The organism is Curtobacterium caseinilyticum (assembly GCF_030363035.1).
In the GTDB taxonomy this organism is placed as follows: domain Bacteria; phylum Actinomycetota; class Actinomycetes; order Actinomycetales; family Microbacteriaceae; genus Curtobacterium; species Curtobacterium caseinilyticum.
The window spans coordinates 56,358-171,700 of record NZ_JAUCMN010000008.1; the positions used below are offsets into that span (position 1 = coordinate 56,358).

Below are 115,343 nucleotides of genomic sequence, written 5' to 3' on the forward strand. Positions count from 1 at the left end.
CGGTGGTGTCGCCGAAGGTGCAGACCATCGCGATGCCGGCGCCCTTGTCCTGCTGCGCGAGGTGGTGTGCGAGCACCGGGACCTCGACGTCGAACAGGGGGGAGCGGACCGTCTTCCCGAACAGGTCCTGGAAGCGCTCGTCGTCCGGGTGCGCGACGAGGGCGACGCACGCGGGGAGCAGCTCGGGGCGGGTGGTCTGGATGACGACGTCCTCGCCGCCGTCGGTGCGGTGGAACGCCAGGCCGTGGTACGCGCCGGGCATCTCCTTGTCCTCGAGCTCGGCCTGCGCCACGGCGGTGCGGAACGTGACGTCCCAGAGCGTCGGGGCATCGGCCTGGTAGGCCTCGCCGCGGGCGAGGTTGCGGAGGAAGGCACGCTGCGCGCTGGCGCGCGAGGTGTCGTCGATGGTCCGGTACGACTGCGTCCAGTCCACCGACAGGCCCAGCGTGCGGAAGAGGTGCTCGAACTGCTGCTCGTCCTGCACGGTGAGGCGCTCGCACAGCTCGATGAAGTTGCGGCGGGAGACCGGCAGCTGGTCGGCGGCCTTGGCGGACCTGCCGTCGCCGCCCTCGAACGGCGGCACGAACGCCGGGTCGTAGGGGAGCTGCGGGTCGCAGCGGACGCCGTAGTAGTTCTGCACGCGACGTTCGGTCGGCAGACCGTTGTCGTCCCAGCCCATCGGGTAGAAGACGTGCTTGCCGCGCATGCGCTCGTACCGGGCCTTGAGGTCGGTGTGCGTGTACGAGAACACGTGGCCGATGTGCAGCGAGCCGGACGCGGTCGGCGGCGGGGTGTCGATCGAGTACACCGCGTCCTTCGTCGCGCTGTCGCGGTCGAACCGGTAGGTGCCGTCCTGCTCCCAGACCGGGCCCCAGACGTCCTCGAGCCCATCGACGGTGGGCTTCTCGGGCATGGGCTTCGACATGGCGGGGCCTTTCGATCGATGTGTGCGGCACCGAGTCCGTGGTGAGGTGCCTGAGTGTCGCGGGTACGGTCCGCGTTGGTCTCATCGTAGCGGCCCCCCGCGTGGGAGCGCTCCATCTGGTAGGCTGTCGGAGTTTGTCCGGCGAGCGCGGTGTTCGCGAGGACTGCACAGTCGCTCTCCGCCGGATGCCCGAAGGCAAGACACAGCACTACCGGAGGAACGAACGTGGCACCGAACGAAGCACACCAGCACGGCGATCGGCCGTTGCGTACGAAGGGTGCCGCGAAGCGCGCCCGCCGCAAGCTGACCGAGGACGACGTCACCGTCGTCGAGGAGTCGCTGCTCAAGCGCGCCGTCGCCGCGGCCGCGCTCGGGAACGCGATGGAGTGGTTCGACTTCGGCATCTTCGCGTACCTGACGGTCACGATCTCGAAGGTCTTCCTGCCCGAGGGCGACCCGACGTCGAACCTCGTCGCGACCTTCGGCTTCTTCGCGGCGGCGTTCATCGTGCGGCCGATCGGTGGGGCCGTCTTCGGTCCGATCGGCGACAAGATCGGCCGCCAGAAGGTCCTCGCGCTGACGATGATCCTGATGGCCGCGGGCACGCTCATGATCGGCCTGATCCCGTCGTACGCGACGATCGGCTTCTGGGCGCCCGTGCTGCTCCTGGTGGCCCGCTTCGTGCAGGGCTTCTCCACCGGTGGTGAGTACGGCGGAGCCGCGACCTTCATCGCCGAGTACTCGCCGGACAAGCGCCGCGGCTTCATGGGCTCGTGGCTCGAGTTCGGCACCCTCGCCGGGTACGTGCTCGGCGCCTCGATCGTCACGGTCCTGCAGTACGCGATGCCGGAGGACGCCCTGCTCAGCTGGGGCTGGCGGATCCCGTTCATCGTCGCCGGCCCGCTCGGGCTCATCGGTCTGTACCTCCGGCTCAAGCTCGAGGAGACCCCGGCCTTCCAGAAGCAGCAGGAGCAGGCAGCCGAGCGCGAGTCGCAGAAGACGCCGTTCCTCAAGCTGTTCGCCGAGAACTGGCGCTCGCTCATCGTCTGCATCGGCCTGGTCCTCGTGTTCAACGTGACCGACTACATGCTCCTGTCGTACATGCCGACCTACCTCGAGACGAACCTCGGCCAGAACGCCACGTTCGGTCTGATCCTCATCGTCATCGTGATGATCCTGATGATGGTCGTGATCACGTTCGGCGGCCGGCTGTCCGACCGCTTCGGACGTCGTCCGGTCCTCGCCGCGGGCTGCATCGGCTTCATCGTGCTGTCGTGGCCGGCCCTCAAGCTCGTGCAGACCGGCACCGGCATCGGGGTGTTCGTCGGCCTGCTCCTGCTGGGGCTCGTGCTCGTCACGTTCACCTCGACCATGCCCTCGACCCTGCCCGCGCTGTTCCCGACGATCATCCGCTACGGCGCGCTCGCGATCGCGTTCAACGTCTCCGTCTCGCTCTTCGGCGGCACGACGCCCCTCGCCACGCAGGCGCTCATCGCCGGCGCGAAGGACGCCGGTCTGTCCTGGGCCGAGGACATCCCGGCCTTCTACCTCATGCTCGCGGCCGTGATCGGTCTCGTCGCGGTGTACTTCACCAAGGAGACGGCGGCGACGCCCCTGATGGGCTCCGGTCCGACGGTCGCGCACGAGGACGAGGTCGCCGACGTCATCAAGGACTACAACGACCCGACCTCGGAGCTCGCGCAGTCCGACTGGGCGAAGGACTTCTCGACGAGCGAGATCCCGGTCATCTCGGGCGACAGCCCGAAGCCGGGTGCCGACAAGGAGCCCGCGGGCTCCTAGCCACTGCGGGCGACCGGGAGGCACGGCGCACGTCCGTCACGGACGCGCACCGTGCCTCCCGTCGCACCGGTGCCGTACGCCGACGCCCGGCTGCCCCGCGCCGGCGCGCCGGCGCGCCGTGCGAGACTCGGCCCCGCGGACACGTTCGCGGCCTCCGCGCCGCGGAACTGTCCGCCTGGCCGAGACTCGCCGGCGCCCGAGCGCGGCGCCGCGCTCAGGTGCCGCGGGCGAGGCGGGCGGCGGCGTCGATCAGGCGTGCGGTCGCGGGGTGCTCCGGCGCGCCGAGCACCCGGTCTGCCGGGCCCCGCTCGACGATGCGCCCCCGGTCGACGACGAGCAGGTCGTCGGCCATCCGTCGGACGGCCCGCAGGTCGTGCGACACGAACACCATCGCCACGCCGGTCTCGTCGCGCAACCGCTCGAGCAGCGTGAGCACGGCGTCCTGCACCGTGGCGTCGAGCGCGGTCACGGGTTCGTCGAGCACGACCACCTCGGGCGAGGACGCGAGCGCCCGCGCGATCGCGAGCCGCTGCCGCTGCCCGCCGGACAGCGTGCGCGGGGACCGGGGTCGCAGCGCTGGATCGAGGCCGACCTGCCGGAGCGCCGCGTCGACCTGTTCCGCCAGGTCACCTCGCGCCCGTCGCTCCCGGCCGTCGGTCAGGGCGTCGGCGAGCACCCGCTCGACCGTCCACCGATCGTCGAACGTCGCGCCGGGGTCCTGCACGACGGCGGCCACCCGGTGCCGTCGGCTCCGCCGGTCCCGCTCGGGCAGCGGCACCCACGGCGCACCGTCGAGCGTGACGGTCCCGGTGTCGGGGACCTCGAGCCCGAGCAGCATCCGGGCGACCGTGGTCTTGCCGGAGCCCGAGGCACCGATCACCCCGGTGACCCGGCCCGCGCGCACGGCGACGGAGACGTCCTCGACCGCGGGCATCCCGTCGAAGGAGCGGGACAGCCCGACCCCGTCGAGGATCGCCGCGCCGCCGGCGCCGCCGGCGCCGCCGGCGCCGCTGCCGGCGCCACCGTCGGGGTCGCCGTCGGAACCGCGGTCGGCGATGCCGCCGTCCGGGACAGCGGAGGAACGAGCGGGGTACGCACGGCGCTCCGCCCCGGACCGCGCCGCGCGCACCAGGGCCTGCGTCGCGGGGTGCACGGGCGCGTCGAGCACCGAGCGGACCGGGCCGTCCTCGACCACGGTGCCCCCGTCGACCACGACCACCCGGTCGGCCCACCCGGCGACGAGCCCGAGGTCGTGCGTGATCACGAGCAGCCCGGCACCCCGCTCCTGCGCCGCGCGCAGCTGCTCCATCACCGTCACCGCGACGGCCGCGTCGAGTGCCGTCGTCGGTTCGTCCGCCACGACGAGGGCGGGGGAGGCGATGGTCGCCGCAGCGATGAGGGCGCGCTGCCGCATCCCGCCCGACAGCGTTCCAGCGAGCCGACCGTCGGTCGCCATCGCCGGATCGAGGCCGACCGCGTGCAGCGCGTCGCGCACGGCGTCGACCCGCTCGGCCGCACGCAGGTCGGTGTGCAGTCGCAGGGCGTCGGCGACCTCGCGGCCGACCGGGCGGAGCGGGTCGAGCGCACCGAGCGCCTCCTGGCCCACGTACCCGACCGTCGCCCCGCGCAGGCGCCGCCACCGCCGCTCGGACAGGCCGCGGACGTCGTCGCCGGCCACGGTCAGTCCGTCGGCGTCGACCGTCACGCCCGGGGCCGACAGCCCGAGGACCGCACGCGCCGTGACGCTCTTGCCCGACCCGGAGGCCCCGACCAGCGCGACGCACTCGCCCGGATCGACGCTGAACGACACGTCGTGGACGAGCGCGGTGTCGCCGACGCGGACGCTCAGCCCGCGGACGTCGAGGACGCTCACCGGGCCGCCCCCGTCCGGCGCAGCGCACGGCCCAGCACCGTGACGGCCGTCGCCAGGACGACGATGGCCAGCCCCGGGAACGTGCTCATCCACGGTGCCGTGAGCAGGTAGGTCCGCCCGTCGGCGAGCATCGCGCCCCACTCGGGCGCGGGTGGCGGCGTCCCGACGCCGAGGTAGCTCAGCGCCGAGGCCCAGACGACCGCCTGCCCGACCCCGAGCGTGGCGACGGCGACGACCGGCCAGAGCGCCGCGGGCAGCACGTGCCGGAACAGGATCCGCCCGGAGGAGCGGCCCTGCAGGACGGCCGTCTCGACGACCTGCGACGACCGAGCGGTCCGCACGAGCCCGCGGACGATCCGCGCGTACCCGGGTGCCGTCGCGAAGCCGACCGCCAGGGTCGCGGGCACCGGCCCCGGTCCGGTCACCGCGATGACGACGAGCGCGACGAGCAGGAGCGGCAGCGCGAAGGCCACCTCGGTGACCCGACCGACCACGGCGTCGACGACCCGGCCCCCGAGCCCGGCCAGCGTGCCGAGCACGACGCCGGTGAGTCCGCCCACCAGGGTCGCGACGATCCCGACGACGAGCGACGCCCGCGTGCCCGCGACGACCCGCGCCAGGACGTCACGTCCCGACTCGTCGGTGCCGAAGGGGTGTGCGGGACCCGGTGCGGTCAGCGCGTCCGACGGGTGCACTGCGAGGGGGTCCCCGCCCCCGAGCAGCGACGGCCAGACGGCCGCCACCACCGCCAGCACGACGGCCGCGGCGGCGACCGTACCGGCCGGTCCGAGCGTCCCCCCACGAGACCGCTCGGGCCGCCCGGCCGTCGGGCGCGTACCGGACTGGAGGCCCGGGTCGACGATGCCGCTCACCGTGCGCCCGCCCCGTGGCGCGTCCCACCACGTGCCCGGTTCCGCGCGCGGGTGCCGCTCCGCGACCCGCGCGGGTCGACCACCCGCTCGACCAGGTCCGCGACCGCGAGCACGACGACGTACGCGGCTGCGGACACCAGTGCGATCCCGGCGACGAGCGGCATGTCCCGCTGGGTCACCGCGGTCACGAGGGCACGGCCGATGCCCGGCAGCGCGAACACCGACTCGACGACGACGGCGCCGGACACCAGCGACCCGAACGCCCACGCGGACAGGGCGATCCCGGGGAGCGCGGCGTGCCGGAGCAGGTGCCGTCCGAACAGTCCCGCGCGGGACTCCCCGCGACCGCGTGCGGCGAGGGCGAACGCCGACCGCTGGGCGTCGACCACGCCGTCGCGGACCGTCTCCGCCAGGTACCCGGCGACCGGCACGGCGACCGTCAGCACGGGCAGGACCCACCCCCGCAGGCTGCCGTCGGACACCGCGGGCACCCAGCCGAGGGCGCTCGCGAACACGACGATGAGCACGCTGCCGAGCCAGAAGTGCGGGACGACGCTCGCCGTGACGGTGATCGCCCCCGTCAGCGCGGCCGCGATCCGCCCCCGCTGCGTGGACCACCACGCGGCGCCGATCGCCAGGACCCAGGCGACGACGAGTCCGGCGACCGCGAGCGTCAGCGTCACCGGCAGCTGCTGGGCGAGGAGCGTCGAGACCGGGGTGCGGAAGGCGTACGAGTCGCCGAGGTGCCCGGTCGCCAGCCGTCCGAGGAACACCGCGTACTGCACGAGCACCGGACGGTCGAGGCCGTACTCGCGACGGACGGCGTCGACCGCCTCGGCGGACGCCTGCGACCCGGGCCCGCCGAGGATCGCGAGCGCCGGGTCACCGGGGATCAACCGGATCGCGACGAAGACGAGCGTGGCGACGGCCCAGAGCACGCCGACACCGCCGGCCAGTCTGCCCAGACCCCACCGGACCCACGCCGACCACCCGGCGGACCGGTGCTCGCGTGTCGGACGCAGGGGGTGCCTCCCGGCCGGTGTGACCGTCAGCGCGCGATCCACGCGGTGCCGAACCACGGCGTCGAGACCGACGTGGTCTGGATGTCGTGCACGGCGGATCGGTACAGGAAGTGGTTCTGCTGGTCGTAGAGGGGCAGGACGGTGCCGCTCGCCAGGATCCGCTGCTGCGCCTGGCGGTACAGGTCGGCACGGTCGTCGCCGTCGGCGGTCCGAGCGGCGCGCTGGAGCAGGTCGTCGACCGTCGGGTCGTCGAGCTGGGCGAGGTTGGCGAAGTAGCCGGACGGCGCCGGCTCGATGCTCGCGCTGTCGTAGAGGATGCGCAGGACGTCCGGCCCGACCTTCGTGTACGGGGCGCTGACGACGTCGTACTCGTTCGCGGCCAGGGCGGCGTACCAGCTCGACAGGTCGAGTTCCTCGAGCCGGACGTCGAAGCCGACGGCCTTCTCGGATGCCTGGACCTGCTGGAACAGGCTGCGCTCGGCGGGCACCGACTGGTTGGTCGACACCGGGAACGTCACCGTGAGCCGCTTGCCGTCCTTCTCGCGCACGCCGTCGCTGCCGACCTTCCAACCGGCCTCGTCGAGCAGGCGCTCCGCCGTGCTGGGCGAGTACTCGAACAGTGCCGGGTCGGAGTACGCGGCGGGCTCGACGCTGGACAGCACCGAGGACGAGCGCTTCGCCGTGCCGAGGAACAGGCTCTTCAGCCCGGGGTCGATCTCGGCGCCGGCGATGAAGGCCTTGCGGACCGACTCATCGCGGAACACCCCGTGGCCGGAGTTCAGCTCGAGGCGGTTCGAGGCTCCCGGTCGTGGTGCGTCGAGGTCGCGGATCGCGCCCTTCGTCGACGCCGACTCGAGCTGGTCCGGCTGGGCGTTGTCGATCACGTCGACCTGGCCGGACCGCAGGGCGGCGTAGCGCGAGGTCGAGTCGGGCAGGAAGCGCCAGGTGATGCCGTCGAGGCGCGGCTTCGTGGACCCGGACAGCGGCGTGTACGACGCGTTCCTCGCCAGCGTGACGCGGTCGCCGTGCTGCCACCCCGTGACGGTGAAGGGACCCGTGCCGACCGGGGACTCGCAGTTGGTCGCCTGTGCGCGCTGCAGTGCCTTCGGGGACTCCATGCCGACCCACGGCTGCGAGAACGACTCGAGCAGTGCGCTGTCGGGACGGCTCAGCGCCAGCGTGACGGTGTGGTCGTCGGTGGCGGTGGCCTTCGCGATCGACTGCAGTGCCAGGTACCCGGTGCTCGAGGCGGTCGCCGGGTCCTGCACGTGCTCGATGTTCGCCACGACGGCGGCGGCGTCGAACGGGGTGCCGTCGGAGAACGTCACGTCCTTCCGCAGGTCGAACGTCAGGGTCTTCCCGTCGTCGCTCGTCGTCCACGAGGTCGCGAGGGCGGGGGTCGGCTTCCGGTCACGGTCGAGACCGGTCAGCATCTCGATGTACTGGGTCGACAGCAGGGCCTGCGGGTAGTTGCCGCCCACGTGCGGGTCGAGGCACGTCGGTTCGGCGTCACCCGAGGCGTACGTGAGCGTGCCCCCGGCGACCGGGGTGCTGTCGGAGGTGGCCGTACCGCCGCCCGTGCAGGCGGTCAGGCCCAGCAGGACCGCGGTGGCGCTCGCGGCCGCGACGAGGGTGCGGCGAGCGCGCGTGGGTGATTTCTGTACTCGGTCCAAGATCATGGCTGGTCGAGTCTAGCGTTTTACTGTGCGCATGGACGAGACGATGCGCCGCGGTGGCCGCCCCCGACGCTCGAGCGCCGAGGTCCTGGCCGACGCAGCCGCCGAGCTGTTCCTCGAGCAGGGCTACGGCCGGACCACGGTCGACCACATCGCCGCACGCGCCGGGGTGAGCCGTGCGACCTTCTTCAACTACTTCGGCGCGAAGGCCGACGTGCTGTGGCTCGAGCTCGACGCCGCCGTGGCCGACATCCCGGCGTTCCTCGCGGCGTCGACGGAGCAGAGTCCGGTGCGCGCGGTGGAGGAGGCACTCGTCGCGGCCGCCCGCGCGCACGACCCGGAGCGCGTGCCGTGGGCGATCGCGCAGGCCGAGGTCATGGACATCGGCACGGAGCTCGTGGCGAGCGTGGCGGCGCGGGTGATGGCGCAGCACGGGGCGGTGTCGGCGTTCGTCGGCTCGCGCACGGGGGAGCGGCCGACGGCGCTGTGGCCCCAGACGGTGTCCGGGGCGCTGCTCGGGGCGGCGGCGGCGGCGTTCGGCGTCTGGGTCGCGGACGGTGTCGGTCGACGTCCGCTCGTCGAGTACGTCGGCGCCGCGCTCACCCCGGTGGCCGCGGGGCTCGACGCGCGCTGAGCCCCGCGCGCTGACGCCCGGCGCGCAGCACCCCGCAAGACGCAACGTCGGCGACAGCTCGCAGCGGTACAGCGCTGCGAGCTGTCGCCGAGGTTGCGTTCCGCGCGCCGCCGCCGCCGCAGCTACTCCGCCCGGAGCGTCCCCGCGCCGCCGGCAGCGACGTCCTCGACGGTGCCGTCGCGGACGATCGCCGGCACCGCACCGTCACCCCGTGCCGCGAGCGACGCGTCGCCGGGGATGCTCAGGGTGAGCACCGCTTCCTCGATGTACCGGCTCTCCTCGAGCGACGCCTCGACCCGGCGGAGCCGCACCGCGACGTGGTCCTCCTCCTCGTTGCCGGTCAGGTCGACGGCGGCCACGAGGAACACCCGCGACGGCCCGACGAACTCGAGGTGCAGGTAGGTCACCCGCTCGACCTCGTCACGGCGGAGCAGCTCCGTGAGCACGGCGTCCTCGAGCTCGGGCGAGGTCGCCTCGCCGACGAGGAACCGGCGGTTCCGCTCGATGAGGACGACCGCGACGACGCCGAGCAGCAGGCCGACCGCGATGGACCCGATCGCGTCGAACACCGCGAGGCCGGTGACCTGGTGCAGGAAGACGCCGAGGAAGGCGATGACGAGACCGACCAGCGCGGCGGCGTCCTCGGCGAACACCGCCCGGAGCGTCGGGTTCGAGGACTGCAGCACGTGGCGGAGGACCGGGACGCGGCGCTTCGTCGCGGCGCCGTGGGCCTGGCGGTAGGCCTGCAGGAAGCTCGTGCCCTCGAGCAGGAACGCGATCCCGAGCACGACGTAGTTGAGGACGACGTCCTCGGCGGGACCGGTCTCGCCGAGTTCGGTGATGCCGTGCCAGATCGACACCACTGCGCCGGCGGTGAAGAGCCCGAACGCGGCGAACATCGACCAGATGTACGTCTCGCGGCCGTACCCGAGTGGGTGCTTCCGGTCCCGCTTCTTCGCACCTCGCCGCTCGGCCACGAGCAGGAACACCTCGTTGCCGGTGTCGGCCCACGAGTGCGCGGCCTCCGCGGTCATCGACGCGGAGCCGGTGAGCATCGACGCCACGGTCTTGGCGACGGCGACGAGCAGGTTGGCGGCGAACGCGATGACGACGGTGAGCAGGGACTCCGGACGGTCCTGCTTGTCGGACGAGGGCATCGCTCCAGCATGCTCCGTCTCTTGTAGACTCGTCCCATCAGGCGTCGACCCGGCCATCACCGGTGAGCCTCCGGAAGAACGCGGCAGCACCACCGCCGTCAGTAGAGCCGGGCGGACCGGACCGCACCCTCTCCGGCGAACGAGCGGTCGGACGCAGCGCGAGCAGCGTCCGGCAAGCGAGGTGGTACCGCGGAGCACGCTCCGTCCTCGTGGAGACGAACCCCGACCACAGGAGCCATGCGGTGCGTTACCCCTTGAACTCGAACGCCGACGGCGTCACTCCCTCGCCGAGCTTCCCCGCCGTCGAGCAGGGCATCCTCGCCTTCTGGAAGGGCGACGACACCTTCCAGGCGTCGATCGACCAGCGCGAGGGCTGCACCGAGTGGACGTTCTACGACGGCCCGCCCTTCGCGAACGGCCTGCCGCACTACGGTCACCTGCTGACCGGCTACGCGAAGGACGTGTTCCCGCGCTACCAGACCATGCGCGGCAAGCAGGTGCACCGCCGCTTCGGCTGGGACACCCACGGCCTGCCCGCCGAGCTCGAGGCGATGCGCCAGCTCGGCATCACGGAGAAGCACGAGATCGACGACATGGGCGTCGACGTCTTCAACGCGGCGGCGAAGAAGAGCGTGCTGCAGTACACCGACGAGTGGCAGGCGTACGTCACCCGCCAGGCGCGCTGGGTCGACTTCGAGGACGACTACAAGACCCTCGACGTCACCTACATGGAGAGCGTCCTGTGGGCGTGGAAGCAGCTCTGGGACAAGGGTCTGGCGTACGAGGGCTTCCGGGTCCTGCCGTACTGCTGGAACGACCAGACGCCCCTGTCGAACCACGAGCTCCGCATGGACGACGACGTCTACAAGACGCGCCAGGACCAGTCGGTCACCGTGTCGTTCCCGCTGCAGGGTGCCCGCGCCGCCGAGCTCGACCTGACCGGGGTCCGCGCCCTCGCCTGGACGACGACCCCGTGGACCCTGCCGACGAACGCGGCGCTCGCGGTCGGTCCGGAGATCGCGTACGCGGTCGTGCCGGCCGGGCCGGGAGGCGCGGCTGACGGTGGCGACGCCGGTGCGGCCCGGTACCTCCTGGCTTCGGACACCGTGGCGGCCCACGCGAAGGACCTCGGCTACGAGTCGGCCGACGAGGCGCTCGCCGCCGTGCTCCGCACGGTCGCCGGCGCCGAGCTCGACGGCGTCGAGTACGAGCGACTGTTCGACTTCCTGGCGGAGCAGGAGGGCTACGAGAACGCGTGGCGGGTGCTCGTCGCGGAGTACGTCGAGACGGGCGAGGGCACCGGCATCGTGCACCAGGCCCCGGCGTACGGTGCCGACGACCAGGAGGTCTGCGCTGCCGCGGGCATCCCGGTCGTGCTGTCCCTCGACGAGGGCGGGCTCTTCACCGCGCAGTTCGGCGACGTCGCCGGCATGCTCTGGTCGGACGCGAACAAGCCGCTGACCAAGGCCGTGCGTGAGATGGGCCGACTGCTCCGCCAGGCGTCGTACGAGCACAGCTACCCGCACTGCTGGCGCTGCCGCAAGCCGCTCATCTACAAGGCGGTCTCGTCGTGGTTCGTCCGCGTCACCGAGTTCCGCGACCGCATGGGCGAGCTCAACCAGGACATCAACTGGGTGCCGGACAACGTCAAGGACGGGCAGTTCGGCAAGTGGGTCGGCAACGCGATCGACTGGTCGGTCTCGCGCAACCGGTACTTCGGCACGCCGATCCCGGTGTGGGTGTCGGACGACCCGGCGTACCCGCGCCAGGACGTCTACGGCTCGCTCGAGGAGCTCGAGCGCGACTTCGGCCGCCTGCCGACGAACGCCGACGGCGAGGTCGACCTGCACCGCCCGTTCATCGACGAGCTGACCCGCCCGAACCCGGACGACCCGACCGGGCAGTCGACCATGCGCCGCATCTCGGACGTGTTCGACGTCTGGTTCGACTCGGGCTCGATGCCGTACGCGCAGGTGCACTACCCGTTCGAGAACCGCGAGTGGTTCGAGGAGCACAGCCCCGCGGACTTCATCGTCGAGTACATCGGGCAGACCCGCGGCTGGTTCTACGTCATGCACGCGCTGTCCACCGCGCTGTTCGACCGTCCGGCGTTCCGGAACGTCATCAGCCACGGCATCGTGCTCGGCTCGGACGGCCAGAAGATGTCGAAGAGCCTGCGGAACTACCCGGACGTCTCCGAGGTGTTCGACCGCGACGGTGCCGATGCGATGCGCTGGTTCCTCATGTCGTCGTCGGTCATCCGCGGCGGCAACCTCGTCGTCACCGAGGAGGGCATCCGCCAGAGCGTCCGCGAGTTCCTGCTGCCGCTGTGGTCGACCTACTACTTCTTCACCCTCTACGCCAACGCGTCGGGGGAGCGCGGCTACCAGGCCTCCCGCAGCACGGCGAGCACCGACGTGCTCGACCGGTACCTGCTCGCGAAGACCCGGGTGCTCGTCGAGGACGTCACGACGCACCTCGACGCGCTCGACACCCCGCTCGCCGCCCAGGCCGTCCGCGACTTCGCCGACGTGCTGACGAACTGGTACGTCCGTCGGTCGCGCGACAAGTTCTGGCTCGGTGCGGAGTCCTCGCCCGAGGCGCAGGCGGCGTTCGACACGCTGAACACCGTGCTCGAGACGCTCACCCGCGTCGCCGCCCCGCTCGCGCCGCTCGTCACCGAGGAGGTCTGGAAGGGCCTGACCGGTGGGCGCAGCGTGCACCTGGAGGACTTCCCGGAGCCTGACGAGTTCCCGGCCGACGACGCGCTCGTCGCCGCGATGGACCGCGTGCGCGACGTCGCGTCGAAGGGGCTCGCTCTGCGCAAGGCGACCGGCCGCCGCGTCCGGCTGCCCCTCGCGACGCTGACGCTCGTGGTGCCGGACCCGACGGCGATCGAGCCCTTCGCGGACATCCTCCGCGACGAGCTCAACGTCAAGCGCGTCGTGCTCGAGCAGCAGGAGGAGTCCTCGCTCGGCCGCTACGGCATCGAACGCAAGCTGACCGTGAACGCCCGCGCCGCCGGTCCCCGCATCGGCAAGCAGGTGCAGCAGGTGATCCCGGCCGCCAAGCGAGGCGACTGGGTCGCGACCGAGTCCGGCGTCACCGTCGGCGGCGTCGACCTCGTCGAGGGCGAGTACACGCTCGACCTCACGGTCGCGGACGACTCCGTCGCGGTGGCGTTCCTCGACGGCGGCGGCTTCGCGGTGCTCGACACCGTGACCACCCCCGAGCTCGAGGCCGAGGGGCTGGCGCGCGACGTCGTCCGTGCCGTGCAGCAGGCCCGCCGCGACGCCGACCTCGACGTCAGCGACCGCATCACCCTGACCCTGCGGGTGAGCGACGACGCGGCCGAGGCGATCCGCGCCCACGAGCAGCTCATCGCGGGGGAGACCCTCGCGACGAGCACCGACCTCACGACGACGACGTTCGCGGAGGGCGAGGGCACCGACGTCGGCAACGGTGCGAAGGTGTCCGTGGAGGTGGCACGCGCATGAGCGACAGCAACCAGTACGACGACCACGACGACCACGACGGCCACGACGACCACGACGGCCACGGCGCCCTCGACGACCTCGACGGGATCCGCATCCCGGTCGGCCCCTCGGGCGACCAGACTCCGGCCGAGGACCTGCCCTACGGCGGGGACGACGACGAGGTGCGGCGCGTCGAGGCCGCGCTGTACGCCCGCATCGGCGAACAGGCCCCCGAGCGCCGGCTGACCGCCACACGTCGCGCGGTCGAACTCCTCGGCGACCCGCACCTGGCGTACCCGGTCATCCACGTCACCGGCACGAACGGCAAGACGTCGACCGCGCGGATGACCGAGAGCATCGTCCGCGCCCACGGGCTGCGCACGGGCCTGATGACGAGCCCGCACCTCGTGTCGATCCGGGAGCGCATCGTCATCGACGGCGAGCCGATCGCCGCGGATCGCTTCGTCGAGAACTGGGACGACATCACCCCGATCCTCGAGATGACCGACGCCGAGCTGACCGCCAAGGGCGAGCAGCCGCTGACCTTCTTCGAGGCGCTGACGGTCCTCGCCCTGGCGTGCTTCGCTGAGGCACCGGTCGACGTCGCCGTGATCGAGGTCGGCATGGGCGGCGAGTGGGACTCGACGAACGTCGTGCAGAGCCAGGTGCAGGTGATCACCCCGGTCGCGATCGACCACGCCAAGCAGCTCGGGTCGACGGTCGCCGAGATCGCCCGGACGAAGTCGGGGATCATCAAGCCGTCGTCGTCCGTCGTGTCGAGCGCGCAGACGCCCGAGGCGCTCGCCGAACTGCAGCGCGCAGCCGAGCTGACCGAGTCGACACTCGCGGTCGAGGGCGACGGGTTCTCCGTCGTGTCGGACACCCCGGCGGTCGGCGGGCAGCTCGTCACCGTGCAGGGCATCGCCGGGCGCTACGACGACCTGTTCGTCCCGCTCTTCGGCCAGCACCAGGCGCACAACGCCGCCGTGGCGATCGCCGCGGTCGAGTCGTTCCTCGGGCGCGGGTCGCAGGCCCTCGACGAGGACGTGCTGTCCGAGGGCCTCGCGAACGCGACCAGCCCCGGACGCCTGCAGCCGATCGCTCAGGAACCGACCGTCGTGGTCGACGCGGCGCACAACCCGCACGGAGCACGTGCCCTGGCCGAGGCGCTGCCGGTGGCCTTCCCGTCCGAGCACGTCGTCGGCGTCGTCGGCATCCTCGGCGACAAGGATGCCCGCGGCTTCGTCCGCGCACTCAAGGACACCGTGCAGACCTTCGTCGTCACGCAGCCGCCCGGCGACCGCGCCCTGGACGCCGACGCGTTCGCCCGCATCGTCGTGGCCGAGGTCGGCGAGGACCACGTGGTCGTCGAGCCGTCCCTCGAGCAGGCCCTGCAGGAAGCGCGAGACCTGGCGGACGAGGCGGACGCCGAGGACGCCCTCGTGCTCGTCGCCGGCTCCATCGTGATGGTGGGGAAGGTCATGGACCTGGTGCACGCGGAAGGCGGGGCGAAGTGACGGACGCACCACGGGCCTCCCGGCCGGGGCGTCAGCCGCGCACGCGGAAGCCGCGCCCGCAGCGCGGTGCCCGCGAGAGCCTGCTGTCGATCACCCTCGGACTCGAGGCGGTGATGTTCTTCTTCCCGATGCTCGTCGTCTACGGCAAGGGCACGCTGCCGCCCCTCGCGGCCTTCGGCGGCGGCATCCTGGCGATCATCGTCCTCGCAGCTGCCTCACGCCTGACGGGCGGGCACGCCGGTGTATGGTTCGGGTGGCTGCTGCAGGCGGCCATCCTCGCCACCGGCTTCATCGAGCCGTTCATGTTCGCGGTCGGCGCGGTGTTCCTGGCGCTGTGGGTGTTCTGCTTCGTCAAGGGCGGTCAGCTCGACCGGCAGAACGCCGCGTTCCGGGCCGCGCAGGCCGAGGACTGACCACCACCGAACCACAGGAGAACTGCGTGTCCGATCTCGAAGAGACCCTCGTCCTCGTCAAGCCCGACGGCGTCGCCCGCCAGCTCACCGGAGAGGTCCTCCGCCGGATCGAGGCCAAGGGCTACGAGATCGTCGACCTGAAGATGGTGACCGCCTCGCGCGAGCTCCTGGACTCCCACTACGAGGAGCACCAGGGCAAGCCCTTCTTCGAGCCGCTCGTCGAGTTCATGCAGTCCGGTCCGGTCGTCGCCGTGCGCGTCGCGGGCAACGGCGTCATCGCGGGCTTCCGCTCGCTCGCCGGCACCACCGACCCGACCTCGGCCGCGCCGGGCACCATCCGTGGTGACCTCGGTCGTGACTGGGGCCTGAAGGTGCAGCAGAACCTCGTGCACGGCTCGGACTCCCCGGAGTCGGCCGCCCGCGAGCTCGCGCTCTGGTTCGCCTGATCGACGGAAGCGGAGCACCGACGCGATGACGAACAACGACCGACCCACCAAGAACGAGCGTCGCCAGCACGCCCGTGAGGTCGCCCGCCAGCGGGCCGACGCCGAGAAGCGTCGCAAGCGCCGCAACAAGTGGTTCCTCCAGGGCGGCATCGGCCTGGGCATCGTGGCCGTCGCGGCGATCATCGCGATCGTCGCGGTGAACGTGAACAACGGTGGGGGGACGACCTCGGCTGCCGGCCCGAAGAACATGGTCACCGGCGGCATCCAGTTCACCGGCGGCGACGGCAAGATCGCGCCCGTCACGACCAGTGGGGTCTCCGCGGACGGCACGCCCTCCCCGGTCGCGACCGCCGACAGTGACGGCAAGGTCAAGGTCGTCGAGTACGTCGACTGGGCCTGCCCGGTGTGCAAGCAGTTCGAGGGCGCCTACGCCGACCAGATCACGGACTTCGTGAAGAACGGTCAGGCGACGCTCGAGATCCACCCGGTGTCGATCCTCGACCGCAGCTACCTCGGCTCGCGCTACGCGAGCCGCGCCGCGAACGCCGCGATGTGCGTGGCGAACTACGCGCCGGACAAGTTCCTCGACGTGCAGACCCAGTTCTTCGAGAAGCAGCCGGAAGAGGGCACGAAGGGCCTGACCAACGCCGAGATCGCCGACCTGGTGAAGGCCGGCGGTGCGACGGGCTCCGACGTCTCCGAGTGCCTGTCGAACGAGACGTACAAGGGCTGGGTGACGAAGATCACGAACCAGGTCACGAACGACCCCGCCGTCGCCGGCCCGCAGGGCTTCGGCACGCCGACCATCCTGGTGAACGGGCAGCGCGTGGGCACGCTCACCGACGTGGTGCCGACCATCCAGGCCGCGATCGAGTAGCGGCACGAACTGCGCGAGGCCCCGCGCTCCCGATCCGGGAGCGCGGGGCCTCGTCGTACCCGGGGCGCGCGGGGGTGGCACGCGTGCCAGGTCGATCCGGGCGTGCTGTGTGGATCCGGGTGTACCTGGCGCATCGGTTGCACCGGGTACGCCCGTTCCCGCCTTGCATCGCGTGTGTCATGGGAAGGATCGGGTGCGCACGGGTCCCGCTGGGGTGGAGCGGAACACCTGTCCGGTCCGGGCGTCCCTGGTCGAATCGGGCTCCCTGGTCGAACAGGGACCCCAGGGACGCCCGGGAACACCAGCCATCCAGGGTGTCCTGGGAAGGATCGGTTCACGGGGTCAGCCGGCTCGGCGGATGCAGTGCCGAGTGCCGGGGGCAGAGCACTCGTGAGCACGGGAGGACCCGAGCGCAGCGCGAGTGCGGAGCACGCGCGGCCGGAACGCTGGCCGAGCGGGCAGGACACGCCGTCGGCGAGCCGGGCGAGGGCACTTCCCGTCGCCGGAGATCGCCGAGCGTGACCGATCTGGCCCGCCCGGCGGACACCGGCGCACGAACCGAGGCTCGACGAGCCGTCAGCGCATCGGCGTCAGAAGGGGAGCGTCGTGAGCACCCGGGGGAAGACGATCAGGATGCAGACCACGACCACGGCGTAGTTCGCCAGCACGAACGCCCACGAGTACGGCAGCAGCGTGCGCCCGACCCGCTGGACCCCGGCGCCGAACCGACCCTGCGCGGCGTTCCAGATCGTGAAGATCCAGAACATCGGGATCGTCACCGACCACACGAGCAGGCACCACGGGCACAGGTACCCGATGACCCAGACGGTCTGCGTGAACAGCCACGTGACGAACACCCACGCCAGGAACACGCCCGCGTTGAACAGGACCCAGAACCACCGGTGGCCGTTCCGCATCCCGGCGAGCAGCATCACGCCGACGGCGATCGGAGCGACGAAGCCCATCACGCCGAGGAGCGGGTTCGGGAACCCGAAGAGTGACCCCTGCCAGCTCGTCATCACCTGCGAGCAGTTCACGAAGGGGCTGACGTCGCAGCTCAGCGCCTTCGTCGGGTTCTCGTACTTCGCGAACTCGTCGATCACGAGGTTGAACGCGGCGAAGAGGCCCACCGCACCGGTCACGATCAGGAAGACCGCCATGGCCACGGGCCGGCGGTACGTGGTTGCGCTCGTGCTCACGGCGTCATCATCGCATGCCCGTTCCGGCACTTCCCTGGCACCTCGTGCGACAATGACAGGAGTCGCACGGCCGATCCGTGCGACGAGAGAGCTTCCCGGGCGCAGCCCGGGCGATCAGGTGCGGTGAGAGCGCGCCGTGACCGGGACTCGCGTCACCTGGGACGTCGAGCCGGTCGGGCCGGGTGCCCGACACGGAGCGGCACGGACCACAACGCCACGAGGACGCGGACCGGTCACAAGACAACGAACGCGGGGGCGTGGACGCCACCCGTGACAACCACAGAATTCCCGCCGTCCGTCAGGGCGCGAGTGGGGCCGAGGAGTGCACCAGATCCATGGTGGAGCAGAACACCGACAACCCGAACAACGAAGAAGTCGCACCGAAGCGCCGGGGCCGCCTGTTCGGCAGCCGCCGCGCTCGGTCCACCGGCCAGGAGGCCCGTGGTGACGTCGACGAGACGACCCAGGACGTCGAGACGGTCGCCCTGACCGACGACGCCCCGTCGGACGAGCAGGTCGGGGTCGACGAGGTGGCCGCGGCCGACGAGTCGATCGCCCCGACCTCGCCGGACGCCGTGCCGGCGTCGGCCGAGGTCCCGGTGCCCGTCGAGGTCGAGCAGGTCGCATCGTCGACCGCCGAGCCGCAGGACGTCTCGACCGTGACCGGCAGCCAGCCGGTGGTCGGGTCGAGCGCTGCCGGATCGACCGCGGACGTCGTCACCGCCGCCGCGACGCACGCGACCACGACGGAGCCGGCCACGGCTGCTGCCGTCCCTGCTGCCGGGTCGACGCCCGCGACGGAGGCGACCCCCGCCTCCCGTCCCGAGCCCGAGTCGGCGCCGGATGCCGGGGAGACCACCGCACCCGAGGCGTTCGTGCCGAAGGCGACGAGCACCCTGTCCCTGATCTTCCACGCGCCGGTGCTGCCGGCGCTGCCGGACCGACCCTTCCGTGCCGAGCGTGACGACGAGCCCGACGACGAGGACGACGACGAGCAGGGCCACGGCCGTCGTCGCTCGCGCCGTCGGGGGAGCAGCGCCGACCGCCAGGAGCGCGGCGTCCGCGAGCCCCGCGACCACCAGGAGCCGCGCCGCCGTGAGCGCGAGCGTGAGCGTGAGCCCGAGCTCATCACCGAGCCGCAGCGCATCAAGGGCTCGACGCGCCTCGAGGCGAAGAAGCAGCGTCGACGTGACGGCCGTGACGCCGGTCGGCGTCGCACGGTGATCACCGAGGACGAGTTCCTCGCTCGCCGCGAGAGCGTCGACCGCCAGATGATCGTCCGGTCGAGCTCCTCGAAGATCGAGATCGGCGTGCTCGAGGACAACGTCCTCGCGGAGCACTACGTCACCAAGTCGCACAACGTCTCGCTGATCGGCAACGTGTACCTCGGCAAGGTGCAGAACGTGCTGCCCTCGATGGAGGCGGCGTTCGTCGACATCGGCCGCGGTCGCAACGCCGTGCTGTACGCGGGCGAGGTGGACTGGAACTCGGTCGACACCGGCAACCACGGCCGCCGCATCGAGGCAGCCCTCAAGCCGGGCGACAAGGTCCTCGTCCAGGTCACGAAGGACCCGGTCGGCCACAAGGGCGCCCGCCTGACCTCGCAGGTCTCCCTGCCGGGCCGCTACCTGGTCTACGTACCGAACGGCTCGATGAACGGCATCTCGCGCAAGCTGCCCGACACCGAGCGTGCGCGCCTGAAGAAGATCCTCAAGGAGGTCCTGCCGGAGCACGCGGGCGTCATCGTGCGCACCGCTGCCGAGGGCGCGACCGAGGAGCAGCTCACCCGCGACGTGCAGCGGCTGACCAGCCAGTGGGACGCGATCCAGAAGAAGGTCGCGAACGGCCAGGCCCCGGTCATGCTGCACTCGGAGCCGGACCTGCTCGTCAAGATCGTGCGGGACGTCTTCAACGAGGACTTCACGAAGCTGATCATCGACGGCGACGCCGCCCGCGGGGTCATCGAGGACTACCTCGACGCCGTGGCGCCCGACCTCAAGGACCGCGTCGAGGTCTACGACGGCCCGGACTCGTTCGAGGAGTACCGGCTCAACGAGCAGATCGAGAAGGCCCTCGACCGCAAGGTGTGGCTGCCCTCCGGTGGCTCGCTCGTGATCGACCGCACCGAGGCCATGACGGTCGTCGACGTCAACACGGGGAAGTTCGTCGGTTCCGGCGGCAACCTCGAGGAGACCGTCACGAAGAACAACCTCGAGGCCGCCGAGGAGATCGTCCGCCAGCTCCGTCTGCGCGACATCGGCGGCATCATCGTCATCGACTTCATCGACATGGTGCTCGAGTCGAACCGTGACCTCGTGCTCCGTCGACTCGTCGAGTGCCTGAGCCGCGACCGCACGAAGCACCAGGTCGCCGAGGTCACCTCGCTCGGCCTCGTGCAGATGACCCGCAAGAAGATCGGCGTCGGCCTCCGCGAGTCCCTCGACGAGGTCAACGCGAAGGTCAACGACAACAACGCCGACCCCGGGCCCTCCAAGGGGCGTCGGAAGAGCCGCGGCAACGCGGGCGCGAACGGCGGCAACGGCAACGGCGGCAGCTCCGGCGGGTCGGGCAACGGCTCGACCGGTGGGAACGCCCAGTCGTCGCAGGCGCACCAGATCACCGAGGACGTCAAGAACGCGCTCTCGCGGATCGCGGCGTCGACCCTGCCCCACGAGGAGGCGGCAGCCGGGGTGACCGGTGTCGCGGCGCCTCGCGGTGGCGCCGGTTCCGCCTCGGCCGCGTCGCCGGTCTCCGCGGCGTCACCGACCTCGGCACCCGAGCAGTCGGCAGCACCGGACCAGGCAGCGTCGCCGCAGGCGGACGGTCAGGACGGTGCCGGCCAGCACGGCGAGCAGTCCTCCGGGTCGAAGCGTCGACGTCGTCGTGGTGGTCGGGGCGCGGGCAGCGCCGGTGGCGAGCAGGCCGCGGCGAGCGGCCAGACCGCGTCCGACGACCAGGCCTCGTCCGGCGACCAGGCGCCCCAGGCGCCCCAGGCGTCCGTGGCCGACACGGCCGCGCAGGCCCCGTCCGCGTCCACCGCTCCGAGCGCAGTCGCTGAGCCCGAGGCCGCGCCGGCGAAGAGCGCCGCACCCGCCCGTCGACGGGTGAGCTCGAGCGCGCCGGTGACCCCGTCCGAGAACACGGTGGCGATCCTCGACATCCCGGTTGCGGTGACCAAGCGTGAGCCGCGGCAGGTGCGCGACGACGCCGAGTCGCTGCTCGACTCCGTGCTGCAGGCGCTCCCGGAGCCGAAGCAGCCCGGTCAGGGCCGGTCGCGCTCGCGTCGCGTGTCCTCGCCGAGCATCAGCGCACCGGCCTCCTCCGGGGACGACGCGCAGGACGACGGCTCCGTGATCGTGGGGAGCTGACGTGACCGACGCGGGGGACCCCCGCGGTCGGCAGCAGGACCGCGGGTACTACGGTGCGGGCTGGTCACAGCCCGCACCGCCCGCCGCCGGACAGCCGGGTGGCCCCGCCTGGGGCGGTCAGCAGCAGCCCACGCAGCAGCAACCCGCGCAGCAGCAGGACGGTCAGCAGCAGTACGGACAGCAGCAGTACGGACAGCCGTACGGCGAGCAGTCGTCCGGCCAGCCGCAGCAGCCGGCGCCCCAGCAGCAGCCGCCGTCGCGGGCGTCCCGTCGGTCGTCGGACCCACGCCGTGCGTTCGCGCCGGGTGCCTCGGTCGCGAACACCACCGGGGCACTCATCGCCGTCGTGTCGATCGTGCTCGTCGAGTTCGTCTCCGGGGTCCTCGGGCTGCTCGGCACCTCGCTCGTGGTGCACCCGTTCTCGACGTACGGCACCGGCGCGAGCCTGCTCGGCAGCTTCGTCTCGGGCGTCTTCGCGTCGCCCTTCCCGTTCTACGCGGGAGCCTTCCTCGCGCTGGCCTTCCTGACGCCGATCGCCCGACGCAGCCCGCTCCCGACGGTGCTCCTGCGCGCCGTGCTCGCCGGTGCCGCGGGTACGGTCGCCCTGGCGCTCGTCGGTGTGTTCACGGGGTCGTACGCGGCCGTCCGCACGGGATCCGGGGCGCGCCTGGTGATCGACGTGCTCACCGGTCCGCTGCAGGAGGGCGTGCCCTTCACCCTCATGCTCCTGGCGACGGCGACCGTCGCGTGGCTCTGGCTCGGACGTCCCCGTGGCGGCCGTGCGGCACAGCGCTCCGGTGCGGGACGGCCGGGGACGGTGCGACCGGCCGACGCCGTGCCCCCGTCGACCGTGCAGCACGTTCCGGGGCCGTCCGGGCTGCACCAGGGCGGTCCGACGTACGGCGCGCAGCCGCAGCACGGGCAGCCGGGCCAGCAGGCGCAGCCGGGCCCGTACGGCGTGCAGCCGCAGCACGGGCAGCCGGGCCAGCAGGCGCAGCCGGGCCCGTACGGGCAGCAGGCGCAGCCGGGCGCGCACGACCGGCACGCGCAGCCGGGCCGGTACGGGCAGCAGGGGCCCCAGCAGGGCCCGGCCGACCAGCAGCAGCCGTCCGGTGACCGCGAGCACACGCAGCGTCCCGACGACCGCTGGGCACCGCCGACGCGCTGACGGGGCGGCTGACGGTGCCGAGCACCACGTCGACCACGGGACCGGCGCGGGGGAGCCGGCCAGGTGCGCCCGGTCGGCCGACCGCCGAGGCGCTCGCACGCTGACGGAGGCGGGGCGGGCCTCCCGGCCGTCGTCGTCCCCGCTCGCCGCGCGCCCCGCCGACGCGCGGCGGGGTGACGCGGACGTGTGGTCAGCGCGTGCGCTTGTCGCGCTGCGCGACCCGCAGGCCGCTCCGGATGAGCCGCAGCACCAGTTCGCGACCGGTCACCGCCGTGGCCCCCGCCGCGACGAGTTCGTCGTACCGTGCGAGCGGCACGTCGTAGTGGTCGTGGTCGAACGCGCGGCGCGGGATGCCCGTGCGTTCGGCGAAGGCGTGGAGCTCGTCGTAGGATGCGTCACTGACGAGGTGCGACCAGACGGTGTCGTGGGCGGGCCACGTCGGCGGGTCGATCAACACGGTCACGTGAGCAATCGTACGTGTGTCGCCGTTTGACCGGACCCGGGGGCATCGAGTATTCTCGATCCCTGGTGTCAGCGGGCCGTTCTGCCTGCGTCGCCGATCGGGCCCGGCCTCCGGGAGCCGCTCGTGCAGAAGTGGGCACCCGAGACTTCCCTCAAGCAGAGTACGTAAGGAATTCCACGTGGTTTACGCAGTAGTGCGCGCCGGCGGCCGTCAGGAGAAGGTCGAGGTCGGCACGATCCTCACGATCGACCGTGCCAAGGCCGACGACAAGGGCAACATCGACCTCGCCCCGGTGCTCCTCGTGGACGGTGACACGATCACGTCGGCGGCCTCCGAGCTCGCGAACGTGACCGTCACCGCCCAGGTGCTCGAGGACCTCCGCGGTCCCAAGGTCGTCATCCAGAAGTTCAAGAACAAGACCGGGTACAAGAAGCGTCAGGGTTTCCGCGCTGAGCTGACCCGCGTCAAGATCACCTCGATCGCGTAAGGCGGGAGTAGAAGATGGCACACAAGAAGGGTGCGAGCTCCACTCGCAACGGTCGTGACTCGAACGCACAGCGCCTCGGCGTGAAGCGTTTCGGTGGCGAGGTCGTCAACGCCGGCGAGATCATCCTCCGCCAGCGTGGTACCCACTTCCACCCGGGCGCCAACGTCGGCCGCGGTGGCGACGACACGCTGTTCGCCCTCTCGGCCGGTTCGGTCGAGTTCGGCACCAAGGGCGGCCGCAAGGTCGTCAACATCGTCAACGCGTAACACCAGCGACGACAGACTCTGCGGGAGGGGCGGGCCACGTGCCCGCCCCTCCCGTTCTTTCGTGCAACACCCGTGCAAGACCTCTTGCAACACCTAGGAGTGGACCCATGGCGACCTTCGTCGACCGCGTGACCCTGCACCTCACCGCGGGGAACGGCGGCAACGGCTGCGTGTCGGTCCGCCGTGAGAAGTTCAAGCCCCTCGCCGGCCCGGACGGCGGCAACGGCGGCGACGGTGGCGACATCGTGCTCGTCGCCGACCCGCAGGTGACCACCCTGCTCGGCTACCACCGCTCGCCCCACCGTTCGTCGCGCAACGGCCAGCCCGGCATGGGCGACATGCGCAGCGGCGTGAGCGGGGAGACGCTCGAGCTGCCCGTGCCGATCGGCACCGTCGTCCACGACGAGGGCGGCGAGGTCCTCGCCGACATGACCGAGCCGGGCATGCGCGTCGTCGTGGCCCCCGGTGGGCAGGGCGGGCTCGGCAACGCCGCGCTGGCGACCACGAAGCGCAAGGCCCCCGGCTTCGCGCTGCTCGGGACGCCCGGGTGGACCGGCGACGTCAGCCTCGAGCTGAAGACGATCGCGGACGTCGCGCTGGTCGGCTTCCCGAGCGCCGGCAAGTCCTCGCTCATCGCCGCGGTCTCCGCCGCGAAGCCGAAGATCGCCGACTACCCGTTCACCACCCTGACGCCGAACCTCGGTGTCGTCGAGTCCGGCGAGGTGCGGTTCACCGTCGCCGACGTCCCCGGGCTGATCGAGGGCGCTTCCGAGGGCAAGGGTCTCGGGCTCGAGTTCCTCCGGCACGTCGAGCGCTGCGAGGCGCTGCTGCACGTCATCGACTGCGCGACGATGGACCCGGGTCGCGACCCGATCAGCGACCTCGACGTCATCCTCCGCGAGCTGGAGCGCTACCCGGTCCCCGAGGGGCAGACCCCGCTGCTCGAGCGTCCCCAGCTCGTCGCCCTGAACAAGGTCGACGTGCCCGAGGCCGCCGAGCTCGCCGAGTTCGTCACCGCGGAGCTCGAGGAACGCGGCTACCGCGTCTTCCCGATCTCGACCGCCTCCCGCCAGGGGCTGCGTGAGCTCACCTTCGCCCTGGCCGACGTCGTCGAGCAGGCCCGTGCCGCGCGTCCTGCGGCGCCCGAGCAGGAGCGCATCGTGCTCCGCCCGAAGGCCGTCAACGAGAAGCCCTTCACCGTGCGGGCCGAGGGCGGCGAGGACCACCGCTTCTACCGCGTCCGCGGTGACAAGCCGGAGCGCTGGGTCGTGCAGACCGACTTCACCAACGAGGAGGCCATCGGCTACCTGGCCGACCGGCTCGCGAAGCTCGGCGTCGAGGACGGCCTGTTCAAGGCCGGCGCCGTCGCCGGGTCCACGGTCGTCATCGGTGGCGACGGCGGCATGGTGTTCGACTGGGAGCCCACGCTCACCTCGACCGCGGAACTCATCACGAGCGCCCGCGGCACGGACGCCCGCGTCGGAGGGTCGTCGCGACCCACGCGCAACGAGCGCCGCGAGGACTACTTCGAGCGGATGGACGCCAAGGCCGCCGCACGCGCGGAGCTCGAGCAGGAGCGCGTCTCCGGTCTCTGGGCGGACGACGACCGGGACGACCAGGACTGATCGCGGCATGACCGACACGAGCGCGCGCACCGACCTCGGCCCCGTCACGCGGCGGCAGGAGCTCCCGCGTGCGCGCCGGCTCGTGGTCAAGGTCGGTTCGTCGTCGGTCAGCGGCGAGAACACCGGGCAGATCGCTCCGCTCGTCGACGCCATCGCGGCGGCGCACGCGCGGGGCACCGAGGTGGTCCTGGTGTCCTCCGGCGCGATCGCGACGGGCTTCCCGTTCCTCGGGCTCGAGGGGCGCCCGGACGACCTCGCCACCCAGCAGGCGGCGGCGGCCACGGGGCAGAACGTGCTCATGTTCCGGTACCAGAAGGAACTCGACCGCCACGGCGTCGTCGCGGCGCAGGTCCTGCTGACCGCTGGCGACATGCAGAACCCGACGCACCGGGTCAACGCCCAGCGCGCGGTCGACCGGCTGCTCGCGTTGCGGGTGCTGCCGATCGTCAACGAGAACGACACGGTCGCCACGCACGAGATCCGCTTCGGCGACAACGACCGGCTCGCGGCGCTCGTCGCCCGGCTCCTCGGCGCCGACGCGCTCGTGCTGCTGTCGGACGTCGAGTCGCTGTACACGCGGCCGCCGGAGCACCCGGACGCCGAGCCCATCGACGAGGTGCCGTTCGGCGACGAGCTCGCGGGGGTCACCTTCGGCTCGGTCGGCAAGGCCGGGGTCGGCACCGGGGGAGCGGGGACGAAGGTGGCTGCGGCGCGGCTCGCGGCCGAGGCCGGCACCGCGGTGCTGGTGACGGCGACGTCGCTGGTGGACCGGGCACTCGCCGGGGAGCACGTCGGCACCTGGTTCCACGCGGCGCCGCGCAGCTGACGGCTGCCGCTGACGGGTCTGCCGCCGGTCGGGTCCGCCGCCGGTCGGGTCCGCCGCTGGTCGGGTCGCCGCCGGTGGGGGCTGCCGTCGCACGGGTCCGCTGCCGGCCGGGAGGCGCAGGGCGTCTCCGCCACGTCGGTCCGGCCGGACGACGTACCTGCGCGAGACGCCGCCGAGCACGCGGGACACCGTCACCGCGTCGAGACGCCGGCGGGCACGGGACCATCTCGGTGGGACCGGCCCGTCCCGGCCTGACGCCGGTGCTCCGCGCGGGCGGACGCCGGTGCTCCGCGCGGGCGGACGCCGGTGCTCCGCGCGGGCGGACGCCGGTGCTCGGCGGTGTCCGGGTCGGTGGGAGCACCCCCTCGGTGACGTGCGCGGAGTCCTGCACCGGAGTGGTGCCTCCCGGTCGACTCCACAGGTGTGACGCGAGCAGCGTCACGGTCCGGGTGGTCGACCTAGTATCGGACCATGTCGTCGACCGTCACCGCTCCCTCCCTCACCGACAAGCTCGTCGCAGCGCGCGGCGCATCGTCGGTACTCGCGACGGCCACCACCGCGGTCAAGGACGAGGCCCTGCGTGCCGTGGCAGCAGCGGTCCGTGCGGGGGCGGACCGCATCGTCGCCGCGAACCACGAGGACCTCGTGGCGGGTGAGGACGGCGGGCTCTCGTCGGGACTCCTGGACCGCCTGCGTCTCGATGCCGCCCGGATCGAGGCGTTGGCCGCGGCGGTGGAGCACGTGGTCGGGCTGACGGATCCGGTCGGCGAGCACATGCGCGGCTCGCGGCTGCCGAACGGCCTGCAGCTCACGCAGGTCCGTGTGCCCTTCGGCGTGGTCGGCGCCATCTACGAGGCACGGCCCAACGTCACCGTCGACATCGCCGCGCTCGCGCTGAAGAGCGGCAACGCGGTGGTGCTCCGAGGCGGGTCGGCGGCCCAGCGCACGAACGCGGAGCTCGTCGAGCGCATCCGGCAGGCGGTCGCCTCGGTCGGGCTGCCCGCCGACCTCGTCCAGACCATCGACGAGTTCGGGCGGCAGGGCGCGACGGAGCTCATGCGTGCCCGCGGGCTGGTCGACGTGCTCGTCCCGCGGGGGAGCGCATCGCTCATCCAGACCGTGGTGACCGAGTCGCAGGTGCCCGTGATCGAGACCGGCGCGGGCGTGGTGCACGTGTTCCTCGACGCCTCGGCGCCGCTCGAGCGCTCCGTCGACATCGTCCTCAACAGCAAGGTCCAGCGACCGAGCGTCTGCAACGCGCTCGAGACCCTCCTCGTGCACGAGCAGTCAGCCGAGCGGCTCCTCCCCGTGCTCGCGGACCGCCTCCGCGCGGCCGGCGTCACCCTTCGTGGCGACGACGCCACGCGCACGATCGTGCCCGGGGTGCTCCGCGCGACCGAGGCCGACTGGGCGACCGAGTCGATGGACCTCGACCTGTCCATCCGCGTCGTGCCCGACGTCGACGCCGCGATGGCGCACATCGCCCGCTGGTCGACCCACCACACGGAATCGATCGTCACGAACGACGTCGACACGGCCGAGCGCTTCCTCGCCGGGGTCGACTCCGCGGTCGTCATGGCGAACGCCTCGACACGCTTCACCGACGGCGGCGAGTTCGGCTTCGGCGCAGAGGTCGGCATCTCGACCCAGAAGCTGCACGCCCGCGGGCCGATGGGCCTGCCCGAGCTCACGAGCACCAAGTGGATCGTGCGCGGGCAGGGACAGATCCGCGGCTAGACTGAGCGGCGACCTCCCCCGACCGAACGGAGCACCGACCGATGACCTTCCTCGCCGAAGCCGCAGAGCACGCATCCGGGGTCCCCGCGTTCGTCTTCCCGATGTGCGGAGCGCTCTTCTTCATCTTCCTCGGGTTCGTGACCTGGAGCTTCCGCGACGTCGCCTACCGTCACTCGCACAAGTTCGAGGCCACCCGCCACCACGAGACGGGTGTCGACGAGTTCGGTCACACCAAGCTCTGACGCGCCGCTCGATGCTCGAGAGCACGGGGCGCCCACGCATCGGTGTGATGGGTGGCACGTTCGACCCCATCCACCACGGACACCTCGTGGCAGCGTCCGAGGTGGCCCGTGCGTTCGACCTGGACGAGGTCGTCTTCGTCCCCACCGGTCAGCCGTACATGAAGTCGGGTGTCACCGACGCGGAGCACCGGTACCTGATGACCGTCGTCGCCACGGCGTCGAACCCGATGTTCACGGTCAGCCGTGTCGACATCGACCGCCCCGGGCCGACCTACACGATCGACACGCTCCGCGACCTGCACGAGCAGCGTCCGGATGCGCAGCTCGTCTTCATCTCGGGCGCGGACGCCGTTCAGCAGATCCTCGACTGGAAGGATCATGATGAGCTGTGGGATCTCGCGCACTTCGTCGCGGTCACCCGGCCGGGCCACGACCTGAGCATCACCGGACTGCCCGAGCGTGACGTGAGCTTGCTCGAAGTCCCCGCCCTGGCGATATCCTCGACCGATTGCCGCGACCGGGTCAGGCGCGGCCACCCCGTGTGGTACTTGGTCCCAGACGGTGTCGTCCAGTACATCTCCAAGCACCACCTGTATCGGAGCGTTGCATGAGTTCGTCCGACGCGCAGCCGCCACTCTCGCGGCGCCAGGCGCGCGAGCGGGAGCGTGCCGCCGCGGCCAGCGGGCAGCCGGTCACGCCGCCGCCGACCGTCGCAGCACCCACCGACGAGCCCGAGGCCCGCCGCCGCCCCGGCTCGCACGTCGCGCCGTCCCCGAGTGGTCCGGCGCAGTCCGCCGCCCGCCCGGCGAGCGGCAGCGAACCGCGGTCGGCCGGTACCGCGCCGCAGTCCGCGGGCTCGGTGTTCCCCCTCACGCCGGCACCGGCCTCCGCGACCGAGATCGTCCCCGGGACCGGCGGGCTCACCCGTCGTCAGCTCCGCCTCATGCGCGAGGCCGAGGGGCAGGCGGTCCAGCCCGTGCCCCTGCAGGCACCCACGCCGCACTCGTCGGACCGCACCGTGCAGGACGTCCTCGGCTCGGTGGACCGACTCGACGAGGACGCGCAGCGCGTCCGCCCCGCGTCGGTCCCGTCGCGTCCGACGCCCGCTCCGGCGACGGCGCGCCCGTCCTCCACGGCAGACGCCGGTCGTTCGTCCGAGGTCCCGCTCGCCCCGACGCCGGCCCGTACGGCAGCCGAGCAGACCGTGGGGCCGGGCTCTGACCGGTCCGGCGACGCCGCGGACGACCTCGACGAGCAGGACACCGCAGCGCCCGCCGCGGACCGTGACGACCACTCCGGCGCCCCGGAGCCGTCGGCCGAGTCGGAACGGCTCGACGCGGCCGCCGTCGCCCAGGCGACCGAGGCGGACGGGTCGCCCGACGCCATCGAGCCGCTGAGCGAGGCCGCCGCCCACGCCGAGGAGCCGCGCCGCCACCGTTCGACCTGGGCGCCACCGGAGGGCGACGAGTCGGACGTCGACGGTGACACCCCACCCGCCTCCGAGGACGCCGCGGCAGCACCGACGCCGGGCGACGTGCCCTCCTCCTCGACGCCCGTGGTCTTCCCGCTGTCGCTCGACGACGACACCAACGAGGTCCCGGTGCAGCGCCCCACGCCCGCCGACGACCGACGGGGCGACGCGGATGCCGCTGCCCCGCGGGTCCCCGCCGCCTTCCAGCGCAGTCCTGAGCCGAAGCCGGTCACCACGGCGTTCGAGCCGCCGGTGGGGCACTGGTCGCAGCAGGCGCAGGACGCCGACGACGCCGAGGTGCACGACGTGACCGGCACCCGCCGCGTCGCCGTGCAGGACACGAACTCGATCGTGCTCCCGAACTCGGCGTTGGCCGACCCGACGGGAGCCCTGAACGCCACCGGTGAGGTCATCCTCACCGGCTCGATCGACCTCCCCGCCTCGCTGTCCTCGACCGGGTCCCACCGGCCGATCGACGGAGCCGAGGTCGACCGGTTGCTGGAGCAGCACGACGAGCAGCCCGAGACGGACGCGAGCCCGGTCCGGGCGAGCCGCGCCGTGTCGAGCCACACCTCGACGCGCCAGGTCGTCCTGGCGGCAGCGAAGCCCAAGGAGTCCCGCACGCCGGTGATCCTCGGCGTCACGGTGGGGGCCGTCGGCCTCGCCGCCGCGGGTGTCATCATCGTCGCCCTCCTCACCACCCACTTCGGCGGCTGACCCCGCCGCCCCGCTCGCTCGGCACATCGAGCACCGATCACCCCGCCGGACGGCCTGGCCGCTGTCGGCGGGGTGGCCTATGATCGGGACCCATCACACGGACGCGCACGCTGCGGGTCCGACGACCGGAAGGACTCCGTGACCGCCTCCCCACGCGCACTGGAACTCGTGCAGATCGCCGCCCAGGCGGCCGACGCGAAGCAGGCCGAAGACCTCGTCGCCCTCGACGTGACCGGGCCGCTGCAGCTCACCGACGTGTTCCTGCTCGCGACCGGTCGGAACGAGCGCAACGTGCTCGCCATCGCGGACGAGATCGAGGACCGGCTGATCGAAGCCGGCGCCAAGCCCCTCCGCCGTGAAGGCCGCACCGAGGGTCGCTGGGTGCTCATCGACTTCGGCGAGATCGTGGTGCACGTCTTCCACGAGGAGGACCGGCAGTACTACGCGCTCGAGCGCCTCTGGTCGGACTGCCCGACGATCCCGCTCGAGCTCCCCGTCGACCACACCGCCTGACCGCGACGCGCCCGGGTGGCGGGGACGATTTCGTCACCCGGGGTTCGCGTGGTGTACGCTTTCATGGTGCCTCCGGGAACGGAGAGCACGGAACAGCAACACACGCAACACTGATCGGGTCTGTGGCGCAGCTGGTAGCGCACCTGCATGGCATGCAGGGGGTCAGGGGTTCGAGTCCCCTCAGATCCACCCGAACACCGAAACCCCGTCGCACTGTGCAGGCACAGGCGGCGGGGTTTCGTCGTCGTCCGGCCGTGCAGGACGACCGGGCCGAGCGACCGCAGACGGCGTTGCAGCAGGCGTCCCGGCCGCGCTCGCGCGTCCCACTACGCTGATGCCCATGAGCAACGACGCGCCCCTGTCCGGATCCGCCCTGACGATCACCGCCGGCGGGTACACCGCCGAGATCGCCTCGGTGGGGGCATCGCTCCGGACGCTCCGTGCCGAGGGCCGCGACCTGGTCGTGCCGTTCGCTGCCGACGAGGTCCGGCCGGCGTTCCGCGGCGCCGTCCTCGCCCCGTGGCCGAACCGCGTCGTCGACGGCCGGTACACCTTCGGCGGACGTGAGCACGAGCTCGCCCTGACCGAGCCGAAGCGCCACCACGCCCTGCACGGCCTGGTCGCCTGGACGGACTTCCGCACCGTCGCCCACGAGCCCGACCGTGCCGTCCTGGCGACGACCGTGCCCGCGCAGGAGGGCTACCCGTTCCGCGTCGACGTCCTCGTCGAGTACCGCGTCGACGGCGACGGCCTGCACACCACGATCACCGGGACGAACGCCGGTGACGACGCCGCGCCGTGGGGGACCGGCCCGCACCCGTACCTCGTCGCCGGCGAGGGCCGCATCGACGACTGGACCCTGACGCTGCCGGCGGCCGAGGTGCTCGAGGTCACCGAGGACCGCCTCGTGCCGACCGGCCTCGCACCCGTGCACGACGAGTTCGACCTGCGCACCGCGACCCTCGTCGGCGAGCGCTTCATCGACCACGCGTTCACCGGGTTCGACCGCGACGCCGAGGGGCTCGCCACCATCGTGCTCACCGCGGCCGACGGCCACGGCGTCCGGGTCTCCTTCGGTCCGGAGTGCGGGTGGGCGCAGGTGCACACCGCCGACCACGTCGTCCCCGAGTACCACCGCGTCGGCCTCGCCGTCGAGCCGATGACCTGCGCGCCGGACGCCTTCAACGCGGGCGAGGACTCCGGTCTCGTCGTGCTCGCGCCCGGTGCCGCCCACGCCGCGTCGTGGACGATCGCCGCGGTCTGACCGGCGCCCGGGTCCTCGTCCGGCGGCTCGACGCGACCCCGGACCTCGGGGCGGTGGCCGCCGCTGCCCCCGGTGACGTCGTCTGGCTCGACTCCGGGCTGCCCGACGGTGCACCCGACACCGCTCACGAGCGCGCCCGCTTGTCCGTCCTCGCGCTGACGGACGGGCCGTTCGCGACCCGGTTCCGGCACGAGGACCGCCGCGCCGTCGTCGACGTCCCGCCCGCGGCCGGGCGCTGGTTCGGGACGAGCCGTACCGAGGACCGCGGGGCGTTCGCCGTGCTCGACGACCTGCTCGACCGCACGCCGGTCCTCGAGGCCCCCGTGCCCGGCTGCGACTTCGCGCTCGGGTGGGTCGGGTTCCTCGGCTACGAGCTCGGCCGCGAGTCCGGCGGCCCGGACCGCACGGCGGACGGGCACGCGGACGCGGACCTGCGGTTCGTCGACCGGGCCGTCGTCGTGCACGCCGACGGGCGTGCCTGGGCGCTCACCCTGGTGACCGACGACGAGCCGGCGGCCAGCGCGGCGAACCGGGCGTGGTCCGAGCAGCCGCACGCGCCCGCGACGCGGGACGGCGCACCGGACGCGACCAGGGGCCTCCCGGCCGCTGCCAGGGGACGCGTGCCGCGCGGCGCCTACGAGGCGGCGGTGGAGGCCTGCCGTGCGGAGATCCGTGAGGGCAACGCGTTCCAGGTGTGCCTCACCACCGCCTTCGCGGTCGCCCCGGTCGGACGGGAGGCACGGGTCGCCGCCCGTGCGGATCGTCACCTGGACGAGTACCTGCGGCTGCGACGCGCGGACCCCGTCCCGTTCGGTGCCTACCTGCGGCTCGGCCCCCTGCGGGTGGCGAGCCGGTCGCCCGAGCGGTTCCTGCGCGTCGACGCGGACGGCACGGTCGTCGCGGAGCCGATCAAGGGGACCCGGCGGCGTGACCCGGACCCGGCACGGGACGCCGTCGTCCGTGCCGGGCTCGAGGCGAGCGCGAAGGACCGCGCCGAGAACGTGATGATCGTCGACCTGCTGCGGAACGACCTGCTCCGCTCCGCGGTGCCCGGGTCGGTGCACGTGGAGCGGCTCTGCGCGGTCGAGACCTACGCGAGCGTGCACCAGCTCGTCTCGACGGTGTCGGCGGTGCTGCCCGTGGGGGCCTCGCGGGCGGCGGTCGTGCACGCGGCGTTCCCGCCGGGGTCGATGACCGGCGCGCCGAAGAGCAGTGCGACGGCGATCGCGGACCGTCTCGAGGGTGCGCCGCGGGGCGTGTACTCGGGCGTGGTCGGGTACTTCTCGGCGGACGGGTCGGTCGACTTGTCGGTGGCCATCCGCACACTGGTGACGGTCCTCGACGAGCGGGGTGCCGAGCGGTCACGGTCCTTCGGAGCAGGTGGCGCCGTCACGTGGTCGTCGGTCGCGGCGGACGAGGCGGACGAGGTCGAGACGAAGACCCGGTCGGTCTTCGGGGCGCTGGGGGTCACCGCCGACTGGTGAGGCCGGGCGTGTCGAACGGGTGTTCGACCCGGGTGTCCACGGATGTCGGACCCGGTTGACATCATCGAACACATGTTCGAATATGAGGGCATGCAGACGGCGGCGGCACTCCTGTCGCCCGGGTCCGAAGGGGCGACCGGGCGGTCCGGCGCTGCCCGGCAGGGGGCCGCGGCGGCTCCCGTGCGGCCCTCGCGGCGCGTCGACCACCTGGGGGACGCCCGGGCCGCGCTCGACCGCATCACGGCACTGCGCTCCCGGGTGGCCGAGATGGAGGCACCCCGGGTCGACGTCCAGGGGCTGCCGACCGCTGCGGCGCTGCAGCCCCTGCTGCCGGGCGGCACGATCCGCGTCGGCGGGTCCTACGCCGTGCAGGAGTCGGTGCTCCTCGCGATGACCATGCTCCAGGCGGCCTCGGCCGAGGGTGCCTGGTGTGCCGTCGTCGGCGTGCCCTCGTTCGGGGTCGAGGCCGCGTCGGCGATGGGCATCGACCTCGAACGACTCGTGCTCGTCCCCGACCCGGGCGACCAGTGGCTCACCGTGACGGCCGCCCTGGCCGACGTCGCCCAGATCGTCCTCACGCGGCCGCTCGGTCGCGTGGTGCCCGGCGACGTCTCGCGGCTCGCGGCCCGGTTGCGGCAGCGCGGTGGGGCGCTCGTCGCGCTCGGGTCGTGGCCGGGTGCCGACGTCACGCTGCGGGTGACCGGGTCGGTGTGGAGCGGGATCGGCGACGGCCACGGGCACCTGGCGGAGCGCCGGGCCACCGTGACCGCGTCGGGCCGGGCGGGGGCAGGACGTCCGGTCAGCGCCGACCTGCTGCTGCCCGCGGCGGACGGCGCGGTGCGGCCCGCGGTCGAGCACGCAGGGGCCGCCGCGGGTCCGTCCCGTGTGCTGCGACCGGTGGCGGTGGCGTCGTGAGCCCGCGGGGACGGGCACGCGCGGCTGCGCCGCGTCCGATGGGGAGCGGGAGCGGGAGCACCGGGGTGCCGGGTGCGGCTGCCGTGCGCGCCGACGCCCTGGCCCGCGGCGGTGCCCTGCCGGAACCGCCCCCGACCCGGACGATCGTGCTGTGGTGCCCGGACTGGCCCGTCATCGCCGCGGCCCGGGCAGCGGGTTCGCCCCCTGACCACCCGTTCGCCCTGGTGGCGAAGGGCCTGGTGTTCGCCAGTTCGGCCAGCGCCCGGCAGCAGGGCGTCGTGCGCGGTCTCCGCGTGCGCGAGGCCCAGGCACGGTGCCCCGAGCTCGTGGTCGAGCCCTACGACGACGCACTCGACCACCGGGCGTTCGAACCCGTCATCCGCGCGATCGAGGAGGCCGTCCCCGGGGTCGAGGTCCTGCGGCCCGGCACGGTCGCGCTGCGGTCACGCGGTCCGGCGCGCTACTACGGCGGTGAGCGGGCCGCGGCGGCGACCCTCGCGGGCATCGCGGCCGACCACGGCGCCCCGGGGGTGCGTGCCGGGGTGGCGGACACCCCGTTCGCGGCGGAGCAGGCCGCGCGTGCCCGGCCCGTGCGGCCCGGCGAGCGGGTGCGGATCGTGCCCGTCGGCGGGTCGGCGACGTTCCTGGCGGACCTGCCGCTCGGCGTGCTCGGCGACGCCGACCTGGCGATGGTGCTCGGGCGGCTCGGCATCGCGACCCTCGGGGACTTCGCCGCGCTCGGCGACGAGCAGGTGCGCGACCGGTTCGGTGTGGCCGGGGCGTTCCTGCACCGGCTGGCGGGCGGGCGTGACCCGCGAGAGGTCGCCGCGCGTGCGGTGCCGCCGGAGCTCCGGGTCGAGGCGTCCTTCGAACCACCGCTCGACCGTGCCGACCAGATCGCGTTCGCGTTCCGGCGGTCGGCCGACGACTTCGCCGCGCGGTTGCGGGCGGCGGGTCTCGTCGCGACCACGATCCGGGTCGGCATCGTCGACGAGCGCGACCTGCTGCTCGAGCGCACCTGGGTGCACCCGCGCTGGTTCGACGCCGCCGACGTGGTCGACCGGGTGCGGTGGCAGCTCGCCGGCGGGGTGGACCCCACGGGGCTCGAGGCGCCCGTGGTCCAGGTGGTGCTCGAGCCGGTCGCGGTCGACGACGCGGCGAACCACGAGCGCGGGCTGTGGGGGACCGGGCCGGACGAGCGCGTGCACCACGCCCTGGCCCGTGTGCAGGGGCTCGTCGGGCACGAGGGGGTGGTGACCCCGCGGATCGGCGGCGGGCGCACGCTGGCCGAACGGGTCGTGCTCGTGCCGTGGGGCGACGCCCCCGTGGGTGGTGAGCGCGCGCTGGCGACGGTGCGCGACCGGCCGTGGCCGGGCAGACTGCCCGGGCCGCCGCCCGCCACCGTGCTCGAACGGCCGCGACCCGTCGACGTCGTCGCGGCCGGCGGCGAGACCGTGGACGTGGACGACCGAGGCGCACTGACCGGTGCGCCCGAGCGGTTCCGCGCCGAGGGGGAGCGCGGCGGACGCTTCGCGCCGGTGACCGCGTGGGCGGGGCCCTGGCCGCTGGTCGTGCGGTGGTGGGAGGCCGGCGGACGACGACTGCACCGGATGCAGCTCGTCGACGGGGACGGCCGCGCCTGGTACCTGGTGCTCGCCGACCACCGCTGGTGGGCCGAGGCGGTCGCGACGTGAGGAGTTCCTGATGGGCTACAGCAACCCGCCGATCCCGTGGTCGCAGTTCGAGCGGGCGCTGTCGGACAAGCGCCCGGACAGCGCGCACGCCGGGGACGGCGGTGACAGCCCGGCCTGGTCGCGCAAGCGGTCCCGGTACGTCCCCCCGACGCCGGCGTCCGACGACGACGCTCCGGTCGTCCCGTACGCGGAGCTGCACGCGCACTCGACCTTCAGCTTCCTCGACGGCGCGAGCGGGCCCGAGCACCTGGTGGAGGAGGCAGCGCGCCTGCACCTGCACGGCCTGGCGCTGACCGACCACGACGGGTTCTACGGCGCCGCACGGATGGCCGAGGTCGCCGAGGCGTACCCGACCGTGACGACCGTGTACGGCACCGAGCTGTCCCTGGGGCTGACCGAGCCGCAGAACGGCGTGCCCGATCCCGAGGGCACCCACCTGCTGCTGCTCGCCGACGGGCAGGACGGGTACCACCGGCTCGCTGCCGCGGTCACCCGGGCGCACCTCGCCGCCGGGGCCGAGAAGGGGCGGCCGCAGTACGACCTCGACGAGCTCGCCGCACGGGCGGAGGGGCACTGGCGGGTCCTGACGGGCTGCCGGAAGGGCTCCGTGCGCCAGGCCCTCGAGCGCGGTGGCGAGTCCGCGGCGGACGAGGCACTGCGGGCGCTGCTCGACCGCTTCGGCACGGCCGGGGTGGTCGTCGAGCTCACCGACCACGGCGAGCCGCTCGACAGCGCCAGGAACGACGTCCTCGCGTCGCTCGCGACCCGGCACGGGCTGTCCGTCGTGGCGACCGGGAACGTGCACTACGCGACGCCGGACCGTTTCCCGGTGGCGACCGCGCTCGCGGCCGTACGGGCGCGGCGCAGCCTCGACGAGATCGACGGCTGGTTGCCCGCGGCGCCGACCGCACACCTGCGCTCCGGTGCGGAGATGGCACGGCGGTTCGCGCGCTGGCCCGGTGCCGTCGAGACGAGCGTGGAGCTGGCGGACGAGCTCGGCTTCCGACTCCGGTCCGCCAAGCCGGGCCTGCCGGACGTCGAGGTGCCCGAGGGACACACGACGATGTCGTGGCTCCGCGAGCTCACCTGGCGCGGTGCCCGACGGTTCTACCCGGGCAGCGCGGACGGTGTCGACCCGCAGAAGCGCGAGCGGATCGAGCGGGAGCTCTCGGTCATCGCGGACAAGGACTTCCCGGGCTACTTCCTGATCGTGCGGGACATGGTGCAGTACGCCCGCGACCGCGGCATCCTCTGCCAGGGGCGCGGGTCGGCCGCGAACTCGGCGGTCTGCTACCTGCTCGAGATCACCGCGGTGGACTCGATCCGGTACGGGCTGCCGTTCGAGCGGTTCCTGTCGGCGATGCGCGACGAGGAGCCCGACATCGACGTCGACTTTGACTCGGACCGTCGCGAAGAGGTGATCCAGTACGTCTACGAGAAGTACGGCCGGTTCAACGCCGCCCAGGTCGCGAACGTCATCACCTACCGCCCGAAGGGCGCCGTGCGCGACATGGCGAAGGCGCTCGGGCACAGCCCCGGGCAGCAGGACGCCTGGTCGAAGCAGGTCGAGCGGTGGGGTTCGGTCACCGAGAGCCAGGACCACGACATCCCGGACACCGTGGTCGACATGGCGCAGCAGGTGCTCGGGTTCCCGCGGCACCTCGGCATCCACTCCGGCGGCATGGTGCTCACCGACCGCCCGGTGGGCGAGGTCGTACCGATCGAACACGCCCGGATGGACGGCCGCACGGTCCTGCAGTGGGACAAGGACGACTGCGCCTACATGGGGCTCGTGAAGTTCGACATGCTCGGGCTGGGGATGCTCGCGGCGCTGCAGTACGCATTCGACCTGGCCGACGAGCACTGCGGGGAGCGCTGGGACATGCACTCGATCCCGAAGGAGGAACAGGGGGTCTACGACCAGCTGTGCCGGGCGGACACGATCGGGGTGTTCCAGGTCGAGTCCCGTGCGCAGATGGGCACGCTGCCGCGCCTGCTGCCCCGACGGTTCTACGACCTGGTGATCGAGGTCGCCCTGGTGCGTCCCGGGCCGATCCAGGGCGGTGCCGTGCACCCGTACATCCGGCGCCGCACGGGCGAGGAACCCATCACCTACATCCACCCGTCGCTCGAACCCGTGCTCGAACGGACGCTCGGGGTGCCGCTGTTCCAGGAGCAGCTCATGCAGATGGCGATCGCGGTCGGCGGGTGCTCGGGCGACGACGCGGACCTGCTCCGCCGGGCGATGGGGTCGAAGCGGGGCCTCGAGAAGATCGAGCGGCTGCGCGAGAAGCTCTACGCCGGGATGGCCGCGAACGACATCCACGGCGCGGACGCCGACGCCATCTACGCGAAGATCCAGGCGTTCGCCAACTTCGGGTTCGCGGAGAGCCACTCCATCAGCTTCGCGCTCATCGTCTACGCGAGCGCCTGGATGCGGCTGCACTACCCGGGGGCGTTCCTCGCGGCGCTGCTCCGGGCGCAGCCGATGGGGTTCTACTCGCCGCAGACCCTGGTGGCCGACGCGCGGCGGCACGGGGTGCGGGTGCTCCGGCCGGACGTCCTGCGTTCCGCGGTCGACGCGACGCTCGAACCCGTGGGTGGCGATGGCGACGACCACGACCACGACCACGGCGACGGTCACGACCACGGCGGCGACGGTGACGGCGCCGGGCCCGTCGGGACGGGTGCTCCGCGGGCGCGAACCACGGGCGCGGACGCCTGCCTGGCCGAGGAGCAGCCGCCGGTGCTGCCGTTCGACGCCTCCCTCCCCGACGACACCGCCGACCACCGGCGCGACGGTGCCTTCGCGGTCCGCCTCGGGTTGGTCGAGGTCGCCTCGCTCGGTCGCCGGAGCGCCGAGGCCATCGTCGCCGAGCGGGACGCGCACGGGCCGTTCACCGACATGTCCGACCTGGCCCGACGGGTGCGCCTGAGCACGGCGCAGCTCGAGGCGCTGGCGGCCGCGGACGCCTTCGCCGGACTCGGCATCGACCGGCGCAGCGGCATGTGGTCGGCCGCCCAGGCCGCGGCGGAGCGACCCGACCAGCTGCCGGACACGCAGGTCACCGTGCAGCCGCCGCTGTTCGGGCAGATGACGAGCGGGGACGTCCTGATCGCCGACATGTGGTCGACGGGCATGACGACCGATGACCACCCGGTGCGGCACGTCCGTCCGCGCCTGGCCGCCCGCGGAGCACTGAGCGTGCTGGACACCGCGACCGCGGAGACCGGTCGGCGCGTCGAGGTCGGCGGGATCGTCACCCACCGGCAGCGTCCGGCGACGGCGTCGGGGATCACCTTCATGAACGTCGAGGACGAGACCGGACTGGTCAACGTGATCTGCAGCGTCGGGGTCTGGGGTCGCTACCGGCGGGTGGCGCGCGAGTCCCCGGCCGTGGTGGTGCGGGGGATCCTCGAGCGGTCACCCGACGGGGTCGTGAACCTGGTGGCGGACCGGATCGAGCACCTGCCGCTGGGGGTGCGGACACGGTCGCGCGACTTCCAGTGACCCGGTGCGCCCGGACGCGGTGCGCCCGGACGCGGTGCGCCGAACGCGCCGTGCGCTCGACCGCAGGCCGCGATGCGTCAGGACCCGGTCTGCTCGCGCACCACGGGCACGCGGACGGTGACCTCGAGGCCACCGGAGCGGACGTTGCGGAGGGCCACCGTGCCTCCCGACCGTTCCGCGATGGCGCGCACGATCGCGAGCCCGAGTCCGGAGCCGCCCGGCATCGGGACCCCACCGCTCTCCGGATCGGGGTGCCGGCGCGAGGTCCTGGCCTCGTCCGGGCGGGTGAACCGGTCGAACGCGACCGGGATGAACGACTCGGGCACACCCGGACCGTCGTCCGTGACCTGCAGGACGCCCGCGTCGCCCTCGACGCGCCAGGAGACGAACACGCCGCCACCGCGGGGGAGTGCCGCGACCGCGTTGCTCGCGGTGTTCGTGACGAGCTGGGCGATGCCGCCGGTGTCGAGCCGGAAGCGTGGTTCCGCCGGTTCGCCGTGTCCGTCGGACGACGGACCGTCGACGGTGGTCGTCGCCGGAGCGCCGCTGCCGGTGCCGTCGGCCGACGTGCCGGTCGTCGGTGCAGGCGGTTCGAGGTCGAAGTCGACGGTGACGTCCTTCGCCGACGCGATGAGCCGGACACGGTCGACGGCGGCCATGACCTCGTCGCCGAGGTCGCTCCACGATGTCGTCGCCTGCGCACCGTCCTGTTCGCGACGCTCCGACTCCTCGATGCGGGACAGTGTGAGCAGGTCGTTCGCCAGACGCGAGAGCCGGGCGACGCTGCGCTTGGCACGGTCGATGTGCGCCGCGAGCGCCTCGGCGTCGTCCCCGTCGAGCGACGCCAGGTCGAGCTGCGTGGTGAGGATGGCGAGCGGGGTCCGCAGCTCGTGGCTGGCGTCCGACACCATCTGCCGCTCGCGTTCGGTCGCCTGGCGGGTCCGTGCGAGGAACGCGTTCAACGTGGTGGCGAGCGAGGCCAGCTCGTCCTGCGCCGGCCCGACCGGCAGCTCGGCGCGTTCGGGGGCGACGGAGAGCCGCTCGGCCTCGCGACGCATGCGGTTCACGGGCCGGAGTGCTGCGGTGGCGAGCGCCCAGGACGCGACGCCGAAGGCGATGAGGATCGCCAGCCCGGTCAGCGACAGTGTGGTGGTGAGGTCGTCGACGACGATGGCCTCGGCCTGCGAGTTGCGCGCCGCCACGACCGTCCACCGGCCCGCCTGGTTGACCGGGTGCTCGATGACGACGCGGTACTCCGAGCCGGAGACCGTGATGAGCGAGGTGCCGGCCCGCGTGGACGTCAGACTGCCCAGGGCCCGTTCGACGCGTGGCGGCATGGTCGACAGCCGGATCTGCCCCGACGGGGCCACGACCGCGACGAGCTGCGCGTTGCCGGGTGCCGACAGGTCGGGGTCGCTGTCCACCTCGAGCGTCGCCACGTAGGGGTCGACGTCGGCGTCGAGCAGCGTCCGGGTGGCGCTCGCCACGACGCTGACGACCTGGAACCGCATGACGAGCACGAGCAGCACGATCACGACGGCGGCGATGGCCGTCGAGCCGATGGTGATCCGGGCGCGGAGGGACAGCACCCGCAACGGCCGGGGCAGCCCGCCGCGGCGACGGGATGCCGGTGTCGGTGCGGGGTCCGTCACGCTCCGAGCAGGTCGAGTCGGTAGCCGCGGCCCCTGACGGTGGCGATGGCGACCGTCGCCTCGTGCGAGGTCAGCTTCTTGCGGAGGTACGAGATGTACTGCTCGACGACGTTCGGGTCGACGTGCTGTGAGCCGTCCCAGACCTCCTCGAGGATCTTCGGTCGGTCGACGACGGTGCCGACCTGCCGCGCGAGCAGGCGGAGCAGGGCGAACTCGGTCGGGCTGACGGCGACGCGCTGGCCCTTGATCGAGATGCGGCGGGCCTCGGAGTCGATGGCGACGTCGCCGACCTCGATGGTGCGCTGTCCGGCGGCGGACTCGCGTCGGCCGAGGGCGCGGAGCCGGGCCGTGAGCTCGGCGAAGGCGAAGGGCTTCGTCAGGTAGTCGTCGGCGCCGGCATCGAGCCCGAACACCCGGTCGTCGACGGCATCGCGCGCGGTGACCAGCAGGATGCGGACCGGGTCCTCGCGCTCGCGGATCCGCCGGGCCAGCTCGAAGCCGGACATGCCCGGCATCATCACGTCCACGACCGCGAGGTCGAAGGCCTGCTCGCCGAGGGCGATGAGCGCCTCGACCCCGTTCTCGACCGCGGTGACGCGGTACCCCTCTGCGGCGAGCCCACGCTCCATGAGCGCGCGCATCTCGTCGTCGTCCTCGACCACCAACAGGCGCATGATCGACCTCCTCGGACCCATCGTGGCAGGGAACGGCCGATCCGGGGAGGATCCCGCCCTGAACTCGCTGAATCTCGTCACAGCGACCCGACCGGTCCCGTTCGCGGGGCAGAACGGTCTGTCCCGCGGAGTGGGGTGGTGATCGGCGACGAGCCCCGTTGCTATGCTCCGCACCGGACGCGGCGTACCCGACGTGGTGTCCGTAGGGGGCACCGTGCAGGATCAGTCGAACACGCAGGACCGGTCAGACCAGTCCGTCCACCCGGCCATCGCCCGGCTGCACGCCGAGCTCGAGGCCGCTCGGCGCGGCATCGACGTGCTCGACGAGCTCGAGGCCGCTCGCCGCGAGCGCGTCGTCGCCGAGATGCTCAGTGCCGTGCCGGACCTCGCGAGCCGGGCGGCGTACGAGGCGGGCACCGACGGTGTCGTCGCGACCATCCGCCGCTTCGCCGTGGTCGAGGACGACCAGGACGAGTCCACGACGGCGCTCTGGGACCGGGTCGTGCTGACCGCGGTCGAGGCGGCGGCCGCCGTCGACGGGGCGCCCCGGGATGCGGCTGCGCGGACCGGCACGACGACCGGGCCGGCCCGGACCGTCGCGGGGCGCATCGCAGCAGCACACTGACGAGCAGCGGCAGCGGCAGCGGCAGCGGCAGTACCAGCACCAGCGTCAGCAGCCGCTGCAGCAGCGGCCGTCAGTCGTCCTCGCCGAGCAGTTCCTCGCGCACGCGCCGGATGTCCTCGAGCAGCGCCCCGATGAGCACCCAGTGCCGTGAGTTCGGGCGGACGACCTCGAGCGGCGCCGTCAGTGCGGGCTCCGACGTGTCGGGTTCCGCACGATCGGCCCCGACGATGCCGTCGCGCTCCGAGTGGTGCAACCGGGTCGCCTCGACCCGCGCGCTCAGCGCTCGGACGTCCGCACCGATCCGCGCGACCTCGGTCGCGATGCTGCCCACCACCGGATCCGCGCGCAGGTCCGGGGCGGTGTTGTCCCGGATCGCCCGCGTCATCCCGGTGACCCGGGTGACGAGCACACGCAGGTGCTCGGCGACCGCCGTGTCCCGCTCGAGGATCGTGCGGTGCCGTCCGCCGCGGGGGTTCATCGTCAAGGACTCGCCTGCGGCGGTGAGGGAGGCCTCCGCTCGCGCGTGCTGCTGTCGGAGCGCCCGGGCCTGCAGGAGCGCGTCGTGCCAGCGTGCCTCGTCCCAGCCCTCGGTGAGCCCGATCGCGATCCGCTCGAACGCCGCCGCCGTGTCGCGTGCGAGTCGCGCCACGGCCAGGTGCGCGGGTTCGAGCAGGACCGGCGGCACGATGACGGCGTTCACCGCGAGTGCGACGACCGCACCGATCACGGTCTCCAGGATCCGGTCCGCTGAGTAGTTCGGTGTCACGACCCCCGCGGTCAGCACGAGCATGCCGCTGATGCCGACCTGCGTGGCGGACGTCGGGGTGAGCCGCAGCGCCCAGCTCAGCAGGATCGCGAGCACGATGACGACGAGCACGACCCAGACGGCGTCGCCGAGCAGCAGGTGGAAGCCGGTGGCCAGCACGACGCCGAGCACCACGCCCGCACTCCGCTCGAGCCCCTTGACGAAGGACTGGTTGATGCTCGGCTGCACGACGAGCAGCGCGGCGATCGCGGCGAAGGTCGGGAACGGCCCGTCGATGAGCAGCCGGCAGAGCAGCACCGCCGCGACCACCGCGACCGCGGTCTTGACGACCTGCAGGAACGGCGTGCGGGCGGAACTGCGGAGGCGCGCGACCGGGTTCACGACGACCACGGTAGCCACGAGCCGCACGCCGAGCCGTGCACGATGGCGACGAAACCGCTCCGGCACGGTTGACTGGTCCCGTGTGGCCCAACCACGAGCGTGTCATCCCGCAGGCCTTCGCCGGCTCCGGGACCTCCGTCGTCGCCGCACGTGCCCACTCGGTCGAACCGTCGGGGAACGGCTACCTCTACGGCTACGAGGTCGACACGGTCGACCGCACGGGGCAGCGCGCCACCGTCCTGACCTACGTCGACACCGGTGGCACGCACGACCAGAACAGCGCGATCGTCACCGACCCGTCCACCGGCGAGGCCGTCTCGGTGTGGGCCTACCCGAACGACCCCGGCCTGCCCGTCCTGCCGCAGGTGACGTACCGCGACGCCGTCGCCGAGCTCCTGACCGGGCTCGGCATGCCCGTGACGGACCCGACCCTGTCGGTCGCCGCGTACCGACCGGGCAAGCGCGCCGTCGTCCGCGTCGACGCCCCGGAGCGCACCGTCTTCCTGAAGATCGTCCGGCCGCACCGGGTCGCGCCGATCGTCGAGTCCCACGAGCAGTTCGTCACGGCCGGTCTGCCGGTGCCACGGGTGCTGTCGAGTCGCGGGGACGGCCTGCTCGTGCTCGAGCGGATCCGCGGGGTGCCCGCAGGCAGCCGCATCACCGAGATCGCCGACGACCCGCGCTTCGTCGCCTCGCTCGCCGCACTGACCGGTCGCATCGCGACGGTCCCGATGACGCAGCAGGCCCGCGCCGACGCAATGGACCACGCCGACTGGCACCGCCGCACGCTGGTCGCCGCCCTGCCGCAGGACGCGCAGGAGATCGACGAGCTCTACGACGCCATCGGTCGCCGCTCGATCGGCTGGGGGAGCGCGACGAAGCAGGTCGTGCACGGCGACCTGCACCTCGAGCAGGTCTTCGTCGACGAGGACGAACCGTGGCGCATCTCCGGCCTGCTCGACATCGACACCGCCGGGTGGGGCTTCCCGGTGCGGGACATCGGCGCCGTCGTGGCGCACCTCGTCGTGACCGGTCTCTGGCACCGGTCCCGAGGAGACGCCGAACGCGGCGCCGCGGCCGAGCGGCTCGCCGACGCGGTCGCGCGGGACTGGGTCGCACGGAACCCCGCCGAGGCCGCCCGGATCGGCCCGGCCATCGGCGCGCAGCTCCTCGCACATGCCGGCGGTCAGGCCACCACCGGGTCGGCGAACGGCATCCAGACCGCGCAGCAGCTCCTGGCGGCGACACGTGCGGCGCTCGCCGAGGCCTCGCCCACCGTCCCGTCGGACCGCATGCTGCGTCCACGGTCCGCGCCGCAGGCCTGATCCGCACGATCGGTCGTGGTGCCCGGCACCGGACGGGAGGCGCGTGGCGGCGGCGACCCGTGCCTCCCGTCCGTCCGCTGGTCGCGTCCGCACCGTGCCGGTCGCGGTGCAGCGGGTGTCGGTCCGGCACGCGGTCCTGTCGGCGCGACGCGCGCGGGTCGTGTCGACTCGCCTCCGTCGGTGGGTCCGGAGTAAACTGTGCCCAGCACGCACCGTGTCGTTGCGTGCCGCGTCGATTCCGGACGCGGCGGTCGGTCGCTTGACCGACGTGGGGACGCGGGTCCGTGGTCGTCCGACGGGCACCACGTGCGTGGAACGGCGCCGGATCCCGGCGCGGACCGTCGTGTCGGGCACCCGAGGGGTGCGGGCGCGGACGGACCGCGGGACTCCACCGGACGTCCCACGAGGGGACCGGCGAACCAGCGGGCCAGGGTGGCCCGTGGGACCGGGGTCGCGCCAGGCGCCGGTCGAGGACTTCCCGCCACGACGGCGGCTCGCCCGTGCGGAACGGGCGGAACAGGAGGAGCGTTGGCTCGATCAGGCACCCGGCGAGCAGCCGGCGGGACGCGGACCGCGTCGCGTCGGACGCGGCCGCTGGACAACGACGGCGTCATCCCCGTGCTCGCCCGCGCCGTGCGCGAGGTCGAGGCGGCCGCGCAGCGCGGACCGCTGAAGGCATCGAACCGGTCGAAGTTCCAGGCCGTGGCGCTGCTCATGCGCGAGGAGCGCGCGCGGGTCAAGGCGGACCCCGAGCTCACCGACGCGCAGCGCGCCGAGCAGCTCAAGCGGCTCGACGGCGTGGCGACGATCCTGGCGAAGACCGCCGCGCGCGACACCAGCGTCATCCAGCTGCTGACCGAGGAGGCGTCGGTCAGCGAGGCCACGCGCACCGCCAAGCGCGACATGATGATCGCCGGCGGCATGGAGCTGCAGCCGGAGGACCTCGTGATCGCGGCCGAACCGGCGCCGGTCACCGAGACGCCGGTGCGCTCGGTCCTGCCGCAGCCGGTCGTGCAGCGGCAGCTCGCGAACCCGTTCCTGCCGCCGGACTTCGCCCTCGCTGACCAGCCGGTCGCGCACCCGCGCCGCCTGGCGAACTGGGAGCTGTTCGGACCGCTCTTCAAGTCGTTCGAGTACGGCGCGGGCGGGGGAGCGGCGTCGATGCCGCTGCCCGAGCCGACCTCGCTGCACTCGCGGTCCGGCACCACGCTCATGAAGCACCAGGCGGAGCTCGTGGCCGCGGCGGCGCAGGGGCACCGCTCGTTCCTGCTCGCCGACGAGCCGGGCCTCGGCAAGACGGCGCAGTCGCTCCTGGCCGCCGATGCCGCCAACGCCTTCCCGCTGCTCGTCGTCGTGCCGAACGTCGTCAAGACCAACTGGGCCCGCGAGGCCTCGCGCTGGGTGCCGAACCGCACCGCGACGGTCATCCACGGCGACGGCGACGACCTGGACGGCTTCGCCGACATCGTCATCGTGAACTACGAGATCCTCGACCGGCACGCGGGCTGGCTCGGGAACTTCGGCTTCAAGGGCATGGTCGTCGACGAGGCGCACTTCATCAAGAACAAGGAGTCCCAGCGCTCGCGCTTCGTGCTGCAGATCGCCGAGCAGATCCGCTCGAGGGTGTCCTCGCCGCTCTTCATGGCGCTGACCGGGACGCCGCTGATCAACTCCGTCGAGGACTTCCGCACCATCTGGGAGTTCCTCGGCTGGATCGACGACAAGAAGCCGCGCGCGAAGCTCATGAACGAACTCGAGGACATCGGCCTGACGCCGGCCGACCCCGGGTTCTTCGTCGAGGCCCGCAAGGCCGTGATCGACCAGGGCATCGTCCGACGCCGCAAGGTCGACGTGGCCGCGGACATCCCCGCGCGCCGCATCGCCGACATCCCCGTCGAGCTCGACGGCGAGGAGGGCCGCTCGATCCGCGACGCCGAGCGTGAGCTCACCGCGAAGCTCGTGCGCCGCTACCACCAGGCGCTCGACGCCCGCACCGGGCAGGACCCGGTCGTCGGCATCGACCACAAGCTCGTCCGCCAGGTCGCGCGGTGGGAGCTCGAGGACCAGGATGCCTCGTCGACGGGCGAGAACGTGTTCTCGATGGTCCGGCGGATCGGCCGCGCCAAGGCACAGCTCGCGGCGGACTACGCGGCGCAGCTCGCGTCGAACGTCGGCAAGGTCGTCTTCTTCGCGAAGCACCTCGACGTCATGGACCAGGCCGAGGAGGTCTTCGCCCGCCGTGGTCTGAAGACCGCCACGGTCCGCGGCGACCAGACGCCGGCGCAGCGCACGGCCGAGATCGACGCGTTCGTGAACGACCCCGACGTCGCCGTGATCGTCTGCTCGCTCACCGCGGCGGGCGTCGGCCTCAACCTGCAGGTGTCGTCGAACGTCGTGCTCGCCGAGCTGTCGTGGACGAGCGCCGAGCAGACCCAGGCGATCGACCGGGTGCACCGCATCGGCCAGGAGGAGCCCGTGACCGCGTGGCGCATCATCGCCGCGCAGACGATCGACACCAAGATCGCCGAGCTCATCGACTCGAAGGCGTCCCTGGCCGCCCGCGCGCTCGACGGCTCCGACGAGGAGGTCGTCGACTCGGGCGACATCCAGCTCGACGCGATGGTCGCACTGCTCGAGGACGCACTGACGCGCTGACGCGCGCCGCGCTGCTGCGGGCCGCGCTCGCGCGCTGACGCGCGTGGCGTCGCGCGCAGCTCGCACCCCGGAACGAACGACGCGCCCCGTCTCAGCGGGGCGCGTCGTCCGTCGTGGGGTGCAGTGCGTCAGACGCGCGACTGCACCTCGGCCAACGAGGGGTTCGTCGCGGTGCTGCCGTCCGGGAACACCAGGGTCGGCACGGTCTGGTTGCCGCCGTTCACCTCGGCGACGAGCTCGGCCGTGCCCGGGGTCTGCTCGATGTCGACCTCCCGGAAGGGGACGCCCGCCTTCGTCATCTGGTTCTTCAGCCGGGCGCAGTAGCCGCACCAGCTCGTCGTGAACATCGTGACGCCGCCGGCCTCGGGCACGAACGCGTCGCGGGTGATCGTCTCGCTCATGTCCACAGGCTAACCCCGCCGGTTCGGGGAACACCGGTGCGCACTGGTAGACAGGAGCGCGTGACGCACACCCACCTCGAGATCGAGCGCACCTACGACCTGCCCGAGGGCGACGACCTCCCGGACCTGATCGGCGTCGGCAGCATCGCACGCACCGAGCACCAGGAGCCGTTCGTCCTCGACGCCACCTACTGGGACACCGAGCGCTACGACCTGGTCGCCTCGCGCGTCACGGTCCGCCGACGCACCGGCGGACCCGACGCCGGCTGGCACATCAAGCGCTCGTCGTCGGACACTGTCCGGCACGAGCAGCACTTCCCGCTCACCGAGGACGCCGACACCGTGCCGGACGAGGTGTTGGCCGCGCTGTTCACCGAACGCCGCGGACGAGGGCTCCACCCGGTCGTCCGGATCACGACCACGCGCACCGTCACCCGCCTGCTCGACGAGGACGACGAGCAGGTCGCCGAGCTCGCCGACGACCGCGTCGTCGCACAGCGCCTCGATGCCCAGGCACCGAGCACGCCCCGCACCTGGCGCGAGGTCGAGGTGGAGACCGTCGGCGGCGTCGACGAGCAGGTCGCCCACGAGCTCTTCGCGTCCCTCGACGGGCGCTTCGCCGCCGTCGGAGCCGCCCCGGCGGCCGTCGCGTCCAAGCTGGCGCGCGGGCTGGCAGGTGCACCGGCACCACGCCTCCAGACCGCGGACAAGCCCGAGAAGGGCACCGCGGCCCGCGCGCTGACGAAGCGACTCAGGAAGCTGCGGACGGCCCTGCTCGGACAGGAGGCCCGGCTCCGCTCCGGCGAGCACGCCGACCTCCGCGAGACGGCCCGGACGGCCCTCGACATCGCCGCGGTCCTCGGGTCGTACCGTCCGGCGTTCGCCGGCACCGCGGCCGCGGACCGCGCCGCTGCGGCGGCCGACGCCCTGGCGGCCGTCACCGCCCGTGCCGCACTCGCGGACTACCTGGTGGAGCGGCTGCCGTACGCCTCGTCGCCCGCACAGGACCTGCTCGTCGACGCGATGACCCGGGAGCGCATCCTGGCCGCGACCCGTGAGCGCCGCGCGGTCGCGGTGGCAGAGGTGATGGCGTTCCTGCACGGTGAGCCGTACCTCGACCTGCTCGACGCGCTCGACGACGCCGTCGAGCGCCCCGCCCCGACCGCGTGGGCGTTGCGGTCGCCGAAGCACGTCGCGCAGGACGTCTCGGCGATCGAGAAGCCGCGCGTCCGCGAACTCGTGCGGAGTGCCGTGTCGGACGACGACGAGAGCGTCGGCCTCATCGACCGCGAGGCTTCGGAGCGCGCCGCCACCGAGGAGGCCTGGCGCGCCGCGACCCGGGCTCGTGCGGCGATGGACGTGCTCGGGGACGACGCGTTCCCGCACGCACTGTGGAAGCGCATCGGTGACGCAGCCGACGTGTTGACCGAGCGGGTGCGGTCGCTGCACGCGCTCGACGTGCTGCGGGTGCACTCCGGCATCGCCGAGCGTGGTGGCGAGGGCACGTTCGGCTACGGCGTGCTCGCTGGGGACCGTGTCCGCCTGGCCGAGGAGTCCTACGACCAGGCCGTGCACGCGCTCAACCGCGTCTGAGCCGAGCGGCCGCAGCGGTCGGAGGGTGGGCGGGTCCCGCGCTGGGCGACACGTCACGGGCTGATCGCCCCGTGACGTGTCGCTGAGCGCGAGACACGCGGAACCGCGTCGCGCGTCGCCGCCGGGGCCGGGCTGGCGTCAGCCGGCGGCGATCGGCTCCGCGGACGCTGCCGCCGGGTTCACGCCGGCGAGCCCGAGCACGTCGAGCATCCATGCGAGCTCGAACGCACGCTCGCGCCACGAGTCGTACCGGCCGCTCACGCCACCGTGCCCCGCCGCCATCTCGGTCTTGAGCAGGACGGGCGCACCGACCTCGCGCAGCCTGGCGGTCCACTTCGCCGGTTCGACGTAGAGCACCCGCGTGTCGTTGATCGACGTGACCGCGAGGATCCTCGGGTACTGCACGTCGTCGCGGACGTTCTCGTACGGCGAGTACTCGCTCATGTACCGGTAGACCTCGGGGTCGTGCAGCGGGTCGCCCCACTCGTCCCACTCGATCACTGTGAGGGGCAGGTCCGGGTCGAGGATGCTCGTGAGCGCGTCGACGAAGGGCACCGCGGCGAGGATGCCCGCGAAGCGCTCCGGTGCGAGGTTCGCCACCGCTCCCATGAGCAGCCCGCCCGCGCTGCCGCCCTCCGCCACGAGCTGATCCGCACTCGTCCGTCCGGAGTCGATGAGGTGCTCGGCGACCGCGACGAAGTCGGTGAAGGTGTTCTTCTTCGTCAGGGTCTTGCCGTCCTCGTACCAGCGCCGGCCCATCTCGCCGCCGCCTCGGACGTGGGCGACCGCGAAGACGACCCCGCGGTCGAGCATCGACAGCCGCATCACGCTGAAGCCCGGGTCGATCGAGTGCTCGTACGAGCCGTAGCCGTAGAGGTGCAGCGGCGCCGGAGCGTCCGCGTCGACGGCGTCGCGGCGCCAGACGAGGGAGATCGGGACCTTCGTGCCGTCCGGCGCGGTCGCCCAGTCGCGCTCCTGCACGTAGTCGGCCGGGTCGTAGCCGCCGAGCACGGGCTGGCGCTTGAGGACCGTGACCTCGCCGGTCGCCAGGTCGAGGTCGCTCACCTCCGACGGGGTGACGAAGGACGTGTACCCGATCCGGAGCGTCGGCTGGTCCCACTCGGGGTTGCCACCGAGGCCCGCGGAGAAGAGTGCTTCGTCGAAGGGGACCTCGTGCGCGTCGCCGTAGCCGTCTCCCTCGATGGGGACGATCGCGACGCGGGGGAGGGCCTCGGACCGGTACTCGAGCGCCAGGTGCCCGGCGAAGGCGTCCACCGACTCGATGCGGCGTTCCGGGTGGTGCGCGACGACGACACGACGGTCGTGCTCCGATGTCGGGTCGTCGGCCGGCACGTCGACGAGCTCGAAGTTCTCGGCGCCGTCGTTGTGCAGCACCAGGAAGCGGTCGCTACCGCCGACGATGGCGTGCTCGATCTCGTACTCGACGCCCTCGCGGCGCGGCCACACGACCCGGAACTCGCCGGTCGGGTCCGCCGCGTCGAGGACGAGGGCCTCGGACGTGATCTTCGATCCGAGCTCGATCACGATGTACTGCGACGACCGGGTCACGCCGACGCCCACCCAGTAGCGGTCGTCGGGCTCCTCGAACACGACCACGTCGTCGGCGGCCGCGCTGCCGACGGTGTGCCGCCAGATGCGGTCGGGGCGCCACGACTCGTCGACGGTCGGGTAGAACACGAAGCGGCCGGACGGGTCGAAGGTCGCACCGGCGCCGGTGTTCGGGATCTCGTCGCCGAGCTCGGTGCCGTTCGTCAGGTCACGCACGTGCAGGGTGTAGCGCTCGTCGCCCTCGACGTCGACGCCGTAGACGAGCCGCGTGCCGTCGTCGCTGATGTCGTAGCTGCCGAGCGAGAAGAAGTCGTGCCCCTCGGCCAGGGCGTTCCCGTCGAGGACGACCGTCTCGCCCGGCAGGGCTGCGCCGCCCTCGTCGACGGCGGGTGGGGTCCAGTCGTCCGGTCCCGCGATCGGGGCGCGGCAGTGCACGCCGTACTGGCTGCCCTCTGCCGTGCGGGTGAAGTACCACCAGTCGCCCATCCGCACCGGCACCGAGAGGTCGGTCTCCTGCACGCGGTTCTTCACCTCGGCGAAGATGCGGTCGCGGAGGCCGGCGAGGTGGTCGGTCTCGGCCGCCGTGTGGGCGTTCTCGGCCTCGAGGTAGGCGAGGGTGTCCGGGGACTCCTTGTCGCGCAACCACTCGTAGTCGTCGACGAAGTCGATGCCGTGGTGGGTCCGCGTGACGGGCCGCTTGGCGGCGGTCGGCGGGGTGGCCTGGGCGTGCTCACTGCTCACGACGCCACCCTATGCGCCCGGGCCTCGACACCCGCTCGCACGCGCTCGGTGAACGCGTCGAGCTCGGCAGCCACCGCCGGCGCGATCCACGCTCGGCGCCGACGGCGGGCGGTGACCGGCCGGAGGACCCCGGCTCGGCAGAGGTCGGTGACCGTGGTCTCGAGCAGCGGCTCGACCGGTCCCCTGACGACGCCCTGCGCGATCGAGCGTCGGAGGAGGTCCTCGGCGTGGTCCTCCGTCAGGACGGCGTCCTGCTCGAGGGCCCGTCCGAGCACCGCGTGCGGACCGGAGGCGCAGGTCGTCGCCGCGCGGTCCTGCGCGACCTCGTCGAGCAGCAGACCCGTGATGAGCGCCTCGTCCGAACTCGCGCCCACGGCGATCGCGACGTCGCGGACCCACTCGTCGACGTGCCCGTCGCGGTACTGCGTCAGGTGACGGGAGTACCGCCCGCGCTCGGCGACCAGGACGGACGAGACCGGTGGGCTCGCACGCCGCGTCGCGCCCCGACGGCGCAGCACCGCGGCCACGAGCGCGCGCCCCGTCCGACCGTTGCCGTCGGTGAACGGGTGGATCGACTCGAACTGCGCGTGCGCGATCGCCGCCTGGGCCACCGGGTGCAGGTCGTCGCGCTCGAGGAACGCGAAGAGGTCGGCCATGAGCGACGGGACGAGCTCGGGCGGCGGCGGGACGTGGTCGGCGTCACGCGGGGTGCGTCCGCCGCCGATCCAGTTCTGCACGGAGCGGTAGCGGCCGGCGTGCGAGCCGTCCACGGGATCGCCGCGCAGCAGACCCCGGTGCGCGTCGCGGAGCGCGGCCTCGTCGAGGTGTCCGGCCCCGGCGGCGCGGACCAGACGCTCGAGGGCGTCCCCGGCCTGCACCATCGCCGAGGCGCTCGTGTTCGCCCGCACGCCCACCATCGCCCGTGCGACGTCCTCGGTCGTGGCGTCCTCGTGCTCGATGCGCGAGGTCGCGACCGCCTCGGTCCGGGCCAGCAGCCGGTGGAGGGGACCGGGACCGCCGGCGTCGTCGAGCGCCCGCAGGGCACCGAGGCTCCGGTCGAGCAGCGCAGCGGTCGCGTCGTCGGGTGCCCAGCACGCGTCCGCGATGCGTGGTGGGACCGACGCCGTGACGGTGGAGGTCGTGCGGACGTCCCGGTCGCCGCGCACGGCGCTGCGCCACGGGCGGACGACGGTGGTGTGGGCGGGCCAGGGCGGTCGGGGTCGGGACACGGAGCCTCCTGCGTCGGTCGTCGAGTGTCGAGACGGTAGGACGGACACGACCGCGGGTGCCAGGAATCCGTATGTCGCGGCGACCGTCGCCGCACCGCCGTAGCGTGGTGGCATGCGCAACTCCTTCGTCGTCACCGGGGCCCACGTCGTCCCCGTCACCGCTCCGCCCTTCGACGGCGGCGCCGTCGTCGTCGAGGACGGCCGCATCACCGCGGTCGGCCCCGACGTGGCCCCGCCGCCGGGCCTGCCCGTCGTCGACGCCGTCGGCGCCTGGCTCGTCCCCGGCTTCGTCGAGTCGCACGGCCACGTCGGCATCCACGAGGAGGCGAACGGCTGGGCCGGCAACGACACGAACGAGATGACCGACCCGAACCAGGCTGCGGTCCGGGCGATCGACGCCGTCGACATCGACGACGAGGGCTTCCGCGACGCCCTGTCCGGCGGCATCACGAGCATCGTCGTGAAGCCCGGGTCGGGCAACCCGATCGGCGGGCAGACCGTCGCGATCAAGACCTGGGGAGGCCGCACGATCGACGAGCAGCTCATCTCCGACGCGGTGAGCGTGAAGAGCGCCCTCGGGGAGAACCCGAAGCGGGTGTACGGCGAGAAGGGCAAGACGCCCTCGACGCGCCTCGGGGTGGCCAAGGTCATCCGAGAGGCCTTCGTCGCCGCGCAGGACTACCGCGCCGCCCGCGACGCCGCCGCAGCCGAGGGGGAGCCCTTCACCCGCGACCTGACGAAGGAGACGCTCGTCCGGGTGCTCGACGGCGAGCTCGCCTGGGACCAGCACGTGCACCGGCACGACGACCTCGCGACCGCACTCCGCCTGGCCGACGAGTTCGGCTACCGGCTCGTCGTGAACCACGGCACCGAGGCGCACAAGATCGCGGGTCTGCTCGCCGAGCGCGACGTCCCGGTCATCTACGGGCCGCTGTTCACGAGCCGGTCCAAGGTGGAGCTCCGCGACCGCGGCATCCCGAACGTCGTGGCGCTCGCCGCCGCCGGTGTCCGTGTGGCGATCACGACGGACGCACCGGTCGTGCCGATCGCGATGCTCGTCGACCAGGCCACCGCCGCGGTGAAGGAGGGCCTGCCCTGGCAGACCGCGCTCGAGGCGCTCACGGTCAACCCGGCGGACTTCCTCGGCTTCGGCGACCGCGTCGGCCGCATCGCGCCGGGCTACGACGCCGACCTGGTCCTGTGGGACGGTGACCCGCTGGCCGCGACCAGCCGCGCCATGCGCGTCTGGATCGACGGTGCCCCCGTCTACGAGTGGGCCGACGGGACGGGCGTCACCACCCCGCGCTGGTGACCCGACGACGGCCCGGAGGCCCGTGGCGGCGCCGCCCCGCGCCTCCAGGCCGTCCCGCCCCGCTCGCGACACGCAACGTCGGCGGCGACGCGCGACGGTGTCGCGCTGCGAGCAACCGCCGACGTTGCGTCCAGCGGAACGGCTCGACCCGTTACTGCTCTCGGGACAGCAGGAAGTCGTTGATGCGCTCGGTCATCGCCAGGTCCATCGACCTCGTCACGCCGTTCACCGACCGGATCGGTGCCGCCTGACGCACGCTCGACAGCAGCCAGAGGGCGTCCGCGGCCTCGAGGTCCGCCAGGGTGAGCAGCTCGTACGACGTCGCGATGCCCTCGCCCTCGGCGAACCGGAACACGTCGGCCTGCGTCGTGCCGGCCAGGATCCCGATGTCGGTCCGCGGGGTCACGAAGCGCCCGTCCACCGACATCACGAGGTTGGCGCGGGTGCCCTCGAGCACGTAGCCGTCGGTCGACACGAACAGGGCGTCGTCGGCACCGCGGCGCTCGGCCTCGCGGAGCGCCGCCATGTTCACGGCGTACGACAGCGTCTTCGCACCCTGCAGCAGCCACGGCGAGGTCCGCTCGACGTCGTGCCGGTAGCCGCGGTCGAGCGTCACGACGGCGATGCCCTCGGTGCGCGCGGCCGACTGGTCACCGGACGGTGCCGCGTAGACCCAGCCGGTCGGCCGACCCGAGCCCTCGACGCCGCGGGTCATGACGGTCTTCGCGAACGCCTCGTGGACCGGGTCGAGCCGGGCGCACACCGCCTCGATCGCCTGCCGCCACGCGTCGAGGTCCGGTGCCGGCAGGTCGAGCATCGCGGCGGACCGGACGAAGCGCGCCAGGTGCGGTTCGAGTGCCTGCGGCCGACCGTCGACCACCGTGATGGTCTCGAACACCCCGTCGCCCCGGATCGCGCCGAGGTCCTGCACCTGCAGGTGCTCCTCGAGCGGCTTCGCCCACGTGTACGCGTCGGCCGAGGGGTCGTGCGCAGCGGCGTCGCGAGAGGGCTGGTTGAGGACGGCGAGGACGGTGTCGGTCATGCACCCATCCAACCGCAGCGTGGGGAGCCCCGGGTCAGTCGCGGTCGGGCAGTGCGCCCATCAACTTCCACACGGCGCGCGTCAGCTCGGGGTGCTGCATGGCGATGCGGCGCAACCGGTGGTACTCCTCGCCGAGCTCGGTGCCGTGCCCGGACGCCGGGTGCCCCACCCAGTGCGCGCTCCGCTGCCCGATCGCTGCGTCGAGCTCGACGGCGTCGGCGCGGAGGATGAGCACCACCTGCTCGTCGACGGTCGGCAGCAACGGCATGAACTCCCACGGGTCCTCGCCCGCGCGACTGCGGTGCTCGACGATCATGGCGATCTCCTCGGCGGCCTCGGCGCGCAGCACTTCGAGGCTGCGCCCGGTCCTGCGGGGCTCAGCCATGGTGCCCCCGCAGCACGCCTGCCATGAGGAGAGCGTACGCCAGCGGCGGGTGGGCCCCGGACACGTCCGCCAGACTGGGGACGTGACGGAACGCGACGAGACGAAGTCCCAGCACGCCCCGGTCGTGGTCGTCTACCTGCTCCGCGACGGCGCCGACGGGCCCGAGGTCCTGCTCGGCGAGAAGCGCCGCGGCCTCGGTGCCGGGCGCCTGGTCGGTCCGGGCGGCAAGCGCGAGCCGGGGGAGCCGCCGGAGGCGGCCGCGGTGCGCGAGGTCGCCGAGGAGGTCGGTCTGCACCTCGACGTCGCCGACCTGGAGGCGCGTGGCACGCTGGACTACCGGTTCCCGTTCCGGCCGTCCTGGTCCCAGGTCTCGGACGTGTTCGTCTGCCGCCGCTGGCGGGGCACCCCGACGGGCAGCGACGAACTCGAACCCCGGTGGGTCCCGGTCGACGCCGTGCCGTGGGACGCGATGTGGGACGACGCCCGCTACTGGTTGCCGGGGGTGCTCCGGGGCGGGACGGTGTCCGCGCGGTTCAGCTTCGCCGAGGACAACGCGACCGTGTCCGGCTTCAGCGGGACCGGCGTCTAGCGCTCCTGGGGGACGCGGGTGCTGCCGGTGCGCGCTTCCTCGGCGGCGGCGATGACGTCGGCGTCCCCGCTGCGGCCGCCGAGCGGGCGCACGAAGAAGTCGACGATCCCTGCGGCGATCGCACCGACGACGGCGAACATCGCCCAGCCGACGAACAGCCCCGCGGTGTTCCGACCGTCAGCGGGCGCGAGCAGGACACTGGCGGCGTAGAGGGCGGCCGCGAGCACGAGGAACACGACGACGACGGTGACGAGGACGCGGTGCCAGGCGGTGCGCGGGTGCATGTGGACAGGATACGCCGGGCGGCGCGGCGCTCCGCCCCGGATGCGTGCGCATCGAGCGACAACGCACCGGTCGATCGACGCGTGCGGTGTCGCACCGTGCGCCTACATATGGTGCGTGCGCATCGAGCGACAACGCACCGGTCGATCGACGCGTGCGGTGTCGCACCATGCGCCGGCATCAACCGCGACCGGACCGCGTCAGCGCCGGCGTCAGCGCTCGGCGTGCCGCCCGTGCTGGCGCTCGTCGGGTGCGCCGGACCGGGACGGACGCGATCCTGTCGACGCAGGTCGGCGCCCCGAGGCGTCCACCCGCGGGACGGGACGGGTCCGGGGGCCGTTCGCCGCGCCTCCCGTCCGGGTCGGGCCGGACCGGTCCGCCTGCCGCACCACGGGGATGCGCCCGGTCGGGGTCGACCCCTGCTCGAGCCCGTCGCGCCCGCCGGTGAAGACGTCGCCGGTGGCCCGGTCGTCCTCCCAGTCGTCGTCGCGCAGGACGCTCAGCGTGCCGGTCTCGGTCGAGGTCAGACCGTGGCGCTCGAGCTCGGCGTCCCGCTGCTTGCCGAGGAACTCGCGGTTCGCGTTCTGCGCGTCCTGGAACATCGTCGTGCGGTTGTTCACGATCGCGGAGATCCGGCGGCGCTCCCACCACTGCTTGCCGAAGAACATGAGCACGAGCCCGGCCGCGGCGTAGCAGCCCATGGTGACGAGGCCGCGACCGAACCCGGGGCCGACGCCGTAGATCTCGTGCTTGATCATGTCGACCATGCTCGACCCCACGACGACGTGGTTGAGCCACGCGAACGGCTCCGGCATGAACCACTTCGGGTACGCGCCGCCCGACGACGGCATCGACAGGAAGACGAAGCAGATCATGGCCGGTGCGGCGATGAAGCGGCCGACGAAGTAGCTCAGCCCGTTGACGGCGAGGCCGATCGCGACGATCCAGCCCCACGCGATGAGCACGAGTTCGATCCAGTGCCCGTGGATGGCGCCGACGACCGGACCGGCGAGCGTGTTCGTGATCAGGGAGATCACGAGGCCACCGACGACGATGACGGTCATCCGGGTGCGGTGCCGCAGCGGCCCGCCCATGATGCCGATGAACATCGCGACCATGTAGCCGCCGATGCACCACGCGAGCATGACGTACATCGCGACGGTGCCGTACTCGTCGTAGGCGGGCAGCGGTGCGAGCTCGGTCACGGTCGGGGCGGCGACGCCGATGCCGGTGAGCACGGAGCTCAGCGTGGCGGGGACGAGCGAGGCGACCTGGAACTGGTGGGCGCTGGCCTTGAAGACCTCGTTGGCGGACGGGTCGTACGCGACGGCCATCGTGCCGGCGAGGACGTCCTGCTTCGCCCGGGCCAGCGAGTCGTAGGTGTGGAAGACGTACTCGCCGGGCAGGGCCTTGTCGACGGCGGCGACGAGCGTCGGGTCGCTGCCGACGAGCGCCACGGGGACGTCGTGCGGGTGCGGGGCGTGGAAGGCGAAGACGTAGCAGAGGCAGAAGCCGACGATGAAGAACAGCGGCATCCAGAGCTGCAGGCCGATGAGCTGCAGCGAGGGGTGCAGCGTGCCGTACCAGCGGCGGTAGCGACTGATCCGCTGCGGCTCGGGCACGGGGGCCTGGCGGGTCCGGGGCGCGCGGCTCCCGGCGACCGGGGCACCGCGCCGCGGCTTCGAGCCGCCCCGGGTGGAGGGTCGGGTCTGCGGTTGCTGACCGCGTCGGGGCTTCGGGGCAGCGGGCTGCTGCGGCGCTCCGTCTCGATCCGGGAGGTCGTTGTTCCTGGGGACGTCGTTCCGCGGCGTGCTCACTCGGCGTCGTGCTCCTTCTGCTGGTCGGAGCGTCACGATACGCCCGGGTCCCGAGCACGGGCCGGGTCGGCTGCCCTACGAACGGCTGCGGGACGCCTGTGCCGAGTCCATCGCGAGCTCCTCGGCGTCGAGCGTCACGAGCACGCGGCGCATGACCTCCTCGTCGAGGTTGCCCTTCTCGCGCTCCTCGAGCACGATCTCGCGGCGTCGGTCGAGCAGCTCGCGTCGGATGTCCTGGATCTGCGCACCCCGGAGCCGGACGGGGGTGTTGCGCTCCTCGTCCTCTTCTTCCTCGGCGTCGCGACGGAAGGTCTCGGCCTGTCGCTCCAGCCGGGCCTTCAAGCGGTTCACGACGCTGTCGACCGCCTGGTGCCCGTACTGCTCCGCCCAGGCCGGACGACGACGCTCGAGCAGGGCGATGGCCGCTTCGGTGGTGCGCTGGTTGAGGCGCATCTCGCTGCGGACGTCCTCCTCGCCCTCTCCCGGGTCCTGCACCTTCAGGGCCCGGATGACGAACGGCAGCGTCAGGCCCTGGAGCAGGAGTGTGCCGACCGTCACCACGAACGCGATGATGAAGATGGTGTCCTGAGCCTTGATCATCACCGGGTCGGCCACCACCGCGACCGCGGCCGCCAGGGTGACCACGCCGCGCATGCCGGTCCAGGAGATGACCGTCAGCTCGCGCCAGTTCAGCTTCGGTTCAGCCGTGCCGCGCAGCCACCGGAGCGACCGGTGGCCACGGGACAGTCGGACCCGCAGGGGTCGGAGCCACAGCCGGTTCAACCGGTTGCGCGCGTAGGACTCGAAGACGAAGAGCGGTCGCACCAGGATCACGACGACGAGCACGACGGCCGCCGCGGTGAGGGTCTGCGTGAGGCTCCGGTCGCTCTCGACGAGGTCCTGCACCACCGTCTTCAGCTGCAGTCCGATCAGGGCGAAGACGAACCCCTCGAGGATGACGTCGATGCTGGTCCACAGCGGGCGCTCCTGCAGGCGGGTCGCATAGCCCTCCTTCGGCGAGTTGTAGCCGATGTAGAGCCCCGCGGTGACGACCGCGATGACGCCGGAGCCGGACAGGTGCTCGGCGAGGACGTAGGCGACGAACGGCAGCAGGATGCTCATGATCGTCTCGACGACCGGGTCGTTGATCCGCATCCGGATCCAGTGCACCGCGACACCGAGGACGATGCCGACCGCGAAGCCGACGCCGATCGCCAGGCCGAAGATGCCGAGGTCCTGCCAGACGGTCAACGAGGTGCCGGCGGCGATGAGCGTGAACACCCGCACCAGGGTCAGCGACGCCGCGTCGTTGATGAGGCTCTCGCCGGAGAGCACCGTCATCACACGCCGGGGGAGTCCGAGCTTCCGACCGATCGCGGCGGCGGACACGGCGTCCGGCGGGGCCACGACGGCGCCGAGCAGGATCGCGGCCGGCCAGTCCATGTCCGGGATCAGGATGTACGCGGCCAGCCCGACCGCGAGCGCCGTGACGATCACCAGGAAGATGCCGAGCCGTCGGATCTGCTTGATCGACTGTCGGAAGCTCTGCCACGACACGTCGAGCGCCGCCGAGTAGAGCAGGGGCGGCAGGACCACGGTGAGGATCACCTCGGAGTCGATCTCGATCTCCGGCAGCCCGGGCAGGAACGACACCGCGAGCGCGACGGCCGTCACGAGCAGCGGAGCGGGCAGCCCCTTCGCGCGGGCGAAACCGGTCACCGCGAGTGAACCGATCAACAGGATGAGGAGTTCCGCGGTGTCCATGGCCTCCATCTTCCCATCCGGATGGTTCACAGGCTGAACGATCCCGCAGGCTGGGTGGACGGGAGGTGGACGGCAGGGTTTGCCCCGGAGCCGATGGGCTGCGACACTTGCCCGCGGTGGACATCACACTCATAGTCGTCCTGGTCATCGCGTTGGCCCTCTTCTTCGACTTCACAAACGGATTCCATGACACCGCCAACGCGATGGCGACGCCGATCGCCACCGGTGCCATGAAGCCCAAGGTGGCCGTCACGGTCGCCGCGGTGCTCAACCTCGTCGGTGCGTTCCTCAGCACCGCCGTCGCGACGTCGATCTCGCACGGGCTGATCAACGAGGGCCCCGGCGGGGTCGCGATCACCCCCGAGATGATCTTCGCGGGCCTGATCGGCGCGGTCGTGTGGAACATGATCACGTGGCTGCGCGGTCTGCCGTCGTCCTCGTCGCACGCACTGTTCGGTGGGCTCATCGGCGCCGCGATCGTCGGCGCCGGGCTCGGCTCGGTGAACTACGCGGCGCTGCTGACGGTCGTGATCATCCCGGCGTTCCTGTCGCCGGTGATCGCCGCCCTCGTCTCGCTCCTCGCCACGCGCATCGCCTACCGCGTGACCCGTCGTCCGGTGTTCCCGAACGAGCGCGGCGGCTTCCGCATCGGCCAGGTGTTCACGAGTTCGATGGTGTCCCTGGCGCACGGCACGAACGACGCGCAGAAGACCATGGGTGTCATCACGCTGACCCTGATCGCCTCCGGTGCGCAGTCGGCCGACCAGGGGGTCCAGTTCTGGGTCGTCGTGGCATGTGCCCTCGCGATCGCCCTCGGCACCTACACGGGCGGCTGGCGCATCATCCGGACGCTCGGCTCGGGCATCACCGAGATCCGTGCCACGCAGGGCTTCGCGGCTGAGGCCTCCACCGCCGCGACGATCCTCGCGTCGAGCCACCTCGGCTTCGCGCTGTCGACGACGCAGGTCTCCTCGGGGTCGATCATCGGTGCCGGGCTCGGTCGCCGCGGCTCGAAGATCCAGTGGTCGACCGCCGGCAAGATCGTCATCGCCTGGTTCATCACGCTGCCCGCTGCGGCGGCGGTGGGTGCGGTGGCCTCGGGCATCGCGCGCCTCGGCGTGGTGGGGCTCGTCATCGACGCCGTGGTCGGTGCCGCGGTCATCCTCGGCCTGTACCTGTGGTCGCTCCGCAAGCCGCACGAGCAGGCCGCGGCCATCGAGGTCGACGTCGCCGCGAACGCGGTGTTCACCCGCAAGGAGCTCCGCGACATGCAGCGCAAGAAGCGTGCGGCCCAGGTCGCCGAGCGTCGCGCGGAGCTCAGCCGCGAGCGCACCCTGCGCCGCATGGCCGGACGGAACGGAGGACGCCGCTGATGGGCATCGACTGGTTTGCCTTCCTGACCGTCGCCGTCGTCGCGGTCGTCTCCGCGTGCTTCGTGGTCCTCGTCTACTCGATCGGCCTCCGCCTCTGGAGCGCCGCCGACACCCGCGCCGGCAAGTACACCGTGAAGGACGACGGCACCGTCGGCCCCGCCACGGCCGGCTTCCCGCAGCCGGGCACCGTGCAGCCCGGGGTGCGCGCGTTCCGCGCGCTCGCCGTCGCTTGCTTCGCGGTCTCCGGCCTCGCCGTGCTCTACGGGATCTACCTGATCGTCCCGCAGTTCCACTGACGTCGGACGCGACCCCCTGACGGACGGGAGGCGCGGTGCCGGCTGGCACCGTGCCTCCCGTCCGTCGTCGGGTCGCGTCGTGTCGCGTCGCGTCGTGTCGCGTCCGCGCCCGCGGCGCGATCCGTGGAGCAGACGACGTCGGGTCCGCGGACCGCACCCGACAGTTCCTGCTCCACCGATGCGCCGTCGCCCGCGCAGCCGCCCGGCAGCCCAACCGCCCAGCCGCCCGGCCACCCACCCACCGGTCCACCCGCCTGCCGGACCGAACCGGCCGGACGGGCTAGCCTCGTCAGGGTGACCGGCAACGAAGCACCACGAACGCGCACCGAGACCGACTCCCTGGGATCCCTCGAGGTCCCCGCCGACGTGTACTGGGGCATCAACACCCTGCGCGCGCTCGAGAACTTCCCGATCACGTCGGTGCCGATCGCGGTGTACCCGGACCTCATCGAGGCACTCGCCACCGTCAAGCAGGCAGCGGCCCGTGCGAACAAGGCCATCGGCGTGCTCGACGCCGAGCGTGCAGACGCGATCGACCAGGCGGCGCAGGAGGTCCGTGACGGTGCGCTCCGCGAGCAGTTCGTCGTCGACATCGTGCAGGGCGGGGCCGGCACGTCGACGAACATGAACACGAACGAGGTGCTCGCGAACCGCGCCCTCGAGATCCTCGGGCGCGAGAAGGGCGACTACGCGTACCTGCACCCGATCGACCACGTGAACCGCAGCCAGTCGACCAACGACACGTACCCGACGAGCATCAAGCTGGCGATGATCCTCGGGGTGCGGCGGCTCACCGAGCAGCTCGAACTGCTCTCCGACGCGTTCGCCGAGCGGGGCCGGGCGTTCCAGGACGTCCTGAAGATCGGGCGGACGCAGCTGCAGGACGCCGTCCCGATGACCCTCGGGCAGGAGTTCACGGGATTCGCGCACACCATCCAGGAGGACGTCCTCCTGCTCCGCACGGTGTCGCCCCTGCTCGCCGAGACGAACCTCGGCGCGACGGCGATCGGCACCGGCATCACCGCCGACCCGCAGTACCGTGACGAGGTCCGGCGGCAGCTGCAGGTCACCAGCGGCCTCGACATCGTGACCGCACCGGACCTGATCGAGGCGACGAGCGATGCCGGCGCGTTCATGACCCTGTCCGGCACCGTGAAGCGGAGCGCCGCGAAGCTCTCGAAGATCTGCAACGACCTGCGGCTGCTCGCATCGGGTCCGCAGGCGGGGCTCGGGGAGATCACACTGCCGGCCCGTCAGGCGGGGTCGTCGATCATGCCGGGCAAGGTCAACCCGGTGATCCCGGAGGTCGTGAACCAGATCGCGTTCGCCGTCGCCGGTGCCGACACCACGGTGACGATGGCGGCCGAGGGCGGACAGCTGCAGCTCAACGCCTTCGAGCCGATCATCGCGCACTCGATCCTGCAGTCGCTGCAGTGGATGGCGAGCGGGTGCGCGACGCTCCGGGTGCACTGCGTCACCGGGATCGAGGCGAACGAGGCGAAGCTCGCGGCCCAGGTCGACACCAACGTCGGGGTCGTCACGGCCCTGACGCCCTACATCGGGTACGCGGCAGCGGCGTCGATCGCCCACACGGCGCTGACGACGTCGACGCCGATCGCGACGCTCGTGACGGCGGCCGGGCTGATGGACGAGGACCAGGTGCAGCGCGTCCTGTCGCCGGCGCGCCTGTCCGGCATCGAGCTCGCGACGGGGGCGATCCCGGTCGTCACCGAGGAGATGCTGGACGAAGCCGCGCGAGAGCGCTGACCCCGTTCCGCGGGACGCAACCTCGGCGACTCCTCGCAGCGTCATTCCGCTGCGAGGAACCGCCGAGGTTGCGTTTCGCGGACGGCAGCGCCGGCGACCCTCCCTACGGCATCGGCGGCTCGCCGACGCGGACCTGCTGCGCCATCGCGCGCAGGTGCTCCGCCTCGGTGTCCGGCTCTTCGTCGGCCTGCGCCCGCTCCAGCGCAGCGGTCCGGACGTCCTGCGCCGCGGCGATGTCCTGGTCACGCCACCGCGCGAGCGTGGAGTTCCGCGTCACGTCGCGGAGCGGCAGCCGGATGGACTCGTCCGCCTCGATGCCCGCGAGCAGCTGCCGCATCCGGATCACCTCGGAGTCGAGCTCGCCGCCCACCACGAGCACGAAGTTCGAGATGTACAGGTAGACGAGCAGCAGGATCCCGCCGCCGAGCCAGCCGTACGCCTTGTTCCCGCCGCCGATCGTCTCGACGTAGACGGCGAAGCCGACCGTCGCCAGCGCCCACGTCACGATCGCGAACGCCGCACCCGCGGACACCCAGCGCAGCTGCGGGGTCTTCACGTTCGGCGTCGCGTAGTAGAGCACCGCCACCATCACCACGAGGACGACGGCGAGCACGGGCCACTTCGCCACGTTCCACAGGTCGTCGATCCACGGCGCCCAGCCGAGCTGGCGGACGACCGCGGCCGAGATCGTCGGGGTGGCGAGCAGGATCACGATCGCGACGGCGCCGCCGACCATGACGAGCAGCGTGACGAGGAGCATCATGCTGCGGAACTTCCAGATGCGCCGCCCCTCCTCGACCTCGTACGCGGTGTTCATCGCCCGTCCGAACGCGGTCGCGTACCCGGACAGCGACCACAGCGTCAGGACGAGCCCGATCGAGAAACCGAGCCACGGGCTGTCCAGCGTCAGGAGCTGCCGCAGGGGCCCCTCCAGGTGCTGCGCGGTCTCCGGTCGCAGGATGAACCCGAGCACCTGGACGATGTCGGTGAGGCTGTCGCCCTGTCGGTCGACGACGGACAGTGCCGACACCACCGCGAGCGCGGTCGGGAACACCGTGAGCAGCGCGAAGAACGTCAGTGAGGCGGCGGCGTCGACGACCCGGTGCCGGATGACGGAGTGGTAGGTGCGCCGGACGACCGCGCGGACCCCGGTCCGCTGCAGGTCGCGCGCGGCGCTGTCGGGCATGGGGTGAACGGTACCGGACCACGTGGCGGTCGGGAGGCGCGGTGCGGCCCCGCCACGCGCCTCCCGTCCGGCCGCCGTCCTGTCACGAGACTCGGGCTCTGCGACCGTCCTCGGGGCGATGAGCGCGAGGACCGTCGCCTGGCCCGAGTCTCGGGTCCGGCAACGTGCACCGCGTCACCGCCGGTCAGTTCGCGTGCGGGTGCAGCGCGTCGTAGCGGCGGAACGAGGGGACCAGGCGCAGGAGCAGCGCGACGAGACCGATGATGAGCACGCCGCCGAGGATCGGCGGGTAGGCGATGCCGGCCGCGACGACGAGACCGGCGTAGAGGTCGCCGAGGCGTGGACCGCCGGTGACCACGACGATGAAGATGCCCTGGAGTCGCCCGCGCATGCCGTCCGGCGACGCCGCCTGCAGGATCGTGTTCCGGAACACCGAGCTCACGTTGTCCGCGCCGCCCGCCATCGCGAGGAACAGTGCCGCGAGGCCCAGCGCCGGCAGGATCCCGACGGAGAACGACTCGCCGGACCGTCCGCCGAGCACGTGCGCCAGCGCGATGACGACGCCGAACGCCGCGATCGCCGCGCCGTACGCCGTGATGGCCCAGCCGACGGCTTCGCCCTGGCGTCGCACGTGCCCGAGCGGGCCGGAGAACACGCTGGAGAGCAGCGCACCGATGGCGTACGCGGCGGTGAGCGTGCCGACCGTGATCGACCCGCCGCCGATGACGAGCGCGCCGATCGCCGGGAAGAGCACGCGCGGCTGGCCGAACGTCATCGCGACGATGTCGAGCACGAAGGTCATCGTGATGTTCCGGGAGCGCCGGAGGAACCGGGCGCCCTCGACGAGCGACCCGAGCCCGGGCCGCAGCGCGTCGTGGTCCGCGGCCATCCGCGGCAGCGTGAACACCCCGAGGAACGCGAACGTGAACAGCACGACGTCGATCGTGTACGTCGGCGCGAACCCGACGCTCGCGATGAGCACGCCGGCGATCGCGGGCCCGACGGTGACCTGGAAGCCGGACGCGATGCCACCGAGGGCGCTCGCTGCGGGGAGCAGGTCGGTGCCGACGAGCCGCGGGACGATCGCCGAGCGCGAGGCGTTGCTGACGGTGGCGGCCACGGCGTTCACGGTGGCGAGCACGTAGAGCAGGGCGACGCTGTGCAGCCCGAGCCAGGCGTGCGTGGCGATCAGGGCGACGGCGGCCCACGCGACGATCGACGACACCAGGGCGACGAGCCGCCGGTCGAAGGCGTCCGCGAGCATCCCGCCGTACAGCCCCGCGACGATCATCGGCACGAGGGCGATCACGCCCACCAGGGCCACCGCGAAGGTCGAGCGGGTGATCTCGTAGACCTCGAGGCCGACGGCGACGGTGGTCATCTGCGTGCCGATGCCGGCGATCGCGGTGCCGGCCCAGAGCCGCGCGAAGGCGGGGGAGCGGCGGAGCGGGGTGAGGTCGGCGAGCAGGCGGCGGCGGGGCGCGGTGTCAGGTCGTGTCACGGTGGAACCATTGTGCTGCCTGGTGGCGCGCGAGTGGGCGGAATCGGCACCAGCGCGGGCACGAGCGGGCGGAATCCGTGGCGTTCGTCCGCCGAGCGTGACGGATCGTGCCCGTTCGCGGGCAGCGACGACGGATCGTGCCCGTTCGCGGGCAGCGACGACGGATCGTGCCGTTCGCGGGCAGCGACGACGGATCGTGCCCGTTCGCGGGCAGCGAGACACCTGCGCGGCCCGGGATCGCACCGACGCCGACCTGGTTGACTGACCGGCATGACTGACCTCAACAGCAAGCCCGAGTTCGACGCCCCCGAGGGCCCGGCCCCCACCGAGCTCGTGATCACCGACATCGTCGAGGGTGACGGCGACGTCGCGCAGCCCGGCTCGACCGTCAAGGTGCACTACGCCGGCGTCGAGTACGAGTCCGGCGAGGAGTTCGACAGCTCGTGGAACCGCGGCGAGCCGATCGACTTCCCGCTCGCGGCGCTCGTGCGCGGCTGGCAGGAGGGCATCCCCGGCATGAAGGTCGGCGGTCGCCGCAAGCTCACCGTCCCGCCGGAGCTCGCCTACGGCCCGGCCGGTGGTGGCCACTTCCTCTCCGGCAAGACCCTCATCTTCGTCATCGACCTGCTCGGGGTCCGCTGATGCAGGTCGGCGCGCCCACCATCGAGCTGAACGACGGCCACCGCTTCCCGGAGCTCGGTCTCGGCACCTACGGGCTGAACGGCGACGAGGGCGCCGCAGCGGTCGGTGCAGCGATCACGAGCGGCTACCGGCTGCTCGACACCGCGCTGAACTACGGCAACGAGGACGCCGTCGGCCGTGCCGTCCGCGAGTCCGAGGTCGACCGCGAGGACCTCGTCGTCACCTCGAAGCTCCCGGGCCGCCACCACGGCTACGACGAGGCGCACCGCTCGATCGACGAGACGCTCGGCAACCTCGGGCTGGACCGCGTCGACCTGTACCTCATCCACTGGCCGAACCCCTCGGTCGGCAAGTTCGTCGACACCTGGAAGGCCTTCGTCGACCTCCGCGACAGCGGCAAGGTCCGCTCGATCGGCGTCTCGAACTTCACACCGGAGCACCTGAAGGCGATCATCGACGCCACGGGTGTCGCGCCCGCCGTCAACCAGGTCGAGCTGCACCCGTACTTCCCGCAGGCCGAGCTCCGCAAGGTGCACGCCGAGTACGGCATCGTGACCGAGAGCTGGAGCCCGCTGGCGAAGCAGTCCGAACTGCTCACCGAGCAGCCCGTGCTCGACGCGGCGGAGGCGCACGGCGTGACGCCCGGTCAGGTCGTGCTGCGCTGGCACGTCCAGCTCGGTGCCGTCCCGGTGCCGAAGTCCGGCGACCCGGACCGGCAGCGCGAGAACCTCGACGTGTTCGGCTTCGCGCTGACCGACGACGAGGTCCGCGCGATCTCCGGGCTCGAGCGCGGCCGGCTCTGGGACGGCGACCCGGACACGCACGAGGAGATGTAGGGCCGAGGACCGGCTCGCGGAACCAGGTTCCGGACAGGCCACCACGGAAGAACGCGGTGCGGTGTCCGGGACCAGGTTCCCTGCGGACGGGAGGCGCGTGGCGGGTCCGCCGCGTGCCTCCCGTCCGCGCAGCGCCTGCCGTCCGCCACGCGCCTCCCGTCCGCGCAGCGTCTGCCGTCCGCGCAGGGGGACTACACTGGGTTCCCCTGTCCCGAAGGGTGGCGTGTGTCCGAACCGACCGAGATCGACCGTGAGCGTGGGTACGTGGACGGGCTCTTCGCCCGACTCGACGAGCTGACGGCCGAGGCCGAGCAGCGCCTCGCCGAGACCCGCCGCCAGGCGGTCGGCGGCAACCACCAGAGCCGCAGCGAGCGTGACGCGTACGCCCGGCTCTACGAGGACACGATCGCCACGCTCGACCGCGTCGGCGACCGGCTCGTGTTCGGACGGCTCGAGGTCTCGGAGCCCGACCCCGACGAGGACGCCCTCCGCTACATCGGCCGGGTGGGCCTGCGCGACGACGAGCACCGGCCCCTCCTGCTCGACTGGCGCGTCCCCGGCGCGAGTGCCTTCTACCAGGCGACCGCGGCCCACCCGATGGGCATGCGTGCGCGGCGGCACCTGACGCTCGAGGGCCGGACGGTCGTCGGCGTCGAGGACGAGGTCTTCGACGCGACGCTGTACGACGACGAGCGCACCCACCTGCAGGGCGAGGGCGCGCTCCTGGCGGCCGTCACCGCCGAGCGCACCGGTCGCATGACGGACATCGTCGCCACGATCCAGGGTGAGCAGGACCGGATCATCCGCTCCCCGCTCGAGGGCGTCCTCATCGTGCAGGGCGGACCCGGCACCGGGAAGACCGCCGTGGCGCTCCACCGCGCCGCCTACCTGCTCTACACGCACCGCGACCGGCTCCGCGGGTCGGGCGTGCTGATGGTCGGGCCGTCCCCGGCGTTCCTGACCTACATCGAGCAGGTGCTCCCGTCGCTCGGCGAGACCGGCGTCGTGATGGCGTCCCTCGGTTCGCTGTACCCGGGTGTGCGCGCCACCGCGCACGACGCCCGCGACGTCGCCGCCGTCAAGGGTTCGGCGCAGATGGCGTCGCTCCTGCGGCGGGCCGTCCGCTCGCGCCAGGTCGTGCCGACCGAGCCGGTGGTGCTCGACGTCGAGGGTGAGCGCCTGACGGTGCCGCCGCAGCTCGTCGCCGACGCCCTCAAGCGGGCGCAGGACCGCGGGAAGCCCCACAACGTCGCGCGCGTCACGTTCAACAAGATCGCCCTCGACGCGATGACCCGGCTCCTCGCCGACCAGATCCGGGCACGGGGCTCGGCGGTGGACGAGAGCGACGAGAAGGTCCTGCGCGAGGACATCCGGAGCTCCCACGACGCCCGGGTGCTGCTCAACACCGCCTGGTTGCCGCTGCCGCCGGAGAAGTTCCTCGAGGACCTCTACGCCCGGCCGAACTGGCTGGCGTCGCTCACCCCGGACTGGACACCCGAGCGCCGGGCGCTGCTGCTGCGCCCGCGTGGTGCGGGCTTCACCGTCGAGGACGTCCCGCTGCTCGACGAGGCCGCGGAGCTCCTCGGACCCTTCGACCCGACCGGCGGGGCCGCGAAGCGTGCGGCGAAGGCCAGCCGTGACCGTGACGTCGAGAACGCGCGTCAGGCCATCGAGAACATGGGCGTCGAGGGCATCGTCACCGCGGAGCAGGTCGCCGGGTCCTTCGCCGAGGGCGGCGACCCCCGCACCACCGCCGAGCGTGCCGCCGAGGACCGCGAGTGGACCTACGGGCACATCGTGGTCGACGAGGCTCAGGAACTCTCGCCGATGCAGTGGCGCGTGCTCGCCCGGCGCAACCCGCTGCGGTCCTTCACGATCGTCGGGGACACGGCGCAGGGCTCCTCGCCCGCGGCGGCGCGGACGTGGGACGACGTCGTCGGTGCGCTGGCTCGCCGTCGGCGGGGCCGGGCACCGGTCGTGCCGCTCGACCACCGCATCGAGGAGCTGACGGTGAACTACCGCACGCCGCGGTCGATCGTGCAGGCAGCCGGTGCCTTCGCCGACGCCGCGGGGCTCACGGTCACCCGGACCGAGGCCGTGCGCGACGGCGACCCGGTGGACCGCGTGACCGTACCGCGCGACGCCGTGCTCGACACGGTCGCCGAGCGGGTCGACGCCGAGCGGGGCCGGATCGGTTCGGGCACGATCGGCGTGATCGTGCCCGAGGCCGACGTCGCCACCGTCCGTGAGCGGCTCACGCGGACCGACGCCGACGTCCGGGGGCTCGGCTCGCCGCGGCCCGGCTCCGTCACGGTGCTGACGGGCGCCGACGCCAAGGGCCTCGAGTTCGACGGCGTGCTGCTGGTGGACCCCGACCGGGTGGGCGGCGACGCGGCGCGCGCCGCGGCCGCCGTCTACGTGGCCATGACCCGTCCGACCCGTCGGCTGGTCGTGGTCGACGTCACCGACTGACGGACGGGAGGCACGTGGCGACGCCGTCACGTGCCTCCCGTCCGTCAGGTGGTGCGACGGCGAGACGTGCTGCTCAGTCCGGGTCGCCCTCGTCACGGACGCGGCTGACGAGGGTCGCCCACGGACCGTCGAGCTGGCTGCCGGGGATGGTCACGGTGGTCCTGGCGACCGTCACCGTCCAGGTGAAGTCGTCCGGCACCGCCCGTCTGCGGCGCACGGGAGCCTCGCGGGGGAGCGCGCCGACCAGGTCGTACCAGGCGTCCGGGTCGTCGCGCGACTCGGTGTCGACCCGCCAGCCCCGCGAGAGCCCGGCGAGTCCACCACTCCGGCGGACGACGATGTGCATGCTCCGGTTCTACGCCGTCACGGCGCGGTGAGCACGCCCACCGTGCGCCAGGCGTCCTCGACGGCCGCGTGCTGCGTCGAACCCGCGCCGAAGCGGCCGGCGGCGGCGTCGACGGTCACCCGGGCGAAGCCCGCGAAGTCGATCCCCGCGGTCGTCTCCGCCGCGGTGAGCGCATCCCACCAGACGGCGCCGGCTCCCTGCCACGCGTACCCGCCGATCGCGGTCGCGGCCAGGAAGAACGCGCGGTTCGGGATGCCCGAGTTCAGGTGCACCCCGCCGGAGTCCTCGGTCGTCTCGACGTAGTCCGCCATCGTCGCCGGCTGCGGGTCCTTGCCGAGCACCGGGTCGTCGTAGGCCGTGCCGGGTGCGCGCATCGACCGCAGGGCGACCCCCTGGACGGCGTCCGTGAACAGGCCCTCGCCGATGAGCCAGCTCGCCTGGTCGGCGGTCTGGCCTGCGGCGTGCTGCGCGACGAGCGACCCGAAGACGTCGCTCACCGACTCGTTCAGCGCTCCGGACTGGCCCTCGTACGTCAGGTCGGCGGTGTACTGCGTCACGCCGTGGGCGAGCTCGTGCCCGATGACGTCGAGCGCGACCGTGAAGCGCCGGAAGACCTCGTCGTCCCCGTCGCCGAACACCATGCGCTGCCCGTCCCAGTACGCGTTGTCGTAGTCCTGTCCGTAGTGGACGGTGGCGTCGAGGGGGAGCCCGGCCCCGTCGATCGACACCCGCCCGAACACGTCGAGCCAGAACGCGTGCGTCGCACCGAGGCCGGCGTACGCCTCGTCCGTCGCGGCGTCGCCCGAGTCCGGGTCGCCCTCGCGGCGCACGACCGTGCCGGGCAGGCTCGTCGAGCCGTGTGCGTCGGCGATCGTGCGCTGCGGGGACCGGTCGACCGTGCCGGTGACGCCCTGCGGTCGGACGCGGTGCTCGTGCTTCGGTGCGGCGACCGCCGACATCTCGGCGAGCGCGGTCCGCGCTGCCGAGGCTGCCCGCGGGTGCTCCGCCGCTGCGGCGACGGCGCGCAGCAGGTACGGCGGGACGACGGAGCGGCGGCGGTCGGTGGCGGTCATGGCGTCATGCAACCACCGACGTCCGACGGTCGGTCAGTCCCGGCGGCGGTGCTCGACCAGGGCCAGTGCGTACGACTCCCACCACTGCCCGGCGGCCGGGCCACCGTTGCACGTCCCGTCGCTCAACCCCGGGGTCTTCACCCACAGCAGGGCGTCGAGCCGCGTCGTACCGCGCGTGACGTGCGGCGCCTGCCCGAGTCCGGCGCCCTCGGGGTTGCACCAGGTGCCGCGCCACCCCTGTCCGTTCCGGGACACGTCGATCACGTAGTGCGGGTCGCCGCCGACCGCGTCCGCCAGCCGGTCGGCGTACGCGCGCTCCTGGTCGACGCGGTAGAAGTTCGAGACGTTCGTCGCGAAGCCCTGCGTCCGGTCCACCCCGGCCTGCCGGAGCCACCCGGCCATCGTCGCCACGGGCACCCGGTCCTCGTTGCCGCCGTCGAGGTAGACCGTCAGGCCGTGGCCGTGCAGCTCGTCGACGGCGCGGTCGAGCAGGCGCAGGCGGTCCCGCCCGAGCCGTTCGCACACCCGGACCTGCGCGATCGAGTCCGGCTCGACGAGGACGACCGCGTGCGATCCGTCCATCGCCCGGACGGCCGAGCGGACCCACGGCAGGTAGGCCTCCTCGGACGTGCCGCCGGCGGAGTAGCTGCCGCAGTCGCGGTCGGGGATCGCGTAGAGCACGAACACCGGCGTGCGGCCCTGCTGCTCGGCGCTGCGCACGACCCGCTGGACCGTCTGACGGGTGGCGCGCTCGGACGGGTCGGTGAGCCACGTCGCGACGGGCTGCTCGGCGATCACGTCAATGCGTGCGGCCGTGGTGCGCTCGCCGTCGGCGCGGGCCTCGGCTGCCCGGCGGGCGGCCTGGTTGTCGGCGTCCGGCTGCATCGCCAGGCCACCGGGGAACGCTGCTGCCGCCGACGCGCGAGCGGGACCGGAGGCGTCATTGTCCCCGGACACGCCGGTGCCGGGCGGTCCGCTCGACCGGCCGCCGCTCGGTCCGGACGTCGGACCGGGCATCGGCCCGGTGGCGAGCACGACGACGACGACGAGCCCGGCGGCGACGAGCGCGCCGACGGCGAGGACCGCCCACTGCCGACGTCCGCTGCGCGCACCGCCCCGGCGGCCGCCGTTCCCCTGTTCCGGCATGCGTCCATGCTGGCAGGTGGGGGAGCCCCGGTGCCAGGGCGGCCCGGCGTCCGCCCAGGTGGGTCGCGGGCTCCTGCCAGCGGTCAGCGGTGATACTGACCGGATGTTCCGGAAGCTCCTGCTGCTCGCCCTCACCGCCGGCTACGCCTGGGTGATCTGGCGGATGACCCTCACGCCGCAGGTCTTCACGCACGCCCAGAACGCGTTCGTGCTGCACGCCGTCGCGTGGGTGCAGGCGCTGCCGCACGGGGCGTGGTTCACCTACGACCGGGTCGAGTTCCTCGCCAACATCGCGATGTTCGTCCCCGTCGGCATGCTCGCCGCGCTCTGGCTCCCGCGGCGCTGGTGGCTGCTCGGCGCGGTCGTGGCGGTGGGACTGTCCGTCGGCATCGAGGTCGCACAGGCCCTGTACCTGCCCTACCGCGTGGCCGACCCGCGCGACGTGCTGTCGAACGGCCTCGGCGGGCTCCTCGGCGCGACACTCGTCGGGCTCTTCCGCAGCCTGCTGCCCGCTCCGCGACGGCAGCGCCTGCGTGCCCGCACGGCCTGAACCACGCGTGTCAGCCCGGCTCGATCTCTGGTAGTCTCGTCCGGTTGCCGTCGAACGGCCGCGGATCAAGAGCGCTCGTGCATCAGGTACGGGCACCGCGCAACGGACAGGAAGGGGATCATCCATGGCACTTGACGCGAAGGTCAAGCAGGAGATCATCGAAGAGTACGCGACCCACCCGGGCGACACCGGATCCCCCGAGGTCCAGGTCGCCGTTCTGACACGTCGCATCAACGACCTGAACGAGCACCTCAAGGAGCACAAGCACGACCACCACTCGCGTCGTGGTCTGCTGCTCATGGTCGGTCAGCGTCGCCGTCTCCTCGGTTACCTCTCCGACGTCGACATCAACCGCTACCGTGCGCTCATCGAGCGCCTCGGCCTCCGCCGATAGGTTCCTGCGTCGCTGGTCGACTCGCAGACACTGCATGACCGGAACGCCCCGGTCCTCCTCGTGAGGACCGGGGCGTTCCTCGTCCCCGGCGACGGACCCCTTCTTGTGGCTCCCGGGACGGTAATGGTTGCGTGGCCCGCGCGGTTCGGTACGATGTTCATGCAAACGCATCGAAAGTCGGGATCACCATGACCACCATCGCCGTCGTCTCCGCCGGGCTCTCCGAGCCCAGCTCCACCCGCCTGCTCGCGGATCGTCTCGCCGAGTCGGCGGTCGCCGCGATCACGTCCGAACAGCCGGGAACGACCGTCGACGTCCGCCACGTCGAGCTGCGTCCGATCGCCCACGAGATCGTCGACGCGATGCTCACCGGGTTCGCCGCGTCCGGCCTCGAAGCAGCGCAGCGGACCGTGCTCGAGGCTGACGCCGTCGTGTTCGTCACGCCGATCTTCACCGCGGGTGTCAGCGGACTCGCCAAGTCGTTCCTCGACGTGCTCGACAAGGACGGCATGGCGGACGTCCCCGTGCTCCTCGCCGCGACCGGGGGGACCGCTCGGCACTCGCTCGCGATCGACCACGCACTGCGTCCGGTCTTCGCGTACCTGCGTGCCGCGGTCGTCCCGACGGGTGTGTTCGCCGCGACGGACGACTGGGGGAGCGCCGACGACTCGGCCGCGCTCGACGCACGCATCCGCCGGGCCGGCTCCGACCTCGCCTGGGCGATCCGCGCCTCCCGGCGGACCCCGCAGCAGGCGGACGTCCTCGCCGCGCCGGCCGACTTCGCGTCCCTGCTCGGCGGCCTCGGCCACTGAGCCGGCGCGCCACCGGCGTCAGCGGGTCAGTACCAGTGCGGGTTCTCGCTCATCTCGTGGTTCCACGCGGCGCACGGTGACCCGTAGGCGTCGTGGATGTCCGCGAGGCCCCAGTTGACCTGCGTCGCCGCGTTCGTCCGCCAGTCGGCGCCGGCGACCGCCATCTTGCTCGCCGGCAGGGACTGCGGGATGCCGTACGCCCCGCTCGAGGCGTTCAGGGCGTTCGCCCGCCAGCCGGACTCCTGGTTCCACAGCGACACGAGGCACGAGAACTGGTCGACGCCCCAGCCGTAGGCGCCGATCGCGCTCCTGGCGTAGGCCTGTGCGCCCGCGGGGTCGACCGTCACCCCACCCGTGCTCGGGTAGGACGTGCCCGAGCCGCCGCTCGTCGGGACGGGCGCCGACGTGGTCGGGGCCGGGGCGGCTGCTGCAGCCGCCGCGGCCGCGGCCGCACGTTCGCGCGCCCGCTGCTGCGCCGCCTTCTGCGCCGCGACCTGCACCCCGAGCTCGTACCGCTGCTCCGTCTGCGCGGTGGTGTCCTTGAGTTCCGCGAGCTGCGCGTAGAGCTCGTCGCTGTGCTGCTGGGTGTCCGCCACGGCCTGCGCGGCGGAGTCCGACGCGGCGCGCGCGGCGGTGGAGCGCTGCTCGGCGGCCCGGGCGAGGGAGTCCCGCTCGTGCTCGGCGCGCTCGGCCTGGTCGTGCAGCGACGACGCGGTGCGGCTGGCGACGGAGGCGTCGTCGAGCACGCCCTCCCACGTCGTGGAGAGCTGGTCCATCGCGCCGAGCTGGTAGAGCAGCTGGTCCGGGTCGTCGGCGGTCGCGATCCGGGTGGTCATCGCGTTCCCGCTGCCGTCGCGGTAGAGGGTCGCGGCGAGCTGGCCGGCACGCTCCTGCGCGCGGGAAGCGGTGCGCTGTGCGCCGGCCGACTGGGCCTGGAGGCTCGTGGCGGCCTGGGCGGCGGACGCCAGGTCCGCCTCGGCACGGTCGGCGACCGCTGACGCGTCGAGCGCGGCCTGCGACTTCGCCGCGGCGTCCGCCTGCACCGACCGGAGCGCGGACTGCACCTTCGTGGCCTCGGCCGCGGCGGCCTGCTCGTCGCCCTTGGCGCGCTGCACGTCCTGCCAGCTCGGGTACTGCGTCGTCTGGTCGGCGGTCGCGGGGAGAGCGGTGACGACCGGGGCGACGAGCGCGCCGACGACCACCGCGGCCGCGACGAGCACGCCCCGCGAGGGGGTGATGCGCATGGCGGCAGGCTACCGGGGACACGCCCGTTCGCCACGAGCAACACCGGCGGGGAGCCTGAGGACTGGTAAAGTCCTCATCGTCCGGGGACCGTTCCCGCGGACGTCACACAACACACTGCGCAGACCGGGCACGGAGCTGGTCATCGGTGGTGGCTCGCGGGCAGTCCGTCCGTCCCGAGTGCTTCTACTGCTGACCAGACATGCGTCCCGACCCCTCGGCGCGCACGCACCATCGAGTGCCGTCGCCCAGGTCTGCCGAACACGTCAAGGAGGCACCCTTTTGGAGGGTCCCGAGATCAAGTTCGCCGAGGCCGTCATCGACAACGGCAAGTTCGGCAAGCGCGTCGTCCGGTTCGAGACCGGCCGCCTCGCACAGCAGGCCCAGGGCGCGGTCGCCGCGTACCTCGACGAGGAGACCATGCTCCTCTCGGCCACCAGCGCCGGCAAGCACCCGCGCGAGGGCTTCGACTTCTTCCCGCTCACGGTCGACGTCGAGGAGCGCTCGTACGCTGCCGGCAAGATCCCCGGCTCGTTCTTCCGTCGTGAAGGCCGCCCGAGCACCGAGGCGATCCTCGTCTGCCGCCTCATCGACCGGCCGCTGCGCCCGTCGTTCGTCGACGGCCTGCGCAACGAGGTCCAGATCGTCATCACCGTCCTGAGCATCGCGCCGGACGAGTTCTACGACGCGCTGGCGATCAACGCCGCGTCGGCGTCGACGCAGATCTCCGGTCTGCCGTTCTCCGGCCCGATCGCCGGTGTGCGCCTCGCACTGATCGGCGACCAGTGGGTCGCGTTCCCGAAGGCCTCGCAGCTCGAGGAAGCGGTCTTCGACCTCACGGTCGCCGGTCGCGTCGTCACCGACGACCAGGGCAACGAGGACGTCGCGATCATGATGGTCGAGGCCGAGGCGACCGAGCACGCCTGGGGTCTCATCCAGGGCGGCGCCACCAAGCCCGACGAGGCGATCGTCGCGCAGGGCCTCGAGGCGGCCAAGCCGTTCCTCAAGGTCCTCGTCGAGGCGCAGGCGAAGATGGCGGCGCAGTCGGCCAAGGAGATCCAGGACTACCCGGTCTTCCCGCCGTACGCCCCCGAGGTCTACTCGGCCGTCGAGGCGATCGCCCTCGACGAGCTCAAGGACGTCTACCAGATCGCCGGCAAGCTCGAGCGTCAGGACAAGGACGACGCCCTGAAGGCCCGCGTCAAGGAGGCCGTCGCCGCCAAGGTCGAGGCCGGGGAGCTCCCCGACAGCGCCAACGGCCAGGTCAGCGCCGCGTACAAGTCGGTCACGAAGAAGGTCGTCCGCGGCCGCATCCTCACCGAGCAGGTCCGCATGGACGGTCGCGGCCTCGCCGACATCCGTCCGCTCGACGCCGAGGTCGCCGTGATCCCGCGCGTCCACGGTTCGGCGATCTTCCAGCGCGGCGAGACGCAGATCCTCGGCGTCACCACGCTGAACATGCTCAAGATGGAGCAGCAGATCGACTCGCTGTCGCCCGTCACCAAGAAGCGCTACCTGCACCACTACAACTTCCCGCCGTACTCGACGGGTGAGACCGGTCGTGTCGGTTCGCCGAAGCGTCGCGAGATCGGGCACGGATTCCTCGCCGAGCGCGCCCTCGTGCCGGTGCTGCCGTCGCGCGAGGAGTTCCCGTACGCCATCCGTCAGGTGTCCGAGGCCCTCGGCTCCAACGGCTCGACGTCGATGGGCTCCGTCTGCGCCTCGACCCTGTCGCTCCTCAACGCCGGTGTGCCGCTGCGCGCCCCGGTCGCGGGCATCGCGATGGGCCTCGTCTCCGACACCGTCGACGGCCAGACCCGCTACGCGGCGCTGACCGACATCCTCGGTGCCGAGGACGCCCTGGGCGACATGGACTTCAAGGTCGCCGGTACCTCCGAGTTCGTCACGGCGATCCAGCTCGACACGAAGCTCGACGGCATCCCCTCGTCGGTCCTCGACGCCGCCCTGAAGCAGGCCAAGGAAGCGCGCTCCGCGATCCTCGGCGTGCTGACCGAGGCGATCGACGCCCCCGACGAGATGGCGGACACCGCGCCGCGCGTCATCTCCGTGCAGATCCCCGTCGACAAGATCGGCGAGCTGATCGGCCCGAAGGGCAAGACGATCAACGGCATCCAGGACGAGACCGGCGCCGACATCTCGATCGAGGACGACGGCACGGTCTACATCGGTGCCGTCGACGGTCCGTCGGCCGAGGCCGCGCGTGCGCAGGTCAACGCGATCGCGAACCCGACGAACCCGGAGATCGGGGACCAGTTCCTCGGCACGGTCGTCAAGATCGCGACGTTCGGTGCGTTCGTGTCGCTGCTCCCGGGCCGCGACGGTCTGCTCCACGTCTCCGAGGTCCGCAAGCTCGCCGGTGGCAAGCGTGTCGAGAACGTCGAGGACGTGCTCGGCGTCGGCCAGAAGATCCTGGTCGAGGTCACCAAGGTGGACGACCGCGGCAAGCTCTCGCTCGCGCCGGTCGTCGCCGACGAGGTGGACACCGAGGGCCGCGAGGGTCACGAGAAGCACACCGAGGACAACGCCGAGGGTTGATCCCTCGCGCCTCGCGCTGCTGACACGACGACGGCCGCCGCTCCTGCTGGAGTGGCGGCCGTCGCCGTGTGCAGGCGACGTCGGCGAGGCCGGCGTCGCGGGTGTCGCGGATGTCGCGGGCGCGGGTCTCGGGCTGCGCGACGGTTCTCGGGCTCGGGAGCACGAGAACCGTCGCTGGAGCCGAGTCTCGGGGACGGGCTCCGCAGCCGTGGCTCAGGACGCAGGGGTCTCCTGCGTGCCGGTCAGCTGCGCGCGACCGAGCAGGTGCACGCGCAGCAGGAAGCCGACGACCGCGGGTGTGGCGTCGGCGGGCGCCTCGAGCACGGGCACGTCGAGCGCGCTCACCGTGAAGACGTAGCGGTGCGGGCCGTGACCAGCGGGCGGCGCCGCACCGAGGTACGTGTCGGTGCCGTACTCGTTGCGGCGGCGGAGCGCCTCGGCCGGCAGCAGGGCGTCGTCGGTGCCGGCACCCTGCGGCAGCGAGGTCGTCGAGGCGGGGAGGTCGGTCAGGCTCCAGTGCCAGAAGCCCGAGCCGGTGGGGGCGTCGGGGTCGTACACGGTGAGGACGTAGCTCTGCGTGCCCTCGGGAGCGCCGGACCACTCGAGCGCGGGGGAGCGGTCCTCGCCACCGGCGTCCGAACCGCGTGCCCAGTCCGGCAGCACGCCGCCGTCGGCGAAGTCGGGGCTCGTCAGGGTGAACGTGGGGACCTCGGGGAGGTTCCAGTTGGGGTCGTTGGCCATGCACCCAGCCAACACCCGTGCCCTGGTCCGGAGGTGGGACGGACGGGAGGCCCGGGGCGGACCCGCCACGCGCCTCCCGTCCGACGTCCGTGCGGTCCGGGACAGCGGCTGCGTCAGCGCGTGATGACGCGCTCGACCACGCGGCCGAGTGCGGCCGTCGCGGCGATCGCGTCGCCGGCGTACGCACCGGCCATCGCGCCGTCGCGCGCGAGCATGAGCTCGTCGGCACCGTCACCCGCCAGCGGGTGTCCGGCGCGCTGCAGGAGCGATGCGAGCTGGTCCGTGTACCAGTCACGGTGCGCGGCGACGACCTGACGGACCGGGTCGCGCGGGTCGTGGTACTCGGCAGCGGCGTTGAGGAACGCGCAGCCGCGGAACGCGCTGCGGCCGACCTCGTCGGAGACTGCGGCGACCCAGGCGCGGACGGCGTCGATCGGGCTGTCGGCGTCGGCGACGAGTCGGCCGAAGGCCTGTTGCACCCGCTCGTCCTGGGCTCGGATGTAGGCCAGGATCAGGTTGTCCTTCGACCCGTAGTGCTTGTAGAACGTCGCCTTCGTGACGCTCGCCGCGGAGATCAGTCGGTCGACGCCGACACCCCGGATGCCCTCTTCGTAGAAGAGTCGCGAAGCCGTCTCGAGGATGCGGACCTTCGCGCCGCCGGAGCGGGGAGCCGGGGGGACGCTCGACCCGTCCGGCGACGCGAGGTTCGTGCTCGGGCCCGGGAGACGCTGGACGGCCGGTTGGGGGGAATCGACCGTCACAGCGCTGCTCCTCGGACTCATCGGCTCCGCGGGGGAGTGGGGGGACTCCGCCGCGCAGGACTGATGTCCCGAGCCACCGGATCGGAATCTAGGGGGGCTTCCGACCCGGTGAGCAAAACTGTACCACAGGGAGGACAGACAGACGAGTCTTTCTATCCTCATCTCCTGTCCCCCAATTCGGGGCACGCGGCTCGGGGCTGTGGAAACTGGGCGACCGGGGTCGGCGGGTCAGTAGGCTCGTCTGCGATGAACCAGCCAGTGCCGTTGCCGCTCGAGGCCCAGGACACGTCGTTCCTGACGTCCGGCGGCGCCTTCGTCCGCCGAACCGTGCTGCCGTCGGGTGTGCGGGTCCTGACCGAGTCCGTGCCGGGGGCGAGTTCGACGAGCCTCGGCTTCTGGGTCGGCGTCGGCTCCCGCGACGAGCGCGAGGGCCAGTTCGGGTCCACGCACTTCCTCGAGCACCTGCTCTTCAAGGGCACCGGGCGTCGGAGCGCCCTCGACATCGCGATCGCCTTCGACTCGGTGGGCGGTGAGCACAACGCCGCCACCGCGAAGGAGTACACCTGCTACTACGCACGCGTGCGGGACACCGACGTCCCCATGGCGGTGGAGGTGATCGGTGACATGGTGACCGGATCGGTGCTCGACACCGACGCGTTCGCGGTCGAGCGCGGGGTCATCCTCGAAGAGCTCGCGATGGCCGCCGACGACCCCGCCGACGTCGCGGGCGAGGCCTTCTTCGCGGCGGCGTTCGCGGGACACCCGCTGGGCCGGCCGATCGGTGGCACGCCCGAGAGCATCCGCGCCGTCGGACGCGACGAGGTCCTCGACCACTACCGCGAGCACTACGCGCCGAACGGCATCGTCGTGACCGCTGCCGGTGCCGTCGACCACGACCGGTTCCGCGAGCTCGTCGAACGCGTCTTCCGCGACGCCCCCAAGGCGTCGCCCCTCGCCCGTCGCACCCCGCAGGTCGTGGCGGACCCCGCGGTCCCGCGGCTCACGGTCGCCCACCGTCCGACCGAGCAGGTCAGCATGCTGCGCGGATCACAGGGCCTCGACCTGCGCGACGACCGCCGCCCGGTGCTCAGCGTGCTCAACGCCGTGCTCGGTGGCGGCATGAGCTCCCGGCTGTTCCAGGAGGTCCGCGAGCGCCGCGGACTGGCGTACGCCGTCTCGAGCTTCGCGCCGGCCTACCTCGACAACGGTGCCTTCGGGGTCTACGCGGGCTGTGCGCCGGACAACGTCGCCGGGGTGGTCGAGATCATCGACGCCGAGTTCGCCCGCATGGTCGACGACGGCATCACCGAGGACGAGCTGCGCCGCGCGAAGGGCCAGATCGAGGGGGCGTTGACACTCTCGCTCGAGGACTCCGACGCCCGCATGACCCGACTCGGCCGCTCGGAGCTGGGGACCGGCGAGTTCACCGACCTCGGCACGGCACTGCAGCGGGTCGACCGCGTCACCCCGGACGACGTGCTGGAGCTCGCGCGCGACCTGCTCACCCGTCCGACCATCACCTCGGTGGTCGGTGCCGTGCAGCAGGACGAACTGGCCGCGGCCATCGGCGCCGAGGGGTGACGGACGTGTCGCACTACCTCTACCTCGTCCGGCACGGTGAGCACCAGGACGCCGAGCACGGCCTGCGGGACGGCAAGCTCTCCGAACGGGGCAAGCGCCAGGCGACGCTCGTGGCCGACCGGCTCGGTGGCGTGCCCTTCGACGGCGTGTACCACTCGCCGCTCGACGCCCCCAGCGAGACCGCGGCCTTCCTCGCACAGCGCCTGCCGTCGATCCAGCCGGAACCGTCCACACTGCTCTTCGACTGCATCCCCTCAGGGCCGACGCCGGACATGCCGCACGCCTACCACGGCTGGTACGGCGGCGTCACCGAAGAGGAGATCGTCGCCGGACAGGCCCAGATGGGCGACGCCGTCGCCGAGTGGTTCACACCCGCTCGTGACGACCGGCACGACCTGCTCATCACGCACAACGCCGTGATCGGGTGGTTCGTGCGCGAGGCGTTCCAGGCCCCCGAGTGGCGCTGGATGGGGACGAACGTCGCGCACACCGCACTGACCATCATCCGGATCCGGTCGGCCAAGCCGGCGGAGGTCGTCACCCTGAACGACCTGGCGCACCTGCCGGTCGAGCTCCGGACCGGTCTGCCGGTCGACCAGCCCGTCTAGCGTCGGCCGTCCGGCGCACCGGCACCGGCACCGGGCCCGTCACCGGTCGCGAGGCGCGGCTCGTCCGTGCGCACCGCCTTGCGGTACCAGGCGGTCGCGTTCGGGTTGTCGTTGAACGGTTCCACGCGCTCGTAACCGCGGCTCCGGTACATCGCACCGGCCGCGACGAGCGAGTCGTTCGTGTCGAGGACGACGCTCGTCGCGCCGAGGTCCCGCGCGGCCTGTTCGAGCGCGTCCATCACGGCGGTCGCGACGCCGCGCCCCCGCCCGTCCGGCGACACGAACACGTGCTTCACCTCGAACCGGACGTCGTCGCCGTCGTCCGCGATCCGACGCAGCCCACCGCACCCCACCGGCCGGTCGTCGTCGAGCGCGAGCACGAACGCCCCGTTCGGCGCGACGAACTCGGCTGCCGGAGTCCGCTTCCGCGTGTACCGGCCCTGTGCGCTCGGGAACGTGGCCTCGCGCTCGTCGAGGTAGGCGTCGAGCAGGGCGTCGACCTCGGGCACGTCGGCGCGGACGGACCTGACCTGGAGCGGCATGCCTCGATCCTAGGATGGACCCATGGTCACTCCCGTCGCCGTCGTCGGCGCCACCGGTCGTCTCGGGGGCCTGGTGGCCTCCGTCGTGGAGTCGCTCGACGGCTTCGAGCTCGTCGCGTCGCTGTCCTCGAAGGACACCGTGCACGAGGCACCGCCGTCGGTGTTCGGCGGCGCGGCGGTCGTGGTGGACGTCACCGTCCCGGCGCTGAGCCCCGCGATCGTCGAGCACGCCCTCGCCAGCGGCGCGAACGTCCTGGTCGGGACCTCCGGCTGGTCGCTCGACCGCCTGGCGAAGCTCCGCGCCGGACTCGAGGCACGACCCGAGCAGGGCGTGCTCGTCGTCCCGAACTTCTCGATCGGGTCGGTGCTGGCCACGCACCTCGCCACGATCGCTGCGCCGTGGTTCCCGTCGGCCGAGATCGTCGAGACGCACCACGCGGGCAAGATCGACAGCCCGTCGGGCACCGCGGTCCGCACAGCGGAGCTCATCGCGGACGCCCGGCGCGAGGTCGGCCCCGTCGACGCCCCGCACGTCGACCAGCGAGCCCGCGGACAGCAGGTCGCGAGCGTCCCGATCCACTCGCTCCGGCTGCCGGGCGTGAAGGCGGTGCAGGACGTGCTGCTGAGCGGCCCCGGCGAGACCGTGACGATCCGCCACGACACGAACGACGACGTCGCCTACGTCGCCGGTGTCCGCGCCGCCCTGTCCGCCGTGGTCGACGCACGCGGACTGACGGTCGGGCTCGGCAGCGTCCTCGGCATCGGCTGACCGTGTCGAGCCTCCTGCGGTTCCTCCGCTCGCCGTTCTGGCCAGCGGCGCTGATGACCGTGCTCCTCGCGCTCTACATCGCGCTCGTCGGGCAGCGTGCCGTGGCGTTCGTGCAGACCGGCCAGCCCATCGGCATCGGCATCGGCGTGGCGCTCTTCGTCGTCGCGGCGATCGGTGCCCTCCTGCTCGTGCTCGAGTTCCGGTTCGGCCTCCGCATCACCCGGCTCGGTGCGCGGCTCGAGCGCGAGGGCGGGACGCCCGACGACGTCGTCCCGGTCCGACCCTCGGGTCGGCCCACCCGCGAGGCCGCCGACGAACGCTTCCCGCGCTACCGGGATGCCGTCGAGGCCGACCCCGAGGACTGGCGTGGCTGGTACCGCCTCGGCGTCGTCTACGACGCCGCCGGTGACCGCAAGCGCGCACGGGCAGCGATGCGGACCGCGCTGGCGAAGGCGAGGGCGACCCGCTGAGGGACGGGAGGCCCGTGGCGGTGCCGCCCCGCGCCTCCCGTCCGCCTCGCGCCTCCGTCCGCCCACTGCTCCCTGCCCGTCCCTGCCGTCTGCCCGCCTCGCTCGGCCGCCTGCCCGTCGATGGTGCAGCAGACGTCGGGTCGCGCTCGGTGACCCGACGTCGTCTGCACCATCGACGGCACCGGCGGGTCGTCAGAAGGCAGCGTCGACCGCGTCCTCGGCGCGCTCGTACCGGAACCGGTAGCCGGCTTCCGTCAGCTTCCGCGGCACCATGCGCTGGCTGGAGAGCAGCATCTCGTCGGCGGCCTCGCGCAGCAGCGTCCGCAGGGCGAAGGCCGGCACGCTGAACAGGTGGGGGCGGTGCAGGTCCTCGGCGACGCGGCGCGTGATGCGGTTCGACACCGCGGCCTCCGGCCCGGCCAGGTTGACGGGCCCGCGCACCGCGGTGGCGTCGGGGCTCGTGGCGAGGTGCACGATCGCACCGACCTCGTCCTCGAGCGCGATCCACGGCCAGAACTGCCCGCCGGTGCCGAGCTTGCCGCCGAGACCGGCCTTCGTCAGCGGGACGAGGGGTGCCAGCGCACCGCCGCCCTGGCCGACGACGATCCCGGTGCGCAGCAGGACGACGCGGACGCCCTCGGGGGCAGCTGTCGCGGCGGCCTCCCACGCGGTGCAGACCTCCGCGAGGAAGCCCGTCCCAGCAGCTGCGTCGTCGTCGAGGACGTCGACCGGGCGGTCGCCGTAGACGCCGGACGCCGAACCCGACAGGAACAGCGCCGGGGGCGTCGCCGCGTGGCGCATCGCCTCGACGAGGGTGTCGGTGGCCTGGACGCGCGAGTCGAGGATCTGCTGCTTGTACGACCCGGTCCACGGCAGCTTGCCGATGTTCGCGCCGGCGAGGTTGATCACGACGTCGGCACCGTCGAGCACCGCGGGGTCGAGCGGTCGCGTGCCGGGGGACCAGCGGAAGTCGGTGGCGGTCCGGGGCGTGCTCCGGGTCAGCGTGGTGACGTGGTGTCCGGCCTCGCGCAGGGCACGGACGAGGGGGGTCCCGATGAAGCCGGACGCACCGGCGATCACGATCGAGAGCGGCTGGGTCGACATGACGGCCACGGTACTCACCGGGCTTCGGGCTCCGCCGTGCGGCACGTAGAGTCTCCGTGTGAGCGAGACCGTGCAGCCCGACCCCACCGTCCCCACCCCGGCAGTGCCGACTCCCTACGAGGACCTGCTGCGCCGGGTGCTCGAGGAGGGCACGCCGAAGGGCGACCGCACCGGCACCGGAACGCGCAGCATCTTCGGGGCGCAGCTGCGGTACGACCTGTCGCAGGGCTTCCCGCTGGTCACGACCAAGCGCGTGCACTTCAAGTCGGTCGCGTACGAACTGCTCTGGTTCCTCCGCGGCGACGGCAACGCCCGGTGGCTGCAGGAGCACGGCGTCCGGATCTGGAACGAGTGGGCCGACGAGGACGGTGACCTCGGACCGGTCTACGGCGTGCAGTGGCGCTCGTGGCCGACGCCGTCGGGGGAGCACGTCGACCAGATCGCCCAGGTGATCGACCAGATCCGGACGAACCCGGACTCGCGTCGGCTCATCGTGTCGGCGTGGAACGTCGCCGACGTGCCGGACATGGCGCTCGCCCCGTGCCACGCGTTCTTCCAGTTCCACGTCGTCGACGGCAAGCTGTCGTGCCAGCTGTACCAGCGGAGCGCGGACATGTTCCTCGGCGTCCCGTTCAACATCGCGTCCTACGCGCTGCTCACGCACATGATCGCCGCGCAGACGGGCCTCGAGGTCGGTGACTTCGTGTGGACCGGCGGCGACTGCCACGTGTACGACAACCACGTCGACCAGGTCCGCGAGCAGCTCTCGCGCACGGCGTACCCGTACCCGACGCTCGAGATCGCTCCCCGGAGCTCGATCGACGACTACGAGTACGAGGACTTCACGGTCGTCGGCTACGAGCACCACCCGGCGATCAAGGCCACGGTCGCCGTCTGATGGTGCACGCCAGCGACGAGCCCGCGTGGACCGAGCCGGTGCGCGGTGTCGGCATGGTGTGGGCCCGGACCGCCGCCGGCGTGATCGGTGCGGATGGCGGGATCCCGTGGCACGTGCCCGAGGACCTCGCGCACTTCCGGCAGGTCACCGGCGACGGCGTCGTCGTCATGGGCCGACGCACGTGGGACTCGCTCCCGCCGCGGTTCCGGCCGCTGCCCGGGCGTCGGAACGTCGTGTTGACCCGGGATGCCTCGTGGTCGGCGGAGGGCGCCGAGGTCGTGCACGACCTGGCGTCCGCGCTCGACACCGACGAGCCCGTGTGGGTGATCGGCGGGGGAGCGGTGTACGCCGACGCGCTGCCGTTCGCCGACCGGGTCTCGGAGACGATCGTCGACCTCGACGTACCCGGCGACACGACGGCGCCCGAGCTCGACGACGGTGCGTGGGAGCTCGTGGACGAGGGCCCGTGGCAGGAGTCCCGGGTCGAGGGCACGCGCTACCGCTTCCTGGAGTGGCGCCGCCGCGCGTAGCGCCGCGCCGCACTCCTCTGCCGGAACCAGGTTCCGGACACGACACCGCGCCTTTCCGTGGTTCCGTGTCCGGAACCTGGTTCCCCGCGCGAGGCCAGACGACGGAGCCGCGCCGCCGCCGGGCCGACCGGCCGTGGCGGACCCGAGCCGCGCCTCCCGGCCGGCTCGCGCCGTCCGCGAGCCGCGCACCGTCCGACCGGACGGCGGCTCCGGCGCGCATCCCCGGTACGCTGGTGCGCGTGTCCCAGCGTGAGAATCCCTTCGGTCAGGTCCTCGTCGCCCTCGTGACGCCGTTCACGGCCGACGGCGAGGTCGACTGGCCCGGCGTCGAGCAGCACATCGACGACTGCATCACGGCCGGCGCCGACGGCATCGTCGTCACCGGCACCACCGGTGAGACGTCCACGCTCACCGACCCGGAGAAGCTCCGCCTGGTCGAGGTCGGCAAGTCCGTCGCCGCTGGTCGCGCGAAGATCATCACCGGCGGCGGCTCGAACGAGACCGCGCACGCGATCCACCTGTACAAGCAGAGCGAGCGGGCCGGCGCGGACGGCGTGATGATCGTCACGCCCTACTACAACAAGCCGACCCAGGCGGGTGTGCTCACGCACTTCCGAATGATCGCCGACGCGACCGACCTGCCCGTGATCCTCTACGACATCCCCGGCCGGACCGGCATCCCGATCACGTACGAGACCCTCGTGCGTGCGTCGAAGCACCCGAACATCCTCGCCGTGAAGGACGCCAAGGGCGACTTCGCCGAGGTGTCCCGCGTGCTCAACAACACCGACCTCATGTACTTCTCCGGCGACGACACCAACGTGCTCCCGCACCTGTCGATCGGCGCCACCGGACTCATCGGCGTGACCGCGAACATCACCTCGACGCCGTACCGCACCATCGTCGACGCCGTGAACCGCGGCGACCTCGCGACCGCGACCGCCGAGCACAAGCGCGTCGAGCCGCTCGTCCGCGCGATCATGACGCACGTCCCCGGCACCGTCGCGGCGAAGTACGTGCTGCACGGCCTCGGCCGCATCGGCAGCCCGCGGGTCCGCCTGCCGCTCGTCGGCCCCGAGGACACCGAGGCCTACGCCATCGAGACCTCCCTCGAAGCGGTCCGGGACATCCCCGGCGCCGACTTCTCGAACTTCCGCCCGGACCGCAACGCGGCGGCCGGCGGCGCACTGCCGAAGGTGCCAGGCACCACACGTTAGGAAAGACCGCGGCGCGCCGGGTGCGCGCCGCACGACAGTCAGGACCGAATGCCCACCCAGATCTCCACACCGCAGCCGCTCGAACCCGGCACCCTCCGCGTGATCCCCGTCGGGGGTCTCGGCGAGATCGGTCGCAACATGACCGTGTACGAGTTCGACGGCAAGCTGCTCGTCGTCGACGCCGGTGTGCTCTTCCCCGAGGAGCACCAGCCCGGCGTCGACCTGATCCTGCCGGACTTCGGGCCGATCCGGGACCGCCTCGACGACGTCCTCGGTGTCGTGCTCACGCACGGGCACGAGGACCACATCGGCGCCGTGCCGTACCTGCTCAAGCTCAAGGGCGACATCCCCCTGATCGGCTCGACGCTGACCCTCGCGCTCGTCGAGGCGAAGCTCAAGGAACACCGGATCAAGCCGTACACGCTCGTCGTGCAGGAGGACCAGACCGAGCAGCTCGGCCCGTTCCACCTCGAGTTCGTCGCCGTCAACCACTCGATCCCGGACGCCCTCGCCGTCTCCATCACGACTCCCGCAGGCCGCGTGCTGCACACGGGCGACTTCAAGATGGACCAGCTCCCGCTGGACGACCGCATCACCGACCTCCGCGCGTTCGCGCGCCTGGGGGAGCAGGGTGTGGACCTGTTCCTCCCCGACTCGACGAACGCCGACGTCCCGGGCTTCACCGCGCCCGAGCGCGACATCGGACCCGTCCTCGAGAACGTCATCTCGCGTGCGCGCAAGAAGGTCGTCGTCGCGAGCTTCTCGTCCCACGTGCACCGCGTGCAGCAGGTGCTCGACGCCGCTGCCGCCACCAACCGCAAGGTCACGTTCATGGGGCGGTCGATGATCCGCAACATGAACATCGCGGCCGAGCTGGGCTACCTGCGGGTGCCGGACGACGTCCTCATCGACACGAAGAAGGCGAAGAACGTCCCGGACGACCAGATCGTCTACATGTCGACGGGGTCGCAGGGCGAGCCGATGGCCGTCCTCGCGCGCATGGCGAACCTCGAGCACCAGATCGAGATCGGTGAGGGCGACACCGTCATCCTCGCGTCGAGCCTCATCCCCGGCAACGAGAACGCGGTCTACCGGGTCATCGACGGGCTGACGAAGCTCGGCGCCAAGGTCGTGCACAAGGGCAACGCGAAGGTGCACGTCTCCGGCCACGCGAGTGCCGGCGAGCTCCTCTACTGCTACAACATCCTGCGGCCGCGGAACGTGCTGCCCGTGCACGGTGAGCACCGCCACCTGTACGCGAACGCCGACCTCGCCATCCAGACGGGCGTCCCGCCGCGGAACGTCATCCTCGGACAGGACGGCATCGTGGTCGACCTCAGGGACGGCGTCGCCACGGTCGCCGGTCAGCTCGACATCGGCTACGTCTACGTCGACGGCTCGACCGTGGGCGAGATCACCGACGCCGACCTCAAGGACCGCCGCGTCCTGGCGGAGGAGGGCTTCATCTCGATCTTCTGCGCCGTGGACTTCACGACGGGGCAGTGCGTGGTCGGGCCGGAGATCCAGTCGCGCGGCTTCGCCGAGGACGACTCCGTCTTCGACGACGTCCGCCCGCAGATCGCCAAGGCGATCGCCGAGGCCGCCGGCAACGGCACGCGCGACGCGCACGCCTTCCAGCAGGTGGTCCGCCGCACCGTGGGCCGTTGGGTGAACACCAAGCACCGCCGCCGCCCGATGATCGTCCCGGTGGTCATCGAGGCCTGAGCGAGCGTCGACCACGACGAACGGCCTGGAGGCCCGCTGCACGTCCGCAACGGACGCTGCGGCGGGCCTCCCTCGCTTTGTCCGCTGCGGGGATTAGGCTCCACCGCATGGCCGGAGGCACCAAGTCGACCACGCGCTCGCGCGCGTCCACGTCGTCCCGCGGGAGCGGGTCGCGCGGCACGTCGCGCACGCAGGCCACCACGAAGAAGCTGCCGCAGGCCGCACCGACACCGGTGTTCCGCGAGCAGAACCCGCTCGTGACCGCCTGGATGGCGATGGCGCACGGTGTCGGCGCGCTGTTCCGGCTGCTCGGCAAGGAGACCCTCGCCAAGGACGAACGGCGCGACGGATTCCCGTTCCTGCTCTTCGTGCTCGCCATCGCGGGCGGTGTCGTCGAGTGGCTCAACCCCACGAACCCCGTGTCCATCGCGCTGGACGCCTACACGTTCGGCGGCCTGTTCGGACGCCTGGCGTTCGCGCTCCCGGTGATCATGATCGTGTTCGCCGGCTGGCTCTTCCGCCACCCCGCATCGGTGCACGACAACACGCGGATCGGCATCGGCCTCGGACTGCTGCTCGTCTCGATCGCCTCGCTCTGCCACGTCTTCGGCGGCCAGCCGAGCGCCGCTGACGGCATGGTGGCCCTGGCCGCCGCCGGCGGCGTGCTCGGATGGGTCGTCATCAGCTGGCTCGTCGCGGTCGCCACCGTCTGGGTGGCGGTGCCGGTCGCGGTGCTGCTGCTCGTGCTGTCGCTGTTCATCATCACGAAGACGCCGCCGAACAAGACCGGTCGTCGGCTGCACGAGCTCTACGCGTACCTGTTCGGCGCGCCGGCGCCCGCTGCGGAGGTCGAGGCGGACGACGAGCCCGTCGCACCCGCACCGCGTGCGCGCACCTCGAAGCGACGGACGAAGGACCAGACTGACTTCCCGCTCTTCGAGGACCTCGCGTTCGACGAGGAGCGGTCCGGGCCGGCCGACGGCGACGAGGCCGAGAACACCGTCCCGTGGTGGCGCCGGAACAAGTCCGGGCGAGAAGAGGACCCCGCGTACGACAGCCCGGTCCTGCCCGCGTCGGCGACCCGCGCGACCCCGGACGCCGGAGCCGGAGCGGGTGTCCCCGCGGCGAACCCGAACGCCGGGGCCGCCGCCGGGCTCGTGGACCACACGCCGCTCGAGCCCACCTCGGTCAACCTCAACGACTCCGTCGAGCACGACGCCGTGCACGGCGAACAGGAGGTCGAGCAGGACCTCGCCGTCGCCGAGCAGGCCCTGCGCGACTTCGGGACCGCGGTGCCCGAGCAGCCGACGGCGGTCGCTCGTCCGGACGCCGGCGTCGGACCCGTCGTGTCGGCACCCGTGGCCTCGCCGGCCGCGCCCGAGACCCAGCCGGAGGGACTGCCCTCCGCCGACGCCGCGGACGAGGACCCGGCAGCGCCGTACCGGCTGCCCGCGGCGACCACCCTGAGCGCCGGTACCCCGTCGGTGGCCCGCAGCCAGGCGAACGACGACATCGTCGCCGCGATCACCGGCGTGCTCACCGAGTTCAAGGTCGACGCGAAGGTGACGGGCTTCTCGCGCGGACCGACGGTCACGCGGTACGAGATCGAGCTCGGACCGGGCGTCAAGGTCGAGCGCGTCACGGCGCTGTCGAAGAACCTGTCGTACGCGGTCGCGTCGAACGAGGTCCGGATCCTGTCGCCGATCCCGGGCAAGAGCGCGATCGGCGTCGAGATCCCGAACACCGACCGCGAGATCGTGTCCCTCGGTGACGTCCTGCGCTCCGGTGCCGCGACCAAGTCCAAGCACCCGATGACGATCGGCGTCGGCAAGGACGTCGAGGGCGGCTTCGTCGTCGCGAACCTGGCCAAGATGCCGCACCTGCTCGTCGCCGGCTCGACCGGTTCCGGCAAGTCGGTGTTCATCAACTCGATGATCACCTCGCTGCTCATGCGCGCGAAGCCGTCCGAGGTCCGCATGGTGCTCGTCGACCCGAAGCGCGTCGAGCTCTCGATCTACGCCGGGGTGCCGCACCTCATCACGCCCATCATCACGAACCCGAAGAAGGCAGCCGAGGCGCTGCAGTGGGTCGTGAAGGAGATGGACATGCGGTACGACGACCTGGCGTCGTTCGGCTTCCGCCACGTGGACGACTTCAACAAGGCCGTGCAGAACGACGAGATCGTCCTGCCGGCGGGCAGCGAGCGGAAGCTCAAGCCGTACCCGTACCTGCTCGTGGTCGTCGACGAGCTCGCGGACCTCATGCTCGTCGCCCCGCGCGACGTCGAGGAGTCGATCGTCCGCATCACCCAGCTCGCCCGCGCCGCCGGCATCCACCTCGTGCTCGCGACCCAGCGGCCGTCGGTCGACGTCATCACCGGGCTCATCAAGGCGAACGTGCCGTCCCGTGTGGCCTTCGCGGTGACGAGCGTCACCGACTCGCGCGTCATCCTCGACCAGCCGGGCGCCGACAAGCTCATCGGGCAGGGCGACGGGCTCTTCCTGCCGATGGGATCGTCGAAGGCCGTGCGTGTGCAGGGCGCCTGGGTGCAGGAGAGCGAGGTCGCCGAGGTCGTCGCGCACGTCACCCGGCAGGCCCGGCCGGAGTACCGCCAGGACGTGCAGGCCGTGGTCGAGCGCAAGGAGATCGACGCCGACATCGGTGACGACCTCGAGCTCCTGCTGGCGGCGGTCGAGCAGGTCGTGTCGACGCAGTTCGGGTCGACCTCGATGCTGCAGCGCAAGCTCCGGGTCGGGTTCGCCAAGGCCGGCCGGCTCATGGACCTCATGGAGTCCCGCGACATCGTCGGCCCGTCCGAGGGGTCGAAGGCCCGCGACGTCCTCGTCACGCCCGACCAGCTGCCAGGGGTGCTCGCGAAGCTCCGCGGCGAGGACCCACCGGCTCCGGCTGCCGGGCCCACCCCGACCCAGCCCGGAGGTCCGGCGCCGGTCGCCGGAGCGGGCTCGGCCCCGGCGAACGGTGCGGCAGCCGCAGCGGCCGCCGGTGCCGACGACGGGGACGACGACCGCTACGGGCAGGACCCGGTGGCGGAGATGACCCGCGGGTACCCTGAGGTCGAGGACGACGGAGCGGACGAGGACGCATGGGGACTGACGGGCAGGGAGTGAGCGCATGACCAGCTCGGACACGACCCACGGGGCGCGGTTCCCGTGGCGCGGGCGGCTGCTCCGCAAGGGTGAGGGACCGGCGTCGACCGCGAACGTCGCGAACATCATCACCGTGGTGCGCATCCTCATGGCGCCGCTGTTCTTCGTCATGCTGCTGGCCGACGGCGGGCAGGACACGTCGCTGCGTGTCTGGGCCGCGGTCGTCTTCGTCGTGGCGATCGTCACCGACAGCGCCGACGGCATCATCGCCCGACGGCAGAACCTGGTCACCGACTTCGGCAAGCTCGTCGACCCGATCGCCGACAAGGTGCTCATCGGCGGCGCCCTCGTCGCGCTCTCGATCCTCGGCGAGCTGCCCTGGATCGTCACCGTCCTGATCATGGTGCGCGAGATCGGCATCACCGTGTTCCGCTTCGCGGTGCTGTCCGACCGGGTGATCCCCGCGAGCCGCGGCGGCAAGATCAAGACGGTGCTGCAGGCCGTCGCGATCACGCTCGCGCTGTTCCCGTGGTGGGAGGTCGTCGGCAACCTCGCGCACTGGGTGAACGGCATCCTGATGACGGCGGCCCTGGCTGCGACCGTCCTCAGCGGGGTCGACTACCTGTGGCAGGCATGGAAGCACAACCGCACCACGGCGTGACGCAGGTCGACGGACGGACCGGACCCGTGCCTCCCGACCGTCGGGACGTCTCGACGGTCGCGGCGCGACTGGTCGCGGACCTGACCGCGCGGGGGGAGACCGTCGCGGTCGCGGAGTCGCTGACCGGTGGTCTCGTCGTCGCGACGCTCGTCGGGGTCCCCGGCGCGAGTGCCGTCGTCCGCGGCGGCGTCGTGGCGTACGCGACGCCGGTGAAGGCCTCGGTACTCGGGGTCGACGCCGACCTGCTCGCGACGCGGGGCGCCGTCGACCCGGAGGTCGCGCGGCAGATGGCGTCGGGCGTCCGCGCAGCGCTCGCGGTGGACGGGGAGCTCGCGACGTGGGGCATCAGCACGACGGGTGTCGCCGGCCCGGACCCGCAGGACGGCAAGCCCGTCGGCACGGTCTTCGTCGGCATCGCATCCGGGGAACGCGTCGAGGCGGTCGAACTGCACCTCGAGGGTGATCGCGAGGCAATCCGCCTGGCCACGGTCTCCGAACTCCTGGCACGGATGTCGACCGGGATCCGCAGCGGGGAATAGGCCCTGTTGCCACTGGGTTACATCCCACGCAATCTCCAGCAGTACGGCAGCCAGCATGGTTAGCATGCTGCGAACGGCAACGCTACTGTTGCTGAACCCGACCCCGGTCACCTGGACCTGGCGGGCGCGGAGACGACAGAGAGGAGGAGTCCACATGGTTCTCGTTCGTCAGGAGATCGGCGACGTGCTTCGGGACTTCCGCTTGCAGAAGGGCCGGACCCTCCGTCAGGTCGCGTCCAAGGCCAGCGTTGCTCTCGGCTACCTCAGCGAGGTCGAGCGCGGTCAGAAGGAAGCCAGCTCGGAGATCCTCGCCTCGGTCGCGGATGCACTCGACACCCCGATCTCGACCATCATGCGCGAGGTCGGAGACCGTCTCGCGGTCGTCGAGGGACTGACCCCGGTTCCGGACACGCTGCCCGACGACCTCGTAGCCGAGTTCGACAACGACCTCGCGGTGCGCTGACGCACCCGACCCCACGCACGCCCTCGCCGGTCCGCCGGCGGGGGCGTTCGTCGTTCCTCGGGCGGCGGCCACGCCCTGCCGGGGGAGGTCGTCGTCGGTAGGCTGGGCCGATGCGGGTGAGTGAGTTCTGGCGAGCGGTCGACCAGGTGTTCGGCGAGGCGTACGGCGCCGTGGTGTCCCGCGACGTCGTGCTCGAGGAGCTCGGTGGGCGCTCCGCCGCGGACGCGCTCGACGCGGGCATCGACGCCCGTCGGGTGTGGGAGGCGCTGTGCGACTCGCAGGACGTCCCGCTCGACAAGCGTCACGGCAAGGGGCTCGCGGAGCCGCGCGACTGAGGACCGGAACCGCGACGAGGACGAGGCGGAGTCGAGCGCGTCGAGGTCCGAAACTCTGTTCGGCGTGTTGCTCGAACGCGTGTTCGATCGGTGCTAGGTTCCTGCACATCGGCGCTGTCCGGATCCTCCGTCCACAGACCGCGCGGTCACCAGCAGCGATGTCGGTGGCCCGCCCTAGGTTCGGAGGCATCGGGAACAGCCCGAAGCCTTGTCGCCGAAGCCCCTGCCCTGCAGCACCGGCCGGGTGGACGCGACAGCCTACAGGCGGCCGCATCGAGCACGAAGGAGCACCACCATGCCATCACCGGCAGACCGCGAGAAGGCCCTCGAGACCGCACTCGCCCAGATCGACAGGCAGTTCGGCAAGGGCACGGTCATGCGCCTCGGCTCCGACGAGCGCGCTCCCGTCGCCACCATCCCGACCGGTTCGGTCGCACTCGACGTCGCGCTCGGCATCGGCGGGCTCCCGCGCGGCCGCATCATCGAGATCTACGGCCCGGAGTCGTCGGGTAAGACGACCCTGACACTGCACGCCATCGCCAACGCCCAGCGGGCCGGCGGCATCGCGGCGTTCATCGATGCAGAGCACGCGCTCGACCCCGAGTACGCCAAGAAGCTCGGTGTGGACATCGACGCCCTGCTCGTGTCGCAGCCCGACACCGGTGAGCAGGCGCTCGAGATCGCCGACATGCTCGTGCGCTCGGGCTCGATCGACCTGATCGTGGTCGACTCGGTCGCAGCGCTGGTGCCCCGTGCCGAGATCGAGGGCGAGATGGGTGACTCGCACGTGGGTCTCCAGGCACGCCTCATGTCCCAGGCGCTGCGCAAGCTCGCCGGTGGGCTGAACCAGACCCAGACCACGATGATCTTCATCAACCAGCTGCGCGAGAAGATCGGTGTGTTCTTCGGCAGCCCGGAGACCACCGCGGGCGGTAAGGCGCTGAAGTTCTACGCGTCGGTCCGACTCGACATCCGCCGCATCGAGACGCTCAAGAGCGGCACGGACGCCGTCGGCAACCGCACCCGCGTCAAGGTCGTGAAGAACAAGATGGCGCCGCCCTTCAAGCAGGCCGAGTTCGACATCCTGTACGGCACGGGCATCTCGCGAGAGGGCTCGCTGCTCGACTTCGGTGTCGACCACGGCATCGTCAAGAAGTCGGGCGCCTGGTACACCTACGACGGTGACCAGCTCGGGCAGGGCAAGGAGAACTCGCGTTCCTTCCTGATCCAGAACCCGGACACCGCGGCCGAGATCGAGGGCAAGATCCTCGCCAAGCTCGGCGTCGGCGGTGCGAAGGCCGACGCCCCCGTCGACTCGATCGCGCCGAAGCTCGCGGAGCGCAAGGGCGCGTGACCGACGCACACGACCACGACGAGGGCCTCGCACCGGTCACCGACCTGTTCGGTGCGCGGTCCCGTCGTGGTCGGCCCGCACAGGCGGCCGAGACCGGATCCGGGGCCGGGGCTACCGAGCGCCGGGCGACGCCTCCTCACCAGGACACCGCCGGCCACCGTGTCCCCGGACAGGACGGCGCCGGCGTTCCCGGGCAGGACGCCGACGACGGAGCCCGACCGCAGCTCGATGCCGTCGGTGCCCAGGACGACGAGACCGGGGACGCGTCCGACGTGCTGCCCCTGCGCGGACAACGCGCCCAGGCCGAGTGGCTGTCGCCGGTCGTCGGGGACGGGACCGGCCGGACCGCGCGGGCCGAGCAGCGCGGGTACGACGGTGAACAAGCGGAGGCCACGAGCGCCTCGGTGTTCGCGATCGGCACCGGCGACGAGATCGACGCAGCCGATGCGCCGCGCCCGCTCGACGAGCAACGTGCCGATGCCGAGCGTGTCAGCATGCGCGCGCTCGGTCGCAAGGGCGTCAGTGAGTCCGAGATGCGGAAGCTCCTGCTCGGGCAGGACCTCGACGCCGACGTCGTCGAGCACGAGGTCGCTCGTCTGACGCGGGTCGGGCTCCTCGACGACGTCGCACTCGCGACGGACCTGGTCGACCGACTGCACGAACGCAAGGGACTCGGGCGGCAGGGTGTCGTGACGGAGCTCCGTCGGCGCGGGATCGACCAGGCTGCGATCGACGCCGCGCTCGAAGCGGCGGCGGACGACGCGGACGACGAGTTCGTCCGCGCGATCGAGCTCGCCGAGAAGCGCGCTCGACAGCTCCGGGGCCTCGACCGGGAGACCGCCGAGCGTCGGCTCAGCGGCTTCCTGATGCGCAAGGGGTACGGCTCCGGCGTGGTCCGCGTGGCGGTCCAGCGCGCGCTGGACGGCTCGCCGCGCCGCTCGCCGTCGGGCGGCGGGACCGTGCGCTTCGAGTAGCGCCCGGCGGGGTCCGACGGCCGCCGTCCGACCCACGCCGACGGGGCCGTGGAGCGTCCGCCGTCCGACCTACACTGGGACGATCATGGCCACCGTCGAAGTCCGCCCCCGCACCTACGAGGTCCGCACCCACGGGTGCCAGATGAACGTCCACGACTCGGAACGCCTGAGCGGTTCGCTCCAGGCCGCCGGGTACGTCGCGGCGGACGGCGAGCAGGCGGACGTCGTCGTCATCAACACGTGTGCTGTGCGCGAGAACGCAGACAACCGCCTCTACGGCAACCTCGGGCAGCTCGCCGGCATCAAGCGTGAGCACCCGGGCATGCAGATCGCGGTCGGTGGCTGCCTGGCGCAGAAGGACAAGAACGTCATCCTCGAGAAGGCACCGTGGGTGGACGTCGTGTTCGGCACGCACAACATGGGGTCGCTCCCGACGCTGCTCGAGCGTGCGCGACACAACGACGAGGCGCAGATCGAGATCCTCGAGGCGCTGGACGTCTTCCCCTCGACGCTGCCCACGAAGCGCGACTCGACCCACAGCGGCTGGGTGTCGATCTCCGTCGGGTGCAACAACACCTGCACGTTCTGCATCGTGCCGTCCCTCCGGGGCAAGGAGAAGGACCGCCGCCCCGGCGACGTCCTCGCCGAGATCCAGGCCCTCGTGGACGACGGTGCGATCGAGGTCACACTGCTCGGTCAGAACGTCAACTCGTACGGCGTCGAGTTCGGCGACCGGCAGGCGTTCGGCAAGCTCCTGCGGGCGGCGGGGGAGATCGACGGACTCGAGCGCGTGCGCTTCACGAGCCCGCACCCGGCCGCGTTCACGGACGACGTCATCGACGCGATGGCCGAGACGCCGAACGTCATGCCGCAGCTGCACATGCCGCTGCAGTCCGGTTCCGACCGGGTGCTCAAGGCGATGCGCCGGAGCTACCGCAGTGAGCGGTTCCTCGGGATCCTCGACCGGGTGCGCGCGAAGATCCCGCACGCGGCCATCTCGACCGACATCATCGTCGGCTTCCCGGGGGAGACCGACGAGGACTTCGAGGACACGCTGCGGGTCGTCGAGCAGTCGCGCTTCGCGTCGGCCTTCACGTTCCAGTACTCGATCCGGCCGGGCACCCCCGCAGCGACGATGCCCGACCAGCTGCCGAAGGCGGTCGTGCAGGAGCGCTACGACCGGCTCATCGCGTTGCAGGACCGGATCACGGCCGAGGAGCACGCGAAGCAGGTCGGTCGCAGTGTCGAGGTGCTGGTCGCCACCGGCGAGGGCAAGAAGGACGAGTCCACCCACCGCCTGTCGGGCCGCGCCGAGGACTCCAGGCTCGTGCACTTCGCCGTGCCGCTCGGCTCCGACGTGCCCCGACCCGGGGACGTCGTCACAGTCGAGGTCACGCGGGCGGCACCGCACTTCCTGATCGCCGACAACACGGGTCCGCTGCGCATCCGTCGCACCCGCGCGGGTGACGCGTGGGACCGTGCCCAGGCCGAGAGCTGCGGCGTGCCGACCCCGACCGCGCCGGGGGCCGGGCCGCGTCCGGTCTCGCTCGGGTTGCCGAGCCTCCGTGTCGGACGCTGACGCACCGGCCGCGGTCGACCTGATCGCCGTCGTCGGGGCGACCGGCACCGGCAAGTCCGAGGTCGCGCTGTCCGTCGCCGAACGGCTCCGGGCGTCCGGTCGCCCGGCGGAGGTCGTCAACGCCGACGCGATGCAGCTGTACCGCGGCATGGACATCGGCACGGCGAAGCTGTCACTGGACGAACGACGGGGCATCCCGCACCACCAGCTCGACGTGCTCGACGTCACCGACGAGGCGAGCGTCGCCGCCTACCAGCGCGGTGCACGGGCCGACGTCGAGCGCATCACGAGCGACGGCGGCACGGCGGTGCTCGTCGGCGGTAGCGGTCTCTACGTGTCCGCCGTGCTGTTCGACCTGGCGTTCCCCGGGACGGACCCGGAGCTGCGCGCCGAGCTGGAGCGCGAGCACGCCGAGCAGGGGCCGGAAGCGCTCCTCGCGCGCCTGCGCGCCCTGGACCCGGCGGCCGCAGCCGACGTCGACGCGCGCAACCCTCGACGGCTCATCCGCGCCGTCGAGATCGCGAGCCGGTCCGAGGTCGTGACCCCGCGCCTCCCGTCCGCCCCAGCCGTGTGGCGGCCCGCTCGCGTGCTCCACCTGCACCGGGACCGGAGCGAACTCGTGGGATCACTGCACGACCGCGCTGCGCGCATGTTCCGGAGTGGACTGGTCGACGAGGTGGACGCGCTCCGTGCCGAGGGCCTCGAGCACGGGCGGACCGCCCGCGCGGCGATCGGCTACTCCCAGGCGCTCGACGTCCTGCACGGGCGAGCCACCGAGGCGGAGGCGGTCGAGGCCACGGCGATCGCCACCAGGAAGTACGCCAGGCGCCAGGTGTCGTGGTTCAAGCGGTACGAGGCCGAGGTCCTCGACGTCAGCGGCACGGACGTCGCCGGGCTGCAGGCGGTGGCCCGTAGGATCGTGCCGTGACCGAGCTGCACTTCACGAAGGGCCAGGGGACGGGCAACGACTTCGTCCTGTTCGCCGACCCCGATGCGACGGTCGACCTGACCCCGGAACGCATCCGCGCGATCGCGGACCGGCGCTTCGGCGTGGGTGCGGACGGCGTGATCCGCGCCGTGCGGTCGGACGCGATCCCCGAGGGCCGGCCGCTCGTGGCGATCGAACCCGCCGCGACGTGGTTCATGGACTACCACAACGCCGACGGATCGGTCGCGGAGATGTGCGGCAACGGCATCCGGGTGTTCGCGCGGTACCTGACCGAGTCGGGGCTCGTCGACCTCGCACCCGGCGAGACGCTGACGGTCGGCAGCCGCAAGGGGTTGGTCGACGTGCAGCGCACCACGAACGGCTTCTCGGCGGACCTCGGGCGCTGGGGCCTCGGCATCGAGGGCGGCGGCGCGAACGACGTGACCGTGCGCGCGAAGGAGCTCGACGGCGCCCGCCCCGGGATCGGGATCGACGTCGGCAACCCGCACGTGGTGGTCGCGGTCGCGACCGAGGACGAGCTCGCCGAGGTCGACCTGACCTACGTCCCGGTGCTCGAGCCGGCACCCGCGGCGGGTGCGAACGTCGAGTTCGTGCTGCCCGGCGACCCGCTCGTCAAGGACGGCGTCGGTGAGATCACGATGCGCGTGCACGAGCGGGGGAGCGGCGAGACGCTGTCCTGCGGGACCGGCGCCGTGGCCGCCGCCCTCGCGACGCGGTACTGGGCCGGCCCGTCGGCGCCGGACACCTGGCGTGTCCGGGTGCCCGGCGGTGTCGTCACCGTCCGGATGTTCGCGGCGGAGGACGGGGAGCACGTCGCCCTGGCGGGGCCGGCGGAGCTGGTGTTCTCGGGCGACCTGACGGTCTGACGTCCGCCGGGGACCTGACGGTCTGACGTCCCTGGGACCTGACGGTCTGACGTCCCTGGGACCTGACGGTCTGGCCGCTACTCGGCCGTCCGGTGCACCCGGATGACGCGGAACCCCTTGTCCGTCGTCGCGCGCGACACCTGGAACCCGGCGTCGAGCGTGTCGCGCAGCCACCGCTGCAGGGAGTCCCCACCGAGGTCCTTCGACACCACCAGCCACGCATCGCCGTCGACCTCGAGCCGCGGGAGCCAGGTCAGCAGGATCGCGTGCAGTTCGTCCTTGCCGACGCGGATGGGCGGGTTGGACCAGATGGTCCGGAAGCGCAGGTCGGCCGGCACGTCGTCCGGCAGCGCCACCGTGACGTTCGCGGCTCCGGCCGCGGCGGCGTTGGCGCGGGCGAGCCCGAGCACGCGCTCGTTGACGTCGACACCCCACACGCTGGCGTCGGGGGACTCCAGCGCCATGGTGATCGCGATCGGCCCCCACCCGCACCCGACGTCGAGCAGCGCGCCCTCGGTGGCCGGCGGCGGGACCGAGCCGAGCAGCACCCGTGTGCCGCGGTCGACGCCGTCGGGGCTGAACACCCCGGCCGCGGTGGTGAGGGTGAGCGGGCGACCGGCGAGCGTGACGTGCACCTGGCGCTCGCGGACCTCCGACGACGGACTGGCCGAGAAGTAGTGGTCGTTCGCCATGGAAGAACCGTACCGGGGACCCCGTGTGTCCCGGGCGTGGCGGCGGTACCCTGTGGAGAAGATGACGGAAACCACCATGAACGACGGACGACCCGACGACAGCGCCGAAGGTGTCGTGGAACGCGTCCTCCGCAACGCCGAGACGAAGGCGTCCTCCGCGATCTTCGCCCCCGCCCAGGCCATCCAGACCCGATCGGTCGACGAGCACGGTTGGTCCGGTGACGGCGACCAGTACGAGCGCGAGGACCGCGCTGCCCTGCGCCGCGTCACCGGTCTCTCCACGGAACTCGAGGACGTCACCGAGGTCGAGTACCGGCAGCTCCGGCTCGAGCAGGTCGTCCTGATCGGCGTGTACCCGCAGGGCGACGCCCAGGACGCCGAGAACTCCCTCCGCGAGCTCGCGGCCCTGGCGGAGACCGCCGGCGCCGTGGTGCTCGACGGACTCCTGCAGCGCCGCCCGAACCCCGACCCCTCGACCTACCTCGGCAAGGGCAAGGCCGAGGAGCTCGCGATGGTCGTGAAGGCCACCGGCGCCGACACCGTGATCGCCGACACGGAGCTCGCGCCCTCGCAGCGCCGTGCCCTCGAGGACGTGGTCAAGGTCAAGGTGATCGACCGGACGGCCGTGATCCTCGACATCTTCAGCCAGCACGCCAAGAGCCGCGAGGGCAAGGCACAGGTCGAACTCGCCCAGCTCGAGTACCTCCTGCCGCGCCTGCGTGGTTGGGGTGAGTCGATGTCCCGCCAGGCCGGTGGTCAGGTGTCGGGCGGTGCGGGCATGGGTTCGCGTGGCCCCGGTGAGACGAAGATCGAGCTCGACCGCCGACGCATCCACACCCGGATGTCGAAGCTCCGTCGACAGATCGCCGGCTTCCGCCCCGCGCGTGAGGCGAAGCGCGCCGACCGGCACCGCAACGAGGTGCCGAGCGTCGCGATCGCCGGCTACACCAACGCCGGCAAGTCGTCGCTGCTGAACCGCCTGACGAGCGCCGGCGTGCTGGTGCAGAACCAGCTGTTCGCGACGCTCGACGCCACCGTCCGACGGACCGAGAGCGCGAAGGGTCGCGAATTCACGTTCGTCGACACCGTCGGGTTCGTGCGCAACCTGCCGCACCAGCTCGTCGAGGCGTTCCGCTCCACGCTCGAGGAGGTCGGCGAGGCCGATGTCATCGTGCACGTCGTCGACGGCTCGCACCCGGACCCGGCAGCGCAGCTCGCCACGGTCCGTGACGTGATCGGCGACGTCGGCGCCCGCGACATCCCGGAGGTGGTCGCCTTCAACAAGGCGGACCTGATCGACGAGTCGCAGCGCCTCGTGCTCGTCGGACTCGTGCCGGACGCGGTCTTCGTCTCCGCCCGCACGGGCGAGGGCGTCGCCGAGCTCCTCGCTGCGATCGAGGACCGGCTGCCCGAACCGGACGTCGAGCTCACCCTCGTCATCCCGTACGACCGCGGTGACCTGGTGTCCTCCCTGCACGACGCGGGCGCGGTCGAGTCGACGGACTACGTCGAGGACGGCACGCGCCTGCGGGTGCGGGTCTTCCAGCGACAGGTCGCCGAGCTCGACCCGTACGTGGTCGCGCCGGTGGCGGCCGGCTAGTCGCACAGGCCGTCGCGTCCGGCGTCGGCCGGGAGGCACGGCGCAGCGCCGCCACGCCCGTCCGTCCGGCTCGGTCCGCCCCACGCGGCCCACTCGGAACCGGGTTCCGGACACGGCACCGAGGAACGCCGCGGTGTGGTGTCCGGAACCTGGTTCCGCGCTGATCGTTGCGCCGGAGCGTCTGCGAGCCGGAGCCGCGGTCAGACGGAGCGGAGCACCGCCACGACCTTGCCGAGGACGGTCGCGGCGTCGCCCAGGATCGGTTCGAACGCCGAGTTCCGGGGGAGCAGCCAGGTGTGGCCGTCGCGCTGGCGAAAGACCTTCACGGTCGCTTCCTCGTCGAGCATGGCCGCGACGATGTCCCCGTTGTCGGCGGTCTGCTGGGAACGGACGACCACCCAGTCGCCGTCGCAGATCGCGGCGTCGATCATGGACTCGCCCACGACCTTGAGCATGAAGAGGTCGCCCGTGCCGACGAGCTGCCGGGGGAGCGGCACGATCTCGTCGACGTGCTGCTCGGCGGTGATCGGGACGCCGGCGGCGATGCGGCCGACGAGCGGGACGAGGGTCGTGGCGTCGACGTCCGGTGTCTGCACGTCGGGCGTCGGCTCGTCGACCAGGACCTCGAGCGCGCGAGGGCGGTTCGGGTCGCGGCGGATCCACCCGCCGAGCTCGAGCTGCCCGAGCTGGTGGGAGACGCTCGACAGCGACGAGAGCCCGGCCGCATCGCCGATCTCGCGCATGCTCGGCGGGTAGCCCCGGCTGGCGATGGACGCGCGGATCGCGTCGAGGATCGCCTGCTGCTTCGCCGTCAACGGCTTCTGGACCCGCAGTTCGTCCGCCACGTCGTCTCGCCCTTCGTCGTCGCCGGGATGCCGGGCAGGAATGTCAGTGGTCCCCGCTTGACTCGTCCCAGTCGGTCGAAACAGTATCCGACCGCTCCGCGCCGGACAAACACCTGTTCGAGCGTGTCGTCAAGAAATCCCGCAGGAATCCGCTCAAGGGACTTGTGCGGGCTCGCATTCGAAACTATGTTCGGTACACGACTTCGGTTCCTCCGGACGGGAAGGCAAGAACGACATGAGCACCATCGCCATCGCTGACCACCAGCGCTCCGCGACGCCAGCGGTCCGGACGCGCTTGCGCATCACGCGTCGCGGCCGCATCGTCCTCACGACGCTCGTCGCCCTCCCGCTCTTCCTGGTCGTCGCACTGTCCGTGCTGAACGGCGGGCAGGCCTCGGCCGGCGACTCGTCACGTGCGGGCGCGCCGGTCCACTTCGAAACGGTGACGATCGAGCCGGGCGAGACCCTCTGGCAACTGGCGGAGGAGACCGCGCCCCAGGCCGACCCGCGTGACTTCGTGCAGGACGTGGTGAGCCTCAACGCCCTCGACGGCTCCACGCTGCAGGCGGGCGAGCAGATCGCGATCCCGGTGAAGTACACCTCCGGGCGCTGACCCGGCGGGTGAGCCACGGGTCGCGGGCTCCGGCCACCGTCCGGACGGCCGGTCTCCGTGGACCTGGCGCGGCCTACGATGGATCGGTGGCCACCACGCTCGAAGACCTCCCGATCCGCGACGACCTCCGCGGGCAGAGCCCGTACGGCGCTCCGCAGAAGCACGTACGCGTGCAGCTCAACGTCAACGAGAACACGCATCCCGTGCCCGAGGACGTCGCCGAGGACATCGTTGCGTCGATCCGGCAGGCCCTGACGACCGTCAACCGCTACCCGGACCGAGAGTTCACCGAGCTGCGGCGGTCACTCGCTGCGTACCTCAACGGTGAGCTCTCGACGGGGGAGCAGCTTCCGTCGGAGCAGCGCCTGACGCCCGACCAGCTCTGGGCCGCGAACGGGTCGAACGAGGTACTGCAGCAACTCCTGCAGGCCTTCGGCGGTCCCGGTCGCTCGGTCCTGGGCTTCCCGCCCACCTACTCGATGCACTCGATCCTGGCTGCCGGCACCGGCACGCGCTGGATCCCGGCGCAGCGTGACGACGAGTACCGCATCGCCCCGGAGACGGTGGTCGCCGCGATCCGCGAGCACCAGCCGGACATCGTCTTCCTCTGCGGCCCGAACAACCCCACGGGCACCCCGCTCGACGTCGACACGATCCGCGCGGCGTACGACGCGACCGACGGCATCGTGATGGTGGACGAGGCCTACGCGGAGTTCATGCCCGAGGATGCCCCGAGCGCCATCACCCTGCTGCCGGGCCGCCCTCGTCTCGTCGTCTCCCGCACGATGAGCAAGGCGTTCGCCTTCGCGGGCGCGCGCGTCGGCTACCTCGCGGCCGACCCCGCGGTCGTCGATGCGCTGCGGCTCGTCCGCCTGCCCTACCACCTGTCCGCGCTCACCCAGGCCGCTGCGATCGCCGCCCTCCGGCACGCTCCGGCGATGCTCGCGATGGTCGACGACATCAAGCAGCAGCGCGACCGGATGGTCGCCGAGCTCGCAGCGATGGGGTACCGCACGTACGAGACGTGGTCGAACTTCGTGCTCTTCGGCGGGGTCGCGGACCCGCGGGCCGCGTTCGAGGCCCTGCTCGAGCAGGACGTCATCGTGCGCGACCTCGGCATCCCGAACCACCTCCGGGTGAGCGCGGGCACCGAGGAGGAGACGACCGCCTTCCTCGACGCGATGCGCCGCGTGGCCGCCGTGCAGCCGCCGGTTAGGCTTGACGCATGACCGCCCGTACCGCCTCGATCAGCCGGAGCACGAGCGAGTCGAGCATCGAGCTGTCGCTCGACCTGGACGGCACCGGATCGTCCGACGTCTCGACGAGCGTGCCCTTCTTCGACCACATGCTGACGGCGTTCAGCAAGCACTCGCTCATCGACCTGCGGGTGCGCTCGACGGGCGACACCGACATCGACGTGCACCACACGGTCGAGGACACCGGGATCGTGCTCGGGCAGGCGCTGAAGCAGGCCCTCGGGGACCGTGCGGGAATCGGTCGCTACGGCGACGCCCTCGTCCCCCTCGACGAGGCCCTCGCGCAGGCCGTGGTCGACGTGTCGGGCCGCCCGTTCCTCGTGCACTCAGGCGAGCCGGACGGCTTCGAGTTCCACCGCATCGGCGGACACTTCACCGGGTCGATGGTCCGCCACGTGTTCGAGGCGATCACGTTCAACGCCGGCATCACCGTGCACGTCCGCGTGCTCGGCGGCCGCGACCCCCACCACATCGCCGAGGCCGAGTTCAAGGCCTTCGCCCGTGCGATGCGCCGCGCCGTCGAGCTCGACCCGCGCGTCGACGGGATCCCGTCCACGAAGGGCAAGCTGTGACCGCCAAGCCGAACGTCGTCGTCCTCGACTACGGATCGGGGAACGTCCACTCGGCGGCCAAGGCGCTCGAACGCGCCGGTGCCGACGTGACGCTGACCGCCGACAAGCAGGCTGCACTGCGCGCGGACGGGCTGCTCGTCCCCGGTGTGGGTGCCTTCGCGGCCGTCGTCGACCAGCTCGAGGGGGTGCGCGGCGGCGAGATCGTCGACCACCGCCTCGCGGGCGGTCGCCCGGTGCTCGGCATCTGCGTGGGCATGCAGGTGATGTTCGCGCGCGGGGTGGAGCGGGGCGCCGACGTCGAGGGACTCGGTCAGTGGCCGGGCACCGTCGAGGAGATCCAGGCCGAGGTCCTGCCGCACATGGGCTGGAACCGGGTCGAGGCGCCAGAGGACTCGGTGCTCTTCGACGGCCTGCACGACGAGCGGTTCTACTTCGTGCACTCCTACGGTGTGACGGACTTCCCGCTCGACGCGTACGGCCCGTTCCGCGCGCCGCGTCTGACGTGGGCGGAACACGGGCAGCGGTTCGTCGCCGCGGTCGAGAACGGCCCGCTGACCGCCACGCAGTTCCACCCCGAGAAGTCCGGGGAGCCGGGCATCCGGCTGCTCCGGAACTGGGTCGACTCGCTCTGACGGGCGATGACCGACGACCTGCAGACGCAGCCGGCGACCGACGTCCGGCGGCCGGAGCCGCGACCGACAGCCGGCACCGCGACCGACAGCCGGCACCGGGGGCGGCAGCCGGCACCGCGACCGACAGCCGGCACCGCGGTCGGCAGCCGGCACCGCGACCGACGTGACCGGCCCGCCTGACCGAGGCCGTGCCTCCCGGCCGCTCCCCACCACCCGCGCGACCCGACCAGCGACAGGACCGACAGCACCATGACCGACCTCACCGCCACCCCGCCCCTCGTCCTGCTGCCGGCCGTCGACGTCGTCGACGGCCAGGCCGTCCGCCTCACCCAGGGCGAGGCCGGCAGCGAGACCTCCTACGGCGACCCGGTCGCCGCCGCGCGCACGTGGCGCGACCAGGGCGCCGAGTGGATCCACCTCGTCGACCTGGACGCCGCGTTCGGACGGGGCGACAACCGTCGCGTGATCGCCAAGGCGATCCGCGAGGTCGAGGGCGTCTCGGTCGAGCTGTCCGGCGGCATCCGCGACGACGCCTCGCTCGAAGCCGCGCTCGCGACGGGTGCTGCCCGCGTCAACCTCGGCACGGCCGCGCTCGAGAAGCCCGAGTGGGCCGCCCGCGTCATCGGCGAGTACGGCGAGCAGATCGCCGTGGGGCTCGACGTCCGCGGCACCACGCTGGCCAGCCGCGGCTGGACGGAGGACGCCGGTGACCTGTGGGAGGTGCTGGACCGCCTCGAGGCCGCCGGGTGCGCCCGCTACGTCGTGACCGACGTGACGAAGGACGGCACGCTGCAGGGGCCGAACGTCGAGCTCCTCCGCGAGGTCTGCGACCGTACCGACCAGCCCGTCGTGGCCTCTGGCGGGATCTCGACGCTCGACGACCTCCGCGCGCTGCGCGAGCTCGTGCCGCACGGGCTCGAGGGCGCGATCATCGGCAAGGCCCTGTACTCCGGCGCGTTCACGCTGCCGGCCGCCCTCGACATCGCGTCGGAGTAGCCGCCGTGGCGGGCATCTCGAACGGCCGAGGGACCGGGCCCGAGGCCGCCGCGCCCGGCGCGACCGACGACGCCCACACGCCCGGCGGGGCCGCTGACTCGGCCGGCAACCCCTGGGCGGGGCGGACCTTCGACGCGCACGACGACGCCTACGCCGACGACGACGGCCTCGCCGACCCGGCACTGGTCTCGGCGATCACGGCGCTGCAGCAGGGCGGCTCCCAGCGGGCGGTCGTCGACGCGCTGCGTGGCGCGCGGCTCCTCGTCCCGCTCGTCGCCGAGGCGGGAGACGTCGGTCACACCGAGGACGGCCGTCTGGTCGACAAGACCCAGGAGCTGTCGATCGTCACGGTCGCCGGACCCGACGGTCGCAGCGTGATGCCGGCGTTCACGTCGGCCGAGGCGATGCGCTCGTGGGACGCCACCGCCCGACCGGTGCCCGCGGACGCGCGCCGGGTGGCGATGGCGGCGGCGAGCGAGGAGACCCAGCTCGTCGTCCTCGACCCGACCGCGCCGACGGAGTTCGTGCTCCGACGGCCGGCGGTCTGGGCGATCGGGCAGGACCTGCCGTGGACACCGTGCTTCGAGGACCCCGAGGTCGCGCAGGCGTTCGCGGGCTCCGTCGCCGACGAGCCCGCGATCGCGCGGGTCGAGTTGTCGCCGGGCGACCCGCTCGGACGGTTCGCCGGTGCGGAGCTCACCGTCGGACTGGCGCTGCACCCCGGTCTCGACCATGCGGACGTCCAGGCCCTGGTCGGGCGGCTCCAGCAGCGGTGGACGGCCGACGCCGTCGTCGCGGAGCGGGTGGACAGCATGCGGGTGGCGCTGCGTCCGGCGTGACCGAACGGGCGGTCGGCGAGGAGGCCCGGTGCGGGTCTGCCCCGCGGGCTGCGGACCGCGCGGCGGTGCGGCCCGGGCCCGGCGCGGCTCGCCGGTACGATGACCGGGTGAGGACGAACCCGACCAGCACCCCCGGCACCGGCGAGACCCCGATCGGTCCGACCGGTCGGCCCGTGCGGCAGTTCCCCGTCCCCGAGGAGCTCGACGGTCACGGACCGGCCCGCATCATCGCGCTCTGCAACCAGAAGGGCGGCGTCGGCAAGACCACGACGTCCATCAACCTCGGTGCCGCGCTCGCCGAGTACGGGCGCAAGGTCCTCGCCGTCGACTTCGACCCGCAGGGAGCCCTGTCCGCGGGGCTCGGGGTCCGCACACACGACATCCCGACCGTCTACGACCTGCTCATGGGCGCCGTGAAGGACCCGCGCGAGGTCATCCAGCCCACGAACGTGCCGCTGCTCGACGTGATCCCGGCGAACATCGACCTGTCCGCGGCCGAGGTGCACCTCGTCAACGAGGTCGCCCGGGAGCAGATCCTGGCGAGCGTGCTGCGCAAGGTCTCGGGCGACTACGACCTCATCCTCGTCGACTGCCAGCCGTCGCTCGGGCTGCTCACCGTCAACGCGCTCACGGCGGCGCACGGCGTGCTCATCCCGCTCGAGTGCGAGTTCTTCGCGCTCCGCGGCGTCGCGCTCCTCATCGAGACGATCGACAAGGTGCGCGACCGGCTCAACCCGGCCCTCCGGCTCGACGGCATCCTCGCCACGATGTACGACTCGCGCACGCTGCACTCGCGCGAGGTCATGGAGCGTGTCGTCGAGACCTTCGACGACCACGTGCTCGACACGGTGATCGGCCGGACGGTGAAGTTCCCCGATGCCACCGTCTCGGCGCGTCCCATCACGCAGACGGCACCCGAGCACGCCGCGGCGCACGCCTACCGGGCGCTCGCCAGGGAGCTCGTCGAGCGTGGCGCCGTCGCCTGAGCCCGTCCCACGGAGCGATGCCGCGGACCCGTCGGGCGGCACGGCGCCGGTGCCCGTGCCCGCGGGACCGGCTTCAGCGGACGACGCGCCCGTCGGCAGCGCCACCGCGCCCGGCTTCCGGGTCCGGCTGCGCAACTTCGACGGCCCCTTCGACCTGCTGCTCTCGCTGATCACGAAGCACGAGCTCGACATCACCGAGGTCTCGCTCGGTGCCGTGACGGGTGAGTTCATCCAGTACGTCCGCCTGGCCGAGTCGGCCGACGAGCTCGACGAGGCGAGCGAGTTCCTCGTCGTCGCCGCGACCCTGCTCGACCTGAAGATCGCCGGTCTCCTGCCGCAGGGGGAGCTCGTCGACGCCGAGGACGTCGCCCTGCTCGAAGCCCGCGACCTGCTGTTCGCACGGCTGCTGCAGTACCGGGCGTTCAAGCAGGCGGCCGAGTGGTTCGGCGAGCAGTGGCAGCAGGAGTCCCGCCGCCACGTGCGCCGCGTCCGGCTCGAGGAACGCTTCCGCGCGCGGACGCCCGAGCTGGTGTGGACCCTGTCGGTGCAGGACTTCGCGGCGATCGCGACGCTCGCCTTCGCGCCGCGGGAGATCCCCACCGTCGGGCTCGACCACCTGCACGCGCCGCTCGTCAGCATCCGCGAGCAGGCGGCGATCGTCGTGTCGATCCTCCGGACCCGCGCGGACGAGGACGTCTCGTTCCGCGAGCTGGTCGCCGGCGTCTCGGAGACGGGTATCGTGGTGGCTCGCTTCCTGGCGATCCTTGAGCTGTACCGGAACGCGTCGATCTCGTTCGAGCAGGCCGAACCGCTCGGGGAGCTGACACTCCGGTGGACCGCCGAGGACTGGTCCGACGAGAGCCTCGCAAATCTGGGAGCCGACTATGACGGATGACGCACGCGCCCACTCGTCGAGCGCAGAGCCCGGCGGAGCGGACGAGGTCGCCGACGCGCGTGCGATCGAGCAGGAGCTGCACGCGCCGGGGGCTGCGCGGACGGACCTGCCGGTCGACCGACAGATCGAGGCGATCCTGATGATCGCCGACGAGCCGCAGTCGCTGGTGTCCCTCGGGGCCGCGGTCGGTGCGCCCGTGCCCGCCGTCCGCCAGGCGATCGAGCGGCTCGTGGCCGACTTCGACGGCGTCGACGGCACCGTCCGTCGCGGCTTCGAACTGCGCGAGGTCGGTGGCGGCTGGCGCTTCTACGTCCGACGCGAGCTGGACGACGTCGTCGAGCAGTTCGTCGAGGCCGAGCGCCCCGCCAGGCTGTCGCAGGCCGCCCTCGAGACCCTCGCGGTCGTCGCCTACAAGCAGCCGATCACGCGCTCGCAGATCGCCGCGATCCGCGCCGTCAACGTCGACGGGGTCGTCCGCACGCTCGTCGCGCGCGGGCTGATCGAGGAATCGTTCACCGACGCCGAGACCGGCGCCATCAACTACGTCACGTCCGACCTGCTGCTCCAGCAGCTCGGCATCAACTCGCTCGACGAGCTGCCGCTCATCTCGCCCCTCCTCGAGGACGGCGCCGGCGGCTTCGAGCAGAACGAAGGGATCCCCGATGGCCGCGTATGAGGACGAACGACGAGGAGGCCCGCGGGGCGGGTCCGGTCGCGACGGCGGCGGCCGGCCGGGAGGCGCGCCCCGCGACCGCGACGGCGGCTCCGCCCGTGCGGGTGGCCGGTCGGGTGACGACCGTGGTGGGTACCGCGGGCGTGACGACCGGTCTGGTGGGACCGGCGGCGGACACCGGGGCAACGACGACCGTGGTGGGTACCGCGGGCGTGACGAACGTTCCGGTGGGGCCGGCGGTGGCTACCGCGGGCGTGACGAGCGTTCCGGGGGCGCGGGCGGTGGCTACCGCGGCAACGACGACCGTGGCGGCTACCGCGGGCGTGACGACCGTTCCGGTGGGACCGGCGGTGGGTACCGCGGCCGTGACGAGCGTTCGGGTGGCGCGGGCGGTGGCTACCGCGGCAACGACGACCGTGGTGGGTACCGCGGCCGCGACGAGCGTTCGGGCGGGGCCGGCGGTGGCTACCGCGGCAACGACGACCGTGGTGGGTACCGCGGCCGCGACGACCGGTTCGGTGGATCCGGTGGTGGGTACCGCGGGAACGACGACCGCGGCGGCTACGGCGGGCGCGACGACCGTGGTGGGTACCGCGGGCGCGACGACCGCTCCGGTGGGACCGGTGGCGGGTACCGCGGGAACGACGACCGTGGTAGGTACCGCCGCCGCGAGGACCGACCGGGCGGAGACCGCGGCCGCTTCGTGAGCCGTGACGACGACCACCGTGGCGGAGCTGGCGGCTTCGTCCGCCGCGAGGACGACCAGTCCCCGGGTGGGTACCGCGGGCGCGACGACCGCCAGGGCGGCGGCGCTCGCGACCGCGACGACCGTGGGTTCCGTGGGCGTGACGACCGTGGTGCCGGCGGCTTCCGTGGGCGCGACGACCGCGGCGGGGCTGGCGAGCGTCGTGGCAGCGACCGCCGGGACGACCGCGGCAGCGACCGACGTGGCAACGACCGCCGCGACGACCGCCGAGACCCCGCGCGCGAGGACCGCCGGGCCCCCGACGGCCGCCCGAGCACCGTGTGGCACAACGGCCGCCGCTACGTCGGTGGCACCACCACCGCCCGGAACAGCGACCGCGGTCGCGCTGCCGGGACCGACCCGCGCACGACGCCGCGCCCGGAGGGCGCGCGTGACGACCACGGTGCGCCGCTGGAGGGCACGCCCGAGCGCCCCGTCATCCCGGACTGGGACGCCGACGGAGCGGGGTCGTCCGCCGGGGGTGACCAGGGCCTCCAGGCCGACGGTGAGCGTCTGCAGAAGGTGATCGCCGCTGCGGGCGTGGCGTCCCGACGGGTCGCGGAGAACCTGATCGTCGAGGGCCGCGTGACGGTCAACGGCGAGGTGGTCGAGGCCCTCGGGCGGCGCGTCGACCCGCGGACCGACGACATCGCGGTCGACGGCGTGCCGGTTCAGGTGGACAGCTCGCGGCGGTACGTGCTCCTCAACAAGCCGACCGGGGTCGTGTCGAGCCTGCAGGACGAGCGGGGCCGGCGCGACCTGTCCGAGTTCGTCGACCGGTACGAAGAGCGCCTGTTCAACGTCGGCCGACTCGACGCGGAGACGTCCGGCCTGCTGCTGCTGACGAACGACGGCGACCTCGCGCACGTGCTGGCACACCCCTCCTTCGGTGTGACCAAGACCTACATCGCGAAGGTCGCGGGCAACGTGAACCCGGCGACGGTGCAGCAGCTGCTCGACGGCGTGGAGCTCGAGGACGGCCCGATCGCCGCGGACAAGGTGCGCCTGCTCGAGTCCGCGCGGGGTGAGTCGCTCGTCGAGATCACACTGCACTCGGGCCGCAACCGCATCGTCCGTCGGATGCTCGACGCCGTCGACCACCCGGTGCTCGAGCTCGTCCGCCGGTCGTTCGGTCCGCTCCAACTCGGCTCGCTGCCGATCGGCAGGGTGCGGGAGCTCTCGACCGTCGAACTCGGCGCACTCCTGCGCATCGCCCGCGAGGCGAAGGGTCCTGCACAGGCCGACACCGACGAGGAGACTGCCGACTGACCGTCGGTAGGCTGGCCCGGTGACCGACGCCCCCGCCCCGCTCGCCGAACCGGACATCGACCGCCGGCTCCGCGGGCCCGTGCGGGTCGTCGGTGCCGGGCTGCTCGGTGCCTCGATCGGCCTGGCGCTGCGCGAGAAGGGGGTCGACGTCGTCCTCGACGACGTCTCGCCGGCCGCGCTGGCGCTCGCCGTGGACTACGGCGCTGGTCGCCGCCCGGCGCCGGGGGACGAACCCGAGCTCGTCGTCGTGGCGGTGCCCCCGGACGTCGTCGCAGCCGTCGTCGAGCGTGAGCTCGCGACCCACCCGCGTGCGGTCGTGACCGACGTGGCGAGCGTCAAGACCGGACCGCTGGACCGCCTGCGTGACGCGGGCGCGGACATCAGCCGGTACATCGGCTCGCACCCGATGGCCGGGCGTGAGCGCAGCGGGCCGACCGCGGCGCGCGCGGACCTCTTCGTCGGACGGCCCTGGGTCATCGCCGGGCACGACGCCATCACCTACCAGCGCGCCGCGGTGGTCGAGGACCTCGCGCTCGACGTCGGCGCCACCGTGGTCCCGATGGAGCCGGAGTCGCACGACCTGGCGGTCGCCTACGTGTCGCACGCGCCGCAGCTGGTCTCGACGCTCATGGCGGCGCGGCTGCGGGAAGCGCCGGACGGCTCGCTCGAACTGGCCGGCGGCGGTGTCCGTGACGTCACCCGCATCGCGGCGAGCGACCCGGGGTTGTGGGTGCAGATCATCGGCGCGAACGCCGCCAACATCCGACCGGTGCTGGCCGACCTGCGCGACGACCTCGACCAGGTGCTGCACGCGCTCGACGACCCCGACGCCCAGGGGGCACCCCGGACGATCGCCGAGACCATCGCAGCGGGCAACCGCGGGGTCGAACGGCTGCCCGGCAAGCACGGCACCACCAAGCGGTTCGCCCAGGTGGTCGTCCTCGTGGACGACACCCCGGGGCAGATCGCCGCGCTCCTCACGTTCATCGGGGAGATCGGCATCAACCTCGAGGACATGCGCCTCGAGCACTCGCCCGGCGCACCGATCGGCATCGTCGAGGTGTCGGTCGTACCCGAGCAGGAACAGCGACTCGTCGAAGAGCTCGAGGGTCGCGGATGGAGGATCGCAGCAGCATGGGCCTGAACGACGACGCGTACACCGCACCGAACGAGTCCGGCGTGACCGGCGGGCCGGACGGCCCCGACTCCGGGCTGCCGACGCCGGGGGAGCAGCCCGGTCCGCTCGGCGGCGGTGACGTCGCCGGCGGCCTCGACGGCCAGGGCGGCGGGGAGCCCGGTTCGACGAGCGCGCCGGTGCCGTCCGGCCTGCCGCAGGGCGCCTTCGTCGCCAAGACCGTGATCGCGGTGGACGGCCCCGCGGGCAGTGGCAAGTCGAGCGTCTCCCGGGCCGCGGCCCGCGTGCTCGGGTTCGGCTACCAGGACACCGGAGCCGCCTACCGTGCGCTCGCGTGGCACGCGCTGCAGCAGGGCGTCGACCTCGACGACCCGGCCGCCGTGCTCGCGAGCTGGGACACCTTCGACTATGCCATCGGCACCGACCCCGACGACTACTTCGTCCGCGTCGGCGGAACGGACGTGACCGACGCCATCCGCACGCCGGACGTGACCGCGGCCGTCGCGCACATCGCGAAGCTGCCGGAGGTCCGCGAGCGGCTCGTGCAGCTGTTCCGCCGGGTCATGCGGAAGGCCGACGCCCGGGGCATCATCACGGAGGGACGCGACATCACGACCGTCGTCGCACCCGACGCCGAGGTCCGCATCCTGCTGACCGCCGACGAGTCGGTTAGGATGGCTCGACGTTCGGCTGAGGTCACCACCCAGTCGGCCGCCGAGACCTCCGCCGCACTCGCTCGACGTGATGCGGCGGACGCGAAGGTCGTCGACTTCATGAACGCCGCGGACGGCGTCACGACGCTCGACTCCACCGACCTCGACTTCGACCAGACCGTCCAGGCGGTCGTCGACCTGGCCCGAGCGGCCACGCACTGACGCAGACCGGGCGCCGTCCGGTCACCACGACCGGGCTGCCCGGTCACCACGGCCGGGTGACCGGCCCGGCCGGGAACGGCCACCGACACCGCGGCTCCGGTCGCACACGAGGAACCCCACCATGGCCCAGCAGGACAGCCACGACAACGACGACTTCCCGGAGTACGACGACGCGCTCGGCGAGCGGCTCGCCGGGCTCGACGACGCCGAAGCGGACCAGCGAGCCAACGCGCTCCGCGTCGGACTCGACGAGTACGAGCTCGACGACGAGGACGTCGCGCTCCTCGACGCCGGCGAGCTCGGCGAGGACGGCGT

General features: G+C 72.5%; 102 protein-coding genes and 1 tRNA gene (2 of these 103 cut by a window edge). 72 read left to right on the forward strand and 31 right to left on the reverse strand.

The window, feature by feature from the left end:
- Nucleotides 1-925 carry the 5' portion of a valine--tRNA ligase gene (valS, locus tag QUG93_RS12085; RefSeq protein WP_289474199.1) on the reverse strand. 1,667 nt of this gene lie to the left of the window's left edge, so only the first 925 of its 2,592 coding nucleotides appear in the window; its start codon is at nt 923-925; its stop codon lies off the left edge, out of view.
- Between the two features lie 225 nt (nt 926-1,150).
- Here valS and proP point away from each other — a divergent pair, with 225 nt between their 5' ends.
- The gene (gene proP / locus QUG93_RS12090; protein WP_289474201.1) at nt 1,151-2,725 is read left to right on the forward strand and encodes a glycine betaine/L-proline transporter ProP; all 1,575 of its coding nucleotides are present in this window, start codon (nt 1,151-1,153) and stop codon (nt 2,723-2,725) included.
- Between the two features lie 214 nt (nt 2,726-2,939).
- On the opposite strand, the gene QUG93_RS12095 is transcribed toward proP, so the two are convergent.
- The 4 genes from QUG93_RS12095 to QUG93_RS12110 are packed head-to-tail and all read right to left on the reverse strand — an operon-like array spanning nt 2,940 to nt 8,171.
- The gene (locus QUG93_RS12095) at nt 2,940-4,598 is read right to left on the reverse strand and encodes an ATP-binding cassette domain-containing protein (RefSeq protein ID WP_289474202.1); all 1,659 of its coding nucleotides are present in this window, start codon (nt 4,596-4,598) and stop codon (nt 2,940-2,942) included.
- Nucleotides 4,595-5,470 carry an ABC transporter permease gene (locus tag QUG93_RS12100; RefSeq protein WP_289474204.1) on the reverse strand — a complete coding sequence of 292 codons (876 nt, stop codon included), beginning with the start codon at nt 5,468-5,470 and terminating at the stop codon, nt 4,595-4,597. Before QUG93_RS12100 ends, QUG93_RS12095 begins: the two co-directional genes overlap by 4 nt.
- On the reverse strand, nt 5,467-6,549 hold the full coding sequence (locus QUG93_RS12105; RefSeq protein WP_434533112.1) for an ABC transporter permease: 1,083 nt from the start codon (nt 6,547-6,549) through the stop codon (nt 5,467-5,469). The genes QUG93_RS12100 and QUG93_RS12105 overlap by 4 nt, the downstream gene beginning before the upstream one ends.
- Entirely contained in the window at nt 6,519-8,171 is a 1,653-nt protein-coding gene (locus QUG93_RS12110) for an ABC transporter substrate-binding protein (RefSeq protein WP_289474206.1), read from the reverse strand. Before QUG93_RS12110 ends, QUG93_RS12105 begins: the two co-directional genes overlap by 31 nt.
- Nucleotides 8,172-8,202: 31 nt before the next feature.
- On the opposite strand from QUG93_RS12110, the gene QUG93_RS12115 reads away from it, so the two are divergent.
- The gene (locus QUG93_RS12115) at nt 8,203-8,802 is read left to right on the forward strand and encodes a TetR/AcrR family transcriptional regulator (RefSeq protein ID WP_289474208.1); all 600 of its coding nucleotides are present in this window, start codon (nt 8,203-8,205) and stop codon (nt 8,800-8,802) included.
- Between the two features lie 122 nt (nt 8,803-8,924).
- On the opposite strand, the gene QUG93_RS12120 is transcribed toward QUG93_RS12115, so the two are convergent.
- Nucleotides 8,925-9,959: a cation diffusion facilitator family transporter gene (locus tag QUG93_RS12120; protein ID WP_289474210.1), complete on the reverse strand. Its 1,035-nt coding sequence runs from the start codon at nt 9,957-9,959 to the stop codon at nt 8,925-8,927.
- Nucleotides 9,960-10,201: 242 nt separating this feature from the next.
- On the opposite strand from QUG93_RS12120, the gene ileS reads away from it, so the two are divergent.
- Genes ileS through QUG93_RS12145 form a run of 5 tightly spaced genes read left to right on the forward strand, consistent with a single transcriptional unit; the run spans nt 10,202 to nt 16,688 of the window.
- Nucleotides 10,202-13,456 (forward strand): isoleucine--tRNA ligase, encoded by a 3,255-nt coding sequence (ileS, locus tag QUG93_RS12125; RefSeq protein WP_289474212.1) that lies wholly within the window; start codon nt 10,202-10,204, stop codon nt 13,454-13,456.
- A complete protein-coding gene (locus QUG93_RS12130; RefSeq protein WP_289474214.1) occupies nt 13,453-14,952 on the forward strand; it encodes a bifunctional folylpolyglutamate synthase/dihydrofolate synthase in 1,500 nt (499 codons plus the stop codon). The genes ileS and QUG93_RS12130 overlap by 4 nt, the downstream gene beginning before the upstream one ends.
- Nucleotides 14,949-15,365, forward strand: coding sequence for a DUF4233 domain-containing protein (locus QUG93_RS12135; protein WP_289474217.1), 417 nt, complete (start codon nt 14,949-14,951; stop codon nt 15,363-15,365). The genes QUG93_RS12130 and QUG93_RS12135 overlap by 4 nt, the downstream gene beginning before the upstream one ends.
- A gap of 26 nt (nt 15,366-15,391) precedes the next feature.
- A complete protein-coding gene (gene ndk / locus QUG93_RS12140) occupies nt 15,392-15,811 on the forward strand; it encodes a nucleoside-diphosphate kinase (protein WP_289474219.1) in 420 nt (139 codons plus the stop codon).
- A 25-nt stretch (nt 15,812-15,836) separates the two neighbouring features.
- Complete coding sequence (locus tag QUG93_RS12145; protein WP_289474221.1) at nt 15,837-16,688, forward strand: DsbA family protein; 852 nt, start codon at nt 15,837-15,839, stop codon at nt 16,686-16,688.
- A 590-nt stretch (nt 16,689-17,278) separates the two neighbouring features.
- Here QUG93_RS12145 and QUG93_RS12150 read toward each other — a convergent pair.
- A complete protein-coding gene (locus QUG93_RS12150; RefSeq protein WP_289474223.1) occupies nt 17,279-17,887 on the reverse strand; it encodes a vitamin K epoxide reductase family protein in 609 nt (202 codons plus the stop codon).
- Nucleotides 17,888-18,222: 335 nt separating this feature from the next.
- Here QUG93_RS12150 and QUG93_RS12155 point away from each other — a divergent pair, with 335 nt between their 5' ends.
- Nucleotides 18,223-21,255, forward strand: coding sequence for an Rne/Rng family ribonuclease (locus QUG93_RS12155; RefSeq protein WP_289474225.1), 3,033 nt, complete (start codon nt 18,223-18,225; stop codon nt 21,253-21,255).
- A 1-nt stretch (nt 21,256) separates the two neighbouring features.
- Complete coding sequence (locus QUG93_RS12160) at nt 21,257-22,423, forward strand: AEC family transporter (RefSeq protein WP_289474227.1); 1,167 nt, start codon at nt 21,257-21,259, stop codon at nt 22,421-22,423.
- Nucleotides 22,424-22,613: 190 nt separating this feature from the next.
- On the opposite strand, the gene QUG93_RS12165 is transcribed toward QUG93_RS12160, so the two are convergent.
- Nucleotides 22,614-22,886, reverse strand: a complete 273-nt coding sequence (locus QUG93_RS12165; RefSeq protein ID WP_289474229.1) for a DUF4031 domain-containing protein — start codon at nt 22,884-22,886, stop codon at nt 22,614-22,616.
- Nucleotides 22,887-23,064: 178 nt separating this feature from the next.
- Here QUG93_RS12165 and rplU point away from each other — a divergent pair, with 178 nt between their 5' ends.
- From rplU to QUG93_RS12240, 15 genes are all read left to right on the forward strand, one after another.
- Entirely contained in the window at nt 23,065-23,373 is a 309-nt protein-coding gene (gene rplU / locus QUG93_RS12170; protein ID WP_058728431.1) for a 50S ribosomal protein L21, read from the forward strand.
- 14 nt (nt 23,374-23,387) lie between these two features.
- Complete coding sequence (gene rpmA / locus QUG93_RS12175; protein ID WP_022905368.1) at nt 23,388-23,639, forward strand: 50S ribosomal protein L27; 252 nt, start codon at nt 23,388-23,390, stop codon at nt 23,637-23,639.
- 107 nt (nt 23,640-23,746) lie between these two features.
- Complete coding sequence (obgE, locus tag QUG93_RS12180; protein WP_289474231.1) at nt 23,747-25,264, forward strand: GTPase ObgE; 1,518 nt, start codon at nt 23,747-23,749, stop codon at nt 25,262-25,264.
- A 7-nt stretch (nt 25,265-25,271) separates the two neighbouring features.
- Nucleotides 25,272-26,090 carry a glutamate 5-kinase gene (gene proB / locus QUG93_RS12185; protein WP_289474233.1) on the forward strand — a complete coding sequence of 273 codons (819 nt, stop codon included), beginning with the start codon at nt 25,272-25,274 and terminating at the stop codon, nt 26,088-26,090.
- Nucleotides 26,091-26,561: 471 nt separating this feature from the next.
- The gene (locus QUG93_RS12190) at nt 26,562-27,827 is read left to right on the forward strand and encodes a glutamate-5-semialdehyde dehydrogenase (RefSeq protein ID WP_289474235.1); all 1,266 of its coding nucleotides are present in this window, start codon (nt 26,562-26,564) and stop codon (nt 27,825-27,827) included.
- Nucleotides 27,828-27,868: 41 nt separating this feature from the next.
- Complete coding sequence (locus QUG93_RS12195; protein WP_289474237.1) at nt 27,869-28,069, forward strand: hypothetical protein; 201 nt, start codon at nt 27,869-27,871, stop codon at nt 28,067-28,069.
- Nucleotides 28,070-28,080: 11 nt separating this feature from the next.
- Nucleotides 28,081-28,680, forward strand: a complete 600-nt coding sequence (nadD, locus tag QUG93_RS12200) for a nicotinate-nucleotide adenylyltransferase (protein WP_289474239.1) — start codon at nt 28,081-28,083, stop codon at nt 28,678-28,680.
- Nucleotides 28,677-30,257, forward strand: a complete 1,581-nt coding sequence (locus QUG93_RS12205; RefSeq protein ID WP_289474241.1) for a hypothetical protein — start codon at nt 28,677-28,679, stop codon at nt 30,255-30,257. Before nadD ends, QUG93_RS12205 begins: the two co-directional genes overlap by 4 nt.
- A gap of 138 nt (nt 30,258-30,395) precedes the next feature.
- Nucleotides 30,396-30,770 (forward strand): ribosome silencing factor, encoded by a 375-nt coding sequence (gene rsfS, locus QUG93_RS12210; protein ID WP_289474243.1) that lies wholly within the window; start codon nt 30,396-30,398, stop codon nt 30,768-30,770.
- A gap of 116 nt (nt 30,771-30,886) precedes the next feature.
- Nucleotides 30,887-30,959: transfer RNA gene (locus tag QUG93_RS12215), tRNA-Ala, on the forward strand.
- A gap of 151 nt (nt 30,960-31,110) precedes the next feature.
- A complete protein-coding gene (locus tag QUG93_RS12220) occupies nt 31,111-32,034 on the forward strand; it encodes an aldose 1-epimerase family protein (RefSeq protein ID WP_289474245.1) in 924 nt (307 codons plus the stop codon).
- Nucleotides 32,013-33,518, forward strand: a complete 1,506-nt coding sequence (locus QUG93_RS12225) for an anthranilate synthase component I family protein (RefSeq protein WP_289474247.1) — start codon at nt 32,013-32,015, stop codon at nt 33,516-33,518. Before QUG93_RS12220 ends, QUG93_RS12225 begins: the two co-directional genes overlap by 22 nt.
- Before the next feature lie 72 nt (nt 33,519-33,590).
- The gene (imuA', locus tag QUG93_RS12230) at nt 33,591-34,433 is read left to right on the forward strand and encodes a DnaE2-dependent mutagenesis accessory factor ImuA' (RefSeq protein WP_289474249.1); all 843 of its coding nucleotides are present in this window, start codon (nt 33,591-33,593) and stop codon (nt 34,431-34,433) included.
- 38 nt (nt 34,434-34,471) lie between these two features.
- Entirely contained in the window at nt 34,472-36,127 is a 1,656-nt protein-coding gene (locus QUG93_RS12235) for a DNA polymerase Y family protein (RefSeq protein ID WP_289474251.1), read from the forward strand.
- Nucleotides 36,128-36,137: 10 nt separating this feature from the next.
- Nucleotides 36,138-39,638, forward strand: a complete 3,501-nt coding sequence (locus tag QUG93_RS12240) for an error-prone DNA polymerase (protein ID WP_289474254.1) — start codon at nt 36,138-36,140, stop codon at nt 39,636-39,638.
- Between the two features lie 77 nt (nt 39,639-39,715).
- Here QUG93_RS12240 and QUG93_RS12245 read toward each other — a convergent pair whose 3' ends face one another.
- Both QUG93_RS12245 and QUG93_RS12250 read right to left on the reverse strand, forming a co-directional pair.
- The gene (locus tag QUG93_RS12245) at nt 39,716-41,290 is read right to left on the reverse strand and encodes a sensor histidine kinase (protein ID WP_289474256.1); all 1,575 of its coding nucleotides are present in this window, start codon (nt 41,288-41,290) and stop codon (nt 39,716-39,718) included.
- The gene (locus tag QUG93_RS12250) at nt 41,287-41,964 is read right to left on the reverse strand and encodes a response regulator transcription factor (protein WP_289474258.1); all 678 of its coding nucleotides are present in this window, start codon (nt 41,962-41,964) and stop codon (nt 41,287-41,289) included. The genes QUG93_RS12245 and QUG93_RS12250 overlap by 4 nt, the downstream gene beginning before the upstream one ends.
- Before the next feature lie 214 nt (nt 41,965-42,178).
- Here QUG93_RS12250 and QUG93_RS12255 point away from each other — a divergent pair, with 214 nt between their 5' ends.
- Nucleotides 42,179-42,589 carry a hypothetical protein gene (locus QUG93_RS12255; RefSeq protein ID WP_289474260.1) on the forward strand — a complete coding sequence of 137 codons (411 nt, stop codon included), beginning with the start codon at nt 42,179-42,181 and terminating at the stop codon, nt 42,587-42,589.
- A 70-nt stretch (nt 42,590-42,659) separates the two neighbouring features.
- Here the strand turns inward: QUG93_RS12255 and QUG93_RS12260 are convergent, their stop codons facing one another.
- A complete protein-coding gene (locus QUG93_RS12260; RefSeq protein ID WP_289474262.1) occupies nt 42,660-43,736 on the reverse strand; it encodes an FUSC family protein in 1,077 nt (358 codons plus the stop codon).
- A gap of 80 nt (nt 43,737-43,816) precedes the next feature.
- On the opposite strand from QUG93_RS12260, the gene QUG93_RS12265 reads away from it, so the two are divergent.
- Together QUG93_RS12265 and QUG93_RS12270 are read left to right on the forward strand one after the other, a co-directional pair.
- On the forward strand, nt 43,817-45,061 hold the full coding sequence (locus QUG93_RS12265) for a phosphotransferase enzyme family protein (protein WP_289474264.1): 1,245 nt from the start codon (nt 43,817-43,819) through the stop codon (nt 45,059-45,061).
- A 528-nt stretch (nt 45,062-45,589) separates the two neighbouring features.
- Entirely contained in the window at nt 45,590-47,716 is a 2,127-nt protein-coding gene (locus tag QUG93_RS12270; protein ID WP_289474266.1) for a DEAD/DEAH box helicase, read from the forward strand.
- A gap of 128 nt (nt 47,717-47,844) precedes the next feature.
- Here QUG93_RS12270 and QUG93_RS12275 read toward each other — a convergent pair whose 3' ends face one another.
- Complete coding sequence (locus tag QUG93_RS12275) at nt 47,845-48,117, reverse strand: mycoredoxin (protein WP_022902366.1); 273 nt, start codon at nt 48,115-48,117, stop codon at nt 47,845-47,847.
- Between the two features lie 60 nt (nt 48,118-48,177).
- On the opposite strand from QUG93_RS12275, the gene QUG93_RS12280 reads away from it, so the two are divergent.
- Nucleotides 48,178-49,710, forward strand: coding sequence for a CYTH domain-containing protein (locus tag QUG93_RS12280; RefSeq protein WP_289474268.1), 1,533 nt, complete (start codon nt 48,178-48,180; stop codon nt 49,708-49,710).
- Nucleotides 49,711-49,848: 138 nt separating this feature from the next.
- On the opposite strand, the gene QUG93_RS12285 is transcribed toward QUG93_RS12280, so the two are convergent.
- Both QUG93_RS12285 and QUG93_RS12290 read right to left on the reverse strand, forming a co-directional pair.
- Nucleotides 49,849-52,020: a S9 family peptidase gene (locus QUG93_RS12285; protein WP_289474269.1), complete on the reverse strand. Its 2,172-nt coding sequence runs from the start codon at nt 52,018-52,020 to the stop codon at nt 49,849-49,851.
- The gene (locus tag QUG93_RS12290; protein ID WP_289474271.1) at nt 52,017-53,249 is read right to left on the reverse strand and encodes a Fic family protein; all 1,233 of its coding nucleotides are present in this window, start codon (nt 53,247-53,249) and stop codon (nt 52,017-52,019) included. The genes QUG93_RS12285 and QUG93_RS12290 overlap by 4 nt, the downstream gene beginning before the upstream one ends.
- Before the next feature lie 112 nt (nt 53,250-53,361).
- Between QUG93_RS12290 and QUG93_RS12295 the strand changes: the two genes are divergently transcribed.
- Nucleotides 53,362-54,561, forward strand: coding sequence for an amidohydrolase (locus QUG93_RS12295; RefSeq protein ID WP_289474273.1), 1,200 nt, complete (start codon nt 53,362-53,364; stop codon nt 54,559-54,561).
- 151 nt (nt 54,562-54,712) lie between these two features.
- On the opposite strand, the gene QUG93_RS12300 is transcribed toward QUG93_RS12295, so the two are convergent.
- Complete coding sequence (locus tag QUG93_RS12300; RefSeq protein WP_289474275.1) at nt 54,713-55,603, reverse strand: aminodeoxychorismate lyase; 891 nt, start codon at nt 55,601-55,603, stop codon at nt 54,713-54,715.
- Between the two features lie 34 nt (nt 55,604-55,637).
- The gene (locus QUG93_RS12305) at nt 55,638-55,988 is read right to left on the reverse strand and encodes a tryptophan synthase subunit alpha (protein WP_289474277.1); all 351 of its coding nucleotides are present in this window, start codon (nt 55,986-55,988) and stop codon (nt 55,638-55,640) included.
- Nucleotides 55,989-56,070: 82 nt separating this feature from the next.
- Here QUG93_RS12305 and QUG93_RS12310 point away from each other — a divergent pair, with 82 nt between their 5' ends.
- Complete coding sequence (locus QUG93_RS12310; protein WP_289474279.1) at nt 56,071-56,577, forward strand: 8-oxo-dGTP diphosphatase; 507 nt, start codon at nt 56,071-56,073, stop codon at nt 56,575-56,577.
- On the opposite strand, the gene QUG93_RS12315 is transcribed toward QUG93_RS12310, so the two are convergent.
- The 3 genes from QUG93_RS12315 to QUG93_RS12325 form a co-directional block, all read right to left on the reverse strand.
- Nucleotides 56,574-56,861 (reverse strand): hypothetical protein, encoded by a 288-nt coding sequence (locus QUG93_RS12315; protein ID WP_289474281.1) that lies wholly within the window; start codon nt 56,859-56,861, stop codon nt 56,574-56,576. The genes QUG93_RS12310 and QUG93_RS12315 overlap by 4 nt on opposite strands.
- Before the next feature lie 210 nt (nt 56,862-57,071).
- A complete protein-coding gene (locus QUG93_RS12320; RefSeq protein ID WP_289474283.1) occupies nt 57,072-58,481 on the reverse strand; it encodes an ABC transporter permease in 1,410 nt (469 codons plus the stop codon).
- 270 nt (nt 58,482-58,751) lie between these two features.
- Complete coding sequence (locus QUG93_RS12325; protein WP_289474285.1) at nt 58,752-60,440, reverse strand: cation:proton antiporter; 1,689 nt, start codon at nt 60,438-60,440, stop codon at nt 58,752-58,754.
- 116 nt (nt 60,441-60,556) lie between these two features.
- Here QUG93_RS12325 and QUG93_RS12330 point away from each other — a divergent pair, with 116 nt between their 5' ends.
- The 3 genes from QUG93_RS12330 (at nt 60,557) to QUG93_RS12340 (ending at nt 63,876) form a co-directional block, all read left to right on the forward strand.
- Nucleotides 60,557-61,813 (forward strand): inorganic phosphate transporter, encoded by a 1,257-nt coding sequence (locus tag QUG93_RS12330; protein ID WP_289474287.1) that lies wholly within the window; start codon nt 60,557-60,559, stop codon nt 61,811-61,813.
- A complete protein-coding gene (locus QUG93_RS12335) occupies nt 61,813-62,109 on the forward strand; it encodes a hypothetical protein (RefSeq protein WP_289474289.1) in 297 nt (98 codons plus the stop codon). The genes QUG93_RS12330 and QUG93_RS12335 overlap by 1 nt, the downstream gene beginning before the upstream one ends.
- Nucleotides 62,110-62,403: 294 nt before the next feature.
- The gene (locus tag QUG93_RS12340) at nt 62,404-63,876 is read left to right on the forward strand and encodes an aspartate ammonia-lyase (RefSeq protein ID WP_289474291.1); all 1,473 of its coding nucleotides are present in this window, start codon (nt 62,404-62,406) and stop codon (nt 63,874-63,876) included.
- 103 nt (nt 63,877-63,979) lie between these two features.
- Here QUG93_RS12340 and QUG93_RS12345 read toward each other — a convergent pair whose 3' ends face one another.
- Both QUG93_RS12345 and QUG93_RS12350 read right to left on the reverse strand, forming a co-directional pair.
- Nucleotides 63,980-65,062: a YihY/virulence factor BrkB family protein gene (locus QUG93_RS12345; RefSeq protein ID WP_289474293.1), complete on the reverse strand. Its 1,083-nt coding sequence runs from the start codon at nt 65,060-65,062 to the stop codon at nt 63,980-63,982.
- 184 nt (nt 65,063-65,246) lie between these two features.
- Complete coding sequence (locus QUG93_RS12350; protein ID WP_289474295.1) at nt 65,247-66,563, reverse strand: MFS transporter; 1,317 nt, start codon at nt 66,561-66,563, stop codon at nt 65,247-65,249.
- Between the two features lie 270 nt (nt 66,564-66,833).
- Between QUG93_RS12350 and QUG93_RS12355 the strand changes: the two genes are divergently transcribed.
- The 3 genes from QUG93_RS12355 (at nt 66,834) to QUG93_RS12365 (ending at nt 70,513) form a co-directional block, all read left to right on the forward strand.
- Nucleotides 66,834-67,205: an FKBP-type peptidyl-prolyl cis-trans isomerase gene (locus QUG93_RS12355; RefSeq protein WP_250366595.1), complete on the forward strand. Its 372-nt coding sequence runs from the start codon at nt 66,834-66,836 to the stop codon at nt 67,203-67,205.
- The gene (locus QUG93_RS12360) at nt 67,205-68,041 is read left to right on the forward strand and encodes an aldo/keto reductase (RefSeq protein WP_289474299.1); all 837 of its coding nucleotides are present in this window, start codon (nt 67,205-67,207) and stop codon (nt 68,039-68,041) included. The genes QUG93_RS12355 and QUG93_RS12360 overlap by 1 nt, the downstream gene beginning before the upstream one ends.
- A 225-nt stretch (nt 68,042-68,266) precedes the next feature.
- Nucleotides 68,267-70,513: a HelD family protein gene (locus tag QUG93_RS12365; protein ID WP_289474301.1), complete on the forward strand. Its 2,247-nt coding sequence runs from the start codon at nt 68,267-68,269 to the stop codon at nt 70,511-70,513.
- 73 nt (nt 70,514-70,586) lie between these two features.
- Here QUG93_RS12365 and QUG93_RS12370 read toward each other — a convergent pair whose 3' ends face one another.
- From QUG93_RS12370 to QUG93_RS12380, 3 genes are read right to left on the reverse strand one after another with little or no spacing between them, the layout of a single operon-like run.
- Complete coding sequence (locus QUG93_RS12370; protein ID WP_289474303.1) at nt 70,587-70,859, reverse strand: protealysin inhibitor emfourin; 273 nt, start codon at nt 70,857-70,859, stop codon at nt 70,587-70,589.
- A 17-nt stretch (nt 70,860-70,876) separates the two neighbouring features.
- Nucleotides 70,877-71,932 carry a M4 family metallopeptidase gene (locus QUG93_RS12375; RefSeq protein WP_289474305.1) on the reverse strand — a complete coding sequence of 352 codons (1,056 nt, stop codon included), beginning with the start codon at nt 71,930-71,932 and terminating at the stop codon, nt 70,877-70,879.
- Between the two features lie 33 nt (nt 71,933-71,965).
- On the reverse strand, nt 71,966-73,078 hold the full coding sequence (locus QUG93_RS12380) for a glycoside hydrolase family 6 protein (protein WP_289474307.1): 1,113 nt from the start codon (nt 73,076-73,078) through the stop codon (nt 71,966-71,968).
- 103 nt (nt 73,079-73,181) lie between these two features.
- Between QUG93_RS12380 and QUG93_RS12385 the strand changes: the two genes are divergently transcribed.
- The 3 genes from QUG93_RS12385 to QUG93_RS12395 all read left to right on the forward strand — a co-directional run bounded on the left by QUG93_RS12385 (nt 73,182) and on the right by QUG93_RS12395 (nt 74,834).
- Nucleotides 73,182-73,628: a VanZ family protein gene (locus tag QUG93_RS12385; protein WP_289474309.1), complete on the forward strand. Its 447-nt coding sequence runs from the start codon at nt 73,182-73,184 to the stop codon at nt 73,626-73,628.
- 124 nt (nt 73,629-73,752) lie between these two features.
- Complete coding sequence (gene rpsO, locus QUG93_RS12390; RefSeq protein ID WP_022902140.1) at nt 73,753-74,022, forward strand: 30S ribosomal protein S15; 270 nt, start codon at nt 73,753-73,755, stop codon at nt 74,020-74,022.
- Between the two features lie 188 nt (nt 74,023-74,210).
- The gene (locus QUG93_RS12395) at nt 74,211-74,834 is read left to right on the forward strand and encodes a CE1759 family FMN reductase (RefSeq protein ID WP_289474311.1); all 624 of its coding nucleotides are present in this window, start codon (nt 74,211-74,213) and stop codon (nt 74,832-74,834) included.
- A 26-nt stretch (nt 74,835-74,860) separates the two neighbouring features.
- Here QUG93_RS12395 and QUG93_RS12400 read toward each other — a convergent pair whose 3' ends face one another.
- Entirely contained in the window at nt 74,861-76,078 is a 1,218-nt protein-coding gene (locus tag QUG93_RS12400; RefSeq protein ID WP_289474313.1) for a coiled-coil domain-containing protein, read from the reverse strand.
- A 280-nt stretch (nt 76,079-76,358) separates the two neighbouring features.
- Between QUG93_RS12400 and QUG93_RS12405 the strand changes: the two genes are divergently transcribed.
- Nucleotides 76,359-78,632, forward strand: a complete 2,274-nt coding sequence (locus tag QUG93_RS12405) for a polyribonucleotide nucleotidyltransferase (RefSeq protein ID WP_289474315.1) — start codon at nt 76,359-76,361, stop codon at nt 78,630-78,632.
- Between the two features lie 213 nt (nt 78,633-78,845).
- On the opposite strand, the gene QUG93_RS12410 is transcribed toward QUG93_RS12405, so the two are convergent.
- Together QUG93_RS12410 and QUG93_RS12415 are read right to left on the reverse strand one after the other, a co-directional pair.
- Nucleotides 78,846-79,373 carry a YbhB/YbcL family Raf kinase inhibitor-like protein gene (locus QUG93_RS12410; RefSeq protein WP_289474317.1) on the reverse strand — a complete coding sequence of 176 codons (528 nt, stop codon included), beginning with the start codon at nt 79,371-79,373 and terminating at the stop codon, nt 78,846-78,848.
- Between the two features lie 113 nt (nt 79,374-79,486).
- Nucleotides 79,487-80,134: a TetR/AcrR family transcriptional regulator gene (locus QUG93_RS12415; RefSeq protein ID WP_289474319.1), complete on the reverse strand. Its 648-nt coding sequence runs from the start codon at nt 80,132-80,134 to the stop codon at nt 79,487-79,489.
- Nucleotides 80,135-80,380: 246 nt separating this feature from the next.
- Between QUG93_RS12415 and QUG93_RS12420 the strand changes: the two genes are divergently transcribed.
- Both QUG93_RS12420 and QUG93_RS12425 read left to right on the forward strand, forming a co-directional pair.
- Nucleotides 80,381-81,715: a M16 family metallopeptidase gene (locus tag QUG93_RS12420; protein WP_289474320.1), complete on the forward strand. Its 1,335-nt coding sequence runs from the start codon at nt 80,381-80,383 to the stop codon at nt 81,713-81,715.
- Between the two features lie 5 nt (nt 81,716-81,720).
- Complete coding sequence (locus tag QUG93_RS12425) at nt 81,721-82,323, forward strand: histidine phosphatase family protein (RefSeq protein WP_289474322.1); 603 nt, start codon at nt 81,721-81,723, stop codon at nt 82,321-82,323.
- Here QUG93_RS12425 and QUG93_RS12430 read toward each other — a convergent pair.
- Entirely contained in the window at nt 82,320-82,865 is a 546-nt protein-coding gene (locus QUG93_RS12430; protein ID WP_289474324.1) for a GNAT family N-acetyltransferase, read from the reverse strand. The two genes, QUG93_RS12425 and QUG93_RS12430, sit on opposite strands and share 4 nt — an antisense overlap.
- Nucleotides 82,866-82,887: 22 nt before the next feature.
- Between QUG93_RS12430 and dapB the strand changes: the two genes are divergently transcribed.
- Both dapB and QUG93_RS12440 read left to right on the forward strand, forming a co-directional pair.
- Nucleotides 82,888-83,634, forward strand: coding sequence for a 4-hydroxy-tetrahydrodipicolinate reductase (gene dapB, locus QUG93_RS12435; RefSeq protein ID WP_289474327.1), 747 nt, complete (start codon nt 82,888-82,890; stop codon nt 83,632-83,634).
- A 2-nt stretch (nt 83,635-83,636) separates the two neighbouring features.
- The gene (locus QUG93_RS12440; RefSeq protein ID WP_434533113.1) at nt 83,637-84,104 is read left to right on the forward strand and encodes a tetratricopeptide repeat protein; all 468 of its coding nucleotides are present in this window, start codon (nt 83,637-83,639) and stop codon (nt 84,102-84,104) included.
- A gap of 192 nt (nt 84,105-84,296) precedes the next feature.
- Here the strand turns inward: QUG93_RS12440 and QUG93_RS12445 are convergent, their stop codons facing one another.
- The gene (locus tag QUG93_RS12445) at nt 84,297-85,208 is read right to left on the reverse strand and encodes a TIGR01777 family oxidoreductase (protein WP_289474329.1); all 912 of its coding nucleotides are present in this window, start codon (nt 85,206-85,208) and stop codon (nt 84,297-84,299) included.
- Between the two features lie 58 nt (nt 85,209-85,266).
- Between QUG93_RS12445 and QUG93_RS12450 the strand changes: the two genes are divergently transcribed.
- The 14 genes from QUG93_RS12450 to dapF all read left to right on the forward strand — a co-directional run bounded on the left by QUG93_RS12450 (nt 85,267) and on the right by dapF (nt 100,405).
- On the forward strand, nt 85,267-86,106 hold the full coding sequence (locus QUG93_RS12450; protein WP_289474331.1) for a thymidylate synthase: 840 nt from the start codon (nt 85,267-85,269) through the stop codon (nt 86,104-86,106).
- Nucleotides 86,106-86,636, forward strand: coding sequence for a dihydrofolate reductase (locus QUG93_RS12455; protein ID WP_289474332.1), 531 nt, complete (start codon nt 86,106-86,108; stop codon nt 86,634-86,636). The genes QUG93_RS12450 and QUG93_RS12455 overlap by 1 nt, the downstream gene beginning before the upstream one ends.
- Before the next feature lie 239 nt (nt 86,637-86,875).
- Nucleotides 86,876-87,853: a 4-hydroxy-tetrahydrodipicolinate synthase gene (gene dapA / locus QUG93_RS12460; RefSeq protein ID WP_182047077.1), complete on the forward strand. Its 978-nt coding sequence runs from the start codon at nt 86,876-86,878 to the stop codon at nt 87,851-87,853.
- Between the two features lie 48 nt (nt 87,854-87,901).
- The gene (locus tag QUG93_RS12465) at nt 87,902-89,578 is read left to right on the forward strand and encodes a ribonuclease J (RefSeq protein WP_289474335.1); all 1,677 of its coding nucleotides are present in this window, start codon (nt 87,902-87,904) and stop codon (nt 89,576-89,578) included.
- A gap of 107 nt (nt 89,579-89,685) precedes the next feature.
- The gene (locus QUG93_RS12470; protein ID WP_289474337.1) at nt 89,686-92,706 is read left to right on the forward strand and encodes an FtsK/SpoIIIE family DNA translocase; all 3,021 of its coding nucleotides are present in this window, start codon (nt 89,686-89,688) and stop codon (nt 92,704-92,706) included.
- Between the two features lie 4 nt (nt 92,707-92,710).
- Nucleotides 92,711-93,346 carry a CDP-diacylglycerol--glycerol-3-phosphate 3-phosphatidyltransferase gene (gene pgsA / locus QUG93_RS12475; RefSeq protein WP_289474339.1) on the forward strand — a complete coding sequence of 212 codons (636 nt, stop codon included), beginning with the start codon at nt 92,711-92,713 and terminating at the stop codon, nt 93,344-93,346.
- Entirely contained in the window at nt 93,319-93,885 is a 567-nt protein-coding gene (locus QUG93_RS12480; protein WP_289474341.1) for a CinA family protein, read from the forward strand. Before pgsA ends, QUG93_RS12480 begins: the two co-directional genes overlap by 28 nt.
- Before the next feature lie 154 nt (nt 93,886-94,039).
- Complete coding sequence (locus QUG93_RS12485) at nt 94,040-94,348, forward strand: helix-turn-helix domain-containing protein (protein ID WP_058742950.1); 309 nt, start codon at nt 94,040-94,042, stop codon at nt 94,346-94,348.
- 110 nt (nt 94,349-94,458) lie between these two features.
- Nucleotides 94,459-94,683, forward strand: a complete 225-nt coding sequence (locus QUG93_RS12490) for a DUF3046 domain-containing protein (protein WP_209686053.1) — start codon at nt 94,459-94,461, stop codon at nt 94,681-94,683.
- A 295-nt stretch (nt 94,684-94,978) separates the two neighbouring features.
- Entirely contained in the window at nt 94,979-96,037 is a 1,059-nt protein-coding gene (gene recA, locus QUG93_RS12495) for a recombinase RecA (RefSeq protein ID WP_289474345.1), read from the forward strand.
- Nucleotides 96,034-97,011, forward strand: coding sequence for a RecX family transcriptional regulator (locus tag QUG93_RS12500; protein WP_289474347.1), 978 nt, complete (start codon nt 96,034-96,036; stop codon nt 97,009-97,011). Before recA ends, QUG93_RS12500 begins: the two co-directional genes overlap by 4 nt.
- 85 nt (nt 97,012-97,096) lie before the next feature.
- Nucleotides 97,097-98,590, forward strand: a complete 1,494-nt coding sequence (gene miaB / locus QUG93_RS12505) for a tRNA (N6-isopentenyl adenosine(37)-C2)-methylthiotransferase MiaB (protein WP_289474349.1) — start codon at nt 97,097-97,099, stop codon at nt 98,588-98,590.
- Nucleotides 98,577-99,518, forward strand: a complete 942-nt coding sequence (gene miaA, locus QUG93_RS12510) for a tRNA (adenosine(37)-N6)-dimethylallyltransferase MiaA (protein ID WP_289474351.1) — start codon at nt 98,577-98,579, stop codon at nt 99,516-99,518. The genes miaB and miaA overlap by 14 nt, the downstream gene beginning before the upstream one ends.
- Complete coding sequence (gene dapF, locus QUG93_RS12515) at nt 99,515-100,405, forward strand: diaminopimelate epimerase (protein ID WP_289474353.1); 891 nt, start codon at nt 99,515-99,517, stop codon at nt 100,403-100,405. Before miaA ends, dapF begins: the two co-directional genes overlap by 4 nt.
- A gap of 77 nt (nt 100,406-100,482) precedes the next feature.
- On the opposite strand, the gene QUG93_RS12520 is transcribed toward dapF, so the two are convergent.
- Nucleotides 100,483-101,097, reverse strand: coding sequence for a class I SAM-dependent methyltransferase (locus tag QUG93_RS12520; protein ID WP_289474355.1), 615 nt, complete (start codon nt 101,095-101,097; stop codon nt 100,483-100,485).
- A 61-nt stretch (nt 101,098-101,158) separates the two neighbouring features.
- Between QUG93_RS12520 and hflX the strand changes: the two genes are divergently transcribed.
- Entirely contained in the window at nt 101,159-102,697 is a 1,539-nt protein-coding gene (gene hflX / locus QUG93_RS12525; RefSeq protein ID WP_289474357.1) for a GTPase HflX, read from the forward strand.
- A gap of 200 nt (nt 102,698-102,897) precedes the next feature.
- Here the strand turns inward: hflX and lexA are convergent, their stop codons facing one another.
- Complete coding sequence (gene lexA / locus QUG93_RS12530) at nt 102,898-103,542, reverse strand: transcriptional repressor LexA (RefSeq protein ID WP_289474359.1); 645 nt, start codon at nt 103,540-103,542, stop codon at nt 102,898-102,900.
- A gap of 235 nt (nt 103,543-103,777) precedes the next feature.
- Between lexA and QUG93_RS12535 the strand changes: the two genes are divergently transcribed.
- The 13 genes from QUG93_RS12535 to der all read left to right on the forward strand — a co-directional run.
- Entirely contained in the window at nt 103,778-104,155 is a 378-nt protein-coding gene (locus QUG93_RS12535; protein WP_289474361.1) for a LysM peptidoglycan-binding domain-containing protein, read from the forward strand.
- A gap of 86 nt (nt 104,156-104,241) precedes the next feature.
- Entirely contained in the window at nt 104,242-105,384 is a 1,143-nt protein-coding gene (locus QUG93_RS12540; RefSeq protein WP_289474363.1) for a histidinol-phosphate transaminase, read from the forward strand.
- Complete coding sequence (hisB, locus tag QUG93_RS12545) at nt 105,381-105,983, forward strand: imidazoleglycerol-phosphate dehydratase HisB (protein ID WP_289474365.1); 603 nt, start codon at nt 105,381-105,383, stop codon at nt 105,981-105,983. The genes QUG93_RS12540 and hisB overlap by 4 nt, the downstream gene beginning before the upstream one ends.
- Nucleotides 105,980-106,615, forward strand: a complete 636-nt coding sequence (gene hisH / locus QUG93_RS12550; RefSeq protein ID WP_289474367.1) for an imidazole glycerol phosphate synthase subunit HisH — start codon at nt 105,980-105,982, stop codon at nt 106,613-106,615. The genes hisB and hisH overlap by 4 nt, the downstream gene beginning before the upstream one ends.
- Before the next feature lie 249 nt (nt 106,616-106,864).
- The gene (gene priA, locus QUG93_RS12555) at nt 106,865-107,611 is read left to right on the forward strand and encodes a bifunctional 1-(5-phosphoribosyl)-5-((5-phosphoribosylamino)methylideneamino)imidazole-4-carboxamide isomerase/phosphoribosylanthranilate isomerase PriA (protein WP_289474369.1); all 747 of its coding nucleotides are present in this window, start codon (nt 106,865-106,867) and stop codon (nt 107,609-107,611) included.
- Nucleotides 107,612-107,616: 5 nt separating this feature from the next.
- A complete protein-coding gene (locus tag QUG93_RS12560) occupies nt 107,617-108,450 on the forward strand; it encodes an SseB family protein (RefSeq protein ID WP_289474371.1) in 834 nt (277 codons plus the stop codon).
- 107 nt (nt 108,451-108,557) lie between these two features.
- Nucleotides 108,558-109,436 (forward strand): ParA family protein, encoded by an 879-nt coding sequence (locus QUG93_RS12565; protein ID WP_289474373.1) that lies wholly within the window; start codon nt 108,558-108,560, stop codon nt 109,434-109,436.
- Nucleotides 109,420-110,331 carry a segregation and condensation protein A gene (locus tag QUG93_RS12570; RefSeq protein WP_434533114.1) on the forward strand — a complete coding sequence of 304 codons (912 nt, stop codon included), beginning with the start codon at nt 109,420-109,422 and terminating at the stop codon, nt 110,329-110,331. The genes QUG93_RS12565 and QUG93_RS12570 overlap by 17 nt, the downstream gene beginning before the upstream one ends.
- Complete coding sequence (gene scpB / locus QUG93_RS12575) at nt 110,321-111,007, forward strand: SMC-Scp complex subunit ScpB (RefSeq protein WP_289474377.1); 687 nt, start codon at nt 110,321-110,323, stop codon at nt 111,005-111,007. The genes QUG93_RS12570 and scpB overlap by 11 nt, the downstream gene beginning before the upstream one ends.
- A 1,255-nt stretch (nt 111,008-112,262) precedes the next feature.
- Complete coding sequence (locus tag QUG93_RS12580) at nt 112,263-113,018, forward strand: pseudouridine synthase (protein WP_289474422.1); 756 nt, start codon at nt 112,263-112,265, stop codon at nt 113,016-113,018.
- Nucleotides 113,019-113,037: 19 nt separating this feature from the next.
- Nucleotides 113,038-114,162 (forward strand): prephenate dehydrogenase, encoded by a 1,125-nt coding sequence (locus tag QUG93_RS12585; RefSeq protein WP_289474380.1) that lies wholly within the window; start codon nt 113,038-113,040, stop codon nt 114,160-114,162.
- 182 nt (nt 114,163-114,344) lie between these two features.
- Nucleotides 114,345-115,028 (forward strand): (d)CMP kinase, encoded by a 684-nt coding sequence (gene cmk / locus QUG93_RS12590; protein WP_289474423.1) that lies wholly within the window; start codon nt 114,345-114,347, stop codon nt 115,026-115,028.
- 121 nt (nt 115,029-115,149) lie between these two features.
- Nucleotides 115,150-115,343 carry the beginning of a ribosome biogenesis GTPase Der gene (der, locus tag QUG93_RS12595; protein WP_289474382.1) on the forward strand. It continues 1,330 nt past the right edge of the window, so 194 of the gene's 1,524 nt are visible here — the first part of the coding sequence; it begins with the start codon at nt 115,150-115,152; its stop codon lies beyond the right edge, outside the window.

Bases quoted from the DNA above. Each gene is read 5' to 3' on its own strand.
- miaB (WP_289474349.1), top strand. From the start codon at position 97,097: ATGGCCACCGTCGAAGTCCGCCCCCGCACCTACGAGGTCCGCACCCAC.
- scpB (WP_289474377.1), top strand. From the start codon at position 110,321: ATGACGGATGACGCACGCGCCCACTCGTCGAGCGCAGAGCCCGGCGGA.
- QUG93_RS12275 (WP_022902366.1), bottom strand. From the start codon at position 48,117: ATGAGCGAGACGATCACCCGCGACGCGTTCGTGCCCGAGGCCGGCGGC.
- rpsO (WP_022902140.1), top strand. From the start codon at position 73,753: ATGGCACTTGACGCGAAGGTCAAGCAGGAGATCATCGAAGAGTACGCG.
- QUG93_RS12155 (WP_289474225.1), top strand. From the start codon at position 18,223: ATGGTGGAGCAGAACACCGACAACCCGAACAACGAAGAAGTCGCACCG.
- QUG93_RS12325 (WP_289474285.1), bottom strand. From the start codon at position 60,440: ATGGACACCGCGGAACTCCTCATCCTGTTGATCGGTTCACTCGCGGTG.
- QUG93_RS12130 (WP_289474214.1), top strand. From the start codon at position 13,453: ATGAGCGACAGCAACCAGTACGACGACCACGACGACCACGACGGCCAC.
- recA (WP_289474345.1), top strand. From the start codon at position 94,979: ATGCCATCACCGGCAGACCGCGAGAAGGCCCTCGAGACCGCACTCGCC.
- QUG93_RS12465 (WP_289474335.1), top strand. From the start codon at position 87,902: ATGCCCACCCAGATCTCCACACCGCAGCCGCTCGAACCCGGCACCCTC.
- QUG93_RS12345 (WP_289474293.1), bottom strand. From the start codon at position 65,062: ATGCCCGACAGCGCCGCGCGCGACCTGCAGCGGACCGGGGTCCGCGCG.
- imuA' (WP_289474249.1), top strand. From the start codon at position 33,591: ATGTTCGAATATGAGGGCATGCAGACGGCGGCGGCACTCCTGTCGCCC.
- QUG93_RS12520 (WP_289474355.1), bottom strand. From the start codon at position 101,097: ATGGCGAACGACCACTACTTCTCGGCCAGTCCGTCGTCGGAGGTCCGC.
- QUG93_RS12370 (WP_289474303.1), bottom strand. From the start codon at position 70,859: ATGCACATCGTCGTCCGCCGGAGTGGTGGACTCGCCGGGCTCTCGCGG.
- QUG93_RS12485 (WP_058742950.1), top strand. From the start codon at position 94,040: ATGGTTCTCGTTCGTCAGGAGATCGGCGACGTGCTTCGGGACTTCCGC.
- QUG93_RS12490 (WP_209686053.1), top strand. From the start codon at position 94,459: ATGCGGGTGAGTGAGTTCTGGCGAGCGGTCGACCAGGTGTTCGGCGAG.
- priA (WP_289474369.1), top strand. From the start codon at position 106,865: ATGACCGACCTCACCGCCACCCCGCCCCTCGTCCTGCTGCCGGCCGTC.
- obgE (WP_289474231.1), top strand. From the start codon at position 23,747: ATGGCGACCTTCGTCGACCGCGTGACCCTGCACCTCACCGCGGGGAAC.
- QUG93_RS12445 (WP_289474329.1), bottom strand. From the start codon at position 85,208: ATGTCGACCCAGCCGCTCTCGATCGTGATCGCCGGTGCGTCCGGCTTC.
- QUG93_RS12115 (WP_289474208.1), top strand. From the start codon at position 8,203: ATGGACGAGACGATGCGCCGCGGTGGCCGCCCCCGACGCTCGAGCGCC.
- QUG93_RS12145 (WP_289474221.1), top strand. From the start codon at position 15,837: ATGACGAACAACGACCGACCCACCAAGAACGAGCGTCGCCAGCACGCC.
- QUG93_RS12535 (WP_289474361.1), top strand. From the start codon at position 103,778: ATGAGCACCATCGCCATCGCTGACCACCAGCGCTCCGCGACGCCAGCG.
- pgsA (WP_289474339.1), top strand. From the start codon at position 92,711: ATGACCAGCTCGGACACGACCCACGGGGCGCGGTTCCCGTGGCGCGGG.
- QUG93_RS12110 (WP_289474206.1), bottom strand. From the start codon at position 8,171: ATGATCTTGGACCGAGTACAGAAATCACCCACGCGCGCTCGCCGCACC.
- QUG93_RS12430 (WP_289474324.1), bottom strand. From the start codon at position 82,865: ATGCCGCTCCAGGTCAGGTCCGTCCGCGCCGACGTGCCCGAGGTCGAC.
- QUG93_RS12305 (WP_289474277.1), bottom strand. From the start codon at position 55,988: ATGGCTGAGCCCCGCAGGACCGGGCGCAGCCTCGAAGTGCTGCGCGCC.
- QUG93_RS12375 (WP_289474305.1), bottom strand. From the start codon at position 71,932: ATGACCGCCACCGACCGCCGCCGCTCCGTCGTCCCGCCGTACCTGCTG.
- QUG93_RS12410 (WP_289474317.1), bottom strand. From the start codon at position 79,373: ATGGCCAACGACCCCAACTGGAACCTCCCCGAGGTCCCCACGTTCACC.
- QUG93_RS12300 (WP_289474275.1), bottom strand. From the start codon at position 55,603: ATGACCGACACCGTCCTCGCCGTCCTCAACCAGCCCTCTCGCGACGCC.
- QUG93_RS12295 (WP_289474273.1), top strand. From the start codon at position 53,362: ATGCGCAACTCCTTCGTCGTCACCGGGGCCCACGTCGTCCCCGTCACC.
- QUG93_RS12335 (WP_289474289.1), top strand. From the start codon at position 61,813: ATGGGCATCGACTGGTTTGCCTTCCTGACCGTCGCCGTCGTCGCGGTC.
- QUG93_RS12385 (WP_289474309.1), top strand. From the start codon at position 73,182: ATGTTCCGGAAGCTCCTGCTGCTCGCCCTCACCGCCGGCTACGCCTGG.
- QUG93_RS12190 (WP_289474235.1), top strand. From the start codon at position 26,562: ATGTCGTCGACCGTCACCGCTCCCTCCCTCACCGACAAGCTCGTCGCA.
- QUG93_RS12315 (WP_289474281.1), bottom strand. From the start codon at position 56,861: ATGCACCCGCGCACCGCCTGGCACCGCGTCCTCGTCACCGTCGTCGTC.
- QUG93_RS12420 (WP_289474320.1), top strand. From the start codon at position 80,381: ATGAACCAGCCAGTGCCGTTGCCGCTCGAGGCCCAGGACACGTCGTTC.
- QUG93_RS12355 (WP_250366595.1), top strand. From the start codon at position 66,834: ATGACTGACCTCAACAGCAAGCCCGAGTTCGACGCCCCCGAGGGCCCG.
- nadD (WP_289474239.1), top strand. From the start codon at position 28,081: ATGCTCGAGAGCACGGGGCGCCCACGCATCGGTGTGATGGGTGGCACG.
- hisB (WP_289474365.1), top strand. From the start codon at position 105,381: ATGACCGCCCGTACCGCCTCGATCAGCCGGAGCACGAGCGAGTCGAGC.
- QUG93_RS12120 (WP_289474210.1), bottom strand. From the start codon at position 9,959: ATGCCCTCGTCCGACAAGCAGGACCGTCCGGAGTCCCTGCTCACCGTC.
- QUG93_RS12205 (WP_289474241.1), top strand. From the start codon at position 28,677: ATGAGTTCGTCCGACGCGCAGCCGCCACTCTCGCGGCGCCAGGCGCGC.
- hflX (WP_289474357.1), top strand. From the start codon at position 101,159: ATGACGGAAACCACCATGAACGACGGACGACCCGACGACAGCGCCGAA.
- dapB (WP_289474327.1), top strand. From the start codon at position 82,888: ATGGTCACTCCCGTCGCCGTCGTCGGCGCCACCGGTCGTCTCGGGGGC.
- rpmA (WP_022905368.1), top strand. From the start codon at position 23,388: ATGGCACACAAGAAGGGTGCGAGCTCCACTCGCAACGGTCGTGACTCG.
- QUG93_RS12195 (WP_289474237.1), top strand. From the start codon at position 27,869: ATGACCTTCCTCGCCGAAGCCGCAGAGCACGCATCCGGGGTCCCCGCG.
- QUG93_RS12400 (WP_289474313.1), bottom strand. From the start codon at position 76,078: ATGCGCATCACCCCCTCGCGGGGCGTGCTCGTCGCGGCCGCGGTGGTC.
- QUG93_RS12235 (WP_289474251.1), top strand. From the start codon at position 34,472: ATGGGGAGCGGGAGCGGGAGCACCGGGGTGCCGGGTGCGGCTGCCGTG.
- QUG93_RS12360 (WP_289474299.1), top strand. From the start codon at position 67,205: ATGCAGGTCGGCGCGCCCACCATCGAGCTGAACGACGGCCACCGCTTC.
- QUG93_RS12470 (WP_289474337.1), top strand. From the start codon at position 89,686: ATGGCCGGAGGCACCAAGTCGACCACGCGCTCGCGCGCGTCCACGTCG.
- QUG93_RS12250 (WP_289474258.1), bottom strand. From the start codon at position 41,964: ATGCGCCTGTTGGTGGTCGAGGACGACGACGAGATGCGCGCGCTCATG.
- QUG93_RS12455 (WP_289474332.1), top strand. From the start codon at position 86,106: ATGGTGCACGCCAGCGACGAGCCCGCGTGGACCGAGCCGGTGCGCGGT.
- QUG93_RS12480 (WP_289474341.1), top strand. From the start codon at position 93,319: ATGGAAGCACAACCGCACCACGGCGTGACGCAGGTCGACGGACGGACC.
- proB (WP_289474233.1), top strand. From the start codon at position 25,272: ATGACCGACACGAGCGCGCGCACCGACCTCGGCCCCGTCACGCGGCGG.
- QUG93_RS12240 (WP_289474254.1), top strand. From the start codon at position 36,138: ATGGGCTACAGCAACCCGCCGATCCCGTGGTCGCAGTTCGAGCGGGCG.
- QUG93_RS12220 (WP_289474245.1), top strand. From the start codon at position 31,111: ATGAGCAACGACGCGCCCCTGTCCGGATCCGCCCTGACGATCACCGCC.
- QUG93_RS12395 (WP_289474311.1), top strand. From the start codon at position 74,211: ATGACCACCATCGCCGTCGTCTCCGCCGGGCTCTCCGAGCCCAGCTCC.
- QUG93_RS12380 (WP_289474307.1), bottom strand. From the start codon at position 73,078: ATGCCGGAACAGGGGAACGGCGGCCGCCGGGGCGGTGCGCGCAGCGGA.